117 protein-coding genes (1 of these 117 running past the window's edge) are annotated in these 115,343 nt (G+C 42.6%); 72 read left to right on the top strand and 45 right to left on the bottom strand.

Features of this window, described 5'->3' with window-relative positions:
* Window positions 1-324 precede the first annotated feature (324 nt).
* The 9 genes from mscL (at window position 325) to ACA086_RS07605 (ending at window position 7,088) form a co-directional block, all read left to right on the top strand.
* Window positions 325-774, top strand: a complete 450-nt coding sequence (gene mscL, locus ACA086_RS07565; protein WP_371002730.1) for a large conductance mechanosensitive channel protein MscL — start codon at window positions 325-327, stop codon at window positions 772-774.
* A 39-nt stretch (window positions 775-813) separates the two neighbouring features.
* A complete protein-coding gene (locus ACA086_RS07570) occupies window positions 814-1,575 on the top strand; it encodes a DUF6090 family protein (protein ID WP_371002731.1) in 762 nt (253 codons plus the stop codon).
* Complete coding sequence (locus tag ACA086_RS07575) at window positions 1,568-2,392, top strand: DUF6090 family protein (RefSeq protein ID WP_371002732.1); 825 nt, start codon at window positions 1,568-1,570, stop codon at window positions 2,390-2,392. The genes ACA086_RS07570 and ACA086_RS07575 overlap by 8 nt, the downstream gene beginning before the upstream one ends.
* A gap of 92 nt (window positions 2,393-2,484) precedes the next feature.
* Window positions 2,485-2,799 carry a GIY-YIG nuclease family protein gene (locus ACA086_RS07580; RefSeq protein ID WP_371002733.1) on the top strand — a complete coding sequence of 105 codons (315 nt, stop codon included), beginning with the start codon at window positions 2,485-2,487 and terminating at the stop codon, window positions 2,797-2,799.
* Between the two features lie 94 nt (window positions 2,800-2,893).
* Window positions 2,894-3,607 (top strand): hypothetical protein, encoded by a 714-nt coding sequence (locus ACA086_RS07585; RefSeq protein ID WP_371002734.1) that lies wholly within the window; start codon window positions 2,894-2,896, stop codon window positions 3,605-3,607.
* A gap of 32 nt (window positions 3,608-3,639) precedes the next feature.
* Window positions 3,640-4,722 (top strand): DUF6090 family protein, encoded by a 1,083-nt coding sequence (locus ACA086_RS07590; RefSeq protein WP_371002735.1) that lies wholly within the window; start codon window positions 3,640-3,642, stop codon window positions 4,720-4,722.
* A gap of 174 nt (window positions 4,723-4,896) precedes the next feature.
* Window positions 4,897-5,193 carry a GIY-YIG nuclease family protein gene (locus ACA086_RS07595; protein ID WP_371002736.1) on the top strand — a complete coding sequence of 99 codons (297 nt, stop codon included), beginning with the start codon at window positions 4,897-4,899 and terminating at the stop codon, window positions 5,191-5,193.
* Window positions 5,194-5,195: 2 nt separating this feature from the next.
* Window positions 5,196-5,921 carry a DUF6090 family protein gene (locus ACA086_RS07600; RefSeq protein ID WP_371002737.1) on the top strand — a complete coding sequence of 242 codons (726 nt, stop codon included), beginning with the start codon at window positions 5,196-5,198 and terminating at the stop codon, window positions 5,919-5,921.
* A 36-nt stretch (window positions 5,922-5,957) separates the two neighbouring features.
* Entirely contained in the window at window positions 5,958-7,088 is a 1,131-nt protein-coding gene (locus ACA086_RS07605; protein WP_371002738.1) for a Gfo/Idh/MocA family protein, read from the top strand.
* Between the two features lie 86 nt (window positions 7,089-7,174).
* Here ACA086_RS07605 and ACA086_RS07610 read toward each other — a convergent pair whose 3' ends face one another.
* Window positions 7,175-8,044 (bottom strand): universal stress protein, encoded by an 870-nt coding sequence (locus tag ACA086_RS07610; RefSeq protein WP_371002739.1) that lies wholly within the window; start codon window positions 8,042-8,044, stop codon window positions 7,175-7,177.
* Window positions 8,045-8,336: 292 nt separating this feature from the next.
* Here ACA086_RS07610 and ACA086_RS07615 point away from each other — a divergent pair, with 292 nt between their 5' ends.
* The 16 genes from ACA086_RS07615 (at window position 8,337) to ACA086_RS07690 (ending at window position 22,451) form a co-directional block, all read left to right on the top strand.
* Window positions 8,337-8,555 carry a hypothetical protein gene (locus tag ACA086_RS07615; protein WP_371002740.1) on the top strand — a complete coding sequence of 73 codons (219 nt, stop codon included), beginning with the start codon at window positions 8,337-8,339 and terminating at the stop codon, window positions 8,553-8,555.
* Between the two features lie 22 nt (window positions 8,556-8,577).
* A complete protein-coding gene (locus tag ACA086_RS07620) occupies window positions 8,578-8,943 on the top strand; it encodes an arsenate reductase family protein (protein WP_371002741.1) in 366 nt (121 codons plus the stop codon).
* Between the two features lie 241 nt (window positions 8,944-9,184).
* Complete coding sequence (locus ACA086_RS07625) at window positions 9,185-9,904, top strand: DUF6090 family protein (protein ID WP_371002742.1); 720 nt, start codon at window positions 9,185-9,187, stop codon at window positions 9,902-9,904.
* Window positions 9,905-10,377: 473 nt separating this feature from the next.
* Window positions 10,378-10,590: a helix-turn-helix transcriptional regulator gene (locus ACA086_RS07630; RefSeq protein ID WP_371002744.1), complete on the top strand. Its 213-nt coding sequence runs from the start codon at window positions 10,378-10,380 to the stop codon at window positions 10,588-10,590.
* Window positions 10,591-10,594: 4 nt separating this feature from the next.
* A complete protein-coding gene (locus tag ACA086_RS07635; RefSeq protein ID WP_371002745.1) occupies window positions 10,595-12,886 on the top strand; it encodes an N-6 DNA methylase in 2,292 nt (763 codons plus the stop codon).
* Window positions 12,867-14,204: a restriction endonuclease subunit S gene (locus ACA086_RS07640; RefSeq protein WP_371002746.1), complete on the top strand. Its 1,338-nt coding sequence runs from the start codon at window positions 12,867-12,869 to the stop codon at window positions 14,202-14,204. The genes ACA086_RS07635 and ACA086_RS07640 overlap by 20 nt, the downstream gene beginning before the upstream one ends.
* Window positions 14,201-15,880: an ATP-dependent endonuclease gene (locus tag ACA086_RS07645; protein WP_371002747.1), complete on the top strand. Its 1,680-nt coding sequence runs from the start codon at window positions 14,201-14,203 to the stop codon at window positions 15,878-15,880. The genes ACA086_RS07640 and ACA086_RS07645 overlap by 4 nt, the downstream gene beginning before the upstream one ends.
* Before the next feature lie 173 nt (window positions 15,881-16,053).
* Window positions 16,054-16,395, top strand: coding sequence for a zinc ribbon domain-containing protein YjdM (locus ACA086_RS07650; protein WP_371002748.1), 342 nt, complete (start codon window positions 16,054-16,056; stop codon window positions 16,393-16,395).
* Window positions 16,396-16,477: 82 nt separating this feature from the next.
* Entirely contained in the window at window positions 16,478-16,966 is a 489-nt protein-coding gene (locus tag ACA086_RS07655) for a TlpA family protein disulfide reductase (protein ID WP_371002749.1), read from the top strand.
* A 223-nt stretch (window positions 16,967-17,189) separates the two neighbouring features.
* Complete coding sequence (locus tag ACA086_RS07660; protein ID WP_371002750.1) at window positions 17,190-19,043, top strand: tetratricopeptide repeat protein; 1,854 nt, start codon at window positions 17,190-17,192, stop codon at window positions 19,041-19,043.
* A 225-nt stretch (window positions 19,044-19,268) separates the two neighbouring features.
* On the top strand, window positions 19,269-19,643 hold the full coding sequence (locus ACA086_RS07665; RefSeq protein ID WP_371002751.1) for a hypothetical protein: 375 nt from the start codon (window positions 19,269-19,271) through the stop codon (window positions 19,641-19,643).
* Window positions 19,644-19,664: 21 nt separating this feature from the next.
* Window positions 19,665-20,084 (top strand): hypothetical protein, encoded by a 420-nt coding sequence (locus tag ACA086_RS07670; RefSeq protein ID WP_371002752.1) that lies wholly within the window; start codon window positions 19,665-19,667, stop codon window positions 20,082-20,084.
* A gap of 42 nt (window positions 20,085-20,126) precedes the next feature.
* On the top strand, window positions 20,127-20,480 hold the full coding sequence (locus ACA086_RS07675) for a hypothetical protein (protein ID WP_371002753.1): 354 nt from the start codon (window positions 20,127-20,129) through the stop codon (window positions 20,478-20,480).
* Window positions 20,481-20,870: 390 nt separating this feature from the next.
* Complete coding sequence (locus ACA086_RS07680; protein ID WP_371002754.1) at window positions 20,871-21,191, top strand: hypothetical protein; 321 nt, start codon at window positions 20,871-20,873, stop codon at window positions 21,189-21,191.
* Between the two features lie 22 nt (window positions 21,192-21,213).
* Entirely contained in the window at window positions 21,214-21,780 is a 567-nt protein-coding gene (locus ACA086_RS07685; RefSeq protein ID WP_371002755.1) for a hypothetical protein, read from the top strand.
* Between the two features lie 104 nt (window positions 21,781-21,884).
* A complete protein-coding gene (locus ACA086_RS07690; protein WP_371002756.1) occupies window positions 21,885-22,451 on the top strand; it encodes a hypothetical protein in 567 nt (188 codons plus the stop codon).
* 4 nt (window positions 22,452-22,455) lie between these two features.
* On the opposite strand, the gene ACA086_RS07695 is transcribed toward ACA086_RS07690, so the two are convergent.
* Window positions 22,456-23,127 carry a peptidoglycan DD-metalloendopeptidase family protein gene (locus tag ACA086_RS07695; protein WP_371002757.1) on the bottom strand — a complete coding sequence of 224 codons (672 nt, stop codon included), beginning with the start codon at window positions 23,125-23,127 and terminating at the stop codon, window positions 22,456-22,458.
* Window positions 23,128-23,244: 117 nt separating this feature from the next.
* Here ACA086_RS07695 and msrA point away from each other — a divergent pair, with 117 nt between their 5' ends.
* Together msrA and ACA086_RS07705 are read left to right on the top strand one after the other, a co-directional pair.
* Window positions 23,245-23,925, top strand: coding sequence for a peptide-methionine (S)-S-oxide reductase MsrA (gene msrA / locus ACA086_RS07700; RefSeq protein WP_371002758.1), 681 nt, complete (start codon window positions 23,245-23,247; stop codon window positions 23,923-23,925).
* 255 nt (window positions 23,926-24,180) lie between these two features.
* On the top strand, window positions 24,181-24,915 hold the full coding sequence (locus ACA086_RS07705; protein ID WP_371002759.1) for a sugar-binding protein: 735 nt from the start codon (window positions 24,181-24,183) through the stop codon (window positions 24,913-24,915).
* A 3-nt stretch (window positions 24,916-24,918) separates the two neighbouring features.
* On the opposite strand, the gene ACA086_RS07710 is transcribed toward ACA086_RS07705, so the two are convergent.
* From ACA086_RS07710 to ACA086_RS07720, 3 genes are read right to left on the bottom strand one after another with little or no spacing between them, the layout of a single operon-like run.
* A complete protein-coding gene (locus ACA086_RS07710) occupies window positions 24,919-26,400 on the bottom strand; it encodes a DUF4097 family beta strand repeat-containing protein (protein WP_371002760.1) in 1,482 nt (493 codons plus the stop codon).
* Window positions 26,372-26,956: a hypothetical protein gene (locus ACA086_RS07715; RefSeq protein ID WP_371002761.1), complete on the bottom strand. Its 585-nt coding sequence runs from the start codon at window positions 26,954-26,956 to the stop codon at window positions 26,372-26,374. Before ACA086_RS07715 ends, ACA086_RS07710 begins: the two co-directional genes overlap by 29 nt.
* Window positions 26,940-27,482, bottom strand: coding sequence for an RNA polymerase sigma factor (locus ACA086_RS07720; RefSeq protein WP_371002762.1), 543 nt, complete (start codon window positions 27,480-27,482; stop codon window positions 26,940-26,942). The genes ACA086_RS07715 and ACA086_RS07720 overlap by 17 nt, the downstream gene beginning before the upstream one ends.
* A gap of 102 nt (window positions 27,483-27,584) precedes the next feature.
* Between ACA086_RS07720 and ACA086_RS07725 the strand changes: the two genes are divergently transcribed.
* Genes ACA086_RS07725 through ACA086_RS07745 form a run of 5 tightly spaced genes read left to right on the top strand, consistent with a single transcriptional unit; the run spans window position 27,585 to window position 31,972 of the window.
* Window positions 27,585-28,493, top strand: coding sequence for an aldose epimerase family protein (locus ACA086_RS07725; protein WP_371002763.1), 909 nt, complete (start codon window positions 27,585-27,587; stop codon window positions 28,491-28,493).
* A gap of 26 nt (window positions 28,494-28,519) precedes the next feature.
* A complete protein-coding gene (locus ACA086_RS07730) occupies window positions 28,520-29,086 on the top strand; it encodes a DUF2911 domain-containing protein (protein ID WP_371002764.1) in 567 nt (188 codons plus the stop codon).
* The gene (gene meaB, locus ACA086_RS07735) at window positions 29,083-30,129 is read left to right on the top strand and encodes a methylmalonyl Co-A mutase-associated GTPase MeaB (RefSeq protein ID WP_371002765.1); all 1,047 of its coding nucleotides are present in this window, start codon (window positions 29,083-29,085) and stop codon (window positions 30,127-30,129) included. The genes ACA086_RS07730 and meaB overlap by 4 nt, the downstream gene beginning before the upstream one ends.
* Window positions 30,130-30,162: 33 nt before the next feature.
* On the top strand, window positions 30,163-31,122 hold the full coding sequence (locus ACA086_RS07740) for a glycosyltransferase family 2 protein (protein WP_371002766.1): 960 nt from the start codon (window positions 30,163-30,165) through the stop codon (window positions 31,120-31,122).
* Window positions 31,106-31,972, top strand: a complete 867-nt coding sequence (locus ACA086_RS07745) for a lysylphosphatidylglycerol synthase transmembrane domain-containing protein (RefSeq protein WP_371002767.1) — start codon at window positions 31,106-31,108, stop codon at window positions 31,970-31,972. The genes ACA086_RS07740 and ACA086_RS07745 overlap by 17 nt, the downstream gene beginning before the upstream one ends.
* 3 nt (window positions 31,973-31,975) lie before the next feature.
* Here ACA086_RS07745 and ACA086_RS07750 read toward each other — a convergent pair whose 3' ends face one another.
* Genes ACA086_RS07750 through mazG form a run of 5 tightly spaced genes read right to left on the bottom strand, consistent with a single transcriptional unit; the run spans window position 31,976 to window position 36,625 of the window.
* The gene (locus tag ACA086_RS07750; protein WP_371002768.1) at window positions 31,976-33,634 is read right to left on the bottom strand and encodes an ArnT family glycosyltransferase; all 1,659 of its coding nucleotides are present in this window, start codon (window positions 33,632-33,634) and stop codon (window positions 31,976-31,978) included.
* Complete coding sequence (locus ACA086_RS07755) at window positions 33,631-34,209, bottom strand: phosphatase PAP2 family protein (protein WP_371002769.1); 579 nt, start codon at window positions 34,207-34,209, stop codon at window positions 33,631-33,633. Before ACA086_RS07755 ends, ACA086_RS07750 begins: the two co-directional genes overlap by 4 nt.
* Window positions 34,202-34,429: a hypothetical protein gene (locus ACA086_RS07760; protein WP_371002770.1), complete on the bottom strand. Its 228-nt coding sequence runs from the start codon at window positions 34,427-34,429 to the stop codon at window positions 34,202-34,204. Before ACA086_RS07760 ends, ACA086_RS07755 begins: the two co-directional genes overlap by 8 nt.
* Before the next feature lie 20 nt (window positions 34,430-34,449).
* Entirely contained in the window at window positions 34,450-35,835 is a 1,386-nt protein-coding gene (locus ACA086_RS07765; RefSeq protein ID WP_371002771.1) for an MATE family efflux transporter, read from the bottom strand.
* 16 nt (window positions 35,836-35,851) lie between these two features.
* Window positions 35,852-36,625: a nucleoside triphosphate pyrophosphohydrolase gene (gene mazG, locus ACA086_RS07770; protein WP_371002772.1), complete on the bottom strand. Its 774-nt coding sequence runs from the start codon at window positions 36,623-36,625 to the stop codon at window positions 35,852-35,854.
* A gap of 120 nt (window positions 36,626-36,745) precedes the next feature.
* On the opposite strand from mazG, the gene ACA086_RS07775 reads away from it, so the two are divergent.
* The 6 genes from ACA086_RS07775 to ACA086_RS07800 all read left to right on the top strand — a co-directional run bounded on the left by ACA086_RS07775 (window position 36,746) and on the right by ACA086_RS07800 (window position 43,979).
* A complete protein-coding gene (locus ACA086_RS07775) occupies window positions 36,746-38,407 on the top strand; it encodes an amidohydrolase family protein (protein WP_371002773.1) in 1,662 nt (553 codons plus the stop codon).
* A 9-nt stretch (window positions 38,408-38,416) separates the two neighbouring features.
* Complete coding sequence (locus ACA086_RS07780; RefSeq protein ID WP_371002774.1) at window positions 38,417-39,181, top strand: SOS response-associated peptidase; 765 nt, start codon at window positions 38,417-38,419, stop codon at window positions 39,179-39,181.
* A gap of 67 nt (window positions 39,182-39,248) precedes the next feature.
* Entirely contained in the window at window positions 39,249-40,130 is an 882-nt protein-coding gene (locus tag ACA086_RS07785; protein ID WP_371002775.1) for an alpha/beta hydrolase, read from the top strand.
* Between the two features lie 19 nt (window positions 40,131-40,149).
* Window positions 40,150-40,809 carry a GDSL-type esterase/lipase family protein gene (locus ACA086_RS07790; protein WP_371002776.1) on the top strand — a complete coding sequence of 220 codons (660 nt, stop codon included), beginning with the start codon at window positions 40,150-40,152 and terminating at the stop codon, window positions 40,807-40,809.
* Window positions 40,810-40,815: 6 nt separating this feature from the next.
* Window positions 40,816-42,435, top strand: a complete 1,620-nt coding sequence (locus ACA086_RS07795) for a family 20 glycosylhydrolase (protein ID WP_371002777.1) — start codon at window positions 40,816-40,818, stop codon at window positions 42,433-42,435.
* A 38-nt stretch (window positions 42,436-42,473) separates the two neighbouring features.
* On the top strand, window positions 42,474-43,979 hold the full coding sequence (locus tag ACA086_RS07800) for a S10 family peptidase (protein ID WP_371002778.1): 1,506 nt from the start codon (window positions 42,474-42,476) through the stop codon (window positions 43,977-43,979).
* Window positions 43,980-44,010: 31 nt separating this feature from the next.
* Here the strand turns inward: ACA086_RS07800 and ACA086_RS07805 are convergent, their stop codons facing one another.
* The 4 genes from ACA086_RS07805 to ruvX form a co-directional block, all read right to left on the bottom strand.
* Entirely contained in the window at window positions 44,011-47,424 is a 3,414-nt protein-coding gene (locus ACA086_RS07805) for an amidohydrolase family protein (protein ID WP_371002779.1), read from the bottom strand.
* Window positions 47,425-47,504: 80 nt separating this feature from the next.
* Window positions 47,505-47,927, bottom strand: coding sequence for a DUF5606 domain-containing protein (locus ACA086_RS07810; protein WP_371002780.1), 423 nt, complete (start codon window positions 47,925-47,927; stop codon window positions 47,505-47,507).
* Window positions 47,928-47,981: 54 nt separating this feature from the next.
* The gene (gene def, locus ACA086_RS07815; protein WP_371002781.1) at window positions 47,982-48,572 is read right to left on the bottom strand and encodes a peptide deformylase; all 591 of its coding nucleotides are present in this window, start codon (window positions 48,570-48,572) and stop codon (window positions 47,982-47,984) included.
* Window positions 48,573-48,609: 37 nt separating this feature from the next.
* Window positions 48,610-49,041: a Holliday junction resolvase RuvX gene (ruvX, locus tag ACA086_RS07820; protein WP_371002782.1), complete on the bottom strand. Its 432-nt coding sequence runs from the start codon at window positions 49,039-49,041 to the stop codon at window positions 48,610-48,612.
* Between the two features lie 85 nt (window positions 49,042-49,126).
* Here ruvX and ACA086_RS07825 point away from each other — a divergent pair, with 85 nt between their 5' ends.
* Window positions 49,127-49,942, top strand: a complete 816-nt coding sequence (locus ACA086_RS07825; RefSeq protein ID WP_371002783.1) for a 2,3,4,5-tetrahydropyridine-2,6-dicarboxylate N-succinyltransferase — start codon at window positions 49,127-49,129, stop codon at window positions 49,940-49,942.
* A gap of 94 nt (window positions 49,943-50,036) precedes the next feature.
* Complete coding sequence (locus ACA086_RS07830) at window positions 50,037-50,831, top strand: glycosyltransferase family 2 protein (RefSeq protein ID WP_371002784.1); 795 nt, start codon at window positions 50,037-50,039, stop codon at window positions 50,829-50,831.
* Here ACA086_RS07830 and ACA086_RS07835 read toward each other — a convergent pair.
* On the bottom strand, window positions 50,813-51,637 hold the full coding sequence (locus ACA086_RS07835) for a glycosyltransferase family 2 protein (protein WP_371002785.1): 825 nt from the start codon (window positions 51,635-51,637) through the stop codon (window positions 50,813-50,815). The two genes, ACA086_RS07830 and ACA086_RS07835, sit on opposite strands and share 19 nt — an antisense overlap.
* A gap of 274 nt (window positions 51,638-51,911) precedes the next feature.
* Here ACA086_RS07835 and ACA086_RS07840 point away from each other — a divergent pair, with 274 nt between their 5' ends.
* From ACA086_RS07840 to ACA086_RS07865, 6 genes are all read left to right on the top strand, one after another.
* On the top strand, window positions 51,912-52,655 hold the full coding sequence (locus tag ACA086_RS07840; protein ID WP_371002786.1) for a zinc-binding alcohol dehydrogenase: 744 nt from the start codon (window positions 51,912-51,914) through the stop codon (window positions 52,653-52,655).
* 2 nt (window positions 52,656-52,657) lie between these two features.
* Window positions 52,658-53,227 carry an L-threonylcarbamoyladenylate synthase gene (locus ACA086_RS07845; protein WP_371002787.1) on the top strand — a complete coding sequence of 190 codons (570 nt, stop codon included), beginning with the start codon at window positions 52,658-52,660 and terminating at the stop codon, window positions 53,225-53,227.
* Between the two features lies 1 nt (window position 53,228).
* Window positions 53,229-54,650: a CCA tRNA nucleotidyltransferase gene (locus tag ACA086_RS07850; RefSeq protein WP_371002788.1), complete on the top strand. Its 1,422-nt coding sequence runs from the start codon at window positions 53,229-53,231 to the stop codon at window positions 54,648-54,650.
* 100 nt (window positions 54,651-54,750) lie between these two features.
* Window positions 54,751-55,785 (top strand): heme A synthase, encoded by a 1,035-nt coding sequence (locus tag ACA086_RS07855; RefSeq protein ID WP_371002789.1) that lies wholly within the window; start codon window positions 54,751-54,753, stop codon window positions 55,783-55,785.
* Window positions 55,786-55,813: 28 nt separating this feature from the next.
* Window positions 55,814-56,308, top strand: coding sequence for a hypothetical protein (locus ACA086_RS07860; protein ID WP_371002940.1), 495 nt, complete (start codon window positions 55,814-55,816; stop codon window positions 56,306-56,308).
* A gap of 68 nt (window positions 56,309-56,376) precedes the next feature.
* Complete coding sequence (locus tag ACA086_RS07865; RefSeq protein WP_371002790.1) at window positions 56,377-57,435, top strand: nucleoid-associated protein; 1,059 nt, start codon at window positions 56,377-56,379, stop codon at window positions 57,433-57,435.
* 34 nt (window positions 57,436-57,469) lie between these two features.
* On the opposite strand, the gene ACA086_RS07870 is transcribed toward ACA086_RS07865, so the two are convergent.
* Window positions 57,470-58,555 (bottom strand): hypothetical protein, encoded by a 1,086-nt coding sequence (locus ACA086_RS07870; protein WP_371002791.1) that lies wholly within the window; start codon window positions 58,553-58,555, stop codon window positions 57,470-57,472.
* Between the two features lie 85 nt (window positions 58,556-58,640).
* On the opposite strand from ACA086_RS07870, the gene ACA086_RS07875 reads away from it, so the two are divergent.
* Genes ACA086_RS07875 through ACA086_RS07900 form a run of 6 tightly spaced genes read left to right on the top strand, consistent with a single transcriptional unit; the run spans window position 58,641 to window position 68,510 of the window.
* Window positions 58,641-59,543 (top strand): ABC transporter ATP-binding protein, encoded by a 903-nt coding sequence (locus tag ACA086_RS07875; RefSeq protein WP_371002792.1) that lies wholly within the window; start codon window positions 58,641-58,643, stop codon window positions 59,541-59,543.
* 15 nt (window positions 59,544-59,558) lie between these two features.
* Window positions 59,559-60,392: an ABC transporter permease gene (locus tag ACA086_RS07880; protein WP_371002793.1), complete on the top strand. Its 834-nt coding sequence runs from the start codon at window positions 59,559-59,561 to the stop codon at window positions 60,390-60,392.
* A 26-nt stretch (window positions 60,393-60,418) separates the two neighbouring features.
* The gene (locus tag ACA086_RS07885; RefSeq protein ID WP_371002794.1) at window positions 60,419-63,133 is read left to right on the top strand and encodes a T9SS type B sorting domain-containing protein; all 2,715 of its coding nucleotides are present in this window, start codon (window positions 60,419-60,421) and stop codon (window positions 63,131-63,133) included.
* A 9-nt stretch (window positions 63,134-63,142) separates the two neighbouring features.
* Window positions 63,143-64,930, top strand: coding sequence for a T9SS type B sorting domain-containing protein (locus tag ACA086_RS07890; protein ID WP_371002795.1), 1,788 nt, complete (start codon window positions 63,143-63,145; stop codon window positions 64,928-64,930).
* A 60-nt stretch (window positions 64,931-64,990) separates the two neighbouring features.
* Window positions 64,991-66,979 (top strand): excinuclease ABC subunit UvrB, encoded by a 1,989-nt coding sequence (uvrB, locus tag ACA086_RS07895; protein ID WP_371002796.1) that lies wholly within the window; start codon window positions 64,991-64,993, stop codon window positions 66,977-66,979.
* 13 nt (window positions 66,980-66,992) lie between these two features.
* Window positions 66,993-68,510 (top strand): M20/M25/M40 family metallo-hydrolase, encoded by a 1,518-nt coding sequence (locus ACA086_RS07900; RefSeq protein ID WP_371002797.1) that lies wholly within the window; start codon window positions 66,993-66,995, stop codon window positions 68,508-68,510.
* Between the two features lie 97 nt (window positions 68,511-68,607).
* On the opposite strand, the gene ACA086_RS07905 is transcribed toward ACA086_RS07900, so the two are convergent.
* Complete coding sequence (locus ACA086_RS07905; RefSeq protein WP_369748773.1) at window positions 68,608-69,036, bottom strand: Hsp20/alpha crystallin family protein; 429 nt, start codon at window positions 69,034-69,036, stop codon at window positions 68,608-68,610.
* 245 nt (window positions 69,037-69,281) lie between these two features.
* Between ACA086_RS07905 and ACA086_RS07910 the strand changes: the two genes are divergently transcribed.
* On the top strand, window positions 69,282-69,638 hold the full coding sequence (locus tag ACA086_RS07910; RefSeq protein WP_369748774.1) for a DUF1456 family protein: 357 nt from the start codon (window positions 69,282-69,284) through the stop codon (window positions 69,636-69,638).
* A gap of 24 nt (window positions 69,639-69,662) precedes the next feature.
* Here the strand turns inward: ACA086_RS07910 and ACA086_RS07915 are convergent, their stop codons facing one another.
* From ACA086_RS07915 to ACA086_RS07925, 3 genes are all read right to left on the bottom strand, one after another.
* Window positions 69,663-69,998: a hypothetical protein gene (locus tag ACA086_RS07915; protein WP_369748775.1), complete on the bottom strand. Its 336-nt coding sequence runs from the start codon at window positions 69,996-69,998 to the stop codon at window positions 69,663-69,665.
* 265 nt (window positions 69,999-70,263) lie between these two features.
* Entirely contained in the window at window positions 70,264-71,457 is a 1,194-nt protein-coding gene (gene sucC, locus ACA086_RS07920; protein WP_371002798.1) for an ADP-forming succinate--CoA ligase subunit beta, read from the bottom strand.
* Window positions 71,458-71,528: 71 nt separating this feature from the next.
* A complete protein-coding gene (locus ACA086_RS07925; protein WP_371002799.1) occupies window positions 71,529-72,206 on the bottom strand; it encodes an LON peptidase substrate-binding domain-containing protein in 678 nt (225 codons plus the stop codon).
* A gap of 123 nt (window positions 72,207-72,329) precedes the next feature.
* Between ACA086_RS07925 and lysA the strand changes: the two genes are divergently transcribed.
* Window positions 72,330-73,571: a diaminopimelate decarboxylase gene (gene lysA / locus ACA086_RS07930; RefSeq protein WP_371002800.1), complete on the top strand. Its 1,242-nt coding sequence runs from the start codon at window positions 72,330-72,332 to the stop codon at window positions 73,569-73,571.
* 103 nt (window positions 73,572-73,674) lie between these two features.
* Window positions 73,675-74,208, top strand: coding sequence for a thioredoxin family protein (locus tag ACA086_RS07935; protein ID WP_371002801.1), 534 nt, complete (start codon window positions 73,675-73,677; stop codon window positions 74,206-74,208).
* 6 nt (window positions 74,209-74,214) lie between these two features.
* Here the strand turns inward: ACA086_RS07935 and guaB are convergent, their stop codons facing one another.
* Window positions 74,215-75,687: an IMP dehydrogenase gene (gene guaB, locus ACA086_RS07940; protein WP_371002802.1), complete on the bottom strand. Its 1,473-nt coding sequence runs from the start codon at window positions 75,685-75,687 to the stop codon at window positions 74,215-74,217.
* Between the two features lie 226 nt (window positions 75,688-75,913).
* On the opposite strand from guaB, the gene ACA086_RS07945 reads away from it, so the two are divergent.
* Window positions 75,914-78,145: a TonB-dependent receptor family protein gene (locus tag ACA086_RS07945; RefSeq protein WP_371002803.1), complete on the top strand. Its 2,232-nt coding sequence runs from the start codon at window positions 75,914-75,916 to the stop codon at window positions 78,143-78,145.
* A gap of 9 nt (window positions 78,146-78,154) precedes the next feature.
* Here the strand turns inward: ACA086_RS07945 and ACA086_RS07950 are convergent, their stop codons facing one another.
* Both ACA086_RS07950 and ACA086_RS07955 read right to left on the bottom strand, forming a co-directional pair.
* Window positions 78,155-79,030, bottom strand: a complete 876-nt coding sequence (locus ACA086_RS07950; protein ID WP_371002804.1) for a hydroxymethylglutaryl-CoA lyase — start codon at window positions 79,028-79,030, stop codon at window positions 78,155-78,157.
* A 27-nt stretch (window positions 79,031-79,057) separates the two neighbouring features.
* On the bottom strand, window positions 79,058-79,684 hold the full coding sequence (locus ACA086_RS07955; RefSeq protein WP_371002805.1) for a LysE family translocator: 627 nt from the start codon (window positions 79,682-79,684) through the stop codon (window positions 79,058-79,060).
* Between the two features lie 66 nt (window positions 79,685-79,750).
* Here ACA086_RS07955 and ACA086_RS07960 point away from each other — a divergent pair, with 66 nt between their 5' ends.
* Window positions 79,751-80,167, top strand: coding sequence for a Dabb family protein (locus ACA086_RS07960; protein WP_371002806.1), 417 nt, complete (start codon window positions 79,751-79,753; stop codon window positions 80,165-80,167).
* On the opposite strand, the gene ACA086_RS07965 is transcribed toward ACA086_RS07960, so the two are convergent.
* From ACA086_RS07965 to ACA086_RS07975, 3 genes are all read right to left on the bottom strand, one after another.
* A complete protein-coding gene (locus ACA086_RS07965) occupies window positions 80,164-81,204 on the bottom strand; it encodes a quinone-dependent dihydroorotate dehydrogenase (protein WP_371002807.1) in 1,041 nt (346 codons plus the stop codon). The genes ACA086_RS07960 and ACA086_RS07965 overlap by 4 nt on opposite strands.
* A 76-nt stretch (window positions 81,205-81,280) precedes the next feature.
* Window positions 81,281-81,718 (bottom strand): hypothetical protein, encoded by a 438-nt coding sequence (locus ACA086_RS07970; RefSeq protein ID WP_371002808.1) that lies wholly within the window; start codon window positions 81,716-81,718, stop codon window positions 81,281-81,283.
* Window positions 81,719-81,844: 126 nt separating this feature from the next.
* On the bottom strand, window positions 81,845-84,703 hold the full coding sequence (locus ACA086_RS07975) for a TonB-dependent receptor domain-containing protein (RefSeq protein WP_371002809.1): 2,859 nt from the start codon (window positions 84,701-84,703) through the stop codon (window positions 81,845-81,847).
* A 161-nt stretch (window positions 84,704-84,864) separates the two neighbouring features.
* Between ACA086_RS07975 and pepT the strand changes: the two genes are divergently transcribed.
* The gene (pepT, locus tag ACA086_RS07980) at window positions 84,865-86,091 is read left to right on the top strand and encodes a peptidase T (RefSeq protein ID WP_371002810.1); all 1,227 of its coding nucleotides are present in this window, start codon (window positions 84,865-84,867) and stop codon (window positions 86,089-86,091) included.
* Between the two features lie 11 nt (window positions 86,092-86,102).
* Window positions 86,103-86,696 carry a YdeI family protein gene (locus tag ACA086_RS07985; RefSeq protein ID WP_371002811.1) on the top strand — a complete coding sequence of 198 codons (594 nt, stop codon included), beginning with the start codon at window positions 86,103-86,105 and terminating at the stop codon, window positions 86,694-86,696.
* Window positions 86,697-86,773: 77 nt separating this feature from the next.
* Here ACA086_RS07985 and yajC read toward each other — a convergent pair whose 3' ends face one another.
* From yajC to nusB, 3 genes are read right to left on the bottom strand one after another with little or no spacing between them, the layout of a single operon-like run.
* Window positions 86,774-87,058, bottom strand: a complete 285-nt coding sequence (gene yajC / locus ACA086_RS07990; protein ID WP_371002812.1) for a preprotein translocase subunit YajC — start codon at window positions 87,056-87,058, stop codon at window positions 86,774-86,776.
* Window positions 87,059-87,078: 20 nt separating this feature from the next.
* Complete coding sequence (locus tag ACA086_RS07995) at window positions 87,079-87,561, bottom strand: DUF1573 domain-containing protein (protein WP_369748791.1); 483 nt, start codon at window positions 87,559-87,561, stop codon at window positions 87,079-87,081.
* Between the two features lie 45 nt (window positions 87,562-87,606).
* Window positions 87,607-88,554, bottom strand: coding sequence for a transcription antitermination factor NusB (gene nusB, locus ACA086_RS08000; protein WP_371002813.1), 948 nt, complete (start codon window positions 88,552-88,554; stop codon window positions 87,607-87,609).
* Window positions 88,555-88,721: 167 nt separating this feature from the next.
* Between nusB and ACA086_RS08005 the strand changes: the two genes are divergently transcribed.
* From ACA086_RS08005 to ACA086_RS08015, 3 genes are all read left to right on the top strand, one after another.
* Window positions 88,722-90,476: an ABC transporter ATP-binding protein gene (locus ACA086_RS08005; RefSeq protein WP_371002814.1), complete on the top strand. Its 1,755-nt coding sequence runs from the start codon at window positions 88,722-88,724 to the stop codon at window positions 90,474-90,476.
* A gap of 74 nt (window positions 90,477-90,550) precedes the next feature.
* Complete coding sequence (locus tag ACA086_RS08010) at window positions 90,551-90,922, top strand: PUR family DNA/RNA-binding protein (protein WP_371002815.1); 372 nt, start codon at window positions 90,551-90,553, stop codon at window positions 90,920-90,922.
* 145 nt (window positions 90,923-91,067) lie between these two features.
* A complete protein-coding gene (locus tag ACA086_RS08015; RefSeq protein WP_371002816.1) occupies window positions 91,068-93,593 on the top strand; it encodes a M14 family metallopeptidase in 2,526 nt (841 codons plus the stop codon).
* A gap of 28 nt (window positions 93,594-93,621) precedes the next feature.
* On the opposite strand, the gene ACA086_RS08020 is transcribed toward ACA086_RS08015, so the two are convergent.
* Complete coding sequence (locus ACA086_RS08020; RefSeq protein ID WP_371002817.1) at window positions 93,622-94,632, bottom strand: 1-acyl-sn-glycerol-3-phosphate acyltransferase; 1,011 nt, start codon at window positions 94,630-94,632, stop codon at window positions 93,622-93,624.
* A gap of 38 nt (window positions 94,633-94,670) precedes the next feature.
* A complete protein-coding gene (locus ACA086_RS08025) occupies window positions 94,671-95,591 on the bottom strand; it encodes a bile acid:sodium symporter family protein (protein ID WP_371002818.1) in 921 nt (306 codons plus the stop codon).
* Window positions 95,592-95,764: 173 nt separating this feature from the next.
* On the opposite strand from ACA086_RS08025, the gene ACA086_RS08030 reads away from it, so the two are divergent.
* Together ACA086_RS08030 and ACA086_RS08035 are read left to right on the top strand one after the other, a co-directional pair.
* Entirely contained in the window at window positions 95,765-96,325 is a 561-nt protein-coding gene (locus tag ACA086_RS08030; RefSeq protein ID WP_371002819.1) for a thioredoxin family protein, read from the top strand.
* Window positions 96,310-96,873: a GNAT family N-acetyltransferase gene (locus ACA086_RS08035; protein WP_371002820.1), complete on the top strand. Its 564-nt coding sequence runs from the start codon at window positions 96,310-96,312 to the stop codon at window positions 96,871-96,873. The genes ACA086_RS08030 and ACA086_RS08035 overlap by 16 nt, the downstream gene beginning before the upstream one ends.
* 3 nt (window positions 96,874-96,876) lie before the next feature.
* Here ACA086_RS08035 and ACA086_RS08040 read toward each other — a convergent pair whose 3' ends face one another.
* Entirely contained in the window at window positions 96,877-97,419 is a 543-nt protein-coding gene (locus ACA086_RS08040; protein WP_371002821.1) for a YfiT family bacillithiol transferase, read from the bottom strand.
* A gap of 178 nt (window positions 97,420-97,597) precedes the next feature.
* On the opposite strand from ACA086_RS08040, the gene ACA086_RS08045 reads away from it, so the two are divergent.
* Together ACA086_RS08045 and ACA086_RS08050 are read left to right on the top strand one after the other, a co-directional pair.
* Complete coding sequence (locus ACA086_RS08045; protein WP_371002822.1) at window positions 97,598-98,236, top strand: peroxiredoxin; 639 nt, start codon at window positions 97,598-97,600, stop codon at window positions 98,234-98,236.
* Between the two features lie 107 nt (window positions 98,237-98,343).
* Window positions 98,344-98,538 (top strand): cold-shock protein, encoded by a 195-nt coding sequence (locus ACA086_RS08050; protein WP_129605219.1) that lies wholly within the window; start codon window positions 98,344-98,346, stop codon window positions 98,536-98,538.
* A 441-nt stretch (window positions 98,539-98,979) separates the two neighbouring features.
* On the opposite strand, the gene ACA086_RS08055 is transcribed toward ACA086_RS08050, so the two are convergent.
* The 3 genes from ACA086_RS08055 to ACA086_RS08065 form a co-directional block, all read right to left on the bottom strand.
* Window positions 98,980-99,912 carry a peptidylprolyl isomerase gene (locus ACA086_RS08055; RefSeq protein ID WP_371002823.1) on the bottom strand — a complete coding sequence of 311 codons (933 nt, stop codon included), beginning with the start codon at window positions 99,910-99,912 and terminating at the stop codon, window positions 98,980-98,982.
* 90 nt (window positions 99,913-100,002) lie between these two features.
* Window positions 100,003-101,391 carry a M28 family peptidase gene (locus tag ACA086_RS08060; RefSeq protein ID WP_371002824.1) on the bottom strand — a complete coding sequence of 463 codons (1,389 nt, stop codon included), beginning with the start codon at window positions 101,389-101,391 and terminating at the stop codon, window positions 100,003-100,005.
* Entirely contained in the window at window positions 101,388-102,266 is an 879-nt protein-coding gene (locus ACA086_RS08065; protein ID WP_371002825.1) for a PPK2 family polyphosphate kinase, read from the bottom strand. Before ACA086_RS08065 ends, ACA086_RS08060 begins: the two co-directional genes overlap by 4 nt.
* A gap of 191 nt (window positions 102,267-102,457) precedes the next feature.
* On the opposite strand from ACA086_RS08065, the gene ACA086_RS08070 reads away from it, so the two are divergent.
* Entirely contained in the window at window positions 102,458-103,150 is a 693-nt protein-coding gene (locus ACA086_RS08070) for a hypothetical protein (RefSeq protein ID WP_371002826.1), read from the top strand.
* Window positions 103,151-103,179: 29 nt separating this feature from the next.
* Here ACA086_RS08070 and ACA086_RS08075 read toward each other — a convergent pair whose 3' ends face one another.
* The 9 genes from ACA086_RS08075 to ACA086_RS08115 form a co-directional block, all read right to left on the bottom strand.
* Window positions 103,180-104,343: a sigma-54-dependent transcriptional regulator gene (locus ACA086_RS08075; RefSeq protein WP_371002827.1), complete on the bottom strand. Its 1,164-nt coding sequence runs from the start codon at window positions 104,341-104,343 to the stop codon at window positions 103,180-103,182.
* Between the two features lie 108 nt (window positions 104,344-104,451).
* A complete protein-coding gene (locus ACA086_RS08080) occupies window positions 104,452-105,321 on the bottom strand; it encodes a mechanosensitive ion channel family protein (protein WP_371002828.1) in 870 nt (289 codons plus the stop codon).
* A gap of 1 nt (window position 105,322) precedes the next feature.
* A complete protein-coding gene (locus ACA086_RS08085; protein ID WP_369748808.1) occupies window positions 105,323-106,660 on the bottom strand; it encodes an ABC transporter permease in 1,338 nt (445 codons plus the stop codon).
* Window positions 106,653-107,588: an ABC transporter ATP-binding protein gene (locus ACA086_RS08090; protein ID WP_369748809.1), complete on the bottom strand. Its 936-nt coding sequence runs from the start codon at window positions 107,586-107,588 to the stop codon at window positions 106,653-106,655. The genes ACA086_RS08085 and ACA086_RS08090 overlap by 8 nt, the downstream gene beginning before the upstream one ends.
* 335 nt (window positions 107,589-107,923) lie before the next feature.
* Complete coding sequence (gene dnaJ / locus ACA086_RS08095) at window positions 107,924-109,036, bottom strand: molecular chaperone DnaJ (RefSeq protein ID WP_371002829.1); 1,113 nt, start codon at window positions 109,034-109,036, stop codon at window positions 107,924-107,926.
* A 9-nt stretch (window positions 109,037-109,045) separates the two neighbouring features.
* Entirely contained in the window at window positions 109,046-109,621 is a 576-nt protein-coding gene (locus ACA086_RS08100) for a nucleotide exchange factor GrpE (protein WP_371002830.1), read from the bottom strand.
* A gap of 136 nt (window positions 109,622-109,757) precedes the next feature.
* On the bottom strand, window positions 109,758-110,708 hold the full coding sequence (locus ACA086_RS08105; RefSeq protein ID WP_371002831.1) for a TIGR01777 family oxidoreductase: 951 nt from the start codon (window positions 110,706-110,708) through the stop codon (window positions 109,758-109,760).
* A gap of 109 nt (window positions 110,709-110,817) precedes the next feature.
* Entirely contained in the window at window positions 110,818-111,480 is a 663-nt protein-coding gene (gene mnmD / locus ACA086_RS08110) for a tRNA (5-methylaminomethyl-2-thiouridine)(34)-methyltransferase MnmD (RefSeq protein ID WP_371002832.1), read from the bottom strand.
* Window position 111,481: 1 nt separating this feature from the next.
* Complete coding sequence (locus tag ACA086_RS08115; RefSeq protein ID WP_371002833.1) at window positions 111,482-111,985, bottom strand: DUF4920 domain-containing protein; 504 nt, start codon at window positions 111,983-111,985, stop codon at window positions 111,482-111,484.
* Between the two features lie 105 nt (window positions 111,986-112,090).
* Between ACA086_RS08115 and ACA086_RS08120 the strand changes: the two genes are divergently transcribed.
* Window positions 112,091-113,158, top strand: coding sequence for a branched-chain amino acid aminotransferase (locus ACA086_RS08120; RefSeq protein WP_371002834.1), 1,068 nt, complete (start codon window positions 112,091-112,093; stop codon window positions 113,156-113,158).
* Between the two features lie 33 nt (window positions 113,159-113,191).
* On the opposite strand, the gene ACA086_RS08125 is transcribed toward ACA086_RS08120, so the two are convergent.
* The gene (locus tag ACA086_RS08125; protein ID WP_371002835.1) at window positions 113,192-113,578 is read right to left on the bottom strand and encodes a hypothetical protein; all 387 of its coding nucleotides are present in this window, start codon (window positions 113,576-113,578) and stop codon (window positions 113,192-113,194) included.
* 345 nt (window positions 113,579-113,923) lie between these two features.
* Between ACA086_RS08125 and ACA086_RS08130 the strand changes: the two genes are divergently transcribed.
* The 4 genes from ACA086_RS08130 to ACA086_RS08145 form a co-directional block, all read left to right on the top strand.
* Window positions 113,924-114,103, top strand: a complete 180-nt coding sequence (locus ACA086_RS08130) for a hypothetical protein (protein ID WP_371002836.1) — start codon at window positions 113,924-113,926, stop codon at window positions 114,101-114,103.
* Between the two features lie 17 nt (window positions 114,104-114,120).
* Window positions 114,121-114,495 carry a fluoride efflux transporter CrcB gene (crcB, locus tag ACA086_RS08135; protein WP_371002837.1) on the top strand — a complete coding sequence of 125 codons (375 nt, stop codon included), beginning with the start codon at window positions 114,121-114,123 and terminating at the stop codon, window positions 114,493-114,495.
* Window positions 114,496-114,737: 242 nt separating this feature from the next.
* Entirely contained in the window at window positions 114,738-115,076 is a 339-nt protein-coding gene (locus ACA086_RS08140; protein WP_369748819.1) for a P-II family nitrogen regulator, read from the top strand.
* A 30-nt stretch (window positions 115,077-115,106) separates the two neighbouring features.
* A protein-coding gene (locus ACA086_RS08145; protein WP_371002838.1) for an ammonium transporter crosses the window boundary here: on the top strand, window positions 115,107-115,343 show its start. It continues 1,017 nt past the right edge of the window; the window shows 237 of its 1,254 coding nt (coding positions 1-237); its start codon is at window positions 115,107-115,109; the stop codon falls past the right edge of the window.

Consider the following 115,343-nt stretch of genomic DNA (forward strand, 5'->3'; position numbering starts at 1 on the left):
GCCCTTCAACCCCTTACCGTTCGCTGAAAAACCCTTATTTTTCGGTATCTGGCAAGAACTTGGGTAAAGTGCAAAAAATCATCGGTGAACGTCACAAACCCTAAAAACCGCTTACCGAAAAAAGGGGTCGTTTATCGGCAGATATCCCACCTGAGAATTCCATTTAAAGCTCTTTTCCCATGTTTTATAATGCCATCTCTACCTAGAACCGCTAAATAGACTGAGAATTCCCTACATTTAATTCCGTGTATTTCATTGACCGGAATCCATCTATACATATAGACTAACTAATCAAAGGGATAAATATCAAAATCAGACAGACCTATGAAATTTAAGCTTCTGGAAGAATTCAAGGAATTTGCCGTAAAGGGAAACATGATAGACATCGCCATAGGGGTGATCATCGGTACCGCCTTTAACAAGGTAGTTGATGTACTGGTAAAGGAGATCTTCCTTCCGCCCCTCTCCTTCTTAACCGATGGCATCAACTGGGAAAACAAGAAATGGGTGATTCGGGAGGCTGTGGTCACTGATGGGGTAGCCAACCCGGAGCAGATCGCAATAGGCTATGGGAAACTTATCGAAGCCTCCTTTGATTTTATCATCATTGGCTTTACCGTCTTTCTGGTGGTTAAGTTTATGAATGCGCTGCGGAACCAGGCCCAGGATCCCAAGGATGTAAAAGTATCTACCCCCAAGGACATAGAGTTGTTAAACCGTATCGCAGAACTAATGGAAAAACAAATTGAACTTACAGAGAAGAAGAAGCCCTGATTTCGGTTCTAAAACCACCTAACCAACATAAACCACTACATGATTAAATTTTTTAGACGAATACGCCAAAGACTCCTAGCTGAAAACAAAGTGAGCCGTTACTTACTCTATGCGATCGGGGAGATCATCCTGGTAGTCATCGGTATTCTCATTGCTTTGCAGATCAATAATTGGAATGAGGAAAAAAATGAAAGCAAGGTAGAATTGACCTATATGCAGAATATGCTGGAAGATCTGGAGGATGATCTGAGCATTTACGAAACAGTCGTTAGTCGCAACAGAGTTATTTACAAGCTTACAGATTCCATTGTGATGGGAATAAAAAAATCGGATCGAAGGGAGAATATAAGGGATCTTTCTTTTTGGGTACGCGATGTAACCATGCAATGGTTGTTTGTAAATCCTGTAGAAAGGACCTTTGAACAAATGAAGAGTTCAGGTCATTTACGGCTAATCAAAGACAAGGATGTAGCAGATGCTATCTCGATCTACTACAGCTCCCTATCTGTATTTAACGGTTATAATGATGCCAGTATGCTTTGGGCCGCTGATTATGTAAAGGCCGTTGGGAAAATTTTTGATGGGGAACTGATGTTAAAGATAATGCGGGAACGAAAGAAACAAGGTGCCAAACCGGAAGACCTCTTATCCGAAGATCCGGTGGTGATCAATGAATTGATTAGCAGTCTGCAATACTTTAACGGTGCCCATACGCTCATTGAGGAGAATTGCCTTAAGCAAGCTAAAAAGGCACAAGATCTTATGGATCTCATCAGTAATAAATATGCCATAAATGATTAAATTCTTCAGACACATCCGCCAGCGCATGCTCAGCGAGAATAAATTTTCAAAATACCTTCTCTATGCCATAGGCGAGATCTTACTGGTGGTCATCGGTATACTGATCGCCCTGCAGATCAACAACTGGAAGGAAGAACAGGCCGAACGCCGGGAGGAAACGGCCATCCTTCATCAATTACACACCGAGTTTACCAGCAATCTCAAACAGCTCGATGAAAAAATAGAGGTAAAGATGGATTTGATCGAGGCCGTTAAAAAGCTATTCCAACAAATCGATCATCCCTCCCTTCGCCAAAAAGATAGTGTGGACCGACTATTAGGTTTGACCATCCCCTACTCTACTTTCGATCCCATAGTAAGCGATCTGGCGAGCTCCGGGAGTTTGCGCCTTATCAGAAGTGATAGCCTGAAACTGCTACTCTCCCTCTGGACCTCCGATGTGATTAGTGTACAGGAAGATGATCTGGGCTGGAAAAAAATCCGAAATGAACTGTATACCCCCTTTTTAATAGAACACTATCAGCTCAGAACCATAAGGCAGGTGGCGATAGAATCAGGATTGATAAAAAATTACCTCATCGAGGCCGGGAATCAGCAAACGGAAGTGCTCGATGAAAGTATCGGACTGTCTAGACACAAGGCAGACATCAATGTACTGCTCGATCATCCAAATTTTGAAGACCTGCTCGAAAGGGCCATATCCACCAACCGATTTGCCCTTTCCCAATCCCTGATCCTAAGAAAACGCATCCTGGAAATTATGGCCCTCCTGGAATGGGAACTGCAGATCAACCAACACAAGAACCACCAACCATGACTAAATTCTTTCTACAAATCCGAGATAATATCTTTCTTGAAAACAGCACGCTGTCATTCCTGCGAAGGCAGGAATCCAATTAGAATAGAAGAATGTATAAAAATGTTCATCAATACTATTTATACATACTCTCAAACAAGTATAATGGAACATTGTATATTGGAGTTACAAACAATCTAGAACGTAGGATGTTTGAGCATAAAAATAAACTTATTGAAGGTTTTACAAAAAAGTATAGTCTTGACCGATTGGTCTATTTTGAAACTTTTCAATATGTTAATGATGCCATACAGCGAGAAAAAAACATGAAAAAATGGAAGCGTCAATGGAAAATAAATGCAATTGAAAAAGAAAATCCCAATTGGGAAGATCTATCTAGTGATTGGCCTAATCTTAAAGAAGTCTAAAACTAACTTATAAGTGGATTCCTGCCTTCGCAGGAATGACAGAATATTTTATATGATGATCAAATTTTTTCGCCAAATACGCCAATCACTAATTATGGAAAACAAAACCTCCAAATACCTCAAATACGCCATTGGCGAGATCATCCTTGTCGCCATCGGTATATTAATAGCACTACAAGTCAATAATTGGAACGAAAATCGACAATTAAGAAAATTAGAGAAAGCCAGTATTACAGCACTTTTTAGTGAATTCAATTCAAATAAGTCGGCTATGGAAAGTTGTAAATATTTAATCTCTGATATGAGATTGTATGGTGACAGCATTCGGATGCAACTCGGACCTCAAAAATCAAATTTAGAAATTGAACAAGTGAATCACTGGTTTGGGGAAATAGGTTTTACGAGAAGATGTGAAATTTCGACAGACGTTTTAAATTCTGGAAATATAAATATCATTTCCAACCCAGAGATTAGAAGAAAAATAAGTAAATGGTCTTCTGTATTAAAGGATCTTGAAAGGGAGGAAAATGAATGGGCACAACAGTTTTCAAGTACAATTACTTCATATTTAAACAAATGGATACAATGGGATGACGTGGATTATAATACGGATTCACGCGATGACCCACGCTATTTCAAATCGCGTTTCTCAATAGATCCAAGAGTAGTTCTACAACAGGTAGAATTTTCCAATATCATGAATAACCATTACTGGAGAATCAAGAGAACTGAAGAGCGAACAATATCTCTCTTACAACAAACGGAAGAAGTTATAGAACTTATGCAAGAAGAATTAGATAAAATATGATAAAATTCTTCCGTCAAATACGATACAGTCTTATGAGTGAAAACCCAACCTCTGCTAAAGCTCCGGCTGGCTCGAAAACAGGTTCGTCCGCCGAAGCTTCAGCGAAGGCGGGCAGGTACCTAAAATACGCCATTGGTGAGATCATTCTTGTTGTTATTGGAATTTTGATAGCCCTAAGCCTGAACAATTGGAATGAAAAGAGAAAACAAGAGGCTGATTTCGATAAACTAATCGATGCTTTGGAAAATGAAATTATAGAGATTATTGATGAAGCAAATTACGAAATTGCCTGGGCCAGAGAGGTGCAAAGCAATGCCTCAAAAATTCTTCTTAATGAAATATCCAGAAAGGAATTATTAGAGGACGGTAATTTAAGAGGATTAATTACTTTAAACAGATTAGATATAAATTCAGATGATGTTAGTTCACTGGTTAACAGACAAGAAGACTTCCCTGAGAATTATAAAGTTTTAATACCTCACTTAAAAAACTATCTGAAAATAGAAGAGCGCTATACCGAAAGTGAAATTGAATACGGAGAACAAATAACCGGATATACCGACTTTTTAATAAAAACCCAGCCCTGGTTTTCAGCAATTAATGTAGTGGTTTTGGATTCTGCTGCTCTAAATAAAAGGGTTGATTTTATTCTCAAGAATCCTGTCTATAAAAATTACCTTACAAGCTATGTCGATGGTTACAAGTACTCACTAAGAGAAATGATCGGGGTGCGGAGTGCCTGCCTCGCAATTTTAGCGGAAATTAAAAGAATCAGAGGAGATTTTAAAGCAGATGACATAAAAGAGCTTTTTGGAAAATATAATATCACACCATATACTGAAATAGGGTGCGAAGAGTCTGAGAAGCCAACTGGTTATTTTAATGAGCCCCCAACATATTTACCATTATTTAATTCTTCCAATGAAATAAGCACGGTTAAATGGATTGATTACGGGGATAATTCAGTTCAAGAAATTCAATTAAAACCAGGCGAATTAAAGATCAATCCTGCATCTAAACGTATGCCGGAAAATGTTGTACTCGAAATAATTCGAAATGGAGAATGCATCATGAAATATCAGGCAAAAGAAAATGGCTTTTTATTAGTTCAATAGTATGATTAAATTTTTCCGAAAATAAACATGCAAGCATATTTCTGTAATTAATATTAAATTAATAGGTCTTGCTTGTCACATCGAGCGGAGTCGAGATGTGAGATCTTAAAATGGCTAATGAATAAATATTATGTCTACATACTAAGGTGTTCGGATGGCCTAACATATATTGGCATGACGAATAACATATTAAAGCGTCTTGAGGAACATCAAATTGGATTGAATAAAACGTGCTTTACATATCATAGAAGACCAGTAAATCTTATATTTCATCAAGAATTTAATGAGGTAAGTCAGGCCATCTATTTTGAAAAGAGAATCAAGAATTGGAGTGCAAAAAAGAAACATGCTTTAGCTCATGGCGACTTCAATCTATTAAAACTATTGGCCCAATGCAGAAACGTCTCGCATTCAAATAATCACAATAAGAAAGTGGGTCTCGACTCCGCTCGACCTGACAATACGAATTAATCATGATCAAATTTTTTAGAAAAATACGCCAAAGACTCCTAGCTGAAAATAAAGTGAGCCGTTACTTACTCTATGCGATCGGGGAGATCATCCTGGTGGTCATCGGTATTCTAATCGCCCTGCAGATTAACAACTGGAACGAAGGCAAGAAAGAAGCTAAAATGGCCAGAAACTACCTTATCGGAATTAAAAACGACCTGAAAAAAGACAATGACCTTTTAGACAGCCTGATACAAACCTATGCCAATGAGATCAGCCTTATTAATGAAATGGACAAAAGCTTTGAAGATCCTGTTTACGAAGGAGAAACCTACAAAAGTCTCTTTATTTCTCCAGACACCTCCCTGATGAAGTATATATTCTACCGGGGAATCTCCTTCAGACCCATCACGGCCACCTATACTTCCATGATCGCCGATGGCCGCTCCGGCCTGATCAAAAACAGGGAACTCTTCGAAGGCATACAGGAAATCTACGACGAACGCCATTCCCGGATGGCCAGTGTATACGAATCCTTTAAACCCAGTGAAAACAGAATCCACTGGACGTATGGCTACGAAAAGAAAAACTGGACGTACAGGGATCTGCTGGCTTCCAGAGAGGATAAAATCTTTATAGATCTTTTTAATTTTGTTGAGGCTAAATATTTCTACACCCAGCATTTATTCAACCTGCGGAAAAAAAACAAAGAACTCATTGCATTGATTGAACAGGAAACCAAAGAATAATATGCTTAATTTATTCTCGTAAATCAGATATCTAAAATGCACATTATTCTCATCCCGGTCATAAAATTCAGAAGGTCACTTACCTTTTTGATGATTCTGTTCCTCTCCTTACAGGCATACGCCCAGCAGGAACCGTTAAAAATTGGGGTAGTCGGACTTACACATACCCACGTACACTGGATACTGGGCCGGGAAGACCGGGGCGATATTGAGATCGTGGGCATTGTTGAACCCAACCGCGACCTGGCAAGTAGATATGCCAAACAACACAACTTCCCCATGAGCCTGGTCTATGATACCATGGAGGAAATGATCACAGCCACCCAGCCCGAGGCCGTAACCGCCTTTGGGACCATCTATGAACACTTGCAGGTGGTGGAGACCTGTGCACCTCTTGGCATCCATGTGATGGTGGAAAAACCCCTGGCAGTAAGCCTCGATCACGCCCTAAAAATGCAGGCCCTGGCCCATAAACACAACATCCATCTACTCACTAATTACGAAACCACCTGGTACCCTTCTAACCACAAAGCCTACGCCCTTTTAAAATCCGGAAAAATAGGAGATCTCCGCAAGGTGGTGGTCCGGGACGGGCACAGGGGACCTAAAAAAATTGGGGTAAACAGTGAATTCCTGGAATGGCTTACCGACCCGGTACAAAATGGCGGAGGAGCCCTGATGGATTTTGGATGCTACGGGGCCAACCTCCTCACCTGGCTACAGGAAGGAACAAGGCCTGAGACGGTCACTGCCGTTATACAACAGCAGCAAATAGAAAACAACCCCCTTGTAGATGACGATGCTACCATCATCCTCACATATCCTCAAAGCAATGCTATTATACAGGCCTCCTGGAACTGGCCCATAGGAAGGAAAGACATGGAAATCTACGGCCTTACAGGTGCCTTGTATGCCGATAACCGCAACGATCTCCGATTGCGGATTGCCGAGGGCTATGATGGGTTTCAGGAAGAAAAATATCAGCTGGAGGAAAGGCAAGCTCCCTATGACGATCCCTTTGCGCTTTTTGCAGCGGTGATCAGGGAGGAGATTATACTCCCTCCCTATGCCCTCTCCTCCCTGGAGAACAATATGGTGGTCATGGAAATCCTCGAAGCCGCCAGGGAAAGTGCCACAACCGGAAGAACGGTCGTTCTAAGCGAATAGTTCAATTACAAATAGCTTTACTTCCCTGCATCATGCAGCTTTGAAATTCCTTTGTTTTAGGAAAAACCACAATAAACTTAGTCCCCTTAAAAATGGAATATCCCGTAGTTCTTTGCATTAAAACACATCAGGGGCACCCGGCCATAGCCTTCCATCCGCTTTACCATGTCCCTGTGGAATAAGTGAGAAGCAAGGCTCTTGTGTTCCCTTTCCAGCATGGCAATCATATCGGCATTGGCCATGCCCAGGTAGAGCTTCAGGTCGGTAAATACATCCTCAGAAGACAGGAAGTCGAATTCCATCGGACTGTACTCAATATGCTTTCTGAGCTTTTCCTCAAGAAGTTTTTTCTGTACTTCCGTAATGGCCCGTTGAGGGTTGGATAAATGCACGATCCTGATTTTAGCCTTAAATGGCTTTGCCAATTCCGTTAGTTTATCAATGGCCCCCAGATCCTCCTCTTCAAAGTCGGTGGCATACACAATGGTCTTAATCCTGATATCACCGGCATCCGCAGGGATACTTAAGACCGGGCAGGGCGATTTCTCCAGCAGGTTTTGGGTCGTACTGCCCAATAGTACCTCCCGCAGGGCACTGCCCTCCTTCATCCCTGTAATGATCATAAAGGCATCAATCTCTTTAGCCTTGCTGACGATAGCGTCTTCAACCGACTTGCCTTCCAGAGCTGCTGTCTCAATGTTCAGGGTATCCATCTCCCCGTCTAAGGTCGATTTGCAGAATTCCTGCAGTTTTGCATTGTGCTTTTTAAAGGCGTCCCCTTCTATACCTGGGAAAGGGTCTTCAGCCTTAAAGTTTAAATGGTCTAAGAGGGTGGGATAGTCAAATACGTGAATGACCAGTAGGCGGGCCTTTAATCTGGTACTCAGGGCATGGGCGTATTTCAGGGCAGCAGATGAGTTTTTGGAATAGTCTGTGGCGTATAGTATTGTTTTCATTTGAGTGCTGTTTTTATAGAATAACACCCAAAATTACTGCCCCTGAAAAAGGTGAACAATGATTTTAATCACCCCATGTGATTTCTGATACAGGTCATTTGGAAGTGATTAATTCCTGCTTATAATGTGTTCGTAAATTCCCAACCGGATTTTTCCATGCCGGCATTTAAAAATGGGCAAATAAATGATTATATTAAGTAGGGGAAGTGTTATCAGTTCCAAGGCTTAATAAGGCACAGAAAGGCTGAAAATACTGACCGTGCTTTATGATGTAACCTTAAAATCACTTGTCATGAAATCTCTGCAGAAAATTTTAACGGAAATCACCCAGCTTACCGCGAATATTGAAACCAATTATCCGGAACTCTATGATTATCTGGAGGAAAACCCCATGACCCTCCCTGTAAAAGAAGAGCCTCATATGGAAAAAAAGGTCATGGAAGACTATCTGGAGAGCTTAAAACTATTACTGAAGCATCATTTGGAAACGCATACGGGTAAAAAAAAGTAAAAATAATTCCTACATTCGATTAATGGGAGAAATTGCATCATCAGACCGGCAGATCACATTGTTTTACAGTTCCGGTTCAAGCAGGGCCAAACAGACGCTGGCGTATGCCAAAGCGGAGGGTTTACCGATACGGGAAATAGACATCTCAAAAACCCCGCTTACCGGCACCCAGATCGCCGAGTTGGCAGGGCGTTTAAAAATGGAGATCAAAGACCTGGTAAACCAGGAGCACCCTTCTTATCGTTCGCAATTTGGGCAGCACGACTATTCTGCGGATGACTGGATCAAAATGATCCGCAACCACCCCGAGATCCTTAAACAACCCATCGCCCTCAGGGGAGATATCACCATCCTGGTGGAAACTCCTACTGATATTATTAAAATATAAAAGTCATTCTTTTTAGAATCCGTCTACCTCAGATTCCCTGGTCATATCGAATATAAAATTCCAAGCACCAAGCACCAAATTCCAAACTTACCATCAGCATGCCCCTGCTTAGTATTCCACCCCCCTTGGAATTTGTTATTTGAGATTTGGAATTTGTTATTTCCCGAGATAGCTGCTCGGGCGTAATAATTCTTTAAATTAGGGCATGATTAAGTTTTTTAGGAAAATTAGATATGAACTTATGAGTGAAAATAAAACTGGGAAATACCTCAAATACGCCATTGGTGAGATCATCCTGGTGGTGATAGGAATTTTAATTGCACTTCAAATCAATAATTGGAATGAGAGCAATAAAATAGATAAGTCCATAGCCAGTCATCTGGAAATACTCAGGCAGAATTTAATAGAAGACCAGACGCAATTGCAGAGTTTAAAGGAAAATATGACTGAAAACATAAAATGTGCCGATTCTTCAATGGCGCAAATTAAGACGCTTGTACCCCTCAATAATTCCATGAAAAAATATTTGATCTTGCTGGTACGGGAATTTCAGTTTAGCCCAAATACCAATGGGATAGAAACAATGACCCAATCGAATGAAATACCGGCATTAGATACCGAATTACGAACTGCTGTGCTCAATTATTACGCCTTAATAGAGCGGACAGAAGAGCGGGAACTTATTTCTAATACACAGATTCAGACCAAGTTAGAACCTTATATAAATGGGGAATACGCGGTGATCTTCCAGAAGGACAATGAGTTCGAATTTATGTCGTCATTTTACAAGGACGATCCTAGACCCACCTCTTCAATTGACGAGGATAAAATCCTTAATGATAAAACCCTGGAATCCCTGCTGGTTTCGAGATATTACCAATGTATTGCCTTAGAAGATTTTTATAGTGAATTAATTGAATCCTCGGATAAAATACTATCTATAATCAACTCAGAAGAATAACATAAGTACCCTTAAGCAATAGCAAAACTTGCCGCCTGTCAGGTCGAGCACCTGCCTCAGGTGCCTTTGTCATATCGAGCGCCTGCCTGCCTATGGCATGGGAGTCGAGATGTGACATTAGCAAAGTGTTTCGATCCAAGAGAGTTTTGGAATTTGTTATTTGTTATTTGGAATTTGCCCGCAGGGCCCTTGTTGATAATTCCTAAAAAGAAGTAAGAAAAAACGTTTTAAATTTTGTCCCTGTTTTGGTAATATTACTAAAGATTATAGTATTGCTTTAATTGGATAAGAATACAGGAAGTATTTACTAGCATATTTATTGTTCTCTGTGAGCTGAAAAAGGAGCCAACCACACGGTCAAGTTCATCTCATTTTGCCCGATCCTCACAAAATAAAAAGAGCTTTCACTTTGCCAACGCTCACTGACTGAGTTTCATAAAATGTTGATATATTTGCATTAAATGCTGATTAAAATGAATAAAAAGTCAATTAATAGACTCAAAGCAGTTTTAGCGGAACACGAAAAAACCAACAAATGGTTGGCGGAAAAGCTCGAAAAAAACGAAACGACGATTTCAAGATGGTGTACAAATGAAGTTCAACCTTCTTTAGAAACATTATTGAAAATTAGCGAATTGTTAAAAATCGACTTAAAGGAGTTAATTATATCAACTCAAAAAGATTAAGCAGATGAAATTAGAACTCAAAATAGAAGACAATAAAATCTTTGCACCTCTTAAAGACAAATGGCTTGTCTTGACACCAGAGGAAAAAGTACGACAATCATATATCTGTAGACTAGTAAATCATTATGGATATGCACTGGACCAAATGCAACAAGAAGTAACAGTTGCCGAAGGCAATAAAAGAGGCACTGGCAGAGCCAATGCTGATATTGTTGTCTGGAAAAATAAAGATGAAGTTGAGAATAAAGCACCTTCAATTGTTGTGGAATGTAAGGCCGACAACATTAATATTGTTGAAGGAGATTATTTTCAAGGTTCGCATTATGCTCGTTATGTAAAATCACCATTTTTTGTTACAACCAATCTAAAACATACTAAAGTTTTCAAGGTAAATCTTGATGGTTATCCTAAAGATTTGGAAGATGAAATTTTAGACATTCCAACTTTTAATGATTTACAAAGTGATAAGAAAGTTAAAGACTTATTAACTCAAACCAAAGCTTTTACAAGAGATGAGTTTAGTAACCTACTTTTTCGATGTCATAACATAATTAGGAACAACGATAAGCTTTCACCAGAAGCTGCTTTTGATGAAACAAGCAAAATTTTGTTTATGAAAATTCGATATGAGCGAAATCCTGATGAGGAAAACATATTCTCTCTTAAACAATTTAAAAAACAAGAAGCTCAATACGAAAAGAATATAAGACCGATTAACGTAAAAAGAAATGGACCAAAAGACGACATACCATATATGGACTATTGGTTTGAGTTAACTAAAGATGAGTTTAAAGATGATGACCTTTTCGATTCAAACGAAAAAATAAAAATCAAACAAGCAAGTTTTGAGGCAATTGTAAAAGCATTAGAGATTTATAATCTTTCAACTACTTCTGATGATGTCAAAGGAATTGCATTCGAAAAATTCCTTGGTAAAACATTTCGAGGGGAATTAGGACAATTCTTTACGCCAAGAACAGTTGTTGATTATATGGTGGAAATCCTTGACCCACAAGAAGGAGAAACAGTTTGCGACCCTTGTTGTGGAAGTGGTGGGTTTTTAATTAAAGCTTTTGAATATGTAAGAAGCAAAATTGAAAATGAAATCAAGGTAGCTAAAGACAATATCAAATTAAAATACTACACAGATGAATATTACAAGGCTTCTAAAAAAGAGCAAGAAAAAATAGACCAAAAGGTTAACGACCAATTTACGTTACTCAACTCTGAATTGGATATTTTAAATCCTGAAAGCAGATTAAGACGACTTTCTTACGATTGCATATATGGAACAGATGCTAATCCACGAATGGCTCGAACTGCAAAAATGAATATGATAATGCACGGAGATGGACACGGAGGAGTTCATCATCACGATGGATTATTAAACGTCAATGGAATTTTTGATGGTCGTTTTGACATTATCCTTACAAATCCACCTTTTGGAGCAAGAGTTGAAAAATCTCTGAAAATAACAGAACAAGATAAATACACTGATACAGAAAGAATTGCCAAATACAAAAATCGTTATGGTGACGAATACACTAAAGCATTAAAACAAATCAACGATAATATCGGAAAAGCGGTCTTGAGCTTATTTGATACAGGTAAAATGAGCAGTCTTACGGAAGTTCTGTTTATTGAACGTTGTATTGATTTATTGAAACCAGGTGGAAGAATGGGAATAGTTTTACCAGAAGGCGTTTTAAATAACACGAAACTTCAAAAAGTTCGTGATTACGTTGTAGGGAAAGCCAAAATTGTAAACATTACGTCCATTCCACAAGATGTGTTTATTGCTTCAGGAGCAACTGTAAAACCAAGTTTACTTTTCTTCAAAAAGTTTTCAGAAGACGAAGTAAAAGAGTATGCTACAATTTTGGAAACGGCAAAGACTAATGCCAAAAATGAACACAGAAAAGAAATAGCTGAACTTCAAGAAAAGATAAAAACTCGCGGACTTGACAAAGAAGAAAAAAAAGAACTACGAGAAAAACTAAAGCAGATTCAACAACAAATGGAAGACGAAATTAAGTTGGAATTAAAAACCAATTTTGATTACGAAATCCCTATTGTAGAAGTAGAAAAAGCAGGTATTAGCACCACAGGTGCAAAAATTGAAAACGAATTAGAGCCAGTTGCAAAGGAATTTACCAAGTATAGAATTGAAAAACAACTTTGGAATGAGCATTATACAAAAGTGCAATATGATGAATATGACGACAAATTTCAGCGTGTTGTAGCATTTGGAGAACCAGAAACATTTTATACAAAGTATGCAAACATCAACCAATAACACAAAGGAATGGTTTAAAACAGTCCCGTTTAGTGATGTTGTGTTATGGGATGTAAAACGCTATTCTTTTGAAAAAATAAAATCACAATATCCAATTGTAAAATTAGGATTGCACATTCAAGAAGAAAGCCACAAAGTAAAATTGGCTGATTTTCCTGATGACGAATTCGGCATTTTGGGTGTAAACAACAAAACAGGAATTTTTGATTCTTACAAAGAGAAAGGTTCAAACATCAACCAAGCCTACAAAAAAATGGAAAAAGGTTGGTTGGCTTACAATCCATACCGTATTAATGTTGGAAGTATTGGATTAAGAACAGAGGAACACGAAAACGAATATATAAGTCCTGCTTATGTAGTTTTTAGCTGTAAAGAAACATTATTGCCTGATTTCCTATTTAAACTCTTTAAAACAAATAGATTTAACACAGTTATAAATGCAAGTACAACAGGTTCGGTAAGACAAAACCTAACAATGGATATTTTAAAGTCTTTAGATATACCATTGCCGCCAATTGAAATTCAAAAGGAATTATTAGACATCTATTATCAAAAACAAGAAAAAGCAGCTTCGTTTAATAATAAAATCAATGATAAGAAACAGGAAATTGAACAAATTATTGAAGATGAATTATTCATAAAATTTCCTGCTATAAAAGCTAAAAAGGTTGGTATGTATTTTAATCATTTTTCTGAAGTGAGTAGATGGGATGTATGGGTAAACGAAGAAAATGGAGTGAGTGAAAAATATAGAAATGGCACTCTTCAAGAAGTAGTGATTGGTAATCCTATGTATGGAGCTAATGTTAAATCTATAGACAAAGAAACGAATACAAGATATATTCGAATCACTGATATAAATGAAGATGGCACTTTGAATGACGACATCGTATCTGCTGAAAAAGTAGAAAAGAAATACCTTCTAGATGAAAATGATTTTTTAATTGCTCGTTCAGGTAATACCGTTGGAAAAACATTTCTCTACAAAGATGATATTGGTAAAGCAATTTTTGCTGGCTACCTTGTGAAGTACATTTTGAATACTCAAAAAATAATACCCGAATTCTTATTATACTTTACTAAAAGTAGGATTTTTAAAAACTGGATAAAATCAAATCAAAGAATATCTGGTCAACCAAATATTAACGGTCAAGAGTATTTGTTCTCACCTCTTGTTATTCCACCAATGGAAATTCAATCAGCTATTGTCAGTCGTATCTCTATTATAAAAAATGATATACAAGAATTGAAGTCAAAAGTTGCATCTAATATAAATGAAAGCATCAATGAAATTGAAAAAAACTTGTTTGAGATATGAGATTGCAGCAATTAAAAATAAACACACGTTTTAAAAATTTAGAAGATTTTGAAATAGACTTTTCTAATAAAGAAGGCATTACCGTTTTAATCGGCAATAATGGAAGTGGTAAGAGTAATATTTTAGAAGCTATTAGTAGTGTTTTTGCAGGTTTATACAATAACAGACGTAACCCAAGTTTTGAATACGAACTTTCATATACAAAAGACACATTTAATATTGAAGTAAAATTTGAAGCTGGTAGTTATGAAACCAAAATAAATGGAAGCATTGCTTCATTACGCCCTGAACATTTACCGAATCAATTAATTGCTTCGTATAGTGGTGAAGAAAGCAGATTATGGGATAAATATTATTTTCCTTTTTACAAAGATTATATTGATGCTATTAAAGGTTCAACAGTTCCAGATTCTGAATTAATCTTCATCAATAAATATTACTGGAATATTGCTCTTTTAGTTCTTCATTTTTATGATTTTGCAGCTTTCACAGATATTAGAAATTTTTGCAAGGACACCTTAGGAATTGATGCAATTAACAGCATAACTTTTGACTTTAACATTCCGAAACTGAATACTTGGTCTGCCAACCCAGTTAAAAATATGCTTGAAACTTTGAATCCTACAAATGCAGCATCAATAACCATAACGTTAGAAGAGTTTAAGAATAGATTGAACTTCATAAATGAGATTGATTTGTTCAAATACCTTGCTGCTGCTTTTATGCCTCAAGACGACAAGGTCATCACTAGAATTGAGATTGACTATAATACAGGACTTAAAGCAGAAAGTTTAAGCGAAGGTGAAAAGAAACTATTGCTAATAATGTTAATTTTAGAAGTAATAGGAGATGAAGATTCATTGATACTTTTAGATGAGCCCGATAGTCATATTCACCTTTCAAACAAAGTGCAAATTGAAAAGCTTTTAAAAGCATATTCTAACCGCGAAAATATTTTGACAACTCACTCACCTACTCTAACTCATAATTTTGACTTGAAACACATTACAATGCTTTCAAAAAAAGACAATAATGACGCCCAAGTTGAAGAAATGGAAAAACAGAAAATCGTTTATGAGTTAACAAAGGGAATTTGGAGTTATCAGGAGCAAAACATCTTTCTAAACTCACTGAATGACATACTTTTAGTTGAAGGAAAAACTGACGAAGTTTTTCTAAAAAAAGCTTTAGACGTTTTAAAACAGACAGAACCGGGGTACGCAAATCTTGAATTTGAATATTTGCCTTGTGGAGGTGCTGATGGTGTGAAGTTATTAGCAGAAAAATTCACTCCAAAACCAGGTCAACAAATAATCGCCTTTTTTGACAGTGATGAATCAGGATGGAGTGCGGTAAATAAAATTTTTGATAGAACCAGTGAGAAATCCTTTGGCGCAAATAATTTCAATGGTTATAGAAAAAAGGGTGATATATGGATTGCGGTTTATCCAATCAGACAATGGTATAGAGGTGGTTTAAAATTTAATGTTGAGGACTATTTTAGTAAAGAGTTATTAAATCGATATGTTTTGAATTCTTTTAAAGGATTAGATTCGATAGTAACTAAAAGACAAGTAAAAAGGCATTTAGAGAAGGATTGCAACGAATTTCCTGACACGGAATTTAGACACTTTAAAAAAGTGTTTGATTTGATTTTAGAAATTAAAACGAAATAATGCCAACGCTTAAAGCCATACACATTTGCAATTCGCTCAGACCAATGTAAAAAACTAAAAATTACAAAAATTATTTCTTTACCAAAGCTGATTGAAAAACGCAATGATAAAACCCTCTAGTAAATTAAGTTGATAACCATTTTCAATAGCTTTTGATTCAATAAACCAACCCCATGCCCAACACAACCACCCCCTGCCCCAAATGCGCTTCCCCTTACGGGTATTCCCTGGGCAACGCCATATACGCCTGCACGGAATGTTTCCACGAATGGAATCCTGAGGAAAAACCCGAGGAAGAGGGCGCTAAAGTGGTAGATGTAAACGGGAATGTACTTGCCGATGGAGATTCGGTGATCGTCATCAAAGACCTTCCTGTAAAAGGGGCTCCAAAACCCGTAAAGGCAGGCACCAAAGTAAAGAACATCCGCCTGGGAGAAGGCGACCATAATATCGACTGCAAAATAGATGGCTTTGGCTCTATGGGACTCAAATCTGAGTTTGTCAGGAAGGCATAATTTAAAAAACTCTTATCAAAAACATATATTAGCAACTCATAGCGCAAACGTATTAACGCTTAACACACGGTCCTAAAATCATATGAAATCCTTTACCTCCCTAATGCTCCTCTTCCTTGTCTTTAACTGCATGGCTCAGGAGAAAAAAATATGGGCCAAATCTTACCTCAACAAAAAGGCCCCGGAACTAATCGTAGAACAATGGCTTTCTGAAACCCCTGATACAAAAGGAAAATTTGTCTTAATCGATTTCTGGGCTACCTGGTGTGCCCCCTGCAAACGGGCCATCCCAAAACTCAACGCCTTTAACCGCCTGTTCCACAACGAACTGGTGGTAATCGGAATAAGCGATGAACCCTGGTTTAAAGTAAGAAAACAAAAGAACCCTGCCGTTGAATATTTCAGTGCCATCGATTCCCGGAAACGGATGAAACGCAAATATAAAATACAAGCTATCCCCCATTGCGTCATTATAAATCCCGAAGGTATCGTGGTCTGGGAAGGCTTTCCCGAACAGCCTGGATTTGAACTTACCACAGAGGTGATCCGGGAGCTGTTAAATAACGGGTAAAAAGACTATAGCGCTGCAGAAGACCCGATACTAGATCATTCTTAGCTGAGCACGCTAATGCCTAATCACTGCACATCTCTCCAAAACTTAAATACCCTCAATAGCAGGCATCATAAGAACAATCCAAATTCTTAGCCCCTATTTTAAGTTTGGTTCAAAAAAGTACGATTTGATTTACAAGGAATAAAAAAAGTATTTTTATAAAACACCAACTCTTGTTTAAATGAAAAAGGCTCTTTTTATACTCCTTCTATTCCCATTACTATTATTTTCTCAAAACAATATAAAAGCTGATAGTTTACTAAATATCTATAACAGTCTCCCAGACAATGCCGATAAGGTTTACATACTAGACAGACTGCACTATGCCACATTATACAATGATGTTGAGTTGGCTAAAAAATATGCCTTCGACATGCTTGATCTGGCGACGAAACTAAATGAAACCGAGGAAATTGGATATGCAAATTTTAATATAGGCACCAGTTTTAGACAAGTGGGACAGAAAGATTCTGCCATAATTTTCTTTAAAAAAGCCAAGTCAATTTTTGAAACTAATGGTTACACAGAAGGAGAAGCTTTGGTTAACAGTGCTTTCGGAACTATAGCTCTTGAAAAGGGAGATCATGATCTTGCAATAGAGCTTACCCAAAAAAATATCGCTATTGAGGAAGCAAACAACAATCCCACGGGAATAGGTTTAGCATATAAGTTTATGGGGTTAATATTTAGAGAAAAAGGAGATTATGAAAAAGCACTCGACTATTCCTATAAAGCATTAAAACTCATTACAAAACCTTATAATAGATTGGAAAGAGCGGATACCTTATCTGAAATAGGTAGGATAGAGTCTGAATTAGGAAATTATAAAAATGCCAATAAGTATTTATATGAGGCCAGGGCGATTTATGAAGAAGAAAATGATCTAGATTTTCTAGCCCAATGCCTTATGAATATTGGCGGTAATTATTATCATCTCAAAGCCTATGACAAAGCCGAAAAGATCCTTGTGGAAGCGCTGCAGTTAGCTCGCGAAATGCAAAGCAAAGCTAATGAAGGTCTAACGCTTATTGAGTTAGGCAAAACTTATGTTCGATTAAACCAACCTGACAAAGCGCTTAATTGTTTAAAAACCGCTATGGATCTTGGTAAACAAAACGCCCGTATTATGGATGTAATTGTATCTGCTTATCAAATCAGTGAGTTTTATTATGAGGACAATAGTACCGATATGGCATTACAATATGCTAATAATGCTATTAAACTAGCTGATTCTGTTGACTTACCAAATATGCTCTCACTATCATACAGATTGCGTTCAAACATTCATCAAAAAAAGAATGCTTTTAAACCTGCTTTGGAAGATTTTAGGAAGTTCAAGATCATACAAGATAGTTTGTTTCATATTGAAAAAACGAAAGAAATAGAAAAGCTTAAAACGATCTATGAAACAGAAAAAAAGGAATTACAGATTGCCCAACAAGAAACTGCAATTTCTCTTCTTGAACAGGAAGCCAGGATAAATGACTTGCAAAGATTGCTTTTGGGTGGAGGGCTTATACTGTCACTTTTATTTTTTGGCCTGGGTTTTTATGCCATTCGTCAAAAAATGAAGCGCAATCGTTTGGAAAAGGAAAAACTGGATGCTGAATTAGCTTTTAAAAAGAAAGAACTCACCACGCATGCCTTGCACCTGGCCAAAAAGAACGAGGTTTTAGAGAACTTAAAAAAACAAGCAAAAACCCTTAAAGCAGCATCCAAAGAGAGTAAAGGCTATCAGGAGCTTATTAAAACCATAAATTTCGACCAGCAGGATGACAGAAGCTGGGAAAACTTTACCCAATATTTTGAGCAGGTTCACAAGGATTTTAGTTCTAACGTTAAGATGAAATACCCTGAAGTGACAAAAAATGAACTTCGGTTTATGGCACTTTTAAAAATGAATATGTCTTCAAAAGAAATTGCCACCATATTAAATATATCTACTGAAGGGGTAAAAAAAGCGAGACAACGCCTGCGAAAAAAAATGGATTTAACCCCTCAGGATTCTCTGGAAACCGCTGTATTAGCGATTTAATTCATTTCACATAAGGTCTCAAAACCCCTGTAAACATTCGGTTTAACAGGGTGTACCCCCTTTGTACCCCTTCCTTTTTTTTATACTCATTATCAACCACTTAGGTTTGCCTTGTCATTAAGTTGACAAACAAGTTTTGTGGAGTCTTGCTCTGGTTAGGGCTGCAGACTAAACCAGAAGCAAGTCACTCCAAAAACTAAACACAAATCCACAAAACAATGTATTATGAAAACTTATGTAAATCGAAAAGTCCTTAGTGTTTGCACTTTACTATTTCAGCTTGTATTAGTTGCAAGCTTTACTTCCTGTTCGGTAGAAGATCCGGAAACATGCGATGGCAATGGTTGGCTAACCATAACTAACGACAACCGCTCTTATGATCTTCACATTTACGAAAATGCTACCAGCGTAGACCGCTCAGACAGAGACGGGGATCATATTATAAATCCGCAGGGTAAAGAAACAATTACATTACCCGAAGGTCCCTATACGCTCTATCTGAGATATGAAACCAGTAATGGTCAATGGACTACCGTAGATAGTAGTTTGGAAATTGACATATACAGCTGTCAGGAAGAATTCCTAAGATATTCAAATTAACCTCTATAAAATATAATAATCATGAGATCTATATATAAAATCCACAACCTTAAAATAAACACTCTGTGTTTGTTAATTATAAGCGCAATGACCCTTTTGGTTTCCTGTAGCAAAGAGGAAACATGTGATATCTCTACCACATTAACCATTAAAAATAACGAAAGTTTTTACCCACTCTACGTATACTTTATTGAGGAAAGTTCTGACACAAGCGGTATTGTAGAAAATGATTTACCTCCAGATTATATTATCCCTTCCAGACGATCAGAGAATATCATTTTACCTCCTGGGGTATACATGCTCTACACTTTTGTTTATGAAAGAGAAAGATGCTCCAGGTGTCAGGATAAGCAGCATGATAATACCATCTCTCAATATGAGGTTACAAAGTGCGAGAACACCCTTTTAGAATTTCCTGACCTGGATTTAGATAGGAACTAATCTAAACCCACATTAATTGATAAACTTTATAAATCCACAAAAATGAAAACGCTAATAAAAACAATTCAAATTTTAGGAATAGGCATACTACTAAGCTCTTGTGTTACATCAAAGAATTATGCCAATAGAATTAATACATGGAGAGGAGCCGACGTAAATACCTTAATTAACAGCTGGGGACCGCCTAGTGACATTTACGAAATGCCAAATGGGAGTAAGATGTATACGTATTTGTATGTAAATAATTCCCTGGTAACTACCAGACAAAACCCATTTGCTGATGAAACATACCAAATGGCAACACAAAATTATTGCCAAACATCATTCACAGCCAATGAAAACGATGTTATCGTGAGTACTACTTTTAAAGGAACTTCCTGTATTTCCCTAAAGTAAAAACGTCAATATTTGGTGGTATGGTTTAGTTGTAAAATAGCTGATAAGCCAAGTTAAAACGATTCACCGTATTCTCGATAAACCCTGAGAATATGGTGTTTCGCTTTTGTGAACCTTTATTGTATAGCAGACGTTTGCTCAATTTTTTATTTCTTTTTAAAAATAAAAACCTCTGGTAAATTAAGACGATGACCACTTGCAATGCCCCCTGATTCGATAAGTCAAAAACATTTATAGAAAGTAAGCTGTTCTTATGCTAAATTTATATTCATGAAACGGCCTCAACTATTTTTTTATGTCTCCCTCCTCCTATTTTTAGTGTGTAGTTATCTGCTGTTTTCGGCTTCACCCCTTCTAAATTTCCCCCTCGGAAAAAATGATACACTCCCGTTGGGTTCATTTAGTACCTGGGCCATCATGATCTCCCTGCCCTTTGTCCTCTACTGGGGCAGCAGCAGGTTCAGGACACCGAAGGGTAAGGCCTACAAGGTATTATCCCTTTTCCTGAAAATCCTTATTGTACTTGGTATTTTATGGCTACCCCTCTCCTATTTTCTTGCGGGAAATATGAACTTTAATTTCAGTGAAGTGGATTCCTTCCGGGGTGGCCAGCTGGCCATGAAAATTTTCTGGGTTTTCAGCACAGGAATTCCCCTGAGTTCCATTTTAGTGCTGCTGGTACATGGATTATTATTTATATTTAAAAAATAGAAATGGTATTTCCCCTTATCGCATGAAAAAAAAATTACCCTTCCTTTTCCTTACATTATCCTTATTCTTTTCCCAACTCACCTCCGCCCAGTATGTCAGTGAACGCTCAATAGATGTAGTCGCAGGCTATGGCCTGAGCGTCCCCTATGACGACGTAAACGTTACAGGTACCGGTTTTTACATGCAGGGGGAATACGTCCACCCCATTACCACCTGGTTTGAACTCCGCCCCTATGCCGGGGTCATCTTTGCCAAAACCCGCTTTAGGGATGATGAACCGCCCGGGCCACGCTTTCGCTCAGATTCAAACGGTGCCCTGCTGGGTGGGAAGGCCCGCCTCGTAGCGCCCATTCCCTGGGTGGCCCCTTATGTGGAAGGCGGGATAGGGGTATCCATAGGCAGTTTTGAGACCTTTTCTTCTGGTACCGACCTCCAGGCCAGTGGCCTTATCTACCATATCCCCTTCGCTCTAGGCCTCGCCCTGGGGCCTGAGAATAATTTTGATGTTGCCTTTACCTACTATTTCCACCCCACCGTAAGGCAATTTGCCGGGGCAGCCGCCTTTGGGGTCTCTATTCCTCTAGACTAGGAAAAACTATTAAGCCTGGAATCTCGTGTTAAAATATCCTGAGTTCTTTTTCGTTAGCTCCTTAGAAAAATCAACAATTTAACACTCATATTAAAGCACAAAACATGAAAAATATTCTTGTTCTTTTAATTGTCCTTGCACAAACCACCCTGGCCTTTGCCCAACCTCCTGCGGAGACAAGCACCGTCTATTTTACTCGCGCCAGTGCCCTGGGGGCCCTGATCAACTTTACCTATTTTGACGGGGAAGAAGCCATAGGAAAGTTTAACGGCCTTGGCTATTTTGTCTATGAATGCGAACCGGGGAAACACCTTTTCTGGGCTCGTTCTGAAAACAAATCCTTTGTGGAAGCCGAGTTGCAGGCTGGAGGCACCTACCTGATCGATGTAGTACCAAAGATGGGCGGACTCAAAGCGAGTGTTCGACTTATCCCTGTGGATGTATCAGACTATAAAATGAAGAAGATACAGAAACTGGTCACCAAACAAGAAGCCAGAACTTTTTCAGAAGAAAAACTGGCAGAGATACAGACCGATATGGCCGAAGTGATCGCCCGCGGGATGGAGAACTACGAAAAGATGCAGGAAAAGGGAAAAGATGTAAAACAACTTAGCCCCGAAATGACCATTACCGAAGACGACCTGGTCTTTGTAAAGAAAAGCAAAAAGTAAATACCTAAAGTGAAAACAAGTGGTTCGGATCCGGGCAATTGGCCCGGTAGAACCCTTTTTCCGATACCAGGCAAACTCCGGGATAGTCGCCCTGCATCCCTTGCATATTAAGTATCAATTGAAAATGCAGATGGGGCGCATAGTTAACATTAACTTCCGGCGTACCTAATGTAGCCAGGACTTCGCCTTTTTTAAAAGGTTTTCCCGGATACAAACCGTCTAGGGATTCCAGCGACAAATGCCCGTACAGGCTGTGGAATACCACCCCCTTTACCGTATGCTTTAAAATGATAGTAGGGCCGTAATCTCCTTTTATAGCATTGTTCTTAAAGCTGTGTACCTCGCCATCTATAGGCGTGAGTACTTTGGTCCCGGCCTCCGCCCAGAAGTCGACCCCCAAATGCACATCTCTTGGCTCCTCCCCTTTCGAAAAAGCCTCATTCCCGCTGTAGAGGTTTCGCCTCTCCAGATAGCCGCCATAGGCCACCCTGGCATTGTTCCCTGCTAAGACCGAATCGATATACTCCTGGCAGGCATTAGGATCAGAGAGGTCGATTCCCTCAAGTGCGTTGTTGTCCACACTGAGATCAAGGGGAGTATATTCCCTGAAGGAAATGGAAGCGTCAAGCACTGGGCCGGCTTGAATTGAAGATAGGATGTGAGGAATATCTGCCAATTACATCGTCTTTTAAAAGGGTAAGATAGGCCATTCTCCCCGGATAATTAACACTGCTTTAACCCCATTTTTTGTAAGGTTTTATACCTTCCCCGTACAAAAAAGCTAAAAATTGCTATGAAATTGCTAAAAACTACCCTTTTTGCCCTCCTTGCCCTGGTCTCTGTAAGTTGCCAGTCGAAAACCAAAACCCCTGCCCAGGCACAACCCGAACCGGAGCTGCAGGCTGAAAAGATCACCAAGGCCGAGCTGCAGGAATACGAGACTGCCTATTTTGCTAGTGGTTGTTTCTGGTGTGTAGAGGCCATTTTTGAAAGTGTCAAAGGCGTAAAAGAAGCCGTATCGGGCTATGCCGGAGGAACAGAAGAGAATCCTACCTACCAGCAGGTAAGTTACGGTCGCACTTCCCATGCTGAGGCGGTAGAAGTTTATTACGATCCTGAAAAAGTCTCCTTCTTTGAGCTGGTACAGGTATTTTTTGGTTCCCATGATCCTACCACCTTAAACCGGCAGGGACCAGACCGGGGTCCTCAGTACCGTTCCATCGCCTTTTACGAGAATGAGGAAGAAAAAAAGATCATAGAAGCCTATCTGAAGGCTTTGGAAGAGAGTGGTGTCTATGGCGAACCCATCGTTACCGAAATTAAGCCTCTGACCACCTTCTGGGAGGCCGAAGACTACCACCAGGACTACGAGCGCAAGCATCCCAATGATTCCTATATCAGGAACGTCTCCATCCCCCGTCTGAATAGGTTTAAGGCAAACTTTAAGGACTATCTGAAGGAAGATGCCCACTAAGAGCATGATACCAGAAATACGCCTGGCAAGGCCAGGGTTGATCAATTTATTTAAACTATTTTCTTACTATTTAAGAATTGGTTTCTTACGTTTTTTATCGAGATTTTCATGAAAACTCAATATGAATGGGGATAAATTGTATCTTTAATCTGCTAAAGAAACCCCAAGTCTATGGCAAATGTGCCGCTTAGTACCCCACTATTGCGGGCCTCAGTTGGTGCCACCTTGCCGTAGCGAACTTTAAACCTGTTGAAAATGAGATACGCCCTATTGCTTTTTGCCATGGTGTGTTGTTTAAGCTGTGGCAGCTCCACAAAGAAAAAAGACCATCAGTTGCTGGTGGTAAAAAAGACAAACACGCCCCCAACGCTCGACGGCAAGGCCACCGAAAACGTTTGGAACCTGGCCACATGGCACCCCATCGATCAGAATTGGCTGGGCGACGCCTACAGTTTTGAGGATTTTAACGGTCGCTACAAGCTCAGCTGGGATGAGGACTACCTCTACCTTCTGGTGGAGATCACGGATGACACCCTCTATGATGCCCGCAAAGATCCGTTAAAGCTCTGGTGGGATGACGACTGTGTGGAGGTCTTCCTCGATGAAGACAATTCGGGTGGACTGCACCAGTTCAGCCATAACGCCTTTGCCTATCATATCGCCCTCGACGGGAATGTGGTAGACCTGGCACCTGATCGCGAGCCCCGCCTTTACAATGACCATATCAGCTCGGCCAGGGAAACCGAAGGCAATCTCACTACCTGGGAGATGGCCATCAGGCTATATAAAGATACCTACCAGGACGGCGCCGTTAATGTACACGTGCCCCTGAAGGCTGATAAAAAAGTGGGATTTGCCCTGGCCTACTGCGATAATGACGGCAGTGCGGAGCGGGAAAATTTTATAGGATCGGTATTTGTTCCAGGAGAGGATAAAAACCAGGGATGGATCAATGCAGATATTTTTGGCACCCTGGTACTGGAGGAATAAGACTTATTGCAGTACTACAGAGCTGTAGGCAGAGACGAGTTTAAAGATTCGGTTGGTATTTCCCTGCCCTGAATTGCCGGTATACACCATTTCTCCACCGCTTTTACTTCCTTTCAACTTCCATGCACTGGGATAATTAAAGTCGGAATACGAATTCTGTACCGAGATATTAAAGGGTGTTGAGGGGAAATTACACTCCAGTTCCCCGTTCTTCATCTCAATTTCGATGGACTTAAAATTGGGATCCACCGCACTGATATAGATGGTCCCCAGATCATTCCTTCCAAACAGGTTTTTAATCACCTTATTGATCCTCACTTCAGAGGAGGTCGATTTAAGGTTGAGTTCGGTTACCGCATCGAGTTCTACCACATCGGTATAGCTGGTATTGAGGTTGCCGTATTTCCACTGGGCCACTTTTACCGGGGTATAGGAGGCGGTGATCTGTGTTTTATCCCCTTCTATGCTGGAAGCATGCAACCTTGCGTAAGACAAGGTTGCATTGATGTTTTTAGTGTTGGCTGCCAGCTTTACTTCCCCGTGGCGTACGTTCATTTTCAGTATGGCCGATTTTGGCATTTTGATCCTGATGGTCTTTTTCACCTTGTACGATTTGGATTCCCCGCCTTCCGAATGGAAGAAGATACTCGGCGCATCCGATTGTCTCATTTGAAACAAAGCTTTTTCCCGTACTTCCCTGACTTCCTTTCGGGCACGTTCCCTGTCCTGCATGGCCTGTTCCCGGGCTACCTGCGCCTGCTCCCTCATTTCCTGCCGCTGTTCTTCCATTTCCTGACGATGTTCATCCATTTCGGCTCTTCGTTCTTCCATGGCTTCACGCCTGTCTTCCATAGCCTCTTTGTTAGCTTCAGCCCTTTCGGCAAATTCCTTGCCCCAGGCTTCCATTTTATCCTGGTATTCCTTGTCGAAACTCTTGTTAAATTCCTTCTTCCACTTCTTCATATACTTCTCCCCGTCCTTTTTAAAGGCTTCATAGTCGAAGTCGAAATCGGGCATAGGCGGCAATGGTGGCATATCGGGCATAGGCGGCATGGGTGGCATTTCAGGGATCTCAATATTGCTGATGATCGCCTCCACATCCGGAATTTCGATGTTGTGAAATTCCATCTTGCTACCCTCGGGCCATAAACCGGCCATTTTGGCCCAGCCCCAGCCACCTGAGGTGCTTACCTCGATGGTTTTGCTATTCCCCAGGATCTTGATCCCGGCTTTTTCATAATAGGCTTTGGCTTCTTCTTCCGTGGCGCCTTCGAGTTCTATGGTGCCTTCCACCACCACCTCGTTTTTATCCCAGGTTTCAAATACGATATCGGCATAACTGGTATTGATGTCGATCACCGCATCGGCCTCCACCTTAAATTCTTCCTTATAGGTCTTGGTCTGCTTTTGGGCAAACCCTGCTGTACCGCAAAGGACAAGAGCCAGGGTTAAAAGTTTAAATTGTGTTAGTCGTAACTGTTTCATTGTCTGATGATTTTAATTGATGTAATTTTTCCTTGAGTTTTAATAAGAGTTGTAAGCGTATTTGTAAGTTTTTGATAAGTGCCCCTATGGTTTGTTCATTGGGGCCAATTTCGTTGAGTTCCCGGTTCAGGTTCTGGTATTCGGTGTTCAGTTCAGCCAGCCTGCCCATAAAGTCGTCTATGATCACCTTGTTGTCTTCGGAGAGTTCAAGGCGGGAGAGTTCCAGGTTGATGGAGCTCACATAATAAGTCTCCACTTTTTTAAGGTCGGGCGAGAGGTCCCCCAGGGAAATAGCATAGGTCGCTTCCGTTTCCGCTGGCTTTTCGAGTACGGTAGTTTTTACCGGTACCTCGGTCTGCATCTGTTGTACAAAGACAAAGCCCAGCCCAATCAGCACCACCACTGAGGCGGCCATCCCGAGGACGTAATAGAAGGAGCGTTTTTGTTTTGGGAAGGCCTCTTCCAGCCGATCTTCAAAACGGGCTTCATGCCCTGCCTTCATCTCGTGCTTTTTAGCGCGTTCCTCTTCAAATAATGTTCTAAGATCCTGTTTCATGTTCTTTTTTTGTTAATAAGGCACGTAAATATCCTTTCCCCCGCATAAGTCGGGTCCTGCTGGCAGTGGGAGACAAGTCGAGAATCTCGGCTATCTCATTGTGGTCGTAGCCTTCCAGCAGGTATAGCTGCACCACATATTTGTATTTTTCAGGCAGTTTCTGCATCGCATTTTTTACTTCTTCCACTGAAACCGGCTGCTCTACTGTCCACTCGGGTTCCTCCGCAATTTGCATCTCATATTCGTCTATGGAGACACTCCTTTCTTTCTGTTTTTTCAGGAAGTCGAGGCATTTGTTGATCACAATTCGCTTCAACCATGCACCGAAGGTGACATCCCCCCTGAACTGCTCAATCTTTTTAAAGGCCTTTATAAAAGCTTCCTGCACCAAATCTTCTGCCTCATCCTGTCGGTTCACAAACCGCATCGCCACACAGAACATGCCTTCGCAATACTGCTTGTACAGGGCCATTTGCGCCTTCCTGTCGTTCGCCCTGCAGCGATCTACCAGGTCTGAACCTATCATGTGATTTGTTTCCAACGTTGGTTGAGTTGTTATTTAAAAGACGAATTAAAAAAAGGGGTGTTGCAAAATATCCTATTTTTAAGCAAATATTTTTCTCCTTCCTTGAAACAAGTTACCATTAAAAACGATTCCCTTGAGTTAACCACCCTCAACTACGGTGCTGTGGTACAAAAGTTGATGGTAAAAGACAGGATGGGAAAACCTGTGAATTGCGTTGTGGGCTTTGAAAATCCCGAAGATTACAGGGAGGATGATCGATTTTTGGGTGCCTGTGTAGGCAGGTTTGCCGGGCGGATATCCGGAAGTCAGTTGCAGATTGAAGACCAGACATATCCCATTTATTCCCAAGAAGGAGTCCACCTCCACGGGGGTAAAAAAGGCTTGGGAAAAAGGATATGGACCCTCACCGAGTTGAAGGAAGGAAAAGATCCCTCAATAACTTACGAATATCTCAGTCCCCACCTGGAAGAAGGCTACCCCGGCAATTTAAAGGTAGAGGTCACCTATCAACTAAAGGACAACAGTCTGAGTATAATCCAAAAAGCGACCACCGACCAACCCACCGTTGTCAACCTTACCAACCACAGCTATTTCCGTTTAGATAAGAAAGCCGAAATAGATCATCTTATGCTTCAGGTTTTTAGTGAAAAGCGACTGGAAACGGGGGAAAACCTCGTCCCAACCGGCCAATTGCTCCCTGTGGAAAATACATCCTATGATTTTCGTAAGCCGGTGGCGCTGGGAAAAACCCGACTTGATACTCCCTACGTCACAGATCCGGGACATAATCCAAAGGTGATCGCCTGGTCGCCCCTATCAGGGATCAGGATACGGGTAGATTCTAACCAGCCATCTGTGGTGGTTTATACCCCTGAAGATCTGCCGGCTATCTGTTTTGAAACCCAAAACTATCCCGATGCGCCTGCTCACGCAGCCTTTCCTTCCTGTCTTATACTCCCGGGAGATACCTATAGGAATGAATCTGTTTTTAGCTTCGATTTAGTACCTTAGGCAGATATAAACCTAATTGATCTGAAATGAAAATATTAAAATGGATTGTCGGAATATTGGTCGTACTGGCCTTGTTATTTTACTTTGTGGCCATGCCCTTTATGAGGGAACAGACCAAAAAGAATAGTCCGGAGACCACCAATGTTTACCAGGAAGGTGGTTATGACCTGCTTGTAAATTACAGTAGTCCGTCTAAAAAAGACCGTGTGATTTTCGGGGAACTGGTACCTTACGATAAGGTATGGCGTACGGGAGCCAACGAACCCACCCGTTTTGAGACAAAAACCGATATCATGGTAAAGGGAAAACCCCTGCCGGCCGGTTCTTATTCCCTGTGGACCATTCCCGGCAAGGACAAATGGACCATCATCTTTAACAGTGAGATCCCTGATTGGGGGGCCACCCTCAGCAGTATGGGAAAGGATGCCACCAGGAATCCTGAAACCGATGTAATACAGGTAGAAGCTTCGGTCATCGACATGTCTGCCAGTCAGGAAAGTTTTACCATTACTTTTGAAGACGACTACGGCCTCTTCCTCACGCTCATGTGGGATAAGACCAAAGTTCAGGTGCCCATTTTCAGAAAGACTTGAGTAAAAGCGGTAACATAGGAAAAAAGAGTGCTTCTGAACTAAAATCCAGGAGAAAGAAAACCCCTTCCACAAAGGAATTGATGGATGGTATTTTGCGGGGAGATCAGCCCATGCTGGCCAGGGCCATTACCCTGGTAGAAAGTACAAATCCCGAACATCAGGAAAAGGCCTATAAGATCATTGAGCGAAGTCTTTCGCATAAAAATGATACGCTCAGAATAGGCATAACGGGAGTACCCGGGGTAGGGAAAAGTACCTTTATTGAGAGTTTTGGCAGCATGCTTACCGGGATGGGAAAAAAGGTAGCGGTGCTTGCCGTAGATCCTACCAGCACAGTGAGTAAGGGCAGTATCCTTGGCGATAAGACCCGTATGCCACATCTGGTAAATGACCCCAACGCCTTTATCCGTCCTTCTCCTTCGGGGGAGTCACTGGGAGGGGTAGCCCGAAAAACCAGGGAGAGTATCATACTTTGCGAAGCCGCAGGTTACGATGTGATTTTGGTGGAAACGGTGGGTGTAGGCCAGAGTGAAACAGCTGTCCACAGCATGGTCGATTTTTTCCTGCTGCTGAAACTCAGCGGGGCCGGGGATGAATTGCAGGGTATTAAACGGGGGATTATGGAAATGGCTGATGCTATCGTCATCAACAAGGCTGAGGGAGATAACATCAAACGGGCAGAACGGGCCAGGAGTGAATTTGAACGGGCACTGCACCTATATCCGCCAAAGGAAAGTAATTGGAGCCCAAAAGTGCTGACGTGTTCTTCCCTCAACGGCTCGGGCATACCCGAGATCTGGCAGATGGTCAATGCCTTTGCCATCCAGAGTAAGGGATCGGGCTATTTTAAAAGCAACAGGCAGGATCAGAATACCTACTGGTTTCATCAGACTGTAGAATCCCTGCTGCAGCGGCAATTTTACCATCAGTCTTCAGTAAAAAAAGCCATGGCACCCCTGCAAAAAGCGGTGGAGGAACTCCGTATTTCGCCCTTTCGTGCGGCCGAGCAATTGCTGGAAGCCTATTCAAAAGGTCTTAAATAAAAAGCCTAAATTTGCCACCAACAAGCCAGCTGCATGACGCCTAACACCAACGCACTTCTTTCTATTGTGGTCCCTTTGTACAACGAAGAGGAAAACGTGGAGCTACTTACTACCAAGATCCATGAAAGCCTGGAGGGTTACCAGTATCAGATCATTTATGTAGATGATTTTTCCAAAGACAACACCCGGAAAGTTGTCAAAGAAATGGAAGATGAGAACGTGCATCTGATCTCCCTGAAAAAAAATTACGGACAAAGTCTTGCATTGGCTGCAGGCCTCGATTACGCCCAGGGGGAGTATATTATTACAATGGATGGCGACTTACAGAATGATCCCAGTGATATTCCCCAAATGCTCGAATTTGCGCTGAGCGGGGAATTTGATGTGGTAACCGGGATTCGTCAGAAAAGAAAAGATTCTCTGGTGAAGAAGATTCCGTCTAAGATCGCCAATTTCCTGGTGAGAAGGGTGACGAAACTCGACATAAAAGACAACGGCTGTGCCCTGAAAGTATTCACCAGAGACATCGCCAAAGACTTAAACCTCTACGGGGAAATGCACCGCTTTATCACCCTTTTGGCCTTCCTTGAAGGGGCACAGATCAAACAGGTACCGGTAAAACACCATGCCCGCCACGCCGGGGTTTCCAAATACGGCCTGGAACGTGTCTTTAAGGTAGTAGCAGATATGATGCTGCTATTATTTATCAGGAAGTATTTCCAGCGCCCCATCCATTTGTTTGGCATCCTGGGGGTATTGCTGATCATTCTCGGGATCCTGATAAATTTCTACCTCCTGCTCGTAAAACTAGGCCTGGGAGAAGACATCGGAAACCGGCCATTGCTGATTTTCGGGATGATGTTTATCATTGGGGGCATACAACTTTTCACCATCGGTATCGTCATGGAACTGCTTATTCGCACCTATTACGAATCGCAGAGCAAACGACCCTACCGTATTAAAAACGTCAACATAGGTGGCAAAACTGCGTAAAAAAGGCATTACCCTTTTAAAGATCCTCGTTAGTGCTGCCCTGCTCTATTTTATTTTTACCAAAATACCGTTTAAGGAGGTCTGGACTTCCCTTAAGACGGTAAACCCGCTTTACCTGTTTGGGGCTTTACTATTGTTCATTTTCTCAAAAGGGGTAGCAGCTTTCCGCCTCAACATCTATTTTCACAAAATCGGAATTCCCCTGAGTACTCAGACCAACCTCAGGCTCTATCTCCTGGGAATGTTTTACAACCTGTTTTTACCGGGGGGTATTGGCGGGGATGCCTATAAAGGATACTACCTTAAACAGCATTTTGAGGTAAAGACCAAAAGGGTGGTTGCTGTTCTTCTGCTTGACAGGCTAAGCGGACTCTTATTACTCTTTGTCATTGCCTGTATCATCGGCATGATAATAGACGCCCCTGAGGTAGTCTCTTTTCGCTGGCTGTTCCTGGCGTGTATTCCACTAAGTATTGTTGTTTTCAGGGTAGTTTACGCCCGTTTTTTCTCCTATGTCCTGGGGATTTTCTGGAAAACAAACCTGTTATCGGCCCTGGTGCAGCTCGCACAACTCGGGAGTGTCCTTTTTATTCTTCAGGCGCTGGATATTGAAGTGGCCACCCGGGAATATCTCTTTATTTTCCTTATCTCCTCCATCGTCTCCGTAATTCCCCTTACCATTGGTGGAATCGGAAGCCGGGAACTGGTATTCCTCTACGGTGCGCTTTGGCTGGGTCTTGAAGAAGAAAGATCTGTTGGTATCAGTATGCTCTTTTTCCTGATCACGGCTTTGGTTTCCCTGGCCGGATTCTGGTACCATTTTAAAAAACCGGTACCCGATACGCGCTAAGAATCATGGTTTGTGCAGCAGGTACATCTTATTAAGGATGCCAGGACGTGTTTCAGGATTCAGAAACTTTCCCTGCAAACGTGTGATCCTGAATTGGTCCACTTCATATTCCATATCCCAGTAAATACCCTCCTCATCCAATCGGGTTAATTCCTCTTCGTTGGCATATATCCAGATGTCCTGCAATTGCTTTATTTCCTCAAGGCTTGAAATATTCACAGGGTTCTGGTTATAAAAATCCAGTGCCCAGGTATGCCTTGTGGAGATCTTGTGAATCCGATCTACAGGAATGTCTTTTTCCTCTACGATCTCAGCCATATTTGATCCCCCCTGGTACTTTAATAATTCCGGATAAAAATGAAGGTTCAACACCCCGTTGAGCAGGACCGAAGCGAGAATAGAGATGGTGATAATACGCAGATAAGGTGCTTCTTTTTTTACGATAAAATAGGCCACTACGGCATAGGCGATAAACAAAGGGACATAGGCAAGCCAGGTTGCCCACTCAAAGACATAGAAACAGATCAGGGCCGTGGCGATAAAAACCAGGCTCAGCACAAAGTACTGTAAGCCCAATACGATATTTAATGCCCGTGTATTTTGCTTCCTTTTGAGGGCGAAGAGATATGAAGCTGCGAGAATAGAAAACAAAGGGATCAGGATATTGAGATAATGGGGCAGTTTAAATTGGGCAAAACTGATGATGATAAAAATAACCCCAATGCCCCCCACGGTCAGCAATTCAAATTTCGGGTTCCTCCTGAAATGGGTTTTAATTAATTTCTTTAATTGTGAATAATAGGCAATTAAACCGATCAGCGTCCAGGGCAGGAATACCCAAAGGAAGGTATGGAAAAAGAAAAAATAGTCGCTGCTATTCTTTCCCACTCCTTCCCCGCTTAAGCGTTCAAAACTCTGTTCCCAGAAGATAAAAAGGATACCACTTCGGTTGGTCTTTCCCCTGATCACCTTTTCGGGGTGCAGGTCGAATTGCTGGTAATAGGCGTATAACATCGGACTGATAGTGAGGGCAAATATCAACAGGGCCAGCAGTACTTTCCAATGGAAGAGTCGCTTCCATTCTCCGGAATAAGCCAGGTGAAAAAATACGGGAATCCCTATAACCAGCAGGGCGATCTGGCCCTTGGTAGAAAATGCGATGCCGGCCGCAAAAGCGCCCAGGAGAAGGGCGGGTAAACTGGCATCTTTTATATATTTTGCCAGTTGCCATATGGCAAAGATGGTAAAGCCTGTTAGCACGGCATCGGTGCGCACATCGATATTTGAAAGGACGATGGTCTGAGCCGTCAGGAATATCAATCCGGCTACTTTTCCCACTTGTTTGTTGTAGAGTAAGCTACCCAATCCCATAGTACTGTATGCACCCAGCAATGTAGCAAGGAGAGCTGGTATTCGGTAGGCCCAGTCGTGTATCCCGAAGACCTTGTAAGCCAGAGCGGCCAGCCAGTAATGCATATGGGGTTTGTCCAGGTATTCTTCCGGGCCTTTAAATAGGCTGAGGAAGTCATTTTCCTGTACCATCCGCATAGCCATCACCGCAAACTGTGCTGAATCGTTTTCAAAAAGGGTAACAAAAAGGCCCGCCACATAGACCAGGAGGATGAGGACAAATAAACTCCAGTATCGGGCAGATGAGATCATAGTCGGGTCCTGTCTATAGCAAAGATATACAAGCGGAAGAAAAGCCAGCCCATCAACAAGCCTACAAGTGCTCCGCTGAGTACATCAAGTGGAAAGTGAACCCCGATATAAATGCGGCTATAGGAAACTACCAGGGCCCAGGTGATCAACAACCAGGGGAGTATACGGTTAGAGGAGCGGAAAAAGTGGGTAAAGAAAACAGCCACAGCAAATGAATTTGCCGCATGGGCCGAAAAATACCCGAATTTCCCTCCACAGGATGATTTAACCAGGCGGAAGAGCCCGTCGAGCTCAGGATCATAACAAGGTCTTAACCGGCCAACTCCTATTTTAAAAAAATTGGCCAGCTGGTCACATACGGTGATCAACAGGGCGACAAACACTAAAAGAAGGAGGGTTTTTTTCCAACCAAGGGAGCGTCCGGCGAGAAACAGGAGGATAAGGTAAAGGGGAACTGAAGTAAATTTGTTGGTCATCAACATCCAGAACCCATCCCAGGTAGGGGTTCCCAGATTATTGAGATAGAGAAAAACATTCTTGTCAATATGGAGAAGTTCTTCCCACATCTCAGTCATCGTATCTGGCTATTTCCCTGTCGTAAAACGTATTGGCGGCTTCAAAAAGTTCCCTGGCTTCGACTTCCAGTTCTTTTTCATCTTCCTTGGAAAATTCTTCCAGCCATGCTACCTCGTCGTTCTCAAGATTGATTACAAAACGGGGATATTCAGTGTGGATGATAAAAATGGCTGAGGGATGATCGGTATTGTCTCCAAACAAAAATTTGGGTAGGTCCATAGAAAAATATTTGACTATTCTTATTCACTGCTTCCTGCAGCTTCTAAAGCTAATTTTCTGGTTAAATAATTAAATCGAAGATACAACATAATCGCAGATGCCGTTAACCCCGCCAGAAGGCCAATCCATATTCCTGTACTGCCCAGTTGGGTGTGCAGACCCAGATAGTAACTGATGGGAAAACCGATAAGCCAGTAGGCGATAAAAGTGATTCCTGTTGGGATCTTTACATCCTGCAGGCCTCGCAAGGCTCCCAGGATAACCACCTGCAAACCGTCGGAGATCTGAAAGAAGGCAGCAACCAGTAAAAGCTGCGCTGCCAGGGCAATCACTTCCATATTGTCGGCCTGGTTGGTGATATCATCCACATCGAGGTAAATGGTGGGGAACCAGAATCGGCAGACCAGGAAGAGGATGGCAAAGCCAATTTCAAGGATGAGGGTAAGGAAGAAAATCGACTGGGCGATTCGCCTTAACTCTCCCCAATCTCTAAGTCCTTTCTGATTGCCTACGCGGATCATGGCGGCCACCCCCAGACCCATCCCAAACATAAAGGTCATGCTACTAAGGTTTAAAGCGATCTGATTTGCAGCCTGGGGGTTCTTCCCCAACACCCCGCTAAGCCAGATGGCTGCGGTAAAAATGCCCACTTCAAAAAACATCTGCAGGGCTGAGGGAAACCCGAGGTTGATAATCTTTTTCATCACTTTATTCTCCAGGACTTTGAAATTAAAACCGGTAACATAGAAGTGAAATTTTTTCTTTTTGTTCAGCAGGATCCAAAGGAAGGCCAGCATCACAAAGCGTGAAATAAGAGTACCTATTGCAGCCCCTACAATGCCCAGTTTGGGAAATCCAAACGATCCGAATATCAGCAGGTAGTTCAGGATAATATTGAGCACGTTGGCCAGGATGGTGGCGTACATGGGGTATTTGGTCTGTGAAAGTCCTTCCGAAAACTGCTTAAAGGCCTGGAACATGATCAGGGGAACCAGGGAAAAAGCCACCAGGTCGAGATAGGGAATGGCCAGGACAACCACCTCCGGAGGCTGATCCATCAGGTACATCAGGGGTTTCATCAAGAGGATAAGGCCAAATAGGGAAATACCCAGGACTGTACACAGCACCAAACCGTGCTTTAAGGCGCGTTTCCCATCTTCTTTTAATCCGGCACCATCGGCCTCAGCTACAAGGGGGGTGATGGCGGTTGAAAATCCTATACCCAGAGACATGGCGATAAAAACAAAGCTGTTCCCCAGGGAGACCGCCGCCAGTTCGGCCGTACCCAGCTGCCCTACCATGATATTGTCTGCAAAGGCCACAAAAGTATGTCCCAGCATCCCCAGGATCACCGGTACGGAGAGGGTAATATTGTATCTGAATTCCCGGGTATATCGTTTAAACAAAGGAAAGGGTTTAGGGTTAGAGGCTTTTGGCGTTATTCCAGTGAACATCCATTTCGGCCAGGGTCATTTCTTTGAGTGACTTACCTGCCTCTTTGGCTTTGGATTCGAGATAGGAAAACCTTTTGATAAACTTTTTATTGGTTCTTTCAAGGGCATTTTCGGGATTCACTTTTAAAAAGCGGGCGTAGTTGACCATGGAAAACAGAACATCCCCGAATTCAGCTTCGATGCGCTCCTCCTCCCCCCTATTTATTTCCTGCTGCAATTCGCCCAATTCTTCCTGTAGTTTCTCAAAGACCTGCTGCGGCTCCTCCCAATCAAAACCTACTCCGGCCACTTTGTCCTGTATTCTGTTGGCCTTCACAAGGGCAGGCAGGCTGGCAGGAACCCCTTCCAGCACACTTTTCTTCCCTTCAGACAGCTTTATATTTTCCCAGTTCTTTTTTACTTCTTCTTCATCAGCCACATCCACATCCCCGTAGATATGCGGGTGGCGGTGGATGAGTTTCTCACTGATGGCATGGCAGACATCGGCGATATCAAAATCGCCGGTTTCAGATCCGATCTTAGCGTAAAAAATGATGTGCAGCAAAAGGTCGCCCAATTCCTTTTTGATCTCCTCGGCATCTTCGTCCAGGATGGCATCTCCCAGTTCATAAGTCTCTTCAATAGTGAGGTGACGAAGGCTTTGCATGGTCTGTTTCTTATCCCAGGGACACTGCGCCCGTAATTCGTCCATTATGGTAAGTAATCGGTCGAGGGCTGCTAACTGGTCTTTCCGCGAATTCATGAGATTTATTTTGCGCAAAAGTACAAAGATGAAAGTTTTGGGGGTGCCCAATTTTTAGAGTATTTTTAAAGTGCTTCCTCTGACAAAAACGAGGTGGCCATCAGAAAAAATCAAGCACTTATGAAATCATTTTCCAGAATTACCCTGTTTATCCTGATAACGGGGATTTTCAGCTGTTCAGAACCCCAATCCTTTGATATCCTTATAAAAAACGGCTACGTCCTCGACGGATCCGGGGAGAAAGGTTTTACAGGGGATGTGGGAATCAACGCCGATACTATTGCCGCCATGGGAGACCTCGGCGATGCCAGAGGAAAGCAGGAAATAGATGCCACGAATCTCACCGTTGCCCCCGGTTTTATTAATATGCTTAGCTGGGCCAACGTAGCCCTGATCGAAGATGGACGCTCGCAGAGTGATATCAGACAGGGAGTAACCCTTGAGGTAATGGGAGAAGGACGTTCTATGGGACCCTTAAACGAAAAAATGGCCGCTAATATGGCTGAAGGTCAGCAAAGCATCACCTACGATGTAAGCTGGCGAACGCTTGGGGAATACATGAACTTTCTGGAAAATAAGGGCGTCTCTACCAATATCGCCTCCTTTGTCGGAAACGGCACTGTGCGCGAATACGTCATGGGATACGAGAACAGGGTTCCTGCCGTAGAGGAACTGGCACAGATGGAAAGCCTCGTACAGCAGGCTATGGAAGAAGGTGCCGTAGGATTATCTACTTCCCTGATCTATGTTCCCAGCGGTCATGCCCAGACTGAAGAGATCATTTCCCTGGCCAAAGTCGCGTCAAAAAACAATGGCATGTACGTTTCACATATAAGGGATGAGGAAGGCAAATTACTGGAAGCAGTACAGGAGCTGATCACCATTGCCGAAGAGGCAAAACTACCCGCCGAGATCTATCACTTTAAGGCCTCGGGTACTGACAACTGGCATTTGCTAGACAGTGCGATTCAACTGGTGGATAAAGCCAGAGCAAAAGGATTGCAGATAACCACCGATATGTATATGTACAATGCTAGTTCAACGGGGTTAAATGTACTGCTCCCTGCCTGGGCGAAAGAAGGAGGGCACAGCAGCACAATCAATTTAATGAAACAAGCTCCGATGAGAAAAAAGATGATCGCGGAGATCGATTTTCATGTCCCGCCTGTAAACATACTGCTGGTGGGCTTCAGAAATCCCGAAATGAGAAATCTTATCGGAATGACACTGGCAGATGTGGCAGAAGAGCGGGGAAAATCGGCGAGGGAAACCGTTGTGGATCTCATTTTTGAGGATGACAGTCGAATTCAGGTGGTCTACTTTTCCATGTCTGAAGAAAATGTAAAGAAAAAACTGACACTGCCTTATATGGCTATCTGTTCTGATGCCGGTTCCTATACCAATGAAGGGGTATTCCTTGAGCAAAGTACGCACCCCAGGGCTTATGGTTCTTTTGCCCGACTCTTAGGGCATTTTGTGCGGGAGGAAAAGGTAATCTCCCTGGAAGAAGCCATCCGTAGATTGACCCTCCTGCCGGCAACAAATTTAAAGCTCGAGAAGAGGGGAGCACTAAAAGAAGGATACTATGCCGATGTGGTCCTCTTTGATGCGGAGACCATTACGGATAATGCCACCTTTAAAGAACCTCATCAATACGCTACAGGGATGAAACATGTGCTGGTGAATGGTGTACCTGTGCTACAAGACGGGGAACATACCGGAGCATTTCCCGGCAGGTTTGTGAAGGGACCCGGTTATGTGATGAAAGAAGAATCTCAATAAGTTTAACCAATGTGCTACGATATTAAAGCAAGCCTGGAGGCACAGCTAAAACGGGCCCGGCAATACGGGGATGAGATCGCCATCAGGGAGATTGAAGAAAAGCTGGCTCCTCTCACCGACCTGCCGATACACCACGCTTCCGGATTTCAGCATCCCAAATTGCTGATCTACACCGAGGACGACCCTGTATACCCTAAAGTAGCTAGCTGGGGTCTGGTCCCTCATTGGGTAAAAGACAGGGCACAGCAGAAAAAACTCTGGAACAACACCCTCAATGCACGAGGAGAGACCATTTTTGAAAAGCCTTCTTTCAGGACGGCAGCAAAATACCATCGTTGTCTCATCTATGTGGATGGTTTTTATGAGCATCATCATTTTAAAGGGAAGACCTATCCATATTTCATTCATAAGAAAGACAAGCAACCCTTGGTCTTTGCCGGATTGTGGAACCCCTGGCTCGATCCGGAGACCGGGGAATATCTCAATACCTTTACCATCGTTACCACAGAAGGAAATCAGATGATGGGCAGGATCCACAATAATCCTAAATTATCAGGCCCTCGTATGCCTTTGGTGCTGGACGAAGAGATAGCCGAAAAGTGGTTAATTGAAATAGAAGAAGAACTCGACGTTAAAGCCGTACAGGAACTGATCCACTCCTATCCCGAAGAAGAATTGCAGGCACATACGGTTCACAAATTAAGGGGGAAAGAATATCCGGGGAATGTGCCGGAGATCAATGAGGAAGTTATTTATCCGGAACTGCAGGATTAAATCACTGCAGCGGAAAAGCACAGGATAATTTCATATTTTAGTCTCCAGACAAAAATCAACACACCCTATGAAACTTTACAGTACACTATTACTCTTTTTCCTGCTTATCAGCGGCATCAGGGCTCAGGAGATTATTACCTTACCCTATGAGATCCCTGCAGGGCTGGAATGGGAAGGAGAGGAAAAGGCCTATTTTTCAACGATCTGGAATAACGAAGTAGTAACCAATGTATCTATCCCTACCATGCAGGTTTTCAGGCCCGATCCTGCGATAGCTACTGGCACCTCTGTGGTGGTAGCACCGGGAGGCGGACTCTATGCTTTGAGCATTGAAAGCGAAGGTAATATGGTGGCCAAATGGCTGAATAAAAAGGGAATTACTGCTTTTGTTCTCAAATACAGGCTGGTGCCCACGGGAGAGGATGGGGTAAAAGATCTCAACGAAACCAGCAGTAAAAACCTGGAGGAATTTAAAAGATTAATCGGTGCTGTAATGCCTCTTTCAGTAGCCGATGGCCTGACGGCTGTAAAATATGTCCGTTCCCATGCCGATGAACTTGGGGTTAAAAAAGACCGTATAGGCTTTATGGGCTTTTCTGCAGGAGGTGCGGTTACTATGGGCGTAGCTTATAATGCCACGGATCAAACCCGTCCCGATTTCCTGGTACCGGTCTATGCCTGGACCGATGCCATGCCGGTGCAGGAAGTATCTGAAAATGTCCCTCCCATGCTTGTAATCTGTGCTTCAGACGACCCTCTGGGTCTCGCCAGTGGCAGTGTTGCCCTGTACCAGTCCTGGTATCAGGCGGGTAAAAAAGCTTCCCTGCATATGTATTCCAAAGGCGGACATGGCTTTGGGATGAAAGAACAGGGCCTGCCCTCGGATACCTGGATAGAGCGCTTTTACGACTGGGCTGTCGCTGAAGAACTCGTTGCATCTGTCGATTGATATTTTTATGACTAAGCGAATGATGCGTTTAAAATTTATCTACCTGATCTTGTTTGTCTGGGCCGGTTGTTTTTTTGTAACAGCTCAGAAAGGAACCGACTTTAGTGAGGAGGTCGAACTGATCACAGAGAGATATAAACACCTCAGGTCCAAGAATCAGAAAACCGTTGTTTTTACCGGAAGTTCCAGTATCCGATTATGGGAAGGACTGGAGGAATATTTCCCGGGCCACCCGATCATCAATACCGGTTTTGGAGGTTCGGAGGCGGCAGATCTTCTGGAATTTATCAACCCTCTGATCCTGGATTACCATCCGACCAAGGTATTTATCTATGAAGGAGATAATGACATTAGTTTCAAGAGAAGTCCGGCAAGGGTTCTGCGTACAACCAAAAAGATCCTTAATCGAATCTGGACCGAATTTCCAAACACAGATATTGTCCTTATTGCTGCCAAGCCAAGTCCGGACAGATGGCATCTGAAAAGACGTTATCTCCGACTCAATCGCAAGTTTCAAAAATATGCAAACAAAACATCCCGGGTGGCCTATGCCAATGTATGGGATGTGATGATTCGCGGGGAGGAAGTAGACGACAGTTTATTTGTGGAAGATGGCCTCCACATGAATGATAAAGGATACTCCTTGTGGTACGAAGTACTTAAATCGCACTTAAATTAAGAATATATGAATGTTTTAAAATCTGTGTCTGGAAGTGTATTTATCCTGACATTACTATTGATGGTAACCTCCTGTGATGAGGCAAAAGAGGAGATCCCCATGCCGGCCCTCGATCTCAATGCAGAAAACCTTGTTCCCATCCCCACCCGGATGATTGCCACACAAGGGAGTTTCCGGCTCGATCAGTTTACCAGTATAATTACCTCAGGAGAAGAAGACGGCCTGGAAGAGGTAGCTTCTTTTCTCGCTGAAAAGATCAGCGGCAAGACCGGGTTACGACTTGAAGTGAACCCATTAAACATGCAAGAAGGCGATCCGGTTATACTGTTGTCTCAGAAAAAGGAAGGCAACTGGCCCAATAATGAGGCCTATACCTTATCGATCAGGCAGGATTCCATCATCCTTGAAATCCCAACCACAGAAGCTGCTTTCAGGGGAGTGCAAACCATCAGGCAGCTGATCCCTGAAATCAGTAATGACACCCTTGCTGAGCATTCTATCTGGCCTGTAGCTTCCGGAACCATTGAAGACCATCCCAATTTTGGATACAGGGGATCCATGCTCGATGTGGCCCGCCATTTCTTTAGTGTGGAAGATGTAAAAAAATATATAGACCTGCTAGCCTATTACAAGATCAATGTACTCCATCTCCACCTTACCGATGACCAGGGCTGGCGTATTGAAATAAAAGCATGGCCTAAACTTACAGAGGTCGGCGGAAGCACTGAGGTTGGGGGCGAAGCCGGTGGGTTTTTTACTCAGGACGATTATAAGGAAATCGTGGCCTATGCTGCTGACAATTACATGACCATCGTCCCTGAAGTGGATATGCCCGGACATACCAATGCTGCATCTGTGTCCTACCCCTTTTTAGACGGGACAGGTAAACCCCTGAAACTCTATGAAGGCACAAGGGTAGGCTTCAGCACATTTGACACCCGCAAGGATACCGTATATGCCTTTATCGATGATGTGGTCAGGGAAATATCGGCGATCACTCCCGGGCCTTATTTTCATATTGGTGGTGATGAGAGTCATGCCACCAAAAAAGCCGACTATATTTATTTTGTCAACAGGGTAGAAAAGATAGTTCAGAAACACGGCAAGCAAATGATTGGATGGGATGAAATCGCCCAGGCCGATGTAGACAGCACCTCCATTGCCCAATTCTGGTCGAGTGAGAAAAATGCGACCACCGCCATAGAAAAAGGTATGAAGGTGATCCTTTCCCCCGCCAAGAAAACCTATCTCGATATGCAATACGATACGCTATCGAAACACGGCTTACACTGGGCAGCCTACATCCCGGTAGATACGGCTTATGTCTGGAGTCCGGAGTCCTATGTGCCAGACATTCCCAAAGATCAGATCCTGGGAGTGGAAGCGCCACTCTGGTCTGAGACCATCAGCAATATTGAAGAATTGGAATACCTCGCTTTTCCCAGGGTCATCGGCTATGCCGAGCTGAGCTGGAGTCTGGAGGAAAACCGCGACTGGGAGGATTTTAAAGTAAGGCTGGCCAATCAGGCGCCTTTTATGGAGCGGATGAATGTAGCCTTCTATCCTTCTCCTCGAATAGACTGGGTGCAAGCCGAAAAGAAATCCAGGGAAATCCTCAAGGATTGATCCATTAAAATAACCGTAATTAACCAAAACCTAAACATATGAAAATCAAGTTCCTGTTACTCGCCATGATTTCATGTCTGGTCCTTCAGGGCCAGAATGACAACGACACCCTGCCCAAAGCAGAGGTGGTCACCACCATGCAGAGTGTAAACATCAATGGAAGGACCCATTATCTTAGCGCCCAGGCAGGTACCTTTGAAGTTCGGGATGAAAAAAACAAACCACTGGCCCTGATGGGGCATACCTTTTATACAAAAGGGGACAAGAGGGAAATAAATACCAGGAGAAGACCTATCGTTTTTGCCTATAACGGCGGACCCGGTTCCTCCTCCTACTGGTTGCACATGGGAATACTGGGACCAAAAAGAATTGTTGTCAACGACCCAGAATACACCCCCGCCGCACCCTATCAGCTGGTCAATAACAATTATTCCATTCTGGATGTAGCCGACCTGGTCATGATCGATCCGGTGGGCACCGGCCTGAGTGTACCCCTGGGAAAGGCAGAATTCAAGGATTTCTGGGGTGTAGACCAGGATATCAAAAGTTTATCATTGTTTATCAGGCAGTTCCTGATTGCCAACGACAGGATGAACAGCCCCAAGTATCTTTTGGGGGAAAGTTACGGGACCTTCAGGAATGCTGGACTGATGAATAAGCTTTTACAAGACGGGATTGCCCTCAATGGGGTTATCATGGTCTCGGCGGTTTTTGACCTTCGCACCCTGCTCTTCCCCCCTGATGACGACCTCCCTTATATTGTTCATTTTCCCACCTATGCCGCAACAGCCTGGTACCACGATATGGTTAGTGATAAACCTGAAGATGTGTACACTTTTTTAGACGAGGTAAGAAGGTTTACCGAAGAGGAATACACCCCGGCCCTTTTTAAGGGGGATCAGCTTACGGAAACTGAAAAATCAGATATAGCTATAAAACTAGCCGCTTTCACGGGTACCTCAGCAGATTATTGGTTAAAGGCAGACCTCAGGGTGACCAACAGCGAATTCTTTGCAGAATTCTTACGGGATAAGGGGCAGATCGTAGGTAGGCTCGATTCACGTTTTACCGGGATCAACCAGGACCTGCTTGCGCAGGAAGGGAACCACGATCCCCAGAGTTCGGCCATCTCTCCGGCTTATACCGCCGGTTTTCTGGACTACTTCCACCGGGAACTGAAGGTTGACAAGAAATTGCATTACGCAACTTCCGCCTATGAACGACAAGGTTTTAAATGGGATTGGAAACACGTAGGGAACGACCGTTGGGGAGCACAAGCAGCCATCAATACCGGAATAGATATGGCCCAGGCCATGTCGAGGGACCCCAATGTAAAGGTTTTGATTCTCAACGGAATTTATGACATCGCCACAGTCTTCTATGGGGTAGAGCACAGTATCAATCACCTGGGCCTAACCCCGGAAATCAAGAACAATATCATCATGAAGTATTACGAAGCCGGGCATATGATGTATACCCACCCACCTTCGATGGCCAAATTTAAGGAGGATGTATCGGAATTTATCAGGGATACCTCCCGCTGATAAACAACAGGAGGTATTTTGATTTTCTCGCTTATTTGTCTGTTCCCGGTAAGCCTTCGGGTTTTACCGTTTGCCAGGTGAATGCTTCCGCCTTTTTAGCTACAGGCCAGACCTCATCAAGGGTATTAGCCTCGTACACCGTTCCATTTCTTATCACATGCGTTAAAGTATTGGTATTGCGCAGCGATTCCAGAGGATTCCCTGAGAGGATAACTATATCAGCTAATTTACCAACCTCCAGTGACCCAAGGTCCTTTTCCAGGCCTAGGGCCGTAGCTCCCTGGATGGTGGCTACTTTTAAGGCATCGTGATTTTCCATCCCTCCGCTTGCTACAGACCACAGTTCCCAGTGGAAACCAAGTCCCTGTAATTGTCCGTGACTTCCTATTCCTGCAAGTCCACCTGCCTCAACCAGGTCCTTCATAAAAACCCCATGCTTTTGAAAAACATGTTCCTCATCCATAAACCAGCCCGGCCTCCTTCTCGATTTGTTGGCCAGTTCTTCGTAGGGAGTAAAATACTGGATTTTTTTATCGCCCCAGACATCTTCCCGCGAATAGTAGTAATTCTCTGCCCATGGCCCTCCGTAAGAAACCAGCAAGGTAGGTGTAACGGCCATTTTTGAATCAGCAATCGTTTTAACCACGTCATTATAAATAGGATAAATGGGTAACGAATGCTCGTGTCCTGGATATCCATCGAGTAGTTGTGTCATATTGAGTTTGAAATCGAGCCCTCCTTCCGTAGTAGGCATCAACTTCAGCTCTTTTGCCGCCATGATGACCCATTGCCGTTGCTGCCTGTTCCCCACTAGATACATCTTGATGGTTTTTGTATTGTAGTATTCACTGTACTGTTTAAGTACTTCCTTGGCGTGGTCGAGACTTTTGATCTTATACCTCCAGAACCCTACACCCGGACCTGTACTGTACACCCGGGGTCCGTGAAGCATTCCGGCTTCAACCATGTCGGAATAGGTAAGTACGTCCGTTGTTGCTGTCTGAGGATCTCTTGTGGTGGTTACCCCATAGGCCAGGTTGGCAGAATACATCCATACCTGGTTTTTATGAATGCCCCATTTCGGCCACATATGCGCATGTGTATCCACAAATCCTGGTGTCAGGGTCTTTCCGCTTACGTCTATAACTGTAGCTTCTTCGGGCACCGCAAACGAACCGCTGGCCCCTATGGCTTTTATTCGGTTATTCTCTATCAGTATATCTCCTCTTTCAATCACCTCATCCCCCTTCATACTGATAATACGTCCTCCTTTGAGCAGAAGCATTCCCTCCGGAATCTGCCTGGTGTAATTCACCTTTATTTTAAATTCTTCAGCTTTAAACGTTTCCGTATCTTCTTCCTTCTCCTCTGCCTTTTCTGTATCAGTTGAGTCCTTTTTCTTTTTTAATTCCCCCAGTTCTTTCTCCTTTTTCTTGGCTGCTGCCAGACTGTCCTTAAAGCTCTTTCCGGCTTCAAGGTCGTATCGGAAATGACTGGCACCTAACGACCAGTGAACTTTTTTGCTGTCTGAAGACCAGGCTGGAAATTCGCCCCCCATCACTGTAAGTTTCATCGCCGGGAAAGCGGCTTTATCAGCAGACGCGACAGAAATAGTAGGGGTCTTACCGTATCTGGGTATGATTACAGTATAGATATCGTTATTGATCTGTGCCAGTGCCGTTTTACCATCAGGGGATATCCGGATTTCTGAGGGCCGTGAAGCCTTATCATTATCTTCCCTATTGTCCTCTATCATAGGGAGGTATTGTTGTTCAGGCACATCGAAATGGTCCTTACCAAATATATCCTGTGATCCATAGGTTTCTATCCCTTTTAGTTTCAGGTGTACTTTCTCATCGGTGCCATCCCATCGAATGGAAAGCAATCCCTTGGTAGAATGACTCAGATAAATACGGTCATCAATTTTAGTGAAATGAGGTTGAGCCCTGCCTTTTGAGGTATCTATAAACTGGATGGAACCACCATCTGTTGAAATCCAGACTAAATCTTCCCTCGCTCCCCTTACTACAGGCCCTGTAGCATCCTCATATGCCTGTGCAGTACTTCGTAAAAAGGCAATCCTATTGCTGTTGTAAGACCATTCCGGAGAACTGTATATCCCGGCCTCCCTGCTTAGCTGCACCGGCCTTGGTCTTCCGTCTGTATTGACTTTAAAGAGATGGCCACCTCCAGGTTTCCAGGAGGTAAATACGATCCATTTCCCATCCGGAGACCAGGTGGGTTGCGCCTCGGTGAATTCATTATCTGTGAGCCTTCTGGGTGTCCCATCGGGAAAGTCCATCACATATAATCTGTTCAAAGCGGTAAACGCCAGTTTCTTTCCATCAGGGGAAGGTTTCGCATCTCGGATCTGGGTGACCAGAGCTTGTTGAGTATCTTCAATGGGATATTGGAACTTCAGCCTGGGACCCAGGTCTAAATTTATATCAGCAGAAAAAGGAATCTCTGTAGCCGAATTGTTCTCAATGTCGATTGAAAATATCTTTCCTCCGTATGACGCCACCAACTTTTTGCTATCAGGGGTAAACGACATAGCAGGCAGGACGCCCAAAGGGGCAATAGACTCCTGTTCGTCTCGCTGAACCGGGTAAGCCAGCCATCGTTCCTCTCCTGTTTTCAGATTGCTTAATACGAGTCCGGTCTGGGCCTCAAATCGGCTACCAAATACCAACCACTGCCCATCAGGGGAAAGTGTGGGGGTAAATGCAGAACCGTATCTGGAGGTGATTACATCCATCTCCCCATCTTCCATATCGTAAGTTCCCAGTTGGTATTGTGGCAACTGAGCATTGTAATTCCAGGCATTCCTCCTTTGTGAAAAGTAAAGCAGTTTTCCATCTGCACTAAAAGCAGGATCAATAACTTTCAGGTTTTTAGGTTCGCTGATCAGGGCGCTTCCCGATCCTCCTTCCCTGTGATAGATCTGAAATTTTATATTTCTTCTCCCTTTGGCGCCCACAATATACTCCCCGTCAGGGGTCCACTCTGCCGAAAAAAAGTTGTGTTTACTATCCTTGCTTACTTGTTTTTCTTCTTTATCTGAAAGGCTTAGCGTCCAGATATTGTCTGAACCACTCTTGTCGGAAATAAAAGCAATCGACTTACCGTCCGGACTAAACCTGGGATGAACATCATAGGCCAGTCCTGAAGTTAAAGCAGTCGCCTTTCCTCCCGTAATGGGAATGGAATAGATATCCCCCATAAGATCAAAGACAATGGTCTTCCCGTCAGGGCTTACATCTAAAGAAATCCAGGTGCCCTGGCTCGTAGTAAAATTGATGCTGCGCTCGGGTTCCAGAGGCAGTTCTTTCGTTGCCTTTTTTAGGGAATCGGGGGTTGATAGGCTATCCTGGGGAAATAAAAGTTGAGATTGGGAAATAAAAAAACTGAGGCAAAGTAACAGTAGATACCGGAATCGAGTCATTAGAAGTGCTTTTTGATTAGACTCCTAATATAGAGATTATTGACGGGATGAATGTGATAAAAATTGCGTGTATTCAGGAACTACTCTTCTTCGGCTCCGTCCTCCTTTTCATCGGCCTCGAAATCTGTAATCCCATTTTTGTGCAGCAGGTTATACCACTGGATTACTTTTTTGATATCGCTGGGATATACTCTTTCCTCATCGTAATCTGGAACTACCTCAAAAAAATACTCCTCCAATTTGAGTTTGTCTTCCTTGTGGCCGATAGAGGTAGGACCGCCTTTTTCCTTCTCCTGGATCTTTTTAAACACAGCTTTCAGGGGCAATTCTTCCTTCAGGGTAAAAATAGCAATTTCAGACAACACACTTACATTGTTGGTCATACCAACCGTGACCCTCTTCCCGTCAAGCAGTGACTCAGCAACAAAACCAGTTCTTGTTTGTGTGAGTAATTTAAACAGTCCGGGTCTGCCCCCGATGGATAATATTTTTTCCAGGCTCATTGAATTTCTTTTTCTAGGCGGCAAATATGTAAAATTAAACCGAAAACCACAGGACTACCTCCCTTTTTTTAACATAGGGAATCGCATTTTATAATCAACCTGTATTTTCCCTTTCGATATATTGTTAAGTTTTCCTTTCAGCAGTCTTTTTTTCAGGCTTGAAACCTTGTCGGTAAAAAGAATGCCCTGGATATGATCGTATTCATGTTGGATTACTCTGGCCAGGATACCGTCAAAGGATTCGGTATGCTCTTTAAAATTTTCATCCTGGTAGCGCAAGGTGATTGTGTCGTTTCGGGAAACATCTTCCCTGATGTCGGGTATGCTCAGGCAACCTTCATTAAACGGCCATAGCTCCCCGGTCTCATCCAGCATCTCCGCGTTGATAAAGACCTTTTTAAAATCTTTAAGTTTTTTTTGCTCCGCTTCAGTAAGCTCATCATCTTCGGCAAAAGGGGAAGTATCGACTAAAAACAATCTGATGGGCAAGCCAATCTGCGGTGCTGCCAGGCCTACTCCGTTAGCATTGTACATGGTCTCCCACATATTTTCAATCAGTGTTTTTAGCCCTTCGTAATCCTCCTCTATTTCAGCACCTACTTTTCTCAGTACCGGATCGCCATAAGCGACAATAGGTAAAATCATATATTCAATACTATTACATTTCGCGTTCCGTAACGCCTTATTTTTTCCTTTCCAGATAACCCTGCAAAATGAGGGTCGCACTCACCTCGTCTATAACCCCTTTTTCCCTTCTGTCCTTTTTCTTTACTCCTGAGGCGATAAGGCTTTCCAGCGCTAGTTTAGAGGTAAAGCGTTCATCCTGCCTGTGTACCGGGATATCCGGAAATGCATTTTTTAACTTCACCAGAAATTTCTGGATCAGGGGTTCGGCTTCTGAATGCATATGATTCATTTGCCGGGGTTCTCCTATCACGATTTCAGAAATTGACTCTTCCTTAACGTATTCTAATAAAAAAGGAATCAGTTCCGAGCTTTGCACTGTAGTAAGTCCGGAAGCTATGAGCTGTAGCGGATCCGTAACCGCTATTCCTGTCCTTACTTTTCCATAGTCCAAGGCTATAATCCGACCCAATTCAATTAATTTTTGCAAAAGTACAGGATAAATTGTTATTCCTGTAAAAATGGGCCTTATAATCCGCCCCTTCCCATTATATTTGCCCAAAATTTACCTATCCATGAAGGAGTTAAAGAATACTATAGAAAAGGCCTGGGAGCAACGCGATTTATTAAACGAAATTGAGACCCAGACATCGATCCGAAAAGTAGTGGATTTGATCGATTCAGGGAAGCTTAGATGTGCCGAACCCACGGACAATGGCTGGCAGATTAACGAATGGGTTAAAAAAGCAGTAGTACTCTACTTTCCAATCCAGAAAATGGTCACCCAGGAAGTTGGGATTTTTGAATATCATGATAAGATTCCCCTGAAAAAAGGATATAAGGAAAAAGGAATAAGGGTAGTTCCCCATGCAGTTGCCAGACATGGTGCCTACATTGCTCCGGGCACTATTCTGATGCCCAGTTATGTAAATATCGGAGCCTATGTTGATACAGGGACTATGGTAGACACCTGGGCCACCGTGGGGAGTTGTGCCCAGATAGGCAAAAATGTCCACCTCAGCGGAGGGGTTGGCATTGGTGGGGTGTTAGAACCTCTGCAGGCATCTCCGGTAATCATAGAGGACAATGCATTTGTAGGAAGTCGGTGTATCGTTGTGGAAGGTGTGAAGGTTGAGCAGGAAGCCGTACTGGGTGCAAACGTAGTTTTAACAGCCTCTACCAAGATCATCGATGTTACAGGATCGTCTCCGGTTGAAATGAAAGGTAGGGTTCCGGCCCGTTCAGTTGTTATACCAGGGAGCTACACCAAGAAATTTCCGGCAGGAAACTATCAGGTACCTTGTGCCCTGATTATCGGGAAAAGAAAGCCAAGTACGGATTTAAAAACTTCCCTCAATAATGCCCTGCGAGAATATAATGTAGCTGTATAATTTGTAGGAATTTTTCTCCTGAAGGCAATTTTATGACGATTTTATTGTTATAACTTTGCATTTAAATTCAAGTATCACGGTTACTCCGCTAAGTATGAACAACGACAACCAGAAAATATCGGCCCTGATTATTACCTACAATGAAATGGGATATATTGAGGCTTGTATCAATTCAGTCTCTTTTGCAGATGAGATACTGGTTGTTGATTCTTACAGTACTGACGGGACTTATGAATATTTGCTGCAACACCCTAAAGTAAAGGTCGTTCAGCATCCCTTTACTAATTTTACCCTGCAAAAAACGTTTGCCCTTTCGCAGGCAACATACAATTGGATCCTCTTTCTAGATGCCGATGAAATAGTACCGGCAGGCCTTAAAAAAGAGATAGAAGAAACGGTGCAGCAGGAATCTCCTCATGCCGCTTATTGGTTCTATCGCAAATTTATGTTTGAGAGAAAGGCCCTTAAGTTCAGTGGATGGCAAACCGATAAAAATTATCGTCTTTTCCAGAAAGACAAAGCCAAATTCTCCGACAAGAAGATTGTGCACGAAACCCTTGAAGTAGATGGGACATCAGGTATCCTCAATGAGAAACTGATCCACTATTGTTATAAGAATTATGAAGATTACAAGGGGAAAATGCTTAAATACGGGCAATTGAAAGCCAAAGAAGATTTCTACAGGGAAAAAAGTTTTAACTATTTTTATTATTTCCTTAAACCTGCCTGGAAATTTTTTAATCACTACATCCTACGTCTGGGGATCCTTGACGGGAAGAAAGGGATAACTATCTGCTATCTAAATGCCCTGGGTGTTCTAGAGCGTTTCCGTGAATTAAAACGCCTGGAGCGAAAAAATGCCCTGGCTTATTACTTGCTGATGCCATAGTGCGTCCACACCAACTTTTTATTTCGGGTTTCCTTTCTAATGGATTTATTCTTTTCTATAGATTCGGGTGTTTTATATCCCCGTTTGTGATCTAAATGCACACATACGGCACTATAGCGCAGCTGTTTCGACCTGATCCCAAAATTGAATAATCGTTCCCCCAACTCCCGGTCCTGCCCCCCGTACTGCATCCGTTCGTCAAATCCATTAACATTGAGGATATCTTTTTTCCAACCCGATGAATTATGCCCATTCCAGCTTGCATTGGTTGGTGTGATCATATTGAAAAATTTCGAGATATATCCTCTGGCCGTTAGTTTATTGTTCTTAAACGTCTTGGGAATTCCCATTTCTTTCAGCCACTGAATGTTAAAACAATTCTGTTCCTCAATGTCTTTCCTGGTGATGGCCTTGGAAATATTCATAGGTAACATATAGTACCCACCTGAAATAAAATATCCGGGTTCTTTATTGATGTAATGTACCTCTACAAAGTCTTCCCTCGGAATACAATCTCCATCGGTCATGATGATATAGGGTGAATTACAGGCTACAGTGGCCTTGTTGAGGATTCTCGACTTCTGAAATCCGTCGTCTTCCTGCCATACATGAACTATGGGATAAGAGACCTTGGATTTCATCTCCTCGATCAGATTTTTAGTTTTGGGCCCCGATCCGTCATCGGCAATCACCACTTCAAAATTTCTGAATGTTTGATATTCAAAACCCCACAACACTTTTTCAAGCCAGGCTTCAGAATTGTAAGTGCTGACAATGATTGAAATTTTAGGCTCCGTATTCTGCATCGCACAAAAATAGAAAGCTTTGTGGAGATTTCGTTATTTCTACCTTAAATATCCCAGGTAAGTGGTCAATCTAATATTTAAAAAATCCTTACGACCCCTATAATTTCATCCGCATTTTTTTTCGTCCTTCCCATTTGGTTACCGTAATTTGCAGGGCAAAGAGCATCACAGTTCCATATCCAAAATGAAGGTAAAAGAGCTTCCTGTATCTATTTATTACTCCCTTAAATTAAGGTATGGACCTAATCGTGCTGGAAGGAAAAGGTCCAAAACTGTGATTCCTGTCCTGATATCCCTCACTACCATCGAATCCAGGCTGGGAGTCGTTGATCTCGTGATTCGCAGCTTACTGTCTCAAAGTGTGTCACCTGTAAAAATACTGCTCTGGATCCCCGATTCTCTTAAAAAAGAACTTCCTCCTAGACTCACGGAATTATGTGGCGACATTTTTGAGGTCCGGACCACTCACCTGCATTGTTCACATAAAAAACTAATCCATACCCTTTCAGCCTTTCCTGAATACCCGGTAATCACTTGTGATGACGATCTGATGTACAGACCTCAATGGCTTTCTTTACTTTATGAAGAATCTCAGCGGTTTCCCGGGGCCATCATCGCCAATCAAACAAGAACGATAAAAACGGATAAAGAGGGAAATTTTCTTCCTTACGGACAATGGCCTACCGACCAGCCTGCCGCTGTTGGCTCAGATTGGGTACTCCCCATTGGTGCAGAAGGCGTGTTATACCCTCCTGCAAGCCTAGATACGCAATTTGACAACGAAGACCTCTTCCTTAATTTAGCGCCAAAGGCGGATGATCTTTGGTTTAAAACCATGTCCTTATTAAAAGGAACCAAGTGTAGATTGGCTTCAAACCGGAGTAAAAAAGCAGTGCCAGTCATGGGATCTCAAAAGACCTCCCTGAAACATGTCAATATTAAAAAAGACCTGAATAGTGTGCAATGGCTGAAACTTTCAGACCATTTCAACCTGAAGGATAAACTAAAGCCTGATTAAACATGAATGACTTTACACAGGAAATTAAATCTTGTCTCGAAGTACTCGAAAATGGAGGTCTTATTTTATACCCTACAGATACGGTCTGGGGAATCGGCTGCGATGCCACCAATGAAAAGGCCGTGGAAAAAGTATATCGCCTAAAAAATCGACCCGATTCAAAAGCCTTGATTTGCCTGGTGGGCAATGATGCGATGCTTGAACGCATAGTGGAAAAAGTCCCGGAAACGGCCTGGGACATTATGGACCTGGCGAGTAAACCCACAACCATCGTTTATGACCACCCCAGAGGTGTGGCCCGAAACCTCATAGCCGATGACAATACGCTGGCTATCCGAGTTGCCTCAGATAAATTTTGTCGCTACCTCATCAACGCCTTTAAAAAACCCATTGTCTCTACATCTGCGAATATTGCCGGTGAACCTACCCCTGGCAACTTTGGGGAAATAACACCCCCCATTTTAAAAGGAGTCGACTATGTGGTAAATTTGCAGCGGAATGCAGGGAATGCCGTTTCCTCTTCTATTATAAAATTGAGCAACGACGGCACTGTAAAAGTGATTCGGGAATAAAATGGCGAAAAAGAATTATAAAGAAGCCCTTACAGATCAGATCTTTCATACCATTGCGGAGGCTGCAGCTATGCTCTCTGTTGATTGTTATGTCATTGGAGGTTTTGTAAGGGATTTGCTCCTCGAGAGAGGAGTGCCAAAGGACATCGATATCGTGGCCGTAGGCAGTGGTATTTCTTTGGCGAAAAAAGTAGCCTCCCTCTCCCCCGGAAAACCCGAGGTTACGGTATTTAAGAACTTTGGTACTGCCATGTTGAAAATAAGTGATAAGGAAGTTGAGTTTGTCGGTGCGCGTAAAGAAAGTTATAACCGGGATAGTCGGAAACCAATCGTGGAGAACGGAACCCTTGAAGACGATCAGAAACGACGCGATTTTACCATAAATGCCCTGGCTCTGTCCCTGAACAAAAATAACTACGGGGACTTGCTGGATCCCTTCCAGGGGGTTGAAGATCTGGGTAAAAAACTGATAAAAACGCCCTTAGAGCCCGGAGTGACCTATTCGGATGACCCACTACGGATGCTTAGGGCAATACGCTTCTCTTCCCAGCTCGGATTTAAAATTGAGACTAAGTCCCTTAAAGCTATTGAAGAAAACAAGTCGAGAATAAACATCATCTCCAAAGAGAGAATTGTAGATGAATTGCATAAAATTCTTTTGAGTGAGAAGCCGTCGGTGGGTTTTGGCTTGTTATTAAAAACCGGTCTTTTAGATTTTATCCTTCCCGAATTGGTCGCACTTCAGGGTATTGAAGAAATTGAAGGACAAAAACATAAGGATAATTTCTGGCATACCCTGGAGGTAGTCGACAATATTTCTGAATACACAGACGACCTTTGGCTGCGATGGGCTGCCTTACTCCACGATATTGGAAAGGCCCCGACAAAACGATACGACAAAAAACTGGGCTGGACCTTCCATGCCCATGAATTTGTAGGGGCAAAAATGGTCTATAAAATCTTTAAAAGGTTAAGGATGCCTTTGAATGAGAAAATGAAATTCGTCCAGAAAATGGTTCTGATGAGCTCAAGACCCATTGTACTGGCCGAGGATTTTGTAACCGATTCCGCAGTGCGCCGACTCATTTTTGATGCAGGCGAATTTGTAGATGACCTTATGACCCTGTGCGAAGCGGATATTACCACCAAAAACCCAAAAAAAAAGAAGAAATATAAAAATAACTTTAAGCTCGTCCGCCAGAAAATTGAAGAAGTAGAAGCCCGGGATCACGTACGAAACTTCCAGCCCCCCGTGAGCGGAGAAGAGATCATGAAAACCTTTAACCTGCCTCCTTCACGGGAGATCGGCCTGATCAAAGATGCCATCAAAGAAGCGATTCTGGAAGGGGAAATCCCCAATGAATACGAAGCGGCAAAAGCCTTTATGATTAAAAAAGCCGAGGAAATGGGACTTACCCAATAGCCAAAGATTATCCTCTATTCTAAATATCTATTTTGTTCGCTCCTACACATGGATTTTTCAGTGAAAAGAGTCGTATTTTTGTACCCCTATTCGAAATCCTATGCTGAAATATTATCGGCCGCTGGCCAAAATTTCCCTCATCCTTGTCTACCTGGTGATCATTGCCGGGGCCGTTGTAAGGATGACAGGAAGTGGAATGGGTTGCCCCGACTGGCCCAAGTGTTTTGGCTATTACATTCCTCCGACCCAGGAATCGGAATTGCTCTGGGAGCCCGGAAAGGAATTTAAAGAAGGACAGGTCATCATCCGGGAAGAAGCCCTCTATGTGGCTGCCGGAGATTTTAGAACACAGAATCGATTTAATGAGCGTAATTGGGAACCATATGAGAAACACGACTATGCCGTTTTCAATGCGACACATACCTGGATAGAATACCTGAACCGGCTATTAGGCGCCCTCGCAGGTCTGGCTACCCTGTTTTTGGCCATTGCTTCCTTCGGATACTGGAAAAAAAACAAGACAATTACCCTCGTAAGCTGGGCAGTTGTAGTGGGCATGTTATTCCAGGCATGGCTGGGCGCAACCGTGGTCTACTCCTTACTTCTACCCGTTCGAATAACGCTGCATATGGTCATGGCCCTGGTGATCGTTGCCCTTCTGATCTATCTTTTACAAAAAACCAAAATTGATGTCTCTAAGCCACCTTATAACCAAAAAATTAATCGACTCCTTTGGGTAGCACTGGCTCTTACTATGGTCCAGATCATTCTGGGTACCCAGGTTCGCCAGTTTATAGATACACAGATCGATATGCTGGGGGAAGGGGCAAAAAATCTATGGCTTTCTCAACCGGAGTTACAGTTTTATATCCATCGCACGCTATCCCTGGTGGTAGTTCTATTAAATGGGTGGATTGCCTATATTATTTTTGCCGGAAAACTGGCCTATTCAAAAATTTACTGGGTTCTGACTATTATCGGAATTGAAATACTTACCGGGATTGCTATGTACTATTTCGATTTCCCTTTTGCCAGCCAGCCTCTGCATCTGGTTTTGGCAGCCTTGTTGTTTGGCCTCCAGTTTTATTTGGTTCTTGAAACCCAAAAGAAGGTGACAACCGGGGAAACTTCGTAACTTTGCCACCAGGAAATTTGCATCCATGATGATATATAAAATCAGGATTATACTCGATACCAAAGAAGATATATTCAGGGATATCGAAATGACGGCCGACAGTACGCTGGAAGACTTTCACAATGCCATCACCCAGGCCTTTGGATTCATGGGCGATGAGATGGCATCATTCTACACCTGTGATGAGAACTGGAACCAGGAGGAGGAAATTGCCCTTTTTGATATGAGCGAAGGTAATGAGTCGGTCCGACTGATGAATGAAACTTTTCTGGAGGATACCCTAACCCGGCAGCATCCCAAAATGATCTATGTTTATGACTTTCTGAGTATGTGGACATTTTTTGTGGAACTGGCAGATATTGTGGAGGCACAGGACGGACAAACATATCCCAACCTGCTTTTTAGTTTTGGCGAATTACCGGATGCTCCCCCGGAGAAAAACTTTGAGGCCGATCCAAATTTCGATTTCGACGAAACCTTCGATCGCTATGACGATCTGGATTTCGATGAAAACTGGAACTAACCCAGCTGATATTCATAATCTTCAATAAATAGTTAACCCCATTTTACTCTAAAACTTAGCACTTTAATATGATCAACCTTTTTAATGCCCAAATCGATGAAGTATCATTGCACCGCATTGGTAACAAACATAAAAATGAAGGTGTTCTTCTCTCTGACCAACCTCAAGCTCTCAATGATGAATCCCGGGGTTTGCTAAAAGAATTTTTTCTAAAACCCTTCAGGGAAAAAGAAGAGAACTACTATCAGCTAAGTCATGAAGCCGACCTGGAATTTAATGAGCTCTATCAGGCGGCAAAGGAGATTTTTAAAGACCCTGCCCTCCTTCAGGAAAAATCAAAAAAGATAGCCAAGCACCTATACGATCAATCGGATCACCCTCATATTAAAAACGGGGAAGTATTCGTGGTCAAATTCAGCAATGTGGTGCTGGATAATGAAAAAGTGGAAGCACTCGGAATATTTAAAAGTGAGATCAAACAGGAGTTCCTGCAATTTGAGGAAAAATCCTCCAGTCTTGAAATTCGCCTGGAACAAGGCGTAAATCTCAACAAGCTTGATAAGGGCTGCCTCATTTTTAACGTGCTGGAAGATGAGGGGTACAAGGTGCTATCCGTAGACAGCAACCGCTACGACGCCAAATACTGGCTGGAGAATTTCCTGGGGACGAATGTTCTGGCCGATGAGAATTTCTACACAAAGAACTACCTGAAATTCTGCCAGAATTTTGCAAAGGACATCGTCTTGCCGGCAGAGGATAAACAGCAGGAAGTTTTATTCATGAACAGAGCCGTGAATCATTTCGCGAAAAATGATGCCTTTGAGGAAACTCAGTTCCTGAATGAGGTGATGGAAAATCCGGAGTTGATCCCTGAGTTTAAGCACTATAAAGTTGAAAAAGGCCCAAAATACAGCATAGAAGACATTTCAACTTTTCCAATTGCCAACAAGGCAGTGTCTGACACCCGGAAAAAAATTAAGAATGTGATCAACCTGGATACCCATGTACAGATCCGTCTTGACTTTATCAATCCTGAATCGGCTGAGCGCTTTGTGGAAAAGGGCTGGGATGAAGAAAAACAGATGTATTACTACCTGGTTTATTTTAACAAAGAAACCAAACATTAAAATAAGGTCTTAGAGACAAAAAAGAGGTAGATTTCTATTTCAGTTCTATCTTTTTTTCGATGATTTGCCTCATACTGACATTTTCGTAATTCCGCTTTACAAAATCGAGGGTGAGATTGAGAATCTGACCCATATTCCTGCATCTTTTGAACTTCAGGTCTTTGGTAAAGTCAAAGATTTCCATTTTTAGGCGATCAACATTCTCCTGACTCGAAATTTTATCTGCTTTGGCAGCACTGATCAGCCTTTTAATACGCTTATTGGCACTGATGATCCTCTTCGCGATAATGGATCTTTCCTCTACTTTGTACTGTTCAATGGAATCATCGAGCAGTCTGTCCTGCACCAACCCGACCATCTTAAGATTCTCCTTAAAGAATTGCGGCCTATAGACATTTAATTTCCCTTCATAACACTGCTGATCAAAATCGATGGCCCTGATCCTGAAAACCACATGATCAAAATCGTGTATTGGGATGATCACGTAATTATAGGAACGCATGTCTCCCAGCAATTGGATCATACAACGCTCATTGAATTTTACAAATTCCTTGGCCAGCTGGGATTTTTGAGAATCCGTACAGTTCGGCAACATGTTTTTAATAAAAATATCTCCGGGTATACCCGATATGTGTTCTTCAATCAGTGTATTCCGGTAAACGAGATAATTGAGGTTATAGGGAGAAAGCATATGCTCAAGTTCCAGACCATAGATTCTGGAAGCATCGGCTTTCTTTACATAGAAATAGATAAAATTGTCATTGAGGATATTCCGGATCTTAATCCGAAAGGGTTTTGAATTCCCAAATGTACAGAAGTCCACCGCATCTACATTCAGGTATTGAAATATGCGATCTGTCCCGTCTGAATGCAGAATGGAATAAACCCGCTTCAGACTTAAATCGATCTCAACTCTTTCAGCATCGCTATAATAAACTCGAACCCAAAGGGTATCATTTCCCTCATCGTCATATACTACCACTGATCCTGCAAAACGCAACAGATCTTCATAAAATATGGGTATTTCTATCTTGCGGTTGTACTGGTCGAGGAATACATCCAGTTTTCTGCTAACAGGATATGACGGTTTTTTCCTGGACATCAGCCGTTGTTGAGTCATAGGTTCACTTCTTTATGCCGACAATTTGTAACAAATTGTGGGTTTTATCGTCAAGTTACTATAAACTGCCTAAATAGAACACTTTTTGGAAACGATTCTTACAGTCTCAAACCTCACAAAAAAATTCGGATACCTTACAGCAGTCAAAGACCTCTCATTTTCAATTGAAAAGGGAAATGTTTATGGAATACTGGGGCCAAATGGCAGCGGCAAATCAACCACTCTGGGGATTGTCCTCAATGTTGTGAATCGCAGTGCGGGTTCCTTTACCTGGTTCGATGGCAAGACAACTACGCATGAAGCCCTTAAAAAAGTAGGGGCCATCATCGAAAGGCCCAACTTCTACCCTTATATGTCGGCCCTGCAGAATCTCAAACTGGTTTGTAAGATCAAGGAGGTTTCTTATGACCGGATTGAAGAAACATTACAATTAGTGGGGCTTTGGGAAAGGAGGAACAGCAAGTTTAAAACCTATTCCCTTGGGATGAAACAACGCCTTGCCATCGCTTCTGCCCTGCTGAATGATCCTGAAATCCTGATCCTCGATGAGCCAACCAACGGCCTCGACCCCCAGGGAATTCATCAGATCCGCCAGATCATCAAAAAAATAGCTTCACAGGGCACTACTATATTGCTGGCCTCCCACTTGCTCGATGAAGTTGAAAAGGTATGCACCCATGTAGTCATCCTCAGAAAAGGTGAGAAATTATATTCAGGCCGGGTAGATAATATGCTAGCCAGTCATGGATATTTAGAACTTAAAACCAACAATACGGAAGCCTTGATTGAGTTGTTGAAAAAAGATAAGAGATTTGGAGAAATAAATGAGGAGTTCGGCCTGATCACCGCCGTTCTCAACGAAAAAATGGAACCAGGGGCCCTCAACGAATTTCTATTCAAAAATGGAATTGTTCTTACCCACCTGGTAATGCGAAAAGAAAGCCTGGAGGAGCAGTTCCTTACCCTTACTAAAACCCAAAGCAACTAAAATCTGGAATTCCCTATGAAAAGGCTTTTACATATTGAATTTATCAAGCTTTGGAATAACCGCTCGAGCAAGATCTTAATTATCTCTTATTTCGTCCTGCTCACGTCCATTGCCCTGGTAGCCGCCATCAAGTTTGACATCGGACCCATCCAGTTTCACCTGGCCGAACAAGGGATCTTTAATTTTCCTTATATCTGGCATTTTAACACCTTTATGACAGCCTGGTTTAAGCTGTTCCTTGCCATCGTCATCGTCTCTATGATGTCTAACGAATACAGCAATAAAACCATAAAGCAGAACCTCATCGACGGCCTTTCTAAAAAGGAATTTGTGCTTTCTAAATTCCTGACAGTCATTTCTTTTGCCCTGATCTCCACGATTTTTGTCTTTGTGGTTTCAATGATTCTGGGATTGATCTATTCTGATTACGACGAGTTGTCTATCATCTTTTCGGATCTGGAATTTCTCCCTGCCTTTTTTGTGAAACTCGTGGGGTTTTTCTCCTTCTGTCTATTCCTTGGAGTCCTGGTAAAAAGATCTGCATTTGCCCTGGGTTTTCTTATCCTTTGGCAAGTATTTGAAGGATTTGTGAGAGGGATGATCAGATGGAAACTCTTCGATTCTGAAACCACTGACGCCGTCATGGCATTCTTCCCCCTGAATTCAATGTTCAACCTTGTCAAGGAGCCTTTTTCCCGACTCAACGCGGTTCAGTCGGTCGCCAATCAGATCGGTGAAAAAGTTTCCCTGAACTATCACGTTCACTGGTATGAGTTTCTCATTGTTCTTGCCTGGACCGCGATTTTTGTCTATTTGTCCTACCTGTTACTTAAAAAGAGAGATTTGTAGTATATTGTGGTGTTTGGGAAAACACTATGAAAAAGATTGGCTCCTTAGTCCTTTTAGGTCTGCTGTTCCCGTGTCTAATAATTGCGCAGGGAGAGACCTCCAACTGGCTCTTCGGGAATGGAGCAGGGATTCGCTTTAACAATGACGGTAGTGTTTCCAATATCACCAAAAGCAAATTAAATACTATAGAAGGGTGTGCCTCAATTTCCGATTCCTTCGGGAATCTGCTCTTTTATACCGATGGAATTACTGTATATAACGGCAATCATGAAACCATGCTCAATGGGGAAGATCTTTTAGGGGATCCCTCCAGCACCCAGTCGGCCCTGATTGTTCCTAAACCGGAGGACCCCGACTTGTTCTATATCTTTACCGTGGATACCTCTGCCTTTGGGGAGGATCCCGACCTGGGCCTGAACTATTCCGTTGTAGATATTTCACAAGATGACGGCCTGGGTGCCGTGACAGTCAAGAACGTAAACCTGCTCCAGGATTGTTCAGAGAAGATCACGGCCGTTATAAAGAATTGCTTTGAGCAATCTATTTGGGTAGTGACCCTGGCATCTCAAAATGGGATCAATGGAGTCCTAAATACATTTTATGCCTACGAGATCAATGCGTCAGGGGTTGTTTCTACCCCTGTGAAGACTACTTTTCCCGGGCTGCAGATTGAAGATCCCCGGGGGTATCTGAAGTTTTCCCCCGATTCCCAAAAGCTGGCGGTTGCCAATTTTACAGACGGACTTTACATATACGATTTTGATGCGACCACGGGATTGATAACGAATTCGATGGCCATTGAATTACCGGGTACCAATACTAATGCTTATGGTCTGGAATTTTCTCCTGAAAGCAGACTCCTATATGTGCATGCAACCAACAATTCGGAGAATAATGGAAACCACTCTTCTTCCCTCTTTCAGATGGATACAAGTTCTCCCGATATCAATGCATCCATAATTGAACTCGATAATCGGCCTATTTACAGAGGTGCCCTTCAACAAGGAGAGAATGGAAAAATTTACCGGTCGATCACCAAAAGCTATAATGAAGGTACACCTTACCTGGGTGTTATAAACAATCCCAATGAAACAGGGATGGCAGCTAACTATCTGCACAATGCTATTGATCTGAAGGGAAAGATAAGTATGCAGGGCCTTCCTCCTTTCATACAGTCATTCTTCGGGAACACAGCACTCGTTCGCAACGATGATGGCACCACCAGCAGTACCTTAACCCTCTGTGACGGAGAACCACTAAACTTGGAGGCAGACAGCATTCCGGGAGCGGTGTATTCGTGGGAAAAAGATGGTATTCCCCTCCCTGCAATTACCAGCAGCACGTTTACCCTGCCGTCGGCAACCGAATCTGATTCAGGAAGGTATCGTGTAGTGATTACGCCTTCAGATCCCGATGAATGCCCTACCATAGGAGAATCCCTCATCTATGTGCTACCTGTACCCGATCCTTCGATTGAACTTGTACAATGTGATGTTGGCCCCGACGACCCGACAGATGGAATCTCCATTATCAACCTGGAGGGAATAAACATAAATCCCGATCTCAATTTCTCTTTTTACGAATCGGAGGCCGATCGCGATTCGGATCTCCCTATCGCCAACAGTACAAATTATCAGAATACACAACCCTTTAGTCAGATCCTTTATTACAAAGTAGTGAATACGCTGGGGTGTGCCAATGAAGGAGAACTGAATCTTATTGTCACTCCGTCGGAGGTGACAGCAAGTAGTATCGGTCCGGTTTATGCCTGTGACGATGATCCTTATGATGGGAAACTGCAAAGCTATTTCGATCTGGAAGCAATTGCCAATAGCTACACGGACCCCATGCTTTCCGTGCAGTTCTATGCCGAAATATCTGATGCGGCCCTGCAACAAAATCTAATTCTCGAGCCGGAATTAACCACCGAATCAATTACGCTCTACGCCCGCCTATCAGTCGGGAACCAATGTATGGGAATAGAAACCGTGGATCTGATCGTGAATCCATCTCCCAAGCCCATCATGGAAGATACGTACATCCTCTGCACGGATCGTGGCAGTGCACTAATTGAAGGCCCTGAGGGTTTTGATTCCTACCGATGGTATAAGAAAACAGGATCGGGCAGCACAGTCATGGGAAATGAAAAAAATGTGACCCTGAACGAACTTGGCTTCTATGAACTGGAAACCAGTTATATCTACAGCATCAACGGAAATGAGGTTGAATGTGGAAATAAAGTAAGTTTCCAACTGATCCCCTCAGGCAGGGCTGTCCTGAACAACATTGAGGTCAATGATTTTTCAAATAATAACACCCTGACAATCTCAGTCAGCGGAGAAGGAAAATACGAATTCTCACTGGATGGAATAGAGTACCAGAACAATCCCAGCTTTTCAAATCTTTCACCAGGATTTTATACGGCATTCGTAAGAGACACGGAGGGGTGCGGCATTACACAAAAAGATGTAGCCGTGATGGGATATCCGAAGTTCTTTACTCCTAATGGTGACGGAGTCAATGATTACTGGCAACTCACAGGGTTGAGTGAGCTTTTCCAGGCCAATGCTTTTGTTGGTATTTATGACCGATATGGTTCCTTTGTTACCCAGATTGGGGTAAAGGAGCGTGGCTGGAACGGCACTGTAAATTCAAAAACGATGCCTGCCGCTGACTACTGGTTTAAAGTTCAGTTAGTGGATGGTCGCGAAATCCAGGGACATTTTACTTTAAAACGTTAACCAGCAATAATGAGGTTTAATCCTGACATAAGGAATAAAAATACTACCGGGAAATATTCCGGATGGCTCTTCCTTTTCCTATTGTTTATAGGCTTGGAGGTAATTGCACAGGTATGTCCTTCAACGGTTTTGACCAGCCCGCTTGACGGATCGACAAACGTAGCGGTAGATGCGGACATTTCCTGGAACCAGGTACCCAATGTACCCGGTTATATCATTTCCCTTGGTACAACCCCCGGGGGCACTGACATTCTGGACCAAAGGTTTGTGGGAAGTGCCACTACTTACAACCCCCCTCTGGGTCTGCCTGAAAATACCCTTATTTACGTTACCATTACATTGTTTGATTTCCAGAACGGTAATCTTGAGATTCCTTGTTCAAGTGAATCCTTTACAACAGCTCCTATAACTCAAATTCCGGCTTGCGCTCAGCTTTCCATTCCTTCTGATGGACAAATTGACGTGAACCCGGCAACCAATCTCAGCTGGAATTATGTACCGGGTGCGATAGGGTACCGACTTACTTTAGGAAGCTCTTCAGGAGCAGGTGATCTGCTTCCCACCACCGACCTTGGAAATACATTAACATATAATCCCTTAGTAGAATTCCCTCCCAATTCGGTTGTTTACGTCAACATCATAGCCTATAATCTTATAGGAGACGCTGTTTCCTGTTCGGAATTCAGTTTTAGTACCAGTGCTATTGCCGCCTTACCGGGTTGTACCTCCCTTATTTCTCCAGCGGATGGAGCCAACAATGTCCCCATTACGCCCATCCTTGAATGGACCCCAGTACCGGGAGCAACCGGTTACCGAATAACAGTTGGAAACTCCCCATTTACAGCGGAAGTATTGGATAATGTTGCTTTTCCCCCGGTTACACAGACCGGAATTCTCGAATTAGAAGCCAACCGCACCTTCTTTATTACCATCGTACCATTTAATGCTGCCGGAGAGGCCATAGGCTGCCAGCAGGAGTCGTTTACTACCCTTCAGGGGTGTGGTCCTTTTTTCGATCCGATGACGGGAGACCTCATAACCCTGAATCCTGAAATTAACTTCCCTGCTACCATTTCTAGCTGCGAAAATGAATTCCCGTTGATATATACGAGTCCTGATACGGCTGATGGCTATCGCTGGTACAGCATTAATTCGAATGGCAATGAAACCCTTATATCAGATACCGCTGATGTTACTTTCTCAGGGCCGGGAGACTATCGCTATGAAGCCTATAACCTCATTCCACAGAGCGGAAACCTTGAATGTCCCAGCTCACAAGTTTTCAGCGTGGTAAGTTCAGAAGCGCCGGTGATCTCATCCATCGATGTTACAGAACAGGCTACAGGGATAAGAATTGTTGTAAATGCTTCGGGCGGCGGAGATTACGAATACGCAATTGATAACATTAACGGACCCTACCAGGGCAGCAACATTTTTAGTGGTATCCCCTATGGCACACATACACTTTATGTTAGGGACAGGAATGGATGTGGAATTGCCGAAGAGCAGATCGTTCAGGATCTCACCCTGGAAGGCTTTCCCAAGTTCTTTACTCCGAATGGAGATGGCATCAACGATTACTGGCAATATATACCGCCGGAGTTCGCGGGAGATATTACCCTGGTCAGTATAGAAATCTACAATCGTTATGGACGATTACTTGTGCAGATTGATCCCAATTCAAGGGGTTGGGACGGAACAATCAATGGTAAATCCCTCCCCGCTTCCGACTACTGGTTCAGGGCCAGGTCGAGCACAAATAACGAAATGACAGGACATTTCTCCCTGGCCCGTTAAGGCGATTAAAATCTGATATTACAGGTGAAGAAAACGCCCCGACTTTCGTAATTTTATCCTATGAAATTTAAAGTAGTTTCCGATTTCAAACCTACGGGGGATCAACCTGAAGCCATCAAACAGTTAGTCTCCGGAATACAGGAAGGAGAACACTATCAGACACTGCTGGGAGTGACGGGGTCTGGGAAGACTTTTACTGTTGCCAATGTGATAGAAGAGGTACAAAAACCAACCCTCGTCCTGGCCCACAATAAAACACTGGCTGCTCAATTGTACTCAGAATTTAAACAGTTTTTTCCCGAGAATGCCGTGGAATATTTTGTGTCGTATTACGACTATTATCAACCAGAGGCGTATATCCCCACCAGTGGCTTATATATTGAAAAAGATCTCTCGATCAATGAAGATATAGAAAAATTGAGGCTAAGTACCACCTCCTCCCTGTTATCCGGCAGACGGGATGTACTGGTAGTAGCTTCCGTCTCCTGTCTTTACGGTATTGGAAATCCCGTGGAATTTCAAAAAAATGTGATCACCATCAGAAAAGATCAGGTGATAGCGCGTACAAAGTTTCTGCATCAACTGGTGCAGAGTCTGTACTCCAGAACGACAGCCGACTTCAAGAATGGAAATTTCAGGGTGAAAGGCGATGTTGTAGACGTTTTTCCCAGCTATGCCGACAATGCTTTCAGGATACATTTTTTCGGGGATGAGATTGAGGAAATAGAGGCTTTTGACCCTTACAACAATACACTGATTGAAGTTTATGAAACCTTGAATATATATCCGGCCAATATGTTCGTCACTTCTCCGGATATCCTTCAGAATGCCATCCATGAAATACAGCACGATCTGGTGAATCAGGTGGAGTATTTTAAAGAAATTGGGAAGCCCCTGGAAGCAAAACGACTGGAAGAACGTACTAATTTCGACTTGGAAATGATCAGGGAGCTGGGTTATTGTTCCGGAATAGAGAACTATTCGAGATACCTAGATGGCAGGGAACCGGGTACACGCCCATTCTGTCTTCTGGATTATTTTCCTGAAGACTACCTGATGATTGTGGATGAAAGTCATGTTACCATACCCCAGGTGCACGCAATGTACGGAGGAGACAGATCGCGAAAGGAAAACCTTGTGGATTACGGTTTTCGCCTGCCGGCGGCTATGGATAACCGTCCGCTGAAATTTGAAGAATTCGAGGCCCTGCAGGGACAGACCATATTTGTAAGTGCCACCCCGGCAGATTATGAACTGCAACATAGTCAGGGGGTATATGTGGAACAGGTCATCAGACCCACGGGACTACTCGATCCTGAAATTGAAGTTCGTCCGAGCAAGAATCAAATTGATGATTTGGTAGAGGAAATTCAGCAACGGGTTGAAAAAGATGAACGTACGCTGGTCACCACACTTACCAAACGTATGGCCGAAGAACTTGCCAAGTATCTGACAAGGATCAATATCCGCTGCCGCTATATTCATAGTGATGTGGATACACTTGAACGCGTTGAGATAATGCAGGACCTGAGAAAAGGGATTTTTGATGTGTTGATAGGAGTCAACCTTTTGAGGGAAGGACTGGACTTACCAGAAGTTTCCCTGGTGGCCATTATCGATGCCGACAAGGAAGGTTTTCTTCGGAGCAACCGTTCCTTAACCCAGACGGTAGGTAGGGCTGCAAGACATTTAAACGGGAAGGCCATTATGTATGCGGATAAAATCACTGTCAGTATGCAAAAGACCATCGATGAGACAAAGTATCGCAGGGAGAAACAGACAAAATACAACCTGGAAAACAACATCACCCCCACCTCCCTGAATAAGAGCCTGGACAATGCCCTGGCCAAGAATTCGGTATCGACCTATCACTTTATCAAAGAGGAGAGAAGGGCAGCTGAACCGGATTTGGAATACCTGACGTCCGACCAGCGCGAAAAAATGATTCGGACCAAGCGAAAGGCGATGGAAAAAGCAGCGAAAGAACTCGACTTTATGCTGGCGGCACAATTAAGGGATGAAATAAAAGTCCTGCAGAAACAGGAATAAGTTAAATTCCAATATGAAAAATTCCCTGATAATTACACTTCTTTTTTGTTGTATTGCTCCATTTCTTAATGGTCAAAAACTATCAGGATCAGAGATAAGGGAGATTGCGCAGGGTAAGTTTTCCGGGGGAGTGGAAGAATTAATTGAATTCCTTAAACTTCCGAATATCGGCAGTGATCCGGAGCAGGTAGCCCAAAACCTTGAATGGTGCCAGAATCGATTTAATCGTCTCAGTTTTGATACTCAGATAATCAAAACCGAAGGAGCTCCATTGCTCTTTGCGGAGAAGGTGATATCCGCAGATAAAAAAACTATACTCTTTTATTTGCAGATCGACGGCCAACCAGTGGATCCTTCAGAATGGGAACAGGCCGACCCATTTATTCCTGTGATTAAAGAAAAAGTTGAAATGGGCATATGGAATTCTGTAAACTGGCAGGCCGGAGGTCCTCTGAATCCTGAGTGGAGAGTGTTTGGCAGATCAGCTTCTGATTCCAAGGGTCCGGCTATGGCTTTTATCACTGCCCTGGATTATTTTCATCAGAGATCTCTGGAAGCAGCTTGTAATATCAAAGTGATCATGGATTTCCAGGAAGAGCTGGGCTCCCCTACCCTGGCACGGGCTGTTGAAGAAAATAAGTCCCTGCTGGAAGCAGACATGGTACTTATCATGGATGGAACGCGGCATATTTCCAATTGGCCCACCCTCACCTATGGAGCCCGTGGCATTGCAACAGCCACCATAAAAATATATGGCCCTTCGAGTCCGCTGCACAGCGGGCAATACGGAAATTATGCCCCCAACCCGGTATTTGCAGCTTCGCGTTTTATTGCGAGTCTGAAAGATCCCAATGGGCGTGTTCTTATTCCCAGTTTTTATGATGGGATCGTGTTATCAGACCAAGATAAAATTGCACTTAAGTCTTTACCAGAAAATGAGGATAGCCTTAAAACGAGGCTTGGGATTTCAAAAAGCGAAGCCGTAGGCAATAACTATCAGGAATCCCTACAGTACCCGTCTTTAAATATTCGTGGGTTGCGCTCGGCCTGGGTAGGGAAAGAAGTGAGAACCATTATTCCGGAGGATGTGGAGATTGAAATAGATATGCGTCTGGTACCTGAAACTCCCGGGGAGCGCATGGTAGAACTACTGGAAAGGCATTTGAGAAAAGAAGGGTTTTATCTGGTCGACAGTATTCCCACTGCAGAAGAAAGGAGTGTTTATCCAAAAATTGCAAGCTTGAAATATAGGCTGGGATCACGGCCTTTTAGAACAGAGATGAATTCAGAAACCGGGGAGTTTCTAAATCGAGCTCTTGGGAAAGTGTTTGGCACAAAGCTGGTGAATATGAGAACTACAGGCGGATCACAACCAATAGCGCCCTTTGTAAAAACAATGGATGTCCCTGCGGTTTCAATACGAATCCCGAATCCGGATAATAGTATACATGCACCAAACGAAAATTTGCGACTGGGAAATTTCCTTGAAGGGATAATGATGTGTCTGGCCATACTCAATGAACCGCATTAAAAAAGGTACCCCAATATATGAGGTACCTCTCAACTAACCAAACAAACCAACCATTATGAAAACCCGTAGGACGGGTCAAGCATAATTTCTTCTATTCTTATTTGCCAATTTCAATCATGCGCTTTGGCTTTGGCAAAGCCTCCTCCTTTTTAGGAAGGTAAAGCGACAGTATTCCTTCCTTATAGGTCGCCTTGATTTTATCACTATCTATAGTGTCTGGCATGGTGAAAGATCGCTTGAAAGACGAATAGGAAAATTCTTTTCTGGTATAATTCTCTTCCTTTTTTTCATCCTCAGACTTACTTTCCATGGAGATGGTAAGTACGTCCTTATCGACTTCCACATTGAAATCTTTTTTGTCTTTTCCGGGGATCGCCAATTCAAGATTAAATCCCATATCATCTTCCTTGATGTTTACGGCAGGAAGGGTAGCAACGTAATTTTCACTTCCGCCCATCCAATCTGGTCTGAAGAATTCGTTCATCAGGGAAGGTAACATTCCGGTGTTTCTTGTTATAATGCTCATGACTTTATGATTTTAAGGTTAAACTTTTAATTGTTTACTCCTATTAGAACAAATGATATACCAACTGAGATTATCTGTCTTTTTGGCATTTTTACTCTCTATGATACTGTCTTATTGACATGATATCCAGGTGATTAGGAAGTTTGAACTGAGGAATTCGGATAAAGAAAAATCCTTATCAGAAAATAACAGAAAAGGCTGTCTTTCTTATCCTTTTCCAATACCTTGTCTGAAATTAGAATCTGATGACAAATAACGATATCCTTAAAAAATTACGGGTAGCCCTGCAGTTAAGGGATGATGAAATAGTTGATATCCTGGCACTTGTCGATTTTCGTATCTCCAAAGCTGAAATAGGAGCCTTTTGCCGAAAGGAGGGGCATCCGAAATACAAGGAATGCGGAGACCAGGTGCTGAGGAATTTCCTCAACGGTTTGGTACTGCATTTACGAGGCCCCAAAGAGGAGTCTACTCAAGTTAAAGGAAAAAGTGTCAGTGACACTAAAAGTAAGTCCACAGGAGCTTCAAAACCGAGAAAAAGCAAATTTACCGGCCTGGGGTCCGTTCCTTATAAAAATAAAAAAGGCCCCAAGAAAACTTAGGGCCTTTTAAGATAACATCAGTGTTTATCCTGTGATCCTCACAGGGACAGTGAACATAGTTCCTTCCTTCGACGCGGGTATCTCAACCGTTTTGTAATTGAGTCGACTCTTAACAAATCGTTCCAAAACTTCATCCTCCGTATCCACAGAGATCACAACGATCTCATTTTTGTGGTTCAGGGTAAACAATACCTTCGCAGTAAGGTCTTGTTCTTTGAGCACAAAGGTGTTGTCCTTTAAAAGATCTCCGATCTGAATCGCAAGTTCTTTGTTGGGATCTGTAGATTCGAAATCATTTGCAAAAAGATTCCCGGCTGAAAAAAGAATGGCCGCTACGAGCATTACAGGTAATTTTCTCATGATTGTTTGTTTTTTGATTAATAATTAGATTGATGATTTGTTATAAAAGACGATTGTAATTTAAGGATGTTACAATTATTTTAATGATTAACATATTTTTAAGCAATTTGACTATTCGAAGTTACCTAAGGATGACATCTGAAAAAACCTCAGACCTGATCCTTAACTCAAGCTTAAAAACCATTACATTGAACTAACATGGGCATAAAAAAAGGAGATGTTTGGTTAACATCTCCTTTAATAAATAAGGTTGGTAGAATTATATTTATGCCAATACTTCTTTTACTTTATCAGCAGCTTCCTGGAATTGTACGGCAGAATGTACTGCTAATCCGGAATTATCAATTATCTCCTTGGCCAGTTCGGCATTGGTTCCCTGTAGTCTAACAATAATCGGAACCTTGATAGCATCACCCATATTTTTATAGGCATCAACCACCCCTTGTGCAACCCGATCACAACGAACAATCCCACCAAAAATATTGATGAGTATTGCTTTTACATTGGGATCCTTAAGGATAATCCTGAAAGCTTCTTCCACCCTTTTGGCATCTGCAGTTCCTCCAACATCCAGAAAATTAGCGGGTTCCCCTCCGGCCATTTTAATCAGGTCCATTGTCGCCATGGCGAGTCCGGCACCGTTGACCATACAACCGACATTTCCATCGAGATCAACATAGTTTAATCCAACGGCCCTGGCTTCCACTTCAATAGGGTTTTCCTCTCTTAAATCACGCATTTCAGCATACTGCTTTCTTCTGAACAAAGCATTGTCATCGATAGATACCTTGGCATCAACTGCCATGATCTTATCATCGGAGGTTTTTAAAACCGGGTTGATTTCAAACAAACTGGCATCACTTTGTTCGTATGCCTTGTAAAGAGAGGATATAAATTTTGTCATTTCCTTAAAGGCGGTCCCGGATAATCCCAGGTTAAATGCAATTTTTCGAGCCTGAAATGGCAATAAGCCAGTAGCAGGATCAACTTCCTCTGTAAAGATCAGGTGAGGCGTCTTTTCAGCTACTTCTTCTATATCCATTCCCCCTTCTGTGGAATACATAATCATATTACGCCCTTTGGATCTGTTGAGCAGGACAGAGACGTAAAACTCACTGGTCTCACTGTCGCCCGGGTAGTAGACATCCTCGGCAACCAGTACCTGATGCACCTTTTTCCCTTCGGCTGAAGTCTGGGGAGTAACCAGATTCATCCCTATGATTTGTCCGGCTATATTTTCGACTTCCTTCAGGTTTTTGGCTAATTTAACTCCTCCGCCTTTACCTCTTCCTCCGGCGTGGACCTGAGCTTTTATGACATGCCAGGAGGTTCCTGTTTCCGATGTCAGTTGCTTGGCTGCGTCTACGGCTTCTTTAGCATTATGTGCTACAATTCCTCTTTGAATGCGTACGCCAAAGCTGGCTAATATTTCCTTTCCCTGATATTCGTGAAGATTCATAAGGTTGTTTTAGTGAGTTGAGTGCAAAAATAGAAAAGAAAGCGGAGTTACCATATTTAATTATCCGCTTCTTATACTTTAAAGTCTTTAAAATCGAGAGGGTCAAAATTTCTGAAGTGACCGTTCATTTCAATGAGGGTCTTGGTACGATCCACCTGCTTTAATACTTTTATGGTCTGATCGAGATGCTTTTTTATATAGGCAAGTCGTTCACTCTCTCTTGTAATCTGGAGCAATTCGTGTTCCTGTTCGAAGGAAAGCCCCATTTTATGAGCCAGCATAAAGAGATTGAATTTTTCTGCCGGTATCCTGTCGAACGGAACCCCCATCAGGTTATATAATTCCTGGATCCCGTCGAGAACTACATTCTTGGTTTCTATATCCCCGTCATTGATGTTTTCAATAAACTTTACCACCCCTCCTGCGTATAGCTTCCCTTCCATTTCATTTTCGAAGGTCATTACCTGAAATACCTGTCTCGCCACACAGGTGATATCCATGGATCCGTTCTCATAGGTGGTAACTACTTCAACCAGTTGAACTTCAGTACCATAAATAATTCTGTCATTAATATAGACTGGTATACCAAAAGTGATGGCCTCCTTTCTGCAATCGTGGATAAGCTCTTTGTAGCGTTCCTCAAAAATGTGAAGGGGTACGGTTTCCCCGGGGAAGAATACTGTCTGTAATGGAAAGAAGGGTAGTTTCACATGTGGATTTTCGTAAAAATACGAAGTGGAATGCTCCATAGCAAGCGGAATCCGGAGAGAATATTGTTTTAAATATAACTTTTTGTTGTATTTTTCTAATTATACTGATTTATTTTTGGGTAGTGCCCTGAAGAAGATTAGTTTTACCCCAAATATGCTTTTATGAAGAATACAGATCTCATTGCGATTGCCGAAGAATACGGTGCTCCGGTCTACATTTACGATGCCGAAAAAATCACTTCGCAATTCAACAGGCTGTCTGATGCCTTTGCCGGTGTTCCAAAACTGAAATTGAATTACGCCGCCAAGGCCTTGTCAAATATGACCATTCTGAGACTGATGAACAGCCTGGGCAGTGGCCTGGATACTGTTTCCATTCAGGAAGTTAAACTCGGACTACTTGCAGGATTTGCTCCTGAAGATATTATTTACACTCCAAATGGTGTTTCTCTGGAAGAGATTGAGGAGGCTACCCAGCTTGGGGTACGTATTAATATTGATAACCTGTCGATTCTTGAGCAATTCGGGACCAAACATCCCCATATTCCGGTTTGTATCAGGATCAATCCGCATGTCATGGCGGGGGGTAATTCAAAAATATCCGTGGGTCACATCGATTCGAAATTTGGAATCAGCATTCACCAGATTCCCCATCTTCTGAGGATTGTAGAACTGACCAAAATGAATATCAACGGGATTCACATGCATACAGGAAGTGATATTCTCGACATCGATGTCTTCCTCTATGCCTCAGAAATTCTCTTTGAAACAGCCAGGAATTTTAAAGATTTGGAATTTATCGATTTTGGCAGTGGCTTTAAAGTGCCATATAAGGAAGGTGACATACAAACCAATGTGGAGGAATTGGGTCAGAAACTGGGAGGCAGATTCAATGAGTTCTGCAAGGAATACGGCAGGGACCTGACACTGGCCTTTGAACCGGGGAAATTCCTGGTCAGTGAAGCAGGACACTTTCTCGCCAAAGTAAATGTGGTAAAACAGACGACCTCAACGGTATTTGCCAGTGTGGACTCAGGCTTTAATCACCTTATCCGCCCTATGCTTTACGGGGCTTCCCATGAGATCATCAATATTTCCAACCCTGAAGGAAGGGAAAGGTATTATTCCGTTGTGGGGTATATTTGTGAAACAGACACCTTTGGCAACAACCGCCGGATCAATGAAATTACGGAAGGTGATATTCTTTGTTTCCGTAACGCCGGTGCCTACTGTTTTACTATGGCCAGTAACTACAATTCGAGGTATCGTCCGGCCGAAGTACTCTGGTACAATGGAAAGTCGCATCTCATCCGGGCGCGGGAGACCTTCGAGGATATAGTGAGGAATCAGGTAGATCATCCAAGCCTGTTCCAGCCTCAGCAAGATAAGGTCATTGCCAAATAAAGGCCATTCAACACCGGTTATTCGCATGTCGAATTAAAATAAAGAAGGGACAAATTCGTTATTTTATAGATAGAAATACGACTATATGTCAAAAGTAACACCTATGAAAAAGATTTACACATCCACCCTTCTTTTAACACTTGCCTTTTTTTTAGGAGGTAATATGCATCAAGCGATGGCACAGCAGGTGGAATGGCTGACCTGGCAGGAAGCAACAGAACTGGCCAGTACCGATGCGAATCCCAAAAAAGTATTTATCGATGTCTATACCGACTGGTGTGGGTGGTGCAAGCGAATGGACAAAGACACTTTTCAAAATCCTCAGGTTGCGGCCTATATGAATGAAAACTTCTATATGGTTAAAATGGATGGTGAAGGAAAGGAACCTATAGAATTTAAAGGGAAAACATACAACTTTGTGCCTTCAGGAAGAAGGGGGTATCACCAATTTGCTGCTGCTTTACTGCAGGGAAGATTAAGTTATCCAACTGTGGTCTTCCTGGATGAAAAGCTCAACATGCTTTCACCGGTACCCGGCTATCAGAAGCCCGGACCTTTCCTGAATATTGCCCGTTATTTCGGAGAAGATATTTATAAGGATATCGATTGGAAAACCTATAGCGGACAAAGCAAATAATCCACTTTATCTGCTGTAATTAGGAGATTCCTTGGTAATGGTAACGTGATGGGGATGACTTTCTGTAATCCCGCTGCTGGTTATCTTTACAAACCGGCCTTTGTCTTGTAAGGCAGGAATGTCTTTAGCTCCGCAGTAACCCATCCCAGCTCTTAGTCCGCCCACAAACTGGTGGATACTTTCGAAAAGATCACCCTTGTAAGGCACCCTGCCAACAATACCTTCGGGTACCAGCTTTTTTATATCGTCTTCCACATCCTGGAAATAGCGGTCTTTACTACCTTTTTTCATGGCCTCAACAGACCCCATCCCCCTGTAGGATTTAAACTTACGCCCTTCGTAAATAATGGTTTCCCCGGGTGATTCTTTGGTTCCTGCAAGCAAGGATCCAAGCATAACCGTATCAGCTCCCGCTGCAAGGGCTTTTGGAATATCTCCGGTGTATCGTATACCACCATCGGCAATAACAGGCACTCCACTTCCTTTTATAGCAGCCGCAACCTCAAGTACAGCAGAGAACTGTGGAAAACCAACTCCGGCAATTACTCTTGTTGTACATATTGAACCGGGACCTATTCCCACTTTTACAGCATCAGCACCGGCTTCCACAAGATACCTGGCGGCATCTCCTGTAGCAATGTTACCCACGATGACTTCTAGAGAGGGAAATTTTTTCTTTACCTCTTTTAGAATTTGAACAACCCCTTTGGAGTGTCCGTGTGCGGTATCGATCACAATGGCATCGACCCCGGCATTAACAAGTGCTGTAGTCCGTTCCAGTGCATCAGCAGTAACACCTATGGCGGCAGCTACCCTTAACCTGCCGTATCTGTCCTTATTGGCAATTGGCTTCTGAGTGAGTTTTGTGATATCCCTGAATGTAATCAACCCCACCAGTTTATAATCCTCATTCACTACAGGTAATTTTTCAATCTTATTGGCCTGCAAAATATCTTCTGCCTGACCTAAGGAAGTACCTTCAGAAACAGTTACCAGATTCTCAGTGGTCATGACCTCCGAGATGGGTCTTTCGTTGTTTTTCTCAAAGCGCAGGTCCCGGTTGGTTACAATTCCAATGAGTTTCTGGTCCTTATCCACTATTGGAATTCCCCCAATACTGTGCTCCTTCATATTGGCTTTAGCATCCCTTACCAAAGCATCTTTGGGTAGGGTTACAGGATCGAGAATCATTCCGCTTTCTGCCCGTTTAACTTTGCGCACCTTTACGGCCTGGTCCTCAATACTCATATTTTTGTGAAGTACCCCTATACCACCTTCCCTTGCCATTGCTATAGCCATTTTAGATTCGGTAACCGTATCCATGGCAGCTGAAACTATGGGAATGTTAATGGTAATGTTCCTTGTGAATTTTGTCTGAATATTGACGTCGCGAGGCAGGACTTCAGAAAAGGCGGGAACTAGGAGTACGTCGTCATAAGTGAGACCTTCTCCAAGAATTTTATTGAGGTGGGCTTCCATGCAATTAGGGATTAATTGCGGGCAAATATACGCATTTTTTTACGGTCTGCACTTTATCCGATACGGATTATAATCCTCCCTTAATAATCAACATCCTTGCTAATCATTTGAAAAAGAGAATCTAACAAATTTTTATTTAGAAATAATCTAAATAACTTTTATTTTTTACAATTTGTATTTAGATTTGCCTTCTCAAAGTCATCTATTTTTAATTAGTCTAAATAATATGTACAGGAACATATCCCTATTCTCAGCCCTCCTTTTTACAGTTTCAATTTTTGCCCAGACAAATGATTCTCTGCAAGGTGTGAAAACTTCAAGCCTGATTCGCCTCGATGAAGTTGTCTTGTCTGCCAATGTAATCCTGGGGAGTAAATACCAGGCAAAGAACAGGACTGGTTCGGCCTACTACATTTCCCCTCAGGAACTCGAGACCTTTAATTATACCGATATAAACAGAGTTCTGCGCTCCGTTCCCGGAGTTTCGATCTATGAAGAAGATGGTTTTGGGCTACGCCCGAATATCAGTCTGAGAGGGACCTCTCCGGAGCGAAGTGCAAAGATTACCTTGATGGAAGACGGGGTTTTGATAGCTCCTGCACCTTATAGTGCTCCTGCTGCCTATTATTTCCCCTCCGTTGCACGAATGCAGGCAGTGGAAATCCTGAAAGGTAGCAGTCAGGTTCAATACGGCCCCTTTACAACCGGGGGAGCCATTAATATGCTTTCAACTGAAATTCCTGACGACTTCAAGGCTTTTCTATCTGCTTCCTATGGAAATTACAACAGCGGCAGGTTACATGCTAAAATTGGAGACTCAAAAGAACGGTTTGGGTATATGGTTGAATATCTGAACTTCAATTCGGATGGATTTAAAGATCTTGACAACCGGGCGAATACAGGGTTTGATAAAAACGACCTTGTGGCAAAATTCAGGGTAAATACGTCCAGGGCAGCATCAGTTCAGCAATCGCTGGAGTTTAAGTTTCAATATTCCGATGAAACGTCTAATGAAACCTATGTCGGACTTTCAGATTCGGATTTTGAGGCGACTCCCTTTAGAAGATATTCAGGCACACAGGAAGATGAAATGGTCAATGACCACAAACAGTTTTTGCTCACCCATCTCCTGGCATTCAGTGATAATTTTCATATTACCACGCACGCGTATTACAATGGTTTCAGCAGGAATTGGTATAAATTGGACGCCGTTAGCCTTGACGGGGACCGTCGGGGTGTATCGGGAATCCTGGCAGATCCATCAGGAAATCAAGAATATTTTGATGTCATTACCGGTGCTGTAGACAGTCCTAACGATGCACTATTGGTTAAAGCGAATAACCGCAATTATATTTCCAAAGGACTACAGACTAAGTTCGACTACCATTGGTCTGGAGAAAATACCTTCCACGATATCGAAATCGGACTGCGGTATCACTACGATGAGGAAGACCGTTTTCAATGGGTTGATGGATATAGCATCAATGAAGGAAATATGATCAGGACCACGTCGGGTACTCCGGGTACCGATGCCAACCGAATAAGTGATGCCAGGGCTTTTGCTTCTTTTGCCCTCTACAAGTTTAAATACAAGGACCTCACAATCACTCCCGGGCTTCGTTATGAAAATATTACCCTGGGAAGAACAAACTTTGGTTCGGATGATATAGAGAGAATCGGGACAGAGCTATCCGTCAGGGAAAATAAGACCGACGTATGGATCCCCGGGATGGGATTTAATTATAATTTCGATAAGTTCTCAGTGTTTGGAGGAATTCACAAAGGATTTTCTCCTCCTACCAGCAGAGAAGATGAGAAAGCTGAGGAAAGTATTAATGTGGAACTGGGATCCCGATTTACTTTTAACGGCATTTCCGGAGAGATTGTTGGCTTTTTCAATGACTATAGCAATCTTCTGGGAAGTGATCTGGCAGCTACTGGAGGTACAGGTAGCCTGGAACAATTTAATGCCGGAGAGGTGAATGTACAAGGTATTGAAATCCTTTTAAATTACGATTTTATGCCTTCCGAAAGTGCCTTTAAACTCCCGCTTACATTTGCCTATACATATACAGACACCGAATTCCAAAGCAGCTTCGACAGCGCTGAAGACATCTGGGGGGAAGTGGCCGTAGGGGATGAAATGCCCTATATTTCAAAACATCAATTCAATACCATTCTGTCTCTGGAACATTCTTCATTCGACCTCAACTTAAGTGGTCGTTACAACGGGGAATTCCGAACCAGAGCCGGGCAGGGTTCCATCCCGGACAATGAAAAGGTTCCTTCAAGTTTTGTGCTGGATCTGGCCGGGGCATATCACCTCAATCCTAATGCGAGTATTACCCTAAATTTTATCAACCTTCTGGATGAAGAATACGCCGTATCAAGAGTACCGGCCGGACTCAGACCAGGACATCCCTTAGGGGCTTATCTGGGGGTCAGACTTCAGTATTAAAAAGCGAGCTTAATAGTAGGTGGAGAATAGTTGGGTAGCACGATTATGGGCCGCTTCAAAGGCGGTCCAGCTCACCCCGGTTTGAGCCTTCCTGGCCGTAAAATACGACATCATTTTTTCAGTAGGCATATTCCCAGTAAGTTCATCCTTGGCCATGGGACAGCCACCAAACCCCTGAATAGCTCCATCATACCTGCGACAACCTGCGCTAAAAGCCGCATCTATTTTCTCATGCCAGCTGCTCGGAGTAGTATGTAGATGGGCTCCGAACTCCACCGTGGGATAGGCCGGAATTAAATTAGAAAATAAATAGGTAATATTTTCAGGCGTAGAAGTTCCCACAGTATCCGAAAGGGACAGGATTTTCACCCCCATTGCTGTGAGTTTTTCTGTCCATTCAGCCACTATATCAACATCCCAGGGATCTCCGTAGGGATTCCCAAAACCCATAGAGATATAGACTACTACTTCCTTTCCGCTTTTTGATGCGATGCTGAGTATCTCCTTCAGGATATCAATGGATTGGGCAATAGTCTTATGAGTATTCCGCATCTGAAAGTTTTCGGAAATCGAAAAAGGGTATCCCAGATAATCGATCGCTTCAAATTGTGAGGCATCCTGAGCTCCGCGTACATTGGCTACAATCGCCAGCAATTTTGAAAGGCTTCCTTCCAGGTTCAGGCCTTCTAGTACCTTAGCCGTATCGGCCATCTGAGGAATCGCTCTGGGAGAGACAAAACTTCCAAAGTCGATTGTATGAAAACCGCAACCCAGCAACGCCTGGATATACTTCACTTTCTCCTGAGTGGGGATAAAGGCCTTGATACCCTGCATGGCGTCACGCGGACATTCAATGATCTTTACCTTTTCAGCGGCCCTTTCCATAGAGAGTATACTTCTTCAAAATTACCATTATTTATAGGATAATAACAGGTAAAGACCAATCCCTGAAAAAACCAATACTTGAAGCCATTTAAGTACCCAGGGTGCTTTGGGGTGCGATTGAAGGTATCCCGAGATAGATCCCGCCAGAACAGCGATTAATGAAAATATCGTAAATGAGATCAACATAAAAAGAAATCCCAGAATATAAAATTGCAGCGTAGTACTTAGAAACTCACTAAAGAGAAATCCGGGGAAAAAAGCCAGGAAAAAAATGGTCACTTTTGGATTGAGGACATTCATGATAAACCCTTGTTTGTACAATTGCCCTAAGGACTTTTTGGGGCTCACATTAAGGTCGATTCTCAGATCAGCAGAAGCTCGCCAGACCTTAAAGGCGAGGTAAAACAAATAGATAGCACCGAACAATTTTATGGTGTAAAACAACATGGGATTCAGGCTGATAATGGCAGAAACACCAAAAGCCAGAAGGGTGGTATGGACCAGACATCCGGAGATAAGGCCGGCGGTAGTTGCCAGGCCATATTTTTTTCCATGGACGATACTCTGGGTAAGCACGTAAATATTATCGGGACCCGGGAAAATCGCCAGGGATGCTGTTGCCAGCGCAAAAGCCCATAAAATCTCATAGTTCATTTACTTTCCCCCCTTGTATTCACAACAAACAAACGTACATTTTTATATATTACAAAAAATTATACCATGAAATTTCAGTTAGGAACCGTTGTCTTACTTCTCTGTTTATTCACCTTCAACATCAATGCTTCTGCTATGAGTCAATCAGCTATAAGTTCAACCCATGTTTTAAAGCAGGACAGTGTCCTCCGCCATGTAGTTTTATTTAAATACAAAGCAGGTTCCACCTCAAAAGATATAGAAAAAGTACAGCAGTCATTTGTTGACTTAAAAACTAAAATCCCGCAGATTGTATCCCTTGAATGGGGTGTGAATAACAGTCCGGAAGGCCTTGACAAAGGGTTCACACATTGTTTCTTCCTTACCTTCCGAAGTGAGGAAGACAGGGACGCTTACCTCCCCCACCCCGACCATAAAGCTTTTGGGGAAGTCATTGGGCCTTTTCTGGAAGATGTCCTGGTAGTAGATTACTGGACACACTAGTTTGTTTCAGACAAAATGGCCTTGTTGATTCTTTTTACCAGGGCCGGACCCTCATAGACAAATCCCGTCCATAATTGAACAAGGCTTGCACCGACTTTCAGTTTTTCTAGTGCATCTTCAGGGGAATGAATCCCCCCTACCCCGATAATAGGAAAAGATCCCCCGCTCTTTTCATGAAGAAAAGAGATCACCTCCGTACTTTTGCTTTTCAGAGGTTTTCCACTTAGGCCGCCCGCTTCCTTCACCAAATCTGCATCAGATTTTAAGCCCTGCCTGCTTATGGTAGTATTGGTCGCAATTACACCATCTGTGGCCGTATCCCGGACGATGTCGATGATATCCAACAACTGTTCATCGCTCAGATCAGGTGCTATCTTCAGGAGCAAAGGACGCTCTTTAGTTTTCTTTTCTCTGGCCAGGCTTGTATTCTCCTGTTGAAGGGCTTTCAGTAAGGCTGTTAATGGGGCTTTTTCCTGCAACTCCCGCAATCCTGGTGTATTAGGAGAACTCACATTCACCACAAAATAATCGACATGGGAAAAGAGCGCTCTGAAGCAAATGATATAATCTTCTTTAGCCTTTTCATTAGGCGTTAGCTTATTTTTCCCGATGTTACCCCCGATTAATACCTTGTGCTCCTTTCTTAGTCGCCCCACAGCAGCCTCAACGCCTTCATTGTTAAAACCCATCCTGTTTATAATGGCCTGATCCGTTTTTAATCTGAATAGCCTTTTTTTAGGATTACCCGCTTGAGGCATTGGGGTAAGTGTACCGATTTCTACAAAGCCAAAACCAAAGTTGGAGAGCTCATTGTACAAAAGTGCATTTTTATCGAACCCTGCTGCAAGACCTACAGGGTTTTTAAATTTTAACCCGAAAACCTCTCTTTCCAAACGACTATCCTCCACGAGATACAGCTTTCGGAATATCCGGGAAAATCCGAGTTTACTCAACCATTTTATTGAAGTAAAAGAGAAATGATGGACTTTCTCAGGGTCGATTAAAAAGAGTAAAGGTCTGATGAGATAGTGGTACATAAGCCAATTTGAAAGGCAAAAGTACAAACTTCAACGACCATTTTCAGTTCCTTTGGAAGTAAAAAATTGAAGAGGGTTATTCCGGATCTTTCTCCGGGAACGGTTGAGGTGTCACTTCGTAGGGCACTCGGCCGGCACTGGTGCATAATTCCCTATAGCGATCATATTGCTTCGGATTAAATAGTTTCAACATTTTTACGTCATAGGCCCTCGCATTTTCCAGGATCTGATCTTTTAAAACCTTGTACTTGGATGCCAGTCCTTCCAGGTCCTTTGTGCTACTTTGAGGATGGGTGTCAAAAAGGATACGGATATCTTCCTGATAAACCTTATTCGTCATTGAAAGTTCGGCCTGCCATTCTTTTAATTGGCGGGTTTGTTCCTCATTTAACTGGAATACCTGGATGATGGTTTCAGAATTGCTCCCTCCTATCCCCAGCATGCAATCTTTTTCCTGAGCCTGAAGGATAAATCCCAATCCAATAAAAAATATGCCTGAAAGTATTTTTTTCATGCTTTTTGATTCTAAGTGCCTGTATAAATGGTAAAACTTAATTATACAGTAATTAGTATTTGATCAATACGATAAATGAAAAAGGCCCTCTTTAGAGAAGGCCTTTTGATTTACTTAATCCCAAGTTTATTTCAGAGAGAAGCTGAGTCGGGCAAACAGAAATCTACCGGCAATTCCAAATTGCTGGGATCTCCTTGACCAATCAAATCTACCGCTACTTCTGTTTCCAAATGCCGGATCGGCACGATCAGGATAAACATCCAGAATATTATTTGCCCCTACTGTGAGGGTCAACTCATTGGAAGCCTTAAATCCTAGAGAAAGGTCTGTTACGATCTTGGTTCCAAAATCCTGTTGATTCGCCACTGTGGTAGTCGCTTCTGTCACCTCTCCGAAGAAAACATTTCTCAGGAAGATGACCCACTTGTCAGACAACAGACTGTTAGTAAGATTTACTTTAGTCCTGGGCACGGCCTGCTCCAGATATACCCTGCTATCTTCAGGGAAGTAGGTGTCAACAAGGCCTGCATCACGCAAGACCTGTGAAGCATTGATATCTCCTACCTTCTTGGTTTTGGAAAATGTTCCAGCGAGATCAGATTTTAATCTCCAGGTGTCAGACAAAATTGCGTCATGAGTAATGACAATGTCTAATCCCTTAGACTCCGTATCTATGGCATTGGCAAAAAATGAAGCTGCCGTCGCATTGGCCTGTCTCAGGAGGAGATCGAGTTCGGTACCTGTTCCCGGACCTGAAAACTGCCCGGTATAGACCACCCTGTCATCGATTTTAACAAAGTATCCGTCAACGGTAACGGTAAGGTTTGCAGAGGGAATTTTAGATGTCAGCCCTAAACTTACACTTTTTGAGATTTCCTGTTTCAATTCGGGAATACCCAGCAAACTGGCAGCTTTACTGTCATTTGAAAAAGTACCTACTTCCTGAGGATTTCCCTGATTATCAAAAATGGTCGACGTGGAATTAAAATTCAGCTGGTGTAATGATGGGGCCCTGAAACCAGAATTAACAGCCCCCCTAATATTTAAATTTTCTGAAGCCTTTATCCTTGTCGCCAGTTTAAAATTCATCGTGGAACCAAAGTCGCTGTAGTTCTCGTATCGGGTTGCAAAACTCGCCAGGAAGGATTCTGTAAAATCTGCCTCGAGGTCTAAGTAACCGGCAACACTGCTCCGTTCTCTTGCCAGCTCATTATTGGGTGAAAATCCGGGAAAAACCTGAGATCCCCCTGGGCGCGAATTGTCAAAAAAGTCGACTGCAGGTTGCTGGGAAGCAAGAGTGATAACCTCTCCATTGGCCGTATACTGTGCATAGGAAGCTTCCTCCCCTGGAACAATCGTATAATTCTCAAGGCGATACTCTGAGCCGAAAGCGACATTTAATCCACTAAAGACATCATCGTAAAACTTTGATACATCCAGATTTGCCGTATTCTGTGAGAATGAAAAGCCACCTGCATCAAAGGTTGTTGGCGATGCATTCTGAAGGGAGGCATTGTATGTATTTCCAATCACATATAGGAAGGAGTTTTTCCCATAGGTATTGCTCAGATCCACATTCCAATCGCCTATCATCCCTTTTATACCAACGGAAACCGACTGGTCCTTTATATTCGAGTTGATTTCAGGAAGGAACCCATTGAAATAGGCCGGAGTATAGGTCCTGCTTTGATTGGGCAATCTGTAAAATCCTGCAGAATTACCTGTCCTTGAACTCAGTCCGGCAAAGGAATAAAGTTCAGTACCGTTATCATCGAGCGGTAAAGAGAAATTGGCAAAAAAGCGTCCACCGCGCAGGGCCGACTGACCAACTCTCATATTGAAATCACTGCGCTCCAGGCCTCTGGCGGCTAGTTCGACAGTAGTATTATCTGCAGAAAGTATGGGTTGCAATTCGGCTTTTGTTGTCGCTCCCTGGGTGTCAATACCTGCGGCATTGGCATATTGCAAAACATCGGTTACATCATCGTCTAGTAATAAGGAAAGATCAGCACCGTCGGCTTGTGCAAAACGTTCAACGGTGTTGTACAGGTTAAAAACATCGCCTTCCCATTCCTTCATCCTGCTGTATTCCTGGCGAACGTCAAAATCACCTGAAAGGGTTAAATATCCCCCATTTTCGCCCAAGGGAATTCCGTAACTCCCTGCAATATTGGTAGTTGCGCCGTCAACACCGCCGGTCTGATCATTGGCATTCTCAGAGAAATTCGCTCCAGTAGTTACATTGATCAGCAATTCATCCACGGTTTTATTAAGGATAATGTTGATAACCCCTGCAATGGCATCAGACCCGTACTGGGCTGCGGCACCGTCGCGAAGAACTTCTATACGCTGAATGGCTGCAGTTGGGATCGCATTAAGGTCTGTACCCACACTACCCCTTCCGAATGTTCCATTTACGTTGATAAGGGAGGAGGTATGTCGTCTTTTACCATTAATAAGAACCAGGACCTGATCGGGACCCAAGCCTCTTAGGGAAGCCGGATCAATATGGTCCGTACCGTCAGAAATGGTCTGTGTATTCGAAGTAAAAGAAGGGGCCACGTAATTCAGGATTTGATTTAAATTCACCTGAGGTGCTGCCGTAGCTAATTCTTTAACGTTAATTACATCAATAGGAACTGTACTTTCAGTAGCGGTCCTGTTGGGATTTCTGGAACCGGTGATGACCACTTCTGCCAGCTGAACTCCTGAAACCAGGGTAATGGCCATAATGGTACTGTTCACTTGTACTTCTTTGGGTTCAAACCCAATGTAGGAAACAATAAGTCGGTCTCCGATTATCGCTTCAATACTGAAGTTACCGTCGAAATCTGTAGTCGTCCCTACCTGGGTCCCCTTTTTTACTACTGAGGCACCTGGTAATGGCGTACCGTCTTCATCTTTAACCGTTCCTGTAATCTGCGAATGCAGCAATGTTACAGAGCCCAGAAAAAGGAATACAAGCAAGAGTAAATGTTTTTTCATAAGTATAGATTTTGAGTGATTAGTCTAAGTAAGGTAGTGAAAACTCTGTGTTAACTACCAATTAAATCCAAAAAATTGATTATCAACTACTTATCAATTTCTAGGAAATGACCTCTTGGCTCTTGGAAATGAAAAGCTACTTTTGCGTAAAACTGATTAAAATGGAACCAATAACAGATCGCTTTTTACGCTATGTTAAAATCGACACCCAGAGTGATCCACATTCTGATTCGACACCGAGTACGCAAAAACAATGGGTGCTCGCAAAGATGTTGTTTCAAGAATTAAAGGATATCGGCCTTGAAGAGGTTACCCTGGATGAACGTGGATATATTATGGCCACCCTCCCTTCGAACATGGAAAAAGAGGTACCCACCATTGGTTTTATTTCCCATTACGATACATCGCCAGATTTTACGGCAACCGGGGTAAATCCAAGAATTATAGAGAATTACGACGGGAAAGATATCCTTCTTAATAAGAATGAAAATATTGTTTTGTCTCCTGATTATTTTGAGGACCTGTTGCAGTATAAAGGCCAAACCCTTATCGTTACTGATGGAACCACCTTGTTGGGGGCAGACGACAAGGCTGGGGTTACCGAAATTGTTACTGCGATGGAGTATCTGGTAGCTCATCCTGAGATTAAACACGGTAAAATTCGAATTGGTTTTACCCCTGATGAAGAAATAGGCAGGGGAGCCCATCATTTCGATGTTGAAGCCTTTGGTGCATCCTGGGCATATACCATGGATGGGAGTCAGATAGGAGAACTGGAATACGAGAATTTCAACGCGGCCGGGGCAAAGATCACAGCCAGGGGTAAAAGTGTTCATCCGGGATATGCAAAAAACAAAATGGTGAATGCCATTGGAATTATAACCGACCTGACCTCACGTCTTCCTAAAAATGAGGTACCTGAGAAGACCGCCGATCGCGAAGGCTTTTACCACGTATACAACTTACAGGGTAGTATAGAATTGGCCACTATGGAGCTGATCGTCAGGGACCACGACAGAAAATTATTTGAGAAGAGAAAGGACTTTCTTGAAAATCTGGTTGAAGAGTTTAACAAAGAACATTCCGGACTAGTTAGCCTCGAAATGAAAGACCAGTATTATAATATGAGGGAGAAAGTAGAACCTGTTTACCATATTGTGGAAATCGCCGAAGAAGCGATGAAAGAATTGGGGATACAGCCAATAATAAAACCTATCAGAGGGGGTACGGATGGATCTCAGCTGAGTTATATGGGTTTGCCCTGCCCAAATATTTTTGCCGGGGGACATAATTTCCATGGAAAATATGAATATGTCCCTGTAGAAAGTATGAAAAAGGCAGTTGAAGTAATCGTCAGAATTTGCGAAATTACAGCTAATAAACTCTAAACTGAATTACAATGAGCAAGGCTAAAATTGAGGCCTATTTCGCCAGGGAAGGAAGCTTTAAAGAAGGTGTAAACAGCTTAAGGGCACTGGCCCTTCAGACCGAAGTCAAAGAAGAGCTGAAGTGGGGAGCTCCGGTCTACACCCTGGGAGGGAAAAATGTCTTTGGAATTATGGCTTTCAAATCTCATTTCGGAATCTGGTTTTTCAATGGTTGCTATTTAAAAGATCCCGGGAATGTACTTGAGAATGCCCAGGAAGGGAAAACAAAGGCCATGAGGCACTGGAAATTCATTGCTGCAGATGATATCATGGCAGACAATGTCCTGGCCTATATGACGGAAGCCATAGAGAATCAGAAAAAAGGACTGATATGGAAGCCGGAAAAAAAGAAGAAAACTAACATACCCTCAGACTTGCTGCAGGTTTTAAAAAAAGATCAGGAACTAAAAAAGGCCTTTAATAAATTTACGGCCTATAAGCAGGGTGAATTCTGTGAGTATATCGAAACGGCAAAACAACTAAAGACAAAACAGAGCCGACTGGAAAAGATCATTCCCATGATCAGGGAAGGAATTGGTATAAACGACAAATACCGAAAGACCTAGCCCTTGTCACCAAGTACAGGGAATTAAAAAACCGGTAACTCAGAGCTACCGGTTTTTGTTCTTACAATCCTAATGCCCTATTTCGCAGGCGGATTTAATTTATTGCTCATTTCCATGGAAATGGCTGAGCGATCGAATTTCAGTCTACCGGCCATGGTTTCAATAATGCAGGATGAATCCTTGTCATTGAGATCAACGACCTTTCCGTGAAGGCCACTTTTAGTGACAATTTTATCTCCTTTTTTTAATGCTGCCGCAAACTTTTTTTCATCTTTCTGTCTTTTCATTTGAGGTCGTATCATAAAGAAATACGCCACAACAAAAATCAGAATCATCGGCAGGAAATTTCCTATCTCGCTCATAATTCTATCTGTATTTAAACTTACTTAACCGGACCTAGATTGGCCGCAGGTGCTCCGCTGTTAGGCTGAACAAAGGCTTTAATCCTAAGTAATTCTGATCCCTTTTCGGTATTTGCGGAAACAGTTATTGTTTTGGTAACCTGGTTCTGTCCCGACCCATTGAATTTAACCAGTAACTCCCCTGTTTCTCCCGGGGCGATAGGTGTGTTTTTAGGATACTCGGGCACTGTACATCCACAACTACTTGTGGCATTGGTGATAATAAGTGGAGCATTCCCCGTATTGGTGAATGTAAATGTAGTTTCCTGTGGAGTCCCCTGATTGATAGTACCGAAATCGTGCTCGGCCTTATTAAAGGTCATAACAGGAAGGTTCTTGGCGGCCGCATCTCTTTCGGCAGCTACCTGAACATTTGCTGTTTCAATTTTGTTAGAGGCCTTTTCCTTGCAGGAAACAAAACCGATCATACTGACTACCCCCAGGGCTATGAATATTCTTTTCATACAACTAGATTTAATTATTTTGCTGCAAAATTAAGGAATTAATGCTTACAGTAGTCCCCTACCGGTCTTTTTAAGTTTTCCATTGCTTTTGTATTCCTTTACCAGTTTATCCAGAATACCATTGATAAAGATGCTACTCTTGGGAGTTGAATACTCCTTGGCGATCTCGAGGTACTCATTGATAGATACCCGTTCCGGAATTGAAGGGAAATTCAGAAGTTCGCATATGGCCATCTTAAGTAGAATGGCATCGATATCTGCAATTCGATCCTTATCCCAATTGGGTGTTTTCCCCTGTATTTCATCTTCCAGGACTTTGTTCTGAAGCAGGGTTTTTGACAGCAGTTTCCTGGCAAATTCCATGTCTTCTTCATCCTTGAGCAAGCGGGGAAGAAAATACTGTTCAGACTGCTCCTGCTTCACATTTTTCAATTGTTTGAGAATAAAAGTATTAACCAGTGGGATATCATCTACCCAGGTAAGTTTGTCATCCTCGAAGAACTCGTAAAGCTTTTCATTGGGTGCGATCACTTCACGAAACAGGTCAATGATCAGATTCTTGTCTTCCCCATAAGAACCTTCTTCTTTCTTCATATAAGAAGAATAGTATCTGTTCGAAACGATTTCTTTGAAAATTATTTTGATATAATCCTGATTGAGGTACCATCCTTTTATTTTTCGCCGTTTCAACTCTTCGTTGAGCAAAGGATTTTCAACCAATTGCAGCAGGAGTCTGTTATTCACAAACTTCTTTTTATCAGGAAAGTCATCGGTGGCAGAAGCCATGTATTTTTTTGAATCGTGCATATCGTGATGAAGCGCCATCGCATGGAGCTCTCTCAAAAGGCACAACATCAAAAGATAAAGGGTATAGGTATTCTCAATGCTCAGACGGAGAAATTTTTCTTGTTTATCAAGGGAATCATCCTTGGATTGGGTGATTGCATAAATACATTGCATTACTTTCACCCGTAAATGCCTTCTCGTGAGCATGTCTAAAGAACTTTAAGGTATTACTAACTTGATGCGCAAAAATAGGTATTACTTCCAAATCTATCTTCATTCCTGAACATATTATCTTATGTCTTTTATAACATTTGGATTCTTGTGAATGCCCTATCTTTGACAAGCTTTACCGGAGAGCATCGCGAAACCGACCTATGAAAGAACTAAAACACCTCAATAAATATTTTAAAAAGTACTGGTTTAAATTATTTCTGGGTATCATTATCACCATCATTGCCAGGGTTTTTCAGCTTGTAATGCCCTCCTATGTCAAAAATTCTATCGAAGTCGTGGAAAAATACCTGGCAGGAACTGTTCCAAAACCCGAAGCCACTTCCCTTCTTCTTGAGTACATAATGATTATTGTAGGTGCCGCATTGCTTTCAGGGTTTTTTACTTTTCTGATGAGGCAAACGATCATCAACGTATCCCGATATATAGAATACGATCTAAAAAATGAAGTGTTTGATCACTATCAGTTACTCAGCCTGAATTTTTACAAAAAAAACCGTACTGGAGACCTGATGAACAGAATCAGTGAAGATGTGAGTCAGGTGCGCCTCTACGCCGGTCCGGCCATCATGTACGGGATGCAAACCCTTACCCTGTTTGTCTGCCTCATCCCACTGATGTTTATAAAGGCACCCACCATTGCCTTCTACGCTCTTCTGCCTTTACCAATACTGTCGGTACTTATTTATAAGATTAGCAAGATCATTCATAAAAGAAGCACTAAGGTCCAGGAATTTCTATCAACGCTGTCCACTTTTGCTCAGGAAACCTTTTCGGGCGTTTCTGTGATAAAAGCTTATACCCTTGAACCAAAAATAAACTCTGAAGGCACCAACCTGGCCCTGGAAGGGAAGAGCAGAAGTATGGAGCTCGCTAAAGTAGATGCCTGGTTCTTCCCACTGATGATTTTGTTGATTGGAATAAGCAATATTTTTGTGATCTACATCGGGGGAAAAGAATATATAAATGGCAATATCGAATCGATTGGAACAATTGCCGAGTTCATTCTCTACGTAAACATGCTCACCTGGCCGGTTGCTATCGTTGGTTGGCTTACTTCACTTGTGCAACGAGCAGAAGCATCACAGAAACGAATCAATGAATTTCTACAGGTAGAACCTGAACTCAGGAATGAAGTTGAGGAAGAAACGCCAATCAGGGGAGAAATCGAGTTCGACCATGTCACATTCACCTATGAGGATACCAATATAACGGCTGTTAGGGATCTTTCTTTCCGTGTTGAGGAAGGACAAACCGTAGCTATTCTCGGGAAGACAGGTTCTGGAAAATCAACCATCCTCGACCTTATTGCGCGTTTATACGACGTGAGCTCGGGGGAGATCAGAATAGATGGAACCCCTATCAAAAAACTGAATCTGGAAAGTTTAAGGAGTTCAATAGGTACTGTTCCCCAGGATGCCTTTTTGTTTTCCGATTCCATCTCCAACAATATCCGGTTCGGGAAGGAATCAGCTTCTGAGGAAGAAATCGAGAACGTAGCCAAAATGGCCGTAGTCCACAAGAATATTATGGGCTTTTCCAAAAAGTATGATACCGTCCTGGGAGAACGGGGTATTACCTTGAGTGGTGGACAAAAACAAAGAGTATCTATCGCCAGGGCCCTATTAAAAGATCCTGAGATCTATCTTTTTGACGATTGCCTCTCCGCTGTAGATACAGAGACAGAAGAAGCCATTCTCAATAATCTCAAGAAGGCATCGAGAAACAGAACTACGCTGATTGTAAGTCACAGGGTATCCTCAGCCAAGAATGCCGATAAGATCATAGTCCTGGACGAAGGACAGATTTTGCAACAGGGTACACACGATGAACTTGTGGAACAGCATGGATATTATAAGGAACTTTATGCCCATCAGCTCTCCGAGAAAGAAAACTAGAAAAATGTTGCTGAATTAGCTTTTTTTTTACATTTTTGATGACTTTATAGGAAAAATCTAACAAGAACGGTACTATGCGCGATAAAGATTTGATCGAACAAGAAGAAATATTTTCGAAAGTATTAAGAGCCGGAAGACGAACCTATTTTTTTGATGTAAGAAGTACCAAGGCAGGAGATTATTACCTTACCATCACTGAGAGTAAGAAGTTTACCCATGACGATGGCTCTTTCCATTACAAAAAACATAAAATCTACCTGTACAAAGAGGATTTCCAGGCCTTCCGTGAAAACGTGGAGGAAATGATGGATTATATCATCGCCGAAAAAGGCCACGAAGTAATTTCAGAAAGGCACCAAAAAGATTTTAAGAAAGAAGAAAGTGAACCAACCTCAGAAAAGAAACCCCTCGACAATTTTACCGATGTCGATTTTGACGATATTTAAATTCGCTTTTTAGTCTCAACCATATACAAAAAAGACTTCCTGAGGGGAGTCTTTTTTTTTCGGAAGAATCTAATTCTCATTCTAAACTAGTTTGTCCTTCCTACCAGTATTGATTACCTTTAACGATCACTAATTAAAACCTAAAATGAAAAGATTCGCACTCATTCTCTGTCTTCTGTTTACTACCCTGACTGTCGCCCAGGAAGAGATTACCCTGGACTATTATCTGCCTCAGGAATACACCTACGATCCTGCAATCCCAAAACCGGCGGATGTGATCGGACATGAAGTTGGAGAATGGCATGTAACCCACGACAAGCTAATGTTTTATATGCAAACCCTTGCCGAGGCCAGCGATCGTATTACCATAGAAAACAGGGGAACTACTTTTGAAGGAAGACCCATTCTTTTGTTGACCGTTACCTCACCCCAGAATCACAGCAATCTGGAGACTATAAGGCAGCAACACCTGGCCTTGAGTGAAAATGGAAGTAGTACTACTGCTGTGGAAGATTTGCCAATAGTCGTTTATCAGGGATTTTCGGTACATGGAAACGAACCCAGTGGGGCCAATGCCGGATTGGCGTATGCCTATTATCTTGCAGCTGCCCAGGGACCACAAATTGATGAAATGCTGAAGAATACTATCATCTTAATGGACCCGTCCTATAATCCTGACGGCCTGCAGCGATTTGCGTATTGGGCCAATACCAACAGGAGTATGAACCTGAACGCTGATGGAAACGAGCGGGAATATCACGAAGTGTGGCCAGGGGGAAGAACCAATCACTACTGGTTTGATATAAACAGAGACTGGTTACCCGTGCAACTTCCCGAAAGCAGGGCTCGCATTAAAACTTTCCATCGCTGGTTACCAAATATCCTTACGGATCATCACGAAATGGGCACCAACTCCACCTTTTTCTTTCAGCCAGGAGAACCCAGTCGGGTGCACCCCCTGACTCCAAAAATGAACCAGGAATTAACGGCTGAAATCGGAACTTACCATGCCAAAGCACTCGATAAAATTGGCTCACTCTATTATTCTGAAGAAAACTATGACGACTACTACTACGGCAAGGGTTCTACTTTTCCCGATGTGGTGGGAAGTATCGGGATCCTTTTTGAACAGGCCAGTTCCAGAGGACATATTCAGGAAAGTGAAAACGGAATCCTGACCTTTCCCTTCACCATAAGAAATCAGTTTACAACTGCACTTTCAACTGTTGAAGCTGCACAAAATATGAGAACAAAATTGCTGAACTATCAGCGCAACTTTTACAAGGACCTGAGAACAGAAGCAGGAAGGAGTAAAACCAAAGCATACATTTTCGGAGACTCTAAAGACGCCGCCAAAACCTGGCACATGGCCGAGATCCTCGAAAGGCAGAATATCAAATTCCATGATCTCAGCAGGGATATAACCCTTGGCGGGAAACAATATAAAAAGGGAAACAGCTTTATCGTGCCCCTGGAACAGAAAAATCACAGGCTGATCAAAGCGATGTTCGAAAAAAGGACCACCTTTAACGATAGCCTGTTTTACGATATCTCGGCATGGACCTTCCCCCTTGCATTCAACCTTGATTACGCAGAACTTACTTCTCTTTCCAATGCGGGACCAGAGATTCCTGAACTTACTCCCTTAACAGGATCGGTAAGTAGTGAGAGTTCCTATGCCTACCTGTTTGAATGGCACGAATATTATACCCCCAAGGCTCTCAATATGATTCTCGAAAAGGGTTTACGAGCTAAAATTGCACAGTATCCCTTTAGCATGGGAGGGGTGAATTACGATTACGGTACAGTGATGATCCCAGTCCAAAATCAAAAGCTGGATAGGAAGTCACTCTACGACTTTCTGAATAAAGTTGCCAAAGAAAGTTATATTGAAGTAACTGCCGTCAGCACGGGAGCAACTAAAGGAATCGACTTAGGAAGTGGGGATTTTGAACCGGTCGAAAAACAAAAAGTTGCCCTTATCGTCGGAGAGGGTATCAGATCCTATGACGCGGGAGAAATCTGGCATTTATTCGATACCCGATATAACATCAAACTAACGAAAATTGATACTGAGTACCTCGGAAGGACAGACCTCAGTTCCTATACCGATATTATTATTCCAGGAAGCTGGGGAAGTGGCGGACTCAGTAAATCTATTGCTGAAAAACTACAAAATTGGGTAAAAGCCGGTGGCACTTTAGTGGGATTCCGAACAACCGCTAACTGGTTTGATCAGCAGGAATTTCTCGACCTTACATTTAAAAAAGATACTCTTGTCGCCAAAAACGTGACATTTGGTGAAAGGCAGGACTTCAGAGGAGCGCAGGTCACCGGGGGCGCCATTTTTGAAGCCAGGATCGACAGGTCTCATCCGATAAATTTCGGTTATAAAAACAACAACATTCCCCTTTTTAGAAACAGCAACATCTATCTCGAACCGGAGAAGGATAGTTATAACAATCCCATTCAGTACACCTCATCACCCCTGATGAGTGGCTATATTTCTGAAGAGAATGCTGCTTTAATTTCTAACAGCGTACCCTTTAAGACAAGAAGAATGGGCCGGGGCAGGATTATCCTCTTTACCGACAACACCAATTTCAGGGCTTTCTGGTACGGCACCAATAAACTCCTGATGAATGCTATTTTCTTTGGGGATATGATGTAGAACTCGCATCCTGGAATCGATCGGAGCCTCACAACCTGGCATTAGCGAACTTTACATAAGCCAGGTTGAAAAGGAAATGCGAAAGAACTGTCAGGGTAGCCCAGAATAGGCCTAGGTAAACGAAACATATTACCCAGAGAGTCAGGTAAAAAAGCGGTTGTAAAACACTGACATAGGCAAAACGGAATGTACTTATAAACTCTGCCTCCTGTATCTGTGGTTTTAAAAACCACCTCCAGATAAAGATAAGGGGGGCATTGATCGTAAGGAAAACAAAGGTTAGTATACGACCGACAACAGGATTTATTTCATGTTTCTTTTTGGGGGTTTTCCCGCTGTATTTCTCTATAGCCTTATTGGTCTCCTTGGGATCGAGATAATTTACAGCTTGAGTATCCAGGTAATTGTGAATAGCATCGTATTCTGAGAGGTCCTCAATATGCGTAGTGCTTCTTTTCAAGGCCTCGGACACCACATCTTTTGTCCTGACCACCGAAGTGGCAATTTCATTTTCAGAGTAGTAATCCCTGGCGGAAATAGGTTCGCTGAAATAAAATGCAACGCGATCAGGAAATCTGTCTGCCTTTTCATAATTAATCCCTACCGGAACAAGCAAGACGTCCAGTTCAGGATCTCTCTCAAGTGTTGTAAATAAAATCCGGGTAAAACCTTTGCTCAGGGGTCGTACCCTCCTCATTATATTGTGATTGGCTTCAGGAAAAAGTAAAATGGTCTTCCCATTCTGCAGCAGATGGGTACATTGTTCGAAAATAGCGGTGTTCTTAGTTAATGTATCTCTCCCATCCCGAATCCGGTAGATGGGCAGCATCCTGAGAAATTTAAAAAGCTGATTCACCAGGGGATTGATAAAAATATCGGCCCGGGTAAGGAAATACGAGCGAAATGGTGTAAAAGCGGCAATGACCAGGGGGTCTAATAATGCATTCTGATGATTAGCCAGAAACATAACTGCCTGATTCCGGGGTATATTTTTCATACCGTGAAGCTGGATTTCCCTGAAGTAGCAGAAAAGTGCCATACAGGCCATTTTTTGGGTAAGAAAATACATTATTGACCTCATCTCCCTACCTCCTTCTCCAAAGGTTTATATGCCCAGAATGTACCCAAAACCAGGCCAGATATAAGATGCCAGATACCCCAGAAAGCCGTAAGAACAGCCATTCCACCCAGGCCTTCAAAGAAGGTAAATATCAAAATTAGGCCTAGACCCGAATTCTGTATCCCTGTCTCGACAGTGATACTCCTTATATCTTCTAATGGGAGTTTAGCCATTCTGGCCAGAGAGAAACCGGTAAAAAAGGCCAGGGCATTATGCAGGAGTACAATCCAAAATACATAGAGAATATAATCCTCAATTAGCGTTCGGTTATTGTATACTACAAATAGGATCAGACATACAAAAAAGCCAAGCGAAATAGTTTTAAGGTATTTAGCAAGCTTTTCTGCCACTGCCGGATAACGTTCATTAATCACAATTCCTAAAATCAGGGGAACCCCCAGAATGAGAGCTACTATTTCTATCATTTCAAGGGGTGCAATCGACACTTCCTTTAAAATGGCTTGTGTGGGAGGATACAGAGCAGCCCAAAAACTCAGGTTCACGGGAGTCATAATCACAGCTAACAGGGTGGCATTGGCAGTTAAGGTCACTGAAAGGGCCCGGTTCCCTCCTGCAAAGGAAGTAATGAAATTGGAAATATTCCCTCCAGGACAGGCCGCCACAAGGATCATCCCCAGGGCAATACTCGGTATAGGTTTTATCAGAAGGACAAGTAAAAAAGTGAGAAAGGGCAATGCCAGGAACTGGCAAAACACCCCAACAAGTACAGGGCGGGGATTTTTAAACAAGGCCCTGAAATCGGTCACCCTGATATGCAGTGCCACTCCAAACATGATCAATGCCAGGATACTATTGAGGATCCAGAGCGTTTCTGTGGAAAAATCTATACGCGCCGCGTCAAGGGTTGAATTGATCACTTGTTTTTTTAGCTAAAAACCAAAGGGCTTTAATTCAAATATAAACAGATTCATTTACAAGGCATCTCTCCGGGTAGGAGATACAATTTGAGTTGTAGAGCGGTAGGATAAAACAAAGGTTTTAACCTTATTTTGAATCGAGGTATGTATTTTTGTGACATAAGATAATATTTATGGCACGAACACCTAGTAATATGCTGCCTTTAGGCACCAAGGCACCATCTTTTAAGCTAACAGACACCATCTCAGACGCTACCCTTGGCCTGGCTGATGTAAAAGGGGAGAAAGGCACTGTGGTTATGTTTATTTGTAATCACTGTCCTTTTGTAAAACATGTCAATCATCAGCTGGTTGTAATGGCTAGGGAATATATGGAAAAGGACATCGGTTTTGTGGCGATATCGAGTAATGACGTTGAAAATTATCCTCAGGATGCTCCAGATCTGATGAAGGAAAACGCCAGGGAAGAAGGATATCCCTTTCCCTATTTGTACGATGCAACCCAGACCGTGGCCAGAGCTTATGACGCCGCATGTACACCCGATTTTTATCTCTTTGACAATCAGCTGAATCTCATTTACCGTGGACAGTTAGACGACAGCCGTCCGGGAAATGGTATAGCTGTTACCGGGAAAGATCTTCGAATGGCGATGGATAAACTACTCTCCGGGGAACCACAGGCCGAAGATCAAAAACCAAGTATTGGATGTAATATAAAATGGAAAGAGCACTAGAGAAAGGAGACCTTGGTAATGTTCGTCTGGAACCGCTCGTACCAGAGCAGCATGAAAGCTATTGTAAGACCGGGGAAAAAGCTTACAGAGACCATTATCTCCACCTTTGGCCCCACCAGGATCCGACGCCCTATATCAGTACTAGTTTTACAAATGAAAGTATCGCAATTGAATCTAAAGAGGAGAATACACTACATTTTATGGTGTGCCAGAGGGAGAAATATATCGGGATAGTAAAACTGGTAAAATTTCAACAGATTCAGGATCTCCCCCAATCAGCACCCATGTTTCTCGAAAAGATCTATCTGCTCAAGCGATATACCGGAAAAGGATACGGACAGGAGATTCTTGAACAAATTGAATCCCTCAGTATTAGAGAAGGGATGAAAACCCTCTGGCTGGCTACAATGAAAAAGGGATTTCCTCTCCGATTTTATCAAAAACACGGTTTTAAAATTGTTGGGGAACAACAACTCCCATTTCAGGCATCGATTCCTGAAGAGAGGGAGATGTACATCCTGAGCAAAAGCCTTGAAAAAGAACATTAGGCATTACCAGTTCAACCGGTTAAGCAAGCCCTCTATATGAGCTAAATGATGATTCCCGTGCCAGGCATATCTTCCGGCATTTTCTTCCAGGCTTGTTTCAATATCTCCATCAGGATGTATAAAAGTCCTCTGCCATTGTTCTGAGGAAAGACTATTGAGAAGATACACCAATTTTGCATGTACAGCCTCCAGATGATGAAGAGAAAGTTGTATCGGGCCCGTACTGGCGTCCTCTAATTTTGCCCACTCCTTTTCCAGATAGGGCTTAATTAAGGGCCTTTCTTCGGTCAGCGCCCACTTAAACCTGATATAACTGTGGTGGTGGCTATCTGCCAGATGATGGACTACCTGCCTCACTGTCCAACCGTCAGGACGATAAGGTGTATCGAGCTGAGTCTCCGACAAGGGGGTAACCAAATCCCTGAGGTTTACCGGAAGGGCTTCAATCTGGGCGATCCAATCTTTTATCTTAAGCGCACTGATCTTTTCAGGTCGGACAAAATGACCAATTGGGTATTTTAATTTTTCCAGAGCTGTGTTTTCCATAATTCTAGTGTAAGAAAGCGGTAAGCTTACAGTGAATGCTGAAGTTAAAAAATGAATTCTATTCAAGCAGCAGTTTCTCCTGAATTTTAATACAGATTTAACCCCACAAATTATTTTAATTTTTAATTCTCTATTAAATTTGTAGGACTAGTAGGTTAAAACTAAAAAACATTTAGATATGGCAACATTACGATTAGGCGATACCGCCCCCGATTTTACTGCAGAAAGCTCTGTAGGAACAATAAATCTTTATTCATATCTGGGTGACAGCTGGGGTATTTTATTCTCCCATCCGGCCGATTTTACCCCGGTGTGCACAACAGAACTGGGAACCGCAGCAAAATTCAAAAAGGAATTCGACAAGCGGAATGTAAAAATGCTGGCCCTGAGCGTCGATGGCAAGGATTCTCATAATGAATGGATCAAAGACATCAATGAAACTCAGAACACAGAGGTAAACTTTCCGATCATTGCTGACGAGGACAGAAAGGTATCAGATGCTTATGATATGATCCACCCCAAGGCTGATGACACTTTTACTGTGAGGTCGGTATTCATTATTGCTCCCGACAAGACCATTAAACTGATACTCACCTATCCGGCATCTACAGGGCGTAACTTCCATGAACTGTTGAGGGTTATCGACTCCCTGCAACTTACGGCCTATCAAAAAGTAGCGACCCCGGCGAACTGGAAAAATGGTGAAAAAGTAGTGGTAAGCCCTTCAATCCCAACCGCAGAAGCAAGGACATTATTTCCGAAAGGAGTAGAAGAAATCAAGCCCTATCTGAGACTCACACCCGACCCAAGTGTATAGGGAATAGTGTTTTACAGGAGTGTGATTTTTAAGAATAAATTCGAAATTTCCTTTATTTCAAATATTTAAATGTACCTTTGCGACTTAAACATTTTATTTTTATTATTATGAGTAAAGGAACAGTAAAATTCTTCAATGATTCTAAAGGCTATGGCTTTATTACTGAAGATGGTTCGCAAGAAGATCACTTTGTACACATTTCTGGCTTAATTGACGAAGTACGCGAAGGTGACGTTGTAGAATTTGAACTACAACAAGGAAAAAAAGGATTGAACGCCGTTAATGTGAAAGTATTAGACTAGGTAAGATTCCAATTTTTTGACATAACCCCGGCCTTAAGGTCGGGGTTTTTTTATACCCTCTTTAAAATTGTTCATAAGTTGTTACTAACTTCAATGGCACGGCACACAACATTCTTCCCTTTCCTGCGTCTAAAATGTACACCCCTTAACCAAATTAATAACCAGCACCCATGTATTCCTTCTTTTGGATCCTTCTAGTGTTGATTGCGATCAACCTTGTATTGTTATTGTTGAGTACTACCGGTAAAAGTAAATCGTAAAAAGCCTTAAAACAAGGTAGGGTAAACCTAAGAGATAGCTGTTATGTAAGAAAAGCTATGTCTCTATTTCTTGGTATAATGGCCTTCCTTGTTGTTCTGAATATGCTCTTGTTGCTATTTTCCATTCAGATCACCAAGCGTCATTAGAGGTTTCGGGTTCTTATTTCGGGAGATCTAATCCTTATTTAGCAGCCATCAATTCCACTTCAAAAATAAGAGTGGCATTAGGCGGAATAACCCCACCTGCCCCGGCACTTCCGTATGCAAGATGCGACGGTATAACAAAACGGGCTTTGTCGCCTACCTTTAACAACGCAATTCCTTCATCCCATCCGGGAATAACCTGCCCTACCCCGAGTTGGAAGGTTATAGGTTCTTTACGTTTGTATGAGGAATCAAATACCTGTCCTGTAGGTAGTGATCCTTCGTAATGCACCGAAACCTGCTGCCCTTTTGATGGTTTTTTCCCTGCTCCCTCCTGAATGAGTTTATAACGAAGTCCGCTTTTCGTCTGCTCAAACCCAGCAGCTAATTTTTGCATTTCGGATTCTGCCTTCTGCTTTTCCTCGGCAATTCTTTTCTCCCTAGCACCCTCAAAAGTCCTGAAGGCTTCAACAGCGTTCCAGGTTTTTTGCTTTTCACCTACCCTGAGGATCTCCACAGATTCTATTGCATCTCCCTGTTCTATGGTATCTACTACTTCCTGACCGTGGGCAACATGGCCAAAGACGGTATGCTTGTCATCTAACCAGGGGGTGGCAATATGAGTAATAAAGAACTGACTCCCATTGGATCCCGGTCCGGCATTGGCCATCGATAGCACCCCTGGTCCATCGTGTCTTAGATCCGGATGAAACTCGTCGTCAAACTTATACCCCGGGTCTCCTGTCCCTGTTCCTAACGGACAGCCACCCTGAATCATAAAATCAGGAATAACTCTGTGAAAGGTTAGACCATCGTAATATGGGGTGCCCTGTGGTTTTACCGAATTTTCAAGATTCCCTTCGGCGAGGGCTACAAAATTTCCAACCGTTCCAGGTGTTTTATCATGAGTGAGCTTTATTAGGATTTCTCCTTTAGTGGTGTTGAACTTAGCGTATATTCCGTCTTGCATGGCGTAAAGTTTTTAAAGGGGCAAAGATATGAATTAATGCCCGGAACACCCGGCTTTTGATTGCATCTGATATAACTCGAAAATTGACCGCTATTGGGCCGTTCCCAAGTCGTATTTATCGGCGAGGTAAATCAAACTGGTCATCGCAGCTGCACCTAGTTCGAGTTCGCGTCTGTTGACATGTTCAAAAGTGTCATTCTGCGCGTGGTGATGGGCAAAATACCGTTGTGAATCAGGCCGCAGTCCGGCCAGAACGATTCCCGGCTTTTTCAATGGTCCGATATCAGCGCCTCCCCCTCCCTGGGTAAATTCAGCAGAATGGTATGGTTCAAACAAAGATTTCCAACTCAGGACGGTATTAAAATCAGATTCAGAACTGTCAAAGGAAAATCCTCTGGGGGTAAAACCTCCGGCGTCACTTTCGAGGGCAAATACATGCTTTTCACCATTTATGTCGGCTTCGGAAGCATACTTCCTACCACCCCGAAGTCCGTTTTCTTCATTCATAAACAAGACTGCCCTGATCGTCCTCTTCGGTTTATACCCACTCAACTTTAAAAGGCGAAGCACTTCCATACTTTGCACGCATCCGGCTCCGTCGTCATGAGCCCCGTCTCCCAGGTCCCAGGAATCAAGATGACCTCCTACAACCATAACCTCTTCGGGCTTTGTGCTGCCTTTGATCTCACCGATCACATTATAGGACTGTACATCTTCAAGTTGTTTGCAATTCAACTTAAAATAAAACAGGATTTTCGGATTGAGCTTTAGGGTTGTACTTAAAAATTCAGCCCCATTGGTACTTATTGCTGCTGCAGGAATCCTGTCCTTTTCCGGGAGGTCTCCATAATTGGTGGAACCTGTATGGGGATTGTCGTCCAGCCGGAGATTCATCGACCTCACAATAACTCCTACAGCACCGTATTTGGATGCTTCTGCCGCCCCCTTTGAACGCTGGTCTACTGCCCCGCCATAGGCTCTGAAAGTATTGAGGAGTCGGGCATCCATCGGCCTGTTATAAAAAACGATCTTACCTTGAATTTTGTCTCTACCAAGAGTTTCCAGCTCTTCAAAACTTTTTACTTCAACCACCTCAGCTTTCACTCCGCCTGGAGGAGTCGCCACTGAACCTCCAAGGGCACAAATCGGGACATTGCTTGTATATCCGGGCTTGCTCTCCAGGTAAGCAAATTCCGGCGTTCCTCTTACCCATTTGGGCACCATAACGGGCTGAAGCCAGACCTTGTCGAGACCCAGGGAATCAAGTTGTGCTTTGGTGTAGTTAACGGCCTGTTCTGCCTGTACTGAACCAGATAGCCGACCTCCAATCTGGTTAGACAAATAGTTTAGCCAGTCATACGTCTTGCCCTTAGTTAGAGCCAAATCGTAAATTGTTCTGATTTGTTTTTCATCATCGGTCTGTGCTGCCACATTGTGAATTTGCAGCATCAGGAATAGAGTAATTGTTATCCTAATCATTCGCTTTCTAATTGCTTTTTGTATTCTTCGATGTTTGCTTTAGTTTTTTCATCCAGTTCCGGCTCTACCACATCTGTGTATTTAGCCAGTTCCTGTAGCAGGATCTCTGCAACGATTACCCGGGCTGCTTCCTTGTTATCTGCAGGGATAACAAACCAGGGGGCATGCGTTTTGGAAGTATTGTTAATTGCCTCTTCATAACATTCCTGATAGGAATCCCACAGGGCTCTTTCTTTGAGGTCGCCTGCTGAGAACTTCCAGTTCTTTTCCTTCTTTTCAAGTCGTCTCAGTAATCGCTGCCGCTGCTCCTCTTTGGAAAGGTGAAGAAAGAATTTAAAGATGATGGTTCCGTTCTGAGCCAGATGGAGTTCAAAATCATTGATCTGCCTGAAACGATCTTCCCAGAATTTTTCATCTATATCTTCAACGGTGTGAATACCGGGGATATGTTCTCCAAGAATATAGGAGGGGTGAACCCTGGTGACCAGCACATTTTCATAATGTGTACGGTTAAACACCCCGAATTTTCCTTTCTGGGGCAAAGCGATATAATGCCGCCACAGATAATCATGGCTGCGTTCCAATTCGGTGGGTACTTTAAAACTGTGCACCTGCACCCCTCTAACATTAAAATCCTTAAAAACCTCACGGATTAGACTGTCTTTTCCGGCTGTATCCATTCCCTGCAGACAAATAAGTACGCTGTATTTATCGTGGGCATACATCACATCCTGAAACTTGCCCAGCTCTATCCTTATCTTTTCAAGGTACTTTTTCAGCTTTTTATCTGATTTTCCAAAATCCTCGAAAGTAGGGATGGCATTTAGTTTTGCAGCCTTTTCTACCCTATAAGAATTACTGTCTATTTTCTTCATAGCCTGAATATAAAATAAATTATGCTACCCCGGTAATTCGTAACAATAATTAAACATATTGACCATTTTCATTGGTAAAAAAGCACCGAAATCCTGCGTTTTTCGCCATATAACGATAAAATATGGTGATCCTCAAAGGCTGTACTACCTTTATAGGTCCTGAATCTTACGTAGTAACCTTAATGTAGACTATGAAAGGACTGATCACTTATCTGTGGCTTGCTCTATCCCCTTTACTTGCCGGGATGGAACCTTCTAATGCCTGTGACTATGCAGGATCCAATCTCAGCTTTATAAAGACCAATACTCAGAAGGCCATTTCTGCCGATAAGATTAAAATGGTTCACTACTATGCTTATAAGGCGATAAGTGCCATTGAAAAATCCATGGAACAATTTGAAGATTGCGGATGTGAATTCGCCATGCAGAATATTGAAGAGGGCGAAAGCTATTTAAAAAAGGCAATCAAGGCTGGCTCAATTTTAAGTACCCGTATACTATTAAAAAAAGCCCTGGAACACGCAAATAGCAGCCAGGAAGCTCTGGCGGATCACGCAGAAATCCACAGTAGTGAGTATGGGAACGACTTATTAGCGGTCAATACTAAGGAAATGGAGGAGAAGAAAAGTATATTCAAGCCTATTGCCGGAAAAGAACTCGAGGCCAGGATCGATGCTTCATTGCTTGATTTTGAACTTTCACTTCAAAAGGTCATCGCCACACTTCCCTGCACAGAAGCAAATGCCTATGTATCCCAGGTCTTTGAACGTTGCGAGCTGGAATTGCTAAATTCCGACCTTACAGAAGGGAAGAAGTATTACAACCTCAGAACGAAAGAAATTGCTGCCAAAGCATTAATAAAGCTCGGTAATCAGTGTCCCTGAAGCCAGTATCCTTGACCAGGAACAAGAATTTACTTGCTTGCGAAAAGCTTTACGTCAGCCTCTGTAATCTCATCATTTCCCAGGATGGTGAGTCGCTCCACCACATTGCGCAATTCCCGGATATTACCTGTCCAGTCGTATTCCTTTAAAAGCGAAACCGCTTTTGGGGAGAATTTTTTTGGAACAGTACCTTGTTCCCCTGCGATTTTTTCAGAAAAATGTTCAATCAGCAAGGGAATATCTTTCCTGCGTTCATTCAGGGCAGGTACTTGTATCAGAATGACAGCGAGCCTGTGATAAAGGTCTTCTCTGAACCGGCCTTCTTCAATTTCCTTTTGTAGGTTTTTATTGGTCGCGGCCACTACTCGTACATCCACATTGATATCCTTATCAGAACCTACTCTGGAAATCTTATTTTCCTGCAGGGCTCTCAGCACTTTGGCCTGTGCTGAAAGGCTCATGTCTCCTATTTCGTCTAAAAAAATGGTGCCTTTATTCGCCGCTTCAAATTTTCCTGCTCTGTCTTTTATGGCCGAGGTGAAAGCTCCTTTGACGTGCCCAAACAATTCACTTTCAATAAGTTCTGAAGGTATTGCCGCACAATTCACTTCAATAAAAGGATGATTACTCCTTTCGCTTTTCTGATGGATCCAATGGGCTACCAATTCCTTTCCTGTTCCGTTAGCACCTGTTATTAATACCCTGGCATCGGTTGGAGCTACTTTCTCAATAATTTCTTTGATATTAGAGATTTCCGGACTATCACCGATCATCTCGTATTTCTTACTCACTTTCTTTTTGAGAATTTTGTTTTCCACCACCAATTCCTTCCTGTCGAGTGCATTTCTTACGGTTGTGAGCAACCTGTTGAGATCGGGCGGTTTGGATATATAGTCGTAGGCCCCAAGTCGCATGGTATTGACCGCAGTATCGAGGTCGCCATGTCCCGAGATCATAATGAACGGAATTTCCGGTTTTATTTTCCGCGCCGCCTCCAGCACTTCCACCCCATCCATTTTAGGCATTTTTATATCACAAAGAACCAGATCGTAATCGTTCTTTTTGATTGACTCTATTCCTTTTTGCCCATTTTCGGCTTCTTCCAACTGGTATTTTTCATTCTCTTCAGAGAGAATTTTCACCAATACCCTGCGAATGGCTGCCTCATCTTCTATCACTAATATTTTTGGCATATCTTAAAGTTATTGTTGTATTAAAACCGGACTTTTCCGCTTCCTTTCCCAGACAGTTCAAAAACGGTGCCAGGGATTCTATTGCAAATTAGAATATAGCTATGTTATTTAGTCTTTCTTCATGGCAATAGGACCATGCTGGAAAAAATGTACATCCCTTTGTGGAAATGGAATAGTAACACCATTCTTCCTGAATTGATCATCTATTTTATAACGCATTTCACTGCGCATTCGGGGCACCCTAAATCCGTCTTCTATAAAGAAGTTCAAAGAAAACACAAGAGCTGAATCTCCAAAGTCATCAAATTGAACAAAAGGAGGTGGGTCTCTTAAAACTCCCATTTGATCCGTGGCAATTTCTTCCAAGATTTTTGTCACCAATTGCACATCACTGCCGTAGGCCACACCAACTACCAGTGATTCACGGGTAGTATTATAGTTCTGTGTATAATTGTATATCGTATTGGTTAAAAAGATATGGTTTGGAATAATGAGTACCTTGTCGTCTCGTGTTAAAGCTCTTGTACTTCTCAGGCGTATTTCGAAAACCTTTCCCACTTTACCTTCCACCTCAATAATGTCCCCTACGTGTATGGATTGATCAAGAATCATCATAACCCCTGAAATAATGTCCTGAAAGAGGGTTTGCAAGGCAAATCCCAAGCCTACGAATAAGGCGGCAGAAGCTGTCAGTAATACGGTCAGATTAACCCCTGAGGAATGAAGAATAACAGTGATGACCAGAACGTAAAAAAGGTATTTTAAAAAGGAAAAAATGCTGACAAACTTGTTTTTATCAGAGACGGGTAACTTCTTAACTACTAAATTATGAACAATCCGAAGCAAATAAGTAACCACAACAATGGCAATGACTATAGAAAGAAAGGTTCCTACAGTGATATGAATACTCTCACTTTCAATAATCTGATAGGAAAGAAAGTCATTAAATTTCGAGAAAATTGTCTTTAGCTTTTCCATCTCAGTATTTTAACCATTTAAATAATTCTTTATAACTGGGTTTTTTTCCATACATCAGAATTCCTACCCTGTAAATCTTTGCTGCCAGCCATACAATGCCTATAAAGGTAATCAGTAGAAAGAATATAGAAAGTACGAGTTGCCAGATTGGGACGCCACCTTCTCCTAGACCCCCCGGAAGCCTCATCAACATAACGATCGGTGAGGTAAGTGGAAAAAGTGAAAACCCTACTGCAATAGGTCCGTGAGGATTCCCAAATACAGAGAAGAAGCCCACATAAATTGCCAGCATCAGAGGGAGAATAATCGGAAAAATAAATTGCTGTGTATCTGTTTCATTATCAACCGCTGCACCAATGGCCGCATAGATGGAGCTGTAAATAAGATAGCCCAGAACAAAATAGATCATAAAAAAGAAGATCAGCATGGCCCATGGAATCTGAAATAATTCATTGGCGTATAATTGCATCTCGCTGACATCTGACCCCATACTACTCAGCTCACTTACTGTACCTCCCGGCAAAACTGAAGCGCTTTGAAATGCCGAAGTTTCCAATCCCAGAAATGACATCACCGTAAACAATAATAAGGTTGCTGAAAAGATCCAGATGGCAAACTGTGTTAGTCCCGCCAGAGAAGTGCCTATGATCTTGCCCATCATTAACTGAAAAGGTTTTACCGATGAAATAATTACTTCGATAATCCGACTGGTTTTTTCTTCAATTACACTACGCATCACAAAGCCGCCGTAGATGATAATAAACATCATGATAAGGTAGCCGAATCCACCACCTATAAAAGCTTTTAATTCATTGATTCCCTTTAAATTCTGTTGCCCTTCAAAGGTTTCGGTTTTAAGCTGGAACCCCGAATCTATTGATGCAAATTCCTCTGCGGTAACCCCCAGCTCAATTAGTTTTTGTTGCCGTAACCGATCGCGAAAAATGGCATCAAGCCTATCGGTAATTCCCGAATTAGGTGCTTCTTTTGAATAGAAATAGGCCTGCCTGGCAACCTCTTCTGCCGTAGTTCCCTCGGGGAGATACAACAAGCCATAAAAGTTTTGGTTAATCACGGAATCCCTTGCCTCGCTGAGATTCAGATCTCTGAGAACGACAAAAGACAAAGCCTCCGTTGACGCGAAATCATCAGAATAAAAGGGGCTTTCATTGAGAATTCCAATCACCCTGGTCTCACTATCGTTAATCTTTGTCAAATAGGCAATTAGGACAACCATCCCTACCATTAGGATTGGACTCAAGAAAGTCATGATCACAAAGGATTTATTTCTCACTTTAGCGAGGTATTCCCGTTTTATAATCAGGCCTAACTTATTCATTGACAGATTTGCTTTGAACGGTTTTGATGAATATGTCATTGGCCGTGGGGATGGTCTCTACAAAATTATAAATGGTTCCTTTGGAAGAAAGCTGATTGAGCAGAGATCTGGTATCCCCGGAGGGTAGTTGAATCTGAAATTCCAGTTCCGACGCGACAGGATCAAAGGAAGGAGATATTATCTGGAATCTTTCTGACAGTTCTTTGAGGAACTCCTCGCCTTGCTGAATGGCCATTCCTACATTGTAGATGTTATTCTTATACTGCTTTTTAATATCGGATAGTTTCCCATCCAGAATCTTTTCAGCATTGTGCAGTAGTGTAATATATTCACAAATCTCTTCAACAGATTCCATTCGATGCGTAGAAAAGATTATTGAGGTTCCCTGTTCCTTCAGATGCAAAATCTCTTCTTTGATAATGTTCGCATTAATTGGGTCAAAACCGCTAAATGGCTCATCGAATATCAACAATTTGGGCTGGTGTAGTACGGTCACAATAAATTGTATTTTTTGTGCCATACCTTTAGAGAGTTCCTGTATTTTTTTGTTCCACCAATCTCCTATCTGGAGACGATCAAACCAATAAAGCAACCTTTTTTTAGCTTCGGCTTTGGATAGACCTTTTAACTGGGCCAGGTACAAAGCCTGTTCGCCCACTTTCATACTTTTATAAAGGCCTCTTTCCTCAGGCAAATACCCGATCATAGCAATATGATGCGGCTGCAGAGGTTCACCGGCAAAACGAATTTGTCCACTGTCCGGATACGTTATCTGGTTGATGATTCTGATAAGCGTGGTCTTACCCGCCCCATTAGGGCCTAACAATCCATAAATACTGTTAGCAGGTATTTCAAGGGAGACATCTTTAAGAGCAAATTGGGCTCCGAACTGTTTGGTAATCCGATCGGCAACCAGGATAGAACTCATGCAGGCAATTTTTTCAAAGATATAGAATTGAGGGTAAAAGAATCAAGGTTTAGTCAATATAATAAAGCCCTTTTTAAGCTGCTTCCAAACAGGGTGAATACCGCATTCTTAATCAAACCTCAATTCCTGTTATGACGCATCAGACAGAGAATGGAATGTGATAAAATTAGAGGAAAAAATTAGCTGCAGAGTAGATCATACTACCCTTAAAAAAGCAAAACCCATCCCCGAAGGATCGAGGATGGGAAAAAAATTGCTATGAAAAAGAAAATTAATATTGGTTGCCCAATATCGAACCAAATATACGTTTTTTATTTAATTCGGGATTCATTGGTTTAAGAAAACATGTCTTTTACTTTTTCAAAAAATGATTTATCCGATTTCTCCGGCTTGGGCTCAAAATTTTCATTTTGACTCATTTTTTCAAAAAATTCACGTTGTTCCTTATTTAGCTCCTTTGGAGTCCATACATTGACGTGGACAAGAAGATCTCCACTCCCATATCCGTTGAGGTTATTAATCCCCTTTCCGCGAAGGCGAAGTATTTTTCCCGACTGTATTCCGGGTTCGAGTTTTATCCTCACTTTCCCCCCTACAGTATCGATTTCTTTGGAGGTACCCAGTACAGCATCTGAGATGCTTACATAAAGATCGTAATGCAGGTTATCCCCCTCCCTTTTCAGGGTTTCGTGCTCCCTGGTTTCAATAGCTACCAGAAGATCTCCCGGAATACTGTTTCCAGGAGCTTCATTTCCTTTATTACTTACCTTGAGCTGCATTCCGTCTTCCACCCCGGCCGGAATTTTAATAGAAACTGTCTCTTCAACTACCTTTAATCCCTGAGCATCTGCATCTGCAGGACGATGATCTATGATCTGTCCACTTCCCCCACAACTGCTGCAGGTGGCTGCCGTTTGCATTCGTCCCAGGATGGTATTGGTAATTTTGGTGACCTGTCCGTTACCATTACAGCTAGCACAGGTATTGTAAGTAACGCCCTCGGCCTTTACTTTTCGCTTTACTTTTACTTTCTTTTCTACACCCTGGGCTACTTCTTCGAGTGTTAGCTTTACCCGGATCCTGAGGTTACTTCCCTTCACCCGGCGCTGACCACCCCCAAAGCCTCCAAAACCTCCAAAACTTCCACCAAAGGCACTGCCGAATATATCTCCAAACTGGCTGAAGATATCTTCCATATTCATACCTCCACCACCAAATCCACCACCTTCAAAGGCAGCATGACCGTATTGATCATACCTGGCCCGTTTATCAGGATCACTGAGGACTTCATAGGCTTCAGCCGACTTTTTAAACATTTCTTCTGCCTTAGCGTCACCAGGATTTTTATCCGGATGGTATTCCAAAGCCTTTTTTCTGTAAGCCTTTTTTATCTCAGCAGCAGTGGCCGATTTGCTGATCCCCAGTATTTCGTAAAAATCTTCTTTCATAATTTCAGATTAATTGCCAACCACCACTTTGGGGTGTCTGATAATCTTATCTCCCAGATTATAACCCTTCTCTACCACATCGATGATCTTCCCTTTTAATTTCTTGTTGGGTGCCGGGATCTGTGTTATGGCGTCGTGAATTTCAGCATCAAAAGCGTCGCCTTCCGCAGCCTTTATTTCTTCAAGACCTTTAGACTTTAAGGTATCTTTAAACTTATTGTAAATGAGTTCAACTCCCTTGAACATTTCATTTTCTGAAGATTTTCCTAATTCTTTCAGGGCGCGTTCAAAGTCGTCCAAAACCGGAAGGAGCGAAACCATGACTTCCTGGCCGGCGGTTTTAAAAAGTTCCATCCGCTCTTTGGCAGTCCGTCTCTTGAAATTTTCAAATTCAGCAAAAAGTCGAAGAAATTTATCTTTCTCCTTCTCTAATTCCCCTTCGAGCTTTTCCACCTCTGATAAGGGAGCGGATTCTTCCTGATCCATTGAACCCTGGGATTCCTGGTTCTCTTCTGCCTGAGTCTCTTCGTTGTGCAATTCGTTCACTATCTCCTCCGTTTCTTCTGTTCTTTCTTTTTTACTCATTGCTCTTTGCGTTTTTTAGGACAATGTTAATTGAAGATGGCAAAAGTACTGCCATTTATCTTAAAATGTCAAAATGTCACAAAAAAAACACCCTCGAAAAAGGATGATTTAAAAGTTCCAGGCCTGATATCAAGACTTAAACGAATTCTTTGTGGTAGATATCACTTTCCTCTTCTTCCGGGAGAATGACGTTTTGAAGGGCACTACAAATATTTTTATAATAAAACTCGAATCCTTCTTCTTCAATTTTCTTGCTACTCACCCGCTGACTTACAAACAACAGCAAGGACATCTCTCCCAGAATTAGTCGCATAAGCCCCCGGGGAATATTAGGCAGAAATAAAGGTCTGTTGAGAATTTCTGCTATTTCCTTTACAAGTCGGTTATTAGTAACCGGGTTTGGCGCCACCCCATTAAATACACCATCAATACTGTGTTCCACAATAAATAAAAATTGCCTTGCCAGATCATCGATATGAATCCAGGATTGCCATTGTTCCCCGCTGCCAAAAGCCGCACCAACATAGGCCTTTACAGGTCTCACCAATGCAGGAAGGGCACCACCCTCCATCGAGAGTACCAATCCAACACGTAGGGTGGCTACAGAAAATGAAAATTGTGAAAATTCTTGAATTTCCTGCTCCCATTTTGCAACTACTTCCCCCAGAAAGCTGTCGTCAACATCTTTTTCATCCTCAGTGTAGTAATGATCAAAAGAATGAGGATAAATTCCAATTGCCGAAGCAGAAACAAAGGATGTTATTTCTTCGGTATTGATTTTTTCCAGAGCTGATCTTAGGGTACGCAGACTATCAATTCTACTACTGAGAATCTTTTTTTTGTTCGATCTTGTCCACCGCTGTGAAATGGATGATCCCGCAAGATTGATTACAGCCGAAACACCGTCGAAACAAGCCATATCAATTTCTCCTTTACGAGGATTCCAATAGAATCCTTTTAAGTCATTCTCCTGGGTAAGCTTTTGTTTTTGGGTAGAGAGGTAGTTAACGTCGATGTTATTTTCGCGGCATTTCTGAACTATGGCACTGCCAATCAACCCCGTCGCCCCTGTGATCAAAATGCGCATATAGCTTTTTTTGTAAAGATATTTGTTTTGCGGAGGAAAAGGCGGGGCTTTATATAAGGTTTAACAATGTTGTCTAAGGTTTTATTCTATTTACAATTACCTTTTGGAATCATTTCTTAATAGCTCGAAGCATTTCCCGTTTTCCCGGCGGACCTGGGAGACGCTCAACGTTAAAACCTACTGCATCCATAGCTCGTCTTACACTTCCTTTGGCCGAATAAGTAACCAGTATTCCTTTATCTTTAAGAGCATTAAACATTTTCTGAAATATATCCTGGGTCCATAACTCGGGCTGCACCCTTGCTCCAAAAGCATCGAAATAGATAAGGTCATATTCGCCCTCTGAGTTGATCTCCCTGAAATCCAGTTTATTTTTATTCAGAATAAAATTCGGAGACAGAGGTATTGCCTCCTCCCAATCACAGCTGTGCATTTGATTAAATGTGGCATCTAACTGGGGTAGTTGCAGGGCTTCCACATAATTTAACTCGCCAACTTCTTCAGGGGAAACAGGAAAGGCTTCTACCCCGGTGTATTTAATGTGTAAATTTCGCTTTATCCCTTCGTGAAGGGTGATCAGAGCATTGAGTCCGGTTCCAAAGCCAACTTCCAGGATGGCAATAGGATTTTTCAGAGAAGCATGCAGCCCGTGTTTGATAAATACATGATAGGCTTCCTGTATCGCCCCGTGCTTGGAGTGGTATTGTTCATTCCATTCATCAAGGGAAATAGTCTTTGATCCATCGCCGGTTGTAATAATGGATCTTTTCACATCAATTTGTTAACCGAACCCCGTCGGCAACGAAGCTATAAGTAGATTTAGGTGTTGTGATCCGATCGATCTCTTCTTTTGTAGCGCCTCCGTCCTCGGCGTAATGCTTCTGGTCTTCAACACTTATTGTTTCAGTAAAAGCTTTGCCGCGAAGGGTTACTTCCCTGCCAGCAATATCCTTTGGAACAAAAAATCCGTAATCTTTAAATGTCACGCGTATTTCTTCCTCTTCTCCCAGTGCAACTTTCATCCAGCATCCTTTCATCTGACAAACTTCGGTAACTTCTCCGCTAAAGGTGACATCAAGGCTATCAGTTTGCTGAAGCCCGGTAATTGCTTTTGCCATATCGGATGCTGATTTTACTTCATCGGCTTCAAAAGCGCTGCCAAAAACAGTGGCCACCTCTTTTTCTGCTTCTTTTACCGGCGTTTCTGTTTGAGAATTCTTCTCCTTACAACTCCCCAGAAGAAGAAAAACAACAAGGATAATGTTAAAACCTTTCATTTTATTTAGAATTTGAGATTACTCTGCAAAGCTGGTCATTTTTCGCTTAAAAAAGAAGGAATAAGAGGGTATAAATGTTTAATTTTGAGAAGTAAAACACAACATATGGAGACTACCACAGGGAAAATAATTGTTGAGAAAATAAAGGAATCCAAGATCGCCAAGGTAGATTTTTCCAATCTTCCTTTCGGAAAGGTCTATTCAGATCATATGTTGGTTTGCGATTATAAGGACGGGGCATGGCAAACCCCTCACATTAAACCATACGGTCCTATATCCTTAGATCCGGCGGCCAAGATCTTTCATTACGGGCAATCCGTTTTTGAAGGAATGAAAGCCTACAAGGACGCTGAAGGGCAGGCCTGGCTTTTCAGACCTGACGAAAACCAGAAAAGACTCAATATATCTTCCAAACGAATTTCCATTCCAGAGCTTCCTAAGGAAATATTTATGGAAGGCCTGCGTACGCTTTTAAAACTGGAAAAAGACTGGATTCCTACCACTCCGGGAAGTTCATTATATGTAAGGCCTTTTATATTTGCTTCAGGCGTGGGATTGCATGCCTCTCCTGCAGATCAGTACAAATTCTTTATTGTCTGTGCTCCTTCCGGACCCTATTTTGCCGGGAAGATCAAAGTTCTCATAGAGGAGAAGTATTCGCGGGCTGCTAACGGAGGGGTCGGATTTGCAAAGGCTGGAGGAAATTACGCCGGGCAGTTTTATCCCACTCAACTCGCGGTTGAAAAGGGCTATCAGCAAGTGATTTGGACCGATGACAATACGCATGAGTACATAGAAGAGGCCGGAGCCATGAATATCTTTGTTCGAATCAATGATACACTAATGACCAGTCCGGTTAGTGATCGAATCCTGGATGGTGTTACGAGAAAAAGTGTTCTCGATATTGCAAAGGCTGAGGATATTCCGGTAGAAATTCGAAAAATTAGGGTTGAGGAGCTTATTTCAGCCTCTAAAAACGGTAGCCTGAAAGAGATGTTTGGTGCAGGTACTGCGGCCGTAATTTCTCCTATATCAGGTTTCGGACACAGAGATGCAGACTATATGTTACCAGAATTGGAGAATAGCTATGCCTCACTCCTGAAAAAACGAATAACAGACATTCAGTACAACAGGGCAGAAGATCCTTTTGGGTGGCGATTTAAAATCGACTAGATTAATATCAGGGGTATCAGGTTAAGTTGCTCCTTACTTGTCGAGGATGGCCTTGATATCCGGTTTAAAATAAGAAGGACCTTTCAATACTTTCCCATCCTCACGGTATATGGGTTTCCCATCTTCCCCGAGCTTACTCATATTGCTGCGCTGAATCTCCTCGAAAACCTCTTCAATAATATGTTGCATCCCGTGCTCGAGAATGGTTCCACATAAAATATAGAGCATATCCCCCAGGGCATCTGCGACTTCCACGAGATCACCTTTCTGAGCTGCTTCATAGTACTCTTCGTTCTCTTCGTCCATTAGATTGTAACGCAGTAAGTTTTTAGCCTCCCCCAAATTGGCTTTGGGAGTTTCCGACACTCCAAGACCGAAGGAGCGATGAAATAGGGCAACGGCATCTATCTTGCTTTTCATGGTATCGCTTTTTGACGTAGTTTTGTGCTAAAATATAAAATATGTTCAGCACTGGACAATTAATCTTTGCCGCCCTTTTTGTTCTATTTTTTACGGTTGTTATTGTATTTTCTTATAGAAAGGACAAAAAACTTCACAATAAAAATTACAATGGAGTAAAATGGGTGGGTATTGTTTTTATCCTTTTCATAATTTTTCTTTTTACTATTAAATATCTGCTGAAAAATTAACAAATTTTTTAGCTACACCACAAAAATTGCTTCTCTGACAACATTATCCCCGTTTCGTGCGTATACTATAAGAAAACACGTACTTTTGCGTTATAGTATCAAAGAAATCCGATAAATGACAACCTTTTTTACCATTTTCTTTGTTTTGATTTTAGTAAATGCTGCTCTTCTCGCTTTTAGTTTGTTTACAAATAAACGCAATCAGACAGAAATTCAGGGTGGCAAAACACAAGCCAATGAAGAGATAATTTATCCTCTCGATTGGACATCCTCAGAATACAGAAAAGCCATTTAGATTCCTATCTTTAGGAAATGAAACACTTTTTACTGGTCTTTCTTGGAGGAGGTATTGGCAGCGGCTTACGCTTTCTTATCAGTAAGTTTCTTAATCCCTATTTCAGTTCTTTTTTTCTGGGCACTTTTAGTGTTAATATAATTGGATGCTTCCTTATTGGTCTCATCCTTGGAATTGCCACAAAATCTGCTGCACTTAATAATACACTTCTTATTTTCCTTACCATAGGATTTTGTGGAGGCTTTACCACCTTTTCTTCATTTGCCCTTGAAAACTATGGTATGCTACGAGAGGGGCAGATATTCTCTTTTCTAATCTATACGCTGAGCAGTATATTGGCAGGAATCCTCGCAGTCGCGATGGGTCTCTGGCTTGTTAAATTCCTTTCTTAAACTATAATTAAAGCCAGCGTTCTTAAACTTTATTCCCACTAGATACACCAATTCTTACGGTGTATGTTAATACACCCCTACAAAATAATCATATTTTCAAATTACAAAGTTTAGAATATCATACCCCTATTTATTAAGGGTATAATTTATTATAATAATAAAAATAATCAACATACCCCTATTTTTTTAGGGGGTCAATTAAAATAATACAATATTTGGCCCATCAACAATAAACTAATACGATGAAAAAAGTAGAAGCAATTATTCGAAAATCGAAATTTGATGATGTGAAAAAAGCACTTCATGAAATTGAGGTGAATTTCTTCAGTTACTGGGATGTCACCGGTGTCGGAAATGAAAAACAGGGACATGTCTACAGAGGGATTTCCTATAGCACTTCTGATATCCAAAGACGGTACCTCGAAATTGTGGTCTCAGATGATTTTCTGGAAAGAACGGTCAATACAGTTTTGGAAGCTGCGTATACCGGTAATGTAGGAGACGGAAAGATTTTTGTCTCAGATGTCCTGGAGGCATACAGAATCAGAACACGTGAAAACGGCCATGACGGAATTAACTAAAGCAAAAAACTAACTCACAAGTAAAGAAATATGGAAGCAGGATTATTTACAGCTAACAATATATGGATGATGGTTTGTACCGCATTGGTATTCTTCATGCATTCAGGATTTGCCTTTTTAGAAATAGGGCTTACCAGACAAAAAAACACTATTAATATACTTTTTAAGAACATCTTTATCATCACAGTAGGCTTACTGATGTACTATATAGGGGGTTTTAACCTTATGTACCCAGGTTTTGCCGACGGTTCTGCCGGTATACTCGAT

It is taken from the genome of Muriicola sp. E247 (assembly GCF_041358175.1).
GTDB lineage: Bacteria > Bacteroidota > Bacteroidia > Flavobacteriales > Flavobacteriaceae > Muriicola.

What these genes read in the sequence shown, in the direction of transcription:
- ACA086_RS07760 (WP_371002770.1), bottom strand. Translation starts at nt 34,429, where the DNA reads ATGGACCTACCCAAATTTTTGTTTGGAGACAATACCGATCATCCCTCA.
- nusB (WP_371002813.1), bottom strand. Translation starts at nt 88,554, where the DNA reads ATGCTCACGAGAAGGCATTTACGGGTGAAAGTAATGCAATGTATTTAT.
- ACA086_RS07775 (WP_371002773.1), top strand. Translation starts at nt 36,746, where the DNA reads ATGAAATCATTTTCCAGAATTACCCTGTTTATCCTGATAACGGGGATT.
- ACA086_RS07595 (WP_371002736.1), top strand. Translation starts at nt 4,897, where the DNA reads ATGACGAATAACATATTAAAGCGTCTTGAGGAACATCAAATTGGATTG.
- ACA086_RS07870 (WP_371002791.1), bottom strand. Translation starts at nt 58,555, where the DNA reads ATGACTCAACAACGGCTGATGTCCAGGAAAAAACCGTCATATCCTGTT.
- ACA086_RS08090 (WP_369748809.1), bottom strand. Translation starts at nt 107,588, where the DNA reads ATGAGTTCTATCCTGGTTGCCGATCGGATTACCAAACAGTTCGGAGCC.
- ACA086_RS08105 (WP_371002831.1), bottom strand. Translation starts at nt 110,708, where the DNA reads ATGCGCATTTTGATCACAGGGGCGACGGGGTTGATTGGCAGTGCCATA.
- ACA086_RS07625 (WP_371002742.1), top strand. Translation starts at nt 9,185, where the DNA reads ATGAGTGAAAATAAAACTGGGAAATACCTCAAATACGCCATTGGTGAG.
- ACA086_RS08130 (WP_371002836.1), top strand. Translation starts at nt 113,924, where the DNA reads ATGACAACCTTTTTTACCATTTTCTTTGTTTTGATTTTAGTAAATGCT.
- ACA086_RS08035 (WP_371002820.1), top strand. Translation starts at nt 96,310, where the DNA reads ATGGAAAGAGCACTAGAGAAAGGAGACCTTGGTAATGTTCGTCTGGAA.
- ACA086_RS07635 (WP_371002745.1), top strand. Translation starts at nt 10,595, where the DNA reads ATGAAATTAGAACTCAAAATAGAAGACAATAAAATCTTTGCACCTCTT.
- ACA086_RS07855 (WP_371002789.1), top strand. Translation starts at nt 54,751, where the DNA reads ATGCTGAAATATTATCGGCCGCTGGCCAAAATTTCCCTCATCCTTGTC.
- ACA086_RS07600 (WP_371002737.1), top strand. Translation starts at nt 5,196, where the DNA reads ATGATCAAATTTTTTAGAAAAATACGCCAAAGACTCCTAGCTGAAAAT.
- mazG (WP_371002772.1), bottom strand. Translation starts at nt 36,625, where the DNA reads ATGAATTCGCGGAAAGACCAGTTAGCAGCCCTCGACCGATTACTTACC.
- ACA086_RS07845 (WP_371002787.1), top strand. Translation starts at nt 52,658, where the DNA reads ATGAATGACTTTACACAGGAAATTAAATCTTGTCTCGAAGTACTCGAA.
- ACA086_RS07620 (WP_371002741.1), top strand. Translation starts at nt 8,578, where the DNA reads ATGGGAGAAATTGCATCATCAGACCGGCAGATCACATTGTTTTACAGT.
- ACA086_RS07955 (WP_371002805.1), bottom strand. Translation starts at nt 79,684, where the DNA reads ATGAACTATGAGATTTTATGGGCTTTTGCGCTGGCAACAGCATCCCTG.
- ACA086_RS08010 (WP_371002815.1), top strand. Translation starts at nt 90,551, where the DNA reads ATGCGCGATAAAGATTTGATCGAACAAGAAGAAATATTTTCGAAAGTA.
- ACA086_RS07710 (WP_371002760.1), bottom strand. Translation starts at nt 26,400, where the DNA reads ATGAAACAGTTACGACTAACACAATTTAAACTTTTAACCCTGGCTCTT.
- ACA086_RS07790 (WP_371002776.1), top strand. Translation starts at nt 40,150, where the DNA reads ATGATGCGTTTAAAATTTATCTACCTGATCTTGTTTGTCTGGGCCGGT.
- ACA086_RS07590 (WP_371002735.1), top strand. Translation starts at nt 3,640, where the DNA reads ATGAGTGAAAACCCAACCTCTGCTAAAGCTCCGGCTGGCTCGAAAACA.
- def (WP_371002781.1), bottom strand. Translation starts at nt 48,572, where the DNA reads ATGATTTTACCTATTGTCGCTTATGGCGATCCGGTACTGAGAAAAGTA.
- ACA086_RS08125 (WP_371002835.1), bottom strand. Translation starts at nt 113,578, where the DNA reads ATGAAAAGCAAGATAGATGCCGTTGCCCTATTTCATCGCTCCTTCGGT.
- ACA086_RS07785 (WP_371002775.1), top strand. Translation starts at nt 39,249, where the DNA reads ATGAAACTTTACAGTACACTATTACTCTTTTTCCTGCTTATCAGCGGC.
- ACA086_RS07890 (WP_371002795.1), top strand. Translation starts at nt 63,143, where the DNA reads ATGAGGTTTAATCCTGACATAAGGAATAAAAATACTACCGGGAAATAT.
- ACA086_RS08120 (WP_371002834.1), top strand. Translation starts at nt 112,091, where the DNA reads ATGGAGACTACCACAGGGAAAATAATTGTTGAGAAAATAAAGGAATCC.
- ACA086_RS07945 (WP_371002803.1), top strand. Translation starts at nt 75,914, where the DNA reads ATGTACAGGAACATATCCCTATTCTCAGCCCTCCTTTTTACAGTTTCA.
- ACA086_RS07865 (WP_371002790.1), top strand. Translation starts at nt 56,377, where the DNA reads ATGATCAACCTTTTTAATGCCCAAATCGATGAAGTATCATTGCACCGC.
- ACA086_RS07915 (WP_369748775.1), bottom strand. Translation starts at nt 69,998, where the DNA reads ATGAGAAAATTACCTGTAATGCTCGTAGCGGCCATTCTTTTTTCAGCC.
- msrA (WP_371002758.1), top strand. Translation starts at nt 23,245, where the DNA reads ATGAAATTGCTAAAAACTACCCTTTTTGCCCTCCTTGCCCTGGTCTCT.
- ACA086_RS07640 (WP_371002746.1), top strand. Translation starts at nt 12,867, where the DNA reads ATGCAAACATCAACCAATAACACAAAGGAATGGTTTAAAACAGTCCCG.
- ACA086_RS07610 (WP_371002739.1), bottom strand. Translation starts at nt 8,044, where the DNA reads ATGAAAACAATACTATACGCCACAGACTATTCCAAAAACTCATCTGCT.
- ACA086_RS07675 (WP_371002753.1), top strand. Translation starts at nt 20,127, where the DNA reads ATGAAAACGCTAATAAAAACAATTCAAATTTTAGGAATAGGCATACTA.
- yajC (WP_371002812.1), bottom strand. Translation starts at nt 87,058, where the DNA reads ATGAGCGAGATAGGAAATTTCCTGCCGATGATTCTGATTTTTGTTGTG.
- ACA086_RS07805 (WP_371002779.1), bottom strand. Translation starts at nt 47,424, where the DNA reads ATGACTCGATTCCGGTATCTACTGTTACTTTGCCTCAGTTTTTTTATT.
- ACA086_RS07670 (WP_371002752.1), top strand. Translation starts at nt 19,665, where the DNA reads ATGAGATCTATATATAAAATCCACAACCTTAAAATAAACACTCTGTGT.
- lysA (WP_371002800.1), top strand. Translation starts at nt 72,330, where the DNA reads ATGAAGAATACAGATCTCATTGCGATTGCCGAAGAATACGGTGCTCCG.
- ACA086_RS07665 (WP_371002751.1), top strand. Translation starts at nt 19,269, where the DNA reads ATGAAAACTTATGTAAATCGAAAAGTCCTTAGTGTTTGCACTTTACTA.
- ACA086_RS08085 (WP_369748808.1), bottom strand. Translation starts at nt 106,660, where the DNA reads ATGAATAAGTTAGGCCTGATTATAAAACGGGAATACCTCGCTAAAGTG.
- ACA086_RS08030 (WP_371002819.1), top strand. Translation starts at nt 95,765, where the DNA reads ATGGCACGAACACCTAGTAATATGCTGCCTTTAGGCACCAAGGCACCA.
- ACA086_RS07905 (WP_369748773.1), bottom strand. Translation starts at nt 69,036, where the DNA reads ATGAGCATTATAACAAGAAACACCGGAATGTTACCTTCCCTGATGAAC.
- ACA086_RS07660 (WP_371002750.1), top strand. Translation starts at nt 17,190, where the DNA reads ATGAAAAAGGCTCTTTTTATACTCCTTCTATTCCCATTACTATTATTT.
- ACA086_RS07750 (WP_371002768.1), bottom strand. Translation starts at nt 33,634, where the DNA reads ATGATCTCATCTGCCCGATACTGGAGTTTATTTGTCCTCATCCTCCTG.
- ACA086_RS07755 (WP_371002769.1), bottom strand. Translation starts at nt 34,209, where the DNA reads ATGACTGAGATGTGGGAAGAACTTCTCCATATTGACAAGAATGTTTTT.
- ACA086_RS07605 (WP_371002738.1), top strand. Translation starts at nt 5,958, where the DNA reads ATGCACATTATTCTCATCCCGGTCATAAAATTCAGAAGGTCACTTACC.
- ACA086_RS07655 (WP_371002749.1), top strand. Translation starts at nt 16,478, where the DNA reads ATGAAATCCTTTACCTCCCTAATGCTCCTCTTCCTTGTCTTTAACTGC.
- ACA086_RS07720 (WP_371002762.1), bottom strand. Translation starts at nt 27,482, where the DNA reads ATGATAGGTTCAGACCTGGTAGATCGCTGCAGGGCGAACGACAGGAAG.
- ACA086_RS07730 (WP_371002764.1), top strand. Translation starts at nt 28,520, where the DNA reads ATGAAAATATTAAAATGGATTGTCGGAATATTGGTCGTACTGGCCTTG.
- ACA086_RS08020 (WP_371002817.1), bottom strand. Translation starts at nt 94,632, where the DNA reads ATGGCACTTTTCTGCTACTTCAGGGAAATCCAGCTTCACGGTATGAAA.
- ACA086_RS07835 (WP_371002785.1), bottom strand. Translation starts at nt 51,637, where the DNA reads ATGCAGAATACGGAGCCTAAAATTTCAATCATTGTCAGCACTTACAAT.
- ACA086_RS08070 (WP_371002826.1), top strand. Translation starts at nt 102,458, where the DNA reads ATGAAAGGACTGATCACTTATCTGTGGCTTGCTCTATCCCCTTTACTT.
- ACA086_RS07825 (WP_371002783.1), top strand. Translation starts at nt 49,127, where the DNA reads ATGAAGGAGTTAAAGAATACTATAGAAAAGGCCTGGGAGCAACGCGAT.
- ACA086_RS08045 (WP_371002822.1), top strand. Translation starts at nt 97,598, where the DNA reads ATGGCAACATTACGATTAGGCGATACCGCCCCCGATTTTACTGCAGAA.
- ACA086_RS08075 (WP_371002827.1), bottom strand. Translation starts at nt 104,343, where the DNA reads ATGCCAAAAATATTAGTGATAGAAGATGAGGCAGCCATTCGCAGGGTA.
- ACA086_RS07715 (WP_371002761.1), bottom strand. Translation starts at nt 26,956, where the DNA reads ATGAAACAGGATCTTAGAACATTATTTGAAGAGGAACGCGCTAAAAAG.
- ACA086_RS07685 (WP_371002755.1), top strand. Translation starts at nt 21,214, where the DNA reads ATGAAAAAAAAATTACCCTTCCTTTTCCTTACATTATCCTTATTCTTT.
- ACA086_RS07645 (WP_371002747.1), top strand. Translation starts at nt 14,201, where the DNA reads ATGAGATTGCAGCAATTAAAAATAAACACACGTTTTAAAAATTTAGAA.
- ACA086_RS08140 (WP_369748819.1), top strand. Translation starts at nt 114,738, where the DNA reads ATGAAAAAAGTAGAAGCAATTATTCGAAAATCGAAATTTGATGATGTG.
- ACA086_RS07885 (WP_371002794.1), top strand. Translation starts at nt 60,419, where the DNA reads ATGAAAAAGATTGGCTCCTTAGTCCTTTTAGGTCTGCTGTTCCCGTGT.
- sucC (WP_371002798.1), bottom strand. Translation starts at nt 71,457, where the DNA reads ATGAATCTTCACGAATATCAGGGAAAGGAAATATTAGCCAGCTTTGGC.
- ACA086_RS07935 (WP_371002801.1), top strand. Translation starts at nt 73,675, where the DNA reads ATGAAAAAGATTTACACATCCACCCTTCTTTTAACACTTGCCTTTTTT.
- ACA086_RS08050 (WP_129605219.1), top strand. Translation starts at nt 98,344, where the DNA reads ATGAGTAAAGGAACAGTAAAATTCTTCAATGATTCTAAAGGCTATGGC.
- crcB (WP_371002837.1), top strand. Translation starts at nt 114,121, where the DNA reads ATGAAACACTTTTTACTGGTCTTTCTTGGAGGAGGTATTGGCAGCGGC.
- ACA086_RS07925 (WP_371002799.1), bottom strand. Translation starts at nt 72,206, where the DNA reads ATGGAGCATTCCACTTCGTATTTTTACGAAAATCCACATGTGAAACTA.
- guaB (WP_371002802.1), bottom strand. Translation starts at nt 75,687, where the DNA reads ATGGAAGCCCACCTCAATAAAATTCTTGGAGAAGGTCTCACTTATGAC.
- ACA086_RS07585 (WP_371002734.1), top strand. Translation starts at nt 2,894, where the DNA reads ATGGAAAACAAAACCTCCAAATACCTCAAATACGCCATTGGCGAGATC.
- ACA086_RS07830 (WP_371002784.1), top strand. Translation starts at nt 50,037, where the DNA reads ATGAACAACGACAACCAGAAAATATCGGCCCTGATTATTACCTACAAT.
- pepT (WP_371002810.1), top strand. Translation starts at nt 84,865, where the DNA reads ATGGAACCAATAACAGATCGCTTTTTACGCTATGTTAAAATCGACACC.
- ACA086_RS07910 (WP_369748774.1), top strand. Translation starts at nt 69,282, where the DNA reads ATGACAAATAACGATATCCTTAAAAAATTACGGGTAGCCCTGCAGTTA.
- ACA086_RS07630 (WP_371002744.1), top strand. Translation starts at nt 10,378, where the DNA reads ATGAATAAAAAGTCAATTAATAGACTCAAAGCAGTTTTAGCGGAACAC.
- ACA086_RS07965 (WP_371002807.1), bottom strand. Translation starts at nt 81,204, where the DNA reads ATGTACCACTATCTCATCAGACCTTTACTCTTTTTAATCGACCCTGAG.
- ACA086_RS08005 (WP_371002814.1), top strand. Translation starts at nt 88,722, where the DNA reads ATGAAAGAACTAAAACACCTCAATAAATATTTTAAAAAGTACTGGTTT.
- ACA086_RS07970 (WP_371002808.1), bottom strand. Translation starts at nt 81,718, where the DNA reads ATGAAAAAAATACTTTCAGGCATATTTTTTATTGGATTGGGATTTATC.
- ACA086_RS08060 (WP_371002824.1), bottom strand. Translation starts at nt 101,391, where the DNA reads ATGATTAGGATAACAATTACTCTATTCCTGATGCTGCAAATTCACAAT.
- ACA086_RS07960 (WP_371002806.1), top strand. Translation starts at nt 79,751, where the DNA reads ATGAAATTTCAGTTAGGAACCGTTGTCTTACTTCTCTGTTTATTCACC.
- ACA086_RS08015 (WP_371002816.1), top strand. Translation starts at nt 91,068, where the DNA reads ATGAAAAGATTCGCACTCATTCTCTGTCTTCTGTTTACTACCCTGACT.
- ACA086_RS07615 (WP_371002740.1), top strand. Translation starts at nt 8,337, where the DNA reads ATGAAATCTCTGCAGAAAATTTTAACGGAAATCACCCAGCTTACCGCG.
- ACA086_RS07975 (WP_371002809.1), bottom strand. Translation starts at nt 84,703, where the DNA reads ATGAAAAAACATTTACTCTTGCTTGTATTCCTTTTTCTGGGCTCTGTA.
- ACA086_RS08040 (WP_371002821.1), bottom strand. Translation starts at nt 97,419, where the DNA reads ATGGAAAACACAGCTCTGGAAAAATTAAAATACCCAATTGGTCATTTT.
- ACA086_RS07810 (WP_371002780.1), bottom strand. Translation starts at nt 47,927, where the DNA reads ATGAGCCTGGAAAAAATATTATCCATCGGGGGCAGACCCGGACTGTTT.
- ACA086_RS07860 (WP_371002940.1), top strand. Translation starts at nt 55,814, where the DNA reads ATGATATATAAAATCAGGATTATACTCGATACCAAAGAAGATATATTC.
- ACA086_RS07800 (WP_371002778.1), top strand. Translation starts at nt 42,474, where the DNA reads ATGAAAATCAAGTTCCTGTTACTCGCCATGATTTCATGTCTGGTCCTT.
- ACA086_RS08055 (WP_371002823.1), bottom strand. Translation starts at nt 99,912, where the DNA reads ATGCAAGACGGAATATACGCTAAGTTCAACACCACTAAAGGAGAAATC.
- ACA086_RS07690 (WP_371002756.1), top strand. Translation starts at nt 21,885, where the DNA reads ATGAAAAATATTCTTGTTCTTTTAATTGTCCTTGCACAAACCACCCTG.
- ACA086_RS08100 (WP_371002830.1), bottom strand. Translation starts at nt 109,621, where the DNA reads ATGAGTAAAAAAGAAAGAACAGAAGAAACGGAGGAGATAGTGAACGAA.
- ACA086_RS08080 (WP_371002828.1), bottom strand. Translation starts at nt 105,321, where the DNA reads ATGGAAAAGCTAAAGACAATTTTCTCGAAATTTAATGACTTTCTTTCC.
- ACA086_RS07850 (WP_371002788.1), top strand. Translation starts at nt 53,229, where the DNA reads ATGGCGAAAAAGAATTATAAAGAAGCCCTTACAGATCAGATCTTTCAT.
- dnaJ (WP_371002829.1), bottom strand. Translation starts at nt 109,036, where the DNA reads ATGAAAGAAGATTTTTACGAAATACTGGGGATCAGCAAATCGGCCACT.
- ACA086_RS07650 (WP_371002748.1), top strand. Translation starts at nt 16,054, where the DNA reads ATGCCCAACACAACCACCCCCTGCCCCAAATGCGCTTCCCCTTACGGG.
- ACA086_RS07740 (WP_371002766.1), top strand. Translation starts at nt 30,163, where the DNA reads ATGACGCCTAACACCAACGCACTTCTTTCTATTGTGGTCCCTTTGTAC.
- ACA086_RS07580 (WP_371002733.1), top strand. Translation starts at nt 2,485, where the DNA reads ATGTATAAAAATGTTCATCAATACTATTTATACATACTCTCAAACAAG.
- mscL (WP_371002730.1), top strand. Translation starts at nt 325, where the DNA reads ATGAAATTTAAGCTTCTGGAAGAATTCAAGGAATTTGCCGTAAAGGGA.
- ACA086_RS07995 (WP_369748791.1), bottom strand. Translation starts at nt 87,561, where the DNA reads ATGAAAAGAATATTCATAGCCCTGGGGGTAGTCAGTATGATCGGTTTT.
- ACA086_RS07900 (WP_371002797.1), top strand. Translation starts at nt 66,993, where the DNA reads ATGAAAAATTCCCTGATAATTACACTTCTTTTTTGTTGTATTGCTCCA.
- ACA086_RS08115 (WP_371002833.1), bottom strand. Translation starts at nt 111,985, where the DNA reads ATGAAAGGTTTTAACATTATCCTTGTTGTTTTTCTTCTTCTGGGGAGT.
- ACA086_RS07570 (WP_371002731.1), top strand. Translation starts at nt 814, where the DNA reads ATGATTAAATTTTTTAGACGAATACGCCAAAGACTCCTAGCTGAAAAC.
- ACA086_RS07795 (WP_371002777.1), top strand. Translation starts at nt 40,816, where the DNA reads ATGAATGTTTTAAAATCTGTGTCTGGAAGTGTATTTATCCTGACATTA.
- ACA086_RS07880 (WP_371002793.1), top strand. Translation starts at nt 59,559, where the DNA reads ATGAAAAGGCTTTTACATATTGAATTTATCAAGCTTTGGAATAACCGC.
- ACA086_RS08065 (WP_371002825.1), bottom strand. Translation starts at nt 102,266, where the DNA reads ATGAAGAAAATAGACAGTAATTCTTATAGGGTAGAAAAGGCTGCAAAA.
- ACA086_RS07985 (WP_371002811.1), top strand. Translation starts at nt 86,103, where the DNA reads ATGAGCAAGGCTAAAATTGAGGCCTATTTCGCCAGGGAAGGAAGCTTT.
- ACA086_RS07780 (WP_371002774.1), top strand. Translation starts at nt 38,417, where the DNA reads ATGTGCTACGATATTAAAGCAAGCCTGGAGGCACAGCTAAAACGGGCC.
- ACA086_RS07705 (WP_371002759.1), top strand. Translation starts at nt 24,181, where the DNA reads ATGAGATACGCCCTATTGCTTTTTGCCATGGTGTGTTGTTTAAGCTGT.
- uvrB (WP_371002796.1), top strand. Translation starts at nt 64,991, where the DNA reads ATGAAATTTAAAGTAGTTTCCGATTTCAAACCTACGGGGGATCAACCT.
- ACA086_RS07575 (WP_371002732.1), top strand. Translation starts at nt 1,568, where the DNA reads ATGATTAAATTCTTCAGACACATCCGCCAGCGCATGCTCAGCGAGAAT.
- ACA086_RS07950 (WP_371002804.1), bottom strand. Translation starts at nt 79,030, where the DNA reads ATGGAAAGGGCCGCTGAAAAGGTAAAGATCATTGAATGTCCGCGTGAC.